General features: G+C 70.4%; 85 protein-coding genes and 6 pseudogenes (1 of these 91 running past the window's edge). 49 read left to right on the top strand and 42 right to left on the bottom strand.

Going from position 1 to position 115,343, the window contains the following annotated elements; genetic code table 11:
* From ACIBK8_RS29370 to ACIBK8_RS29380, 3 genes and pseudogenes are all read left to right on the top strand, one after another.
* A pseudogene (locus ACIBK8_RS29370) lies at positions 1–177 on the top strand (GNAT family N-acetyltransferase); the annotation flags it as partial.
* Between the two features lie 434 nt (positions 178–611).
* Positions 612–1,004: an RNHCP domain-containing protein gene (locus ACIBK8_RS29375; protein ID WP_399044992.1), complete on the top strand. Its 393-nt coding sequence runs from the start codon at positions 612–614 to the stop codon at positions 1,002–1,004.
* A gap of 26 nt (positions 1,005–1,030) precedes the next feature.
* On the top strand, positions 1,031–1,459 hold the full coding sequence (locus ACIBK8_RS29380) for an RNHCP domain-containing protein (protein WP_399044994.1): 429 nt from the start codon (positions 1,031–1,033) through the stop codon (positions 1,457–1,459).
* A gap of 433 nt (positions 1,460–1,892) precedes the next feature.
* On the opposite strand, the gene ACIBK8_RS29385 is transcribed toward ACIBK8_RS29380, so the two are convergent.
* The gene (locus tag ACIBK8_RS29385; RefSeq protein ID WP_399044996.1) at positions 1,893–3,308 is read right to left on the bottom strand and encodes a DEAD/DEAH box helicase; all 1,416 of its coding nucleotides are present in this window, start codon (positions 3,306–3,308) and stop codon (positions 1,893–1,895) included.
* Positions 3,309–3,569: 261 nt separating this feature from the next.
* Positions 3,570–4,835 carry an FAD-dependent oxidoreductase gene (locus ACIBK8_RS29390; protein ID WP_399044997.1) on the bottom strand — a complete coding sequence of 422 codons (1,266 nt, stop codon included), beginning with the start codon at positions 4,833–4,835 and terminating at the stop codon, positions 3,570–3,572.
* 83 nt (positions 4,836–4,918) lie between these two features.
* Between ACIBK8_RS29390 and ACIBK8_RS29395 the strand changes: the two genes are divergently transcribed.
* On the top strand, positions 4,919–5,713 hold the full coding sequence (locus tag ACIBK8_RS29395) for a TetR/AcrR family transcriptional regulator (protein ID WP_399044999.1): 795 nt from the start codon (positions 4,919–4,921) through the stop codon (positions 5,711–5,713).
* A gap of 336 nt (positions 5,714–6,049) precedes the next feature.
* Positions 6,050–9,226: a M64 family metallopeptidase gene (locus tag ACIBK8_RS29400; RefSeq protein WP_399045001.1), complete on the top strand. Its 3,177-nt coding sequence runs from the start codon at positions 6,050–6,052 to the stop codon at positions 9,224–9,226.
* Between the two features lie 66 nt (positions 9,227–9,292).
* Here ACIBK8_RS29400 and ACIBK8_RS29405 read toward each other — a convergent pair.
* Both ACIBK8_RS29405 and ACIBK8_RS29410 read right to left on the bottom strand, forming a co-directional pair.
* Positions 9,293–9,833 (bottom strand): annotated as a pseudogene (locus tag ACIBK8_RS29405) (hypothetical protein).
* A 17-nt stretch (positions 9,834–9,850) separates the two neighbouring features.
* Complete coding sequence (locus ACIBK8_RS29410) at positions 9,851–10,258, bottom strand: YciI family protein (protein WP_399045002.1); 408 nt, start codon at positions 10,256–10,258, stop codon at positions 9,851–9,853.
* Positions 10,259–10,862: 604 nt separating this feature from the next.
* Between ACIBK8_RS29410 and ACIBK8_RS29415 the strand changes: the two genes are divergently transcribed.
* Positions 10,863–11,768, top strand: coding sequence for a hypothetical protein (locus ACIBK8_RS29415; protein WP_399045003.1), 906 nt, complete (start codon positions 10,863–10,865; stop codon positions 11,766–11,768).
* Between the two features lie 233 nt (positions 11,769–12,001).
* Positions 12,002–12,163: a hypothetical protein gene (locus tag ACIBK8_RS29420; protein WP_399045004.1), complete on the top strand. Its 162-nt coding sequence runs from the start codon at positions 12,002–12,004 to the stop codon at positions 12,161–12,163.
* A gap of 5 nt (positions 12,164–12,168) precedes the next feature.
* On the opposite strand, the gene ACIBK8_RS29425 is transcribed toward ACIBK8_RS29420, so the two are convergent.
* Entirely contained in the window at positions 12,169–13,818 is a 1,650-nt protein-coding gene (locus ACIBK8_RS29425) for an ATP-binding protein (protein ID WP_399045006.1), read from the bottom strand.
* Between the two features lie 425 nt (positions 13,819–14,243).
* Entirely contained in the window at positions 14,244–16,484 is a 2,241-nt protein-coding gene (locus ACIBK8_RS29430) for an MMPL family transporter (protein ID WP_399045007.1), read from the bottom strand.
* Positions 16,485–16,726: 242 nt separating this feature from the next.
* On the opposite strand from ACIBK8_RS29430, the gene ACIBK8_RS29435 reads away from it, so the two are divergent.
* The gene (locus ACIBK8_RS29435; protein WP_399045009.1) at positions 16,727–17,947 is read left to right on the top strand and encodes a sensor histidine kinase; all 1,221 of its coding nucleotides are present in this window, start codon (positions 16,727–16,729) and stop codon (positions 17,945–17,947) included.
* Positions 17,944–18,690, top strand: coding sequence for a response regulator (locus ACIBK8_RS29440; RefSeq protein ID WP_399045011.1), 747 nt, complete (start codon positions 17,944–17,946; stop codon positions 18,688–18,690). The genes ACIBK8_RS29435 and ACIBK8_RS29440 overlap by 4 nt, the downstream gene beginning before the upstream one ends.
* A 20-nt stretch (positions 18,691–18,710) precedes the next feature.
* Here ACIBK8_RS29440 and ACIBK8_RS29445 read toward each other — a convergent pair whose 3' ends face one another.
* Together ACIBK8_RS29445 and ACIBK8_RS29450 are read right to left on the bottom strand one after the other, a co-directional pair.
* On the bottom strand, positions 18,711–19,373 hold the full coding sequence (locus tag ACIBK8_RS29445; protein WP_399045012.1) for an SGNH/GDSL hydrolase family protein: 663 nt from the start codon (positions 19,371–19,373) through the stop codon (positions 18,711–18,713).
* Between the two features lie 62 nt (positions 19,374–19,435).
* Entirely contained in the window at positions 19,436–20,956 is a 1,521-nt protein-coding gene (locus ACIBK8_RS29450) for an FAD-dependent oxidoreductase (protein ID WP_399045014.1), read from the bottom strand.
* A gap of 190 nt (positions 20,957–21,146) precedes the next feature.
* On the opposite strand from ACIBK8_RS29450, the gene ACIBK8_RS29455 reads away from it, so the two are divergent.
* Positions 21,147–24,434 (top strand): BTAD domain-containing putative transcriptional regulator, encoded by a 3,288-nt coding sequence (locus ACIBK8_RS29455; RefSeq protein ID WP_399045016.1) that lies wholly within the window; start codon positions 21,147–21,149, stop codon positions 24,432–24,434.
* A 30-nt stretch (positions 24,435–24,464) separates the two neighbouring features.
* On the opposite strand, the gene ACIBK8_RS29460 is transcribed toward ACIBK8_RS29455, so the two are convergent.
* A complete protein-coding gene (locus tag ACIBK8_RS29460) occupies positions 24,465–25,199 on the bottom strand; it encodes an acetoacetate decarboxylase (RefSeq protein WP_399045017.1) in 735 nt (244 codons plus the stop codon).
* Positions 25,200–25,401: 202 nt separating this feature from the next.
* Here ACIBK8_RS29460 and ACIBK8_RS29465 point away from each other — a divergent pair, with 202 nt between their 5' ends.
* The 3 genes from ACIBK8_RS29465 to ACIBK8_RS29475 all read left to right on the top strand — a co-directional run bounded on the left by ACIBK8_RS29465 (position 25,402) and on the right by ACIBK8_RS29475 (position 28,538).
* Positions 25,402–26,274, top strand: coding sequence for a 3-hydroxyacyl-CoA dehydrogenase family protein (locus ACIBK8_RS29465; RefSeq protein WP_399045019.1), 873 nt, complete (start codon positions 25,402–25,404; stop codon positions 26,272–26,274).
* Positions 26,275–26,366: 92 nt separating this feature from the next.
* Positions 26,367–27,005 (top strand): TetR/AcrR family transcriptional regulator, encoded by a 639-nt coding sequence (locus ACIBK8_RS29470; RefSeq protein WP_399045020.1) that lies wholly within the window; start codon positions 26,367–26,369, stop codon positions 27,003–27,005.
* Positions 27,006–27,245: 240 nt separating this feature from the next.
* Positions 27,246–28,538 carry a flavin monoamine oxidase family protein gene (locus ACIBK8_RS29475; RefSeq protein WP_399045022.1) on the top strand — a complete coding sequence of 431 codons (1,293 nt, stop codon included), beginning with the start codon at positions 27,246–27,248 and terminating at the stop codon, positions 28,536–28,538.
* Here ACIBK8_RS29475 and ACIBK8_RS29480 read toward each other — a convergent pair whose 3' ends face one another.
* Positions 28,539–28,664, bottom strand: a complete 126-nt coding sequence (locus tag ACIBK8_RS29480; protein ID WP_399045023.1) for a hypothetical protein — start codon at positions 28,662–28,664, stop codon at positions 28,539–28,541.
* Between the two features lie 82 nt (positions 28,665–28,746).
* Here ACIBK8_RS29480 and ACIBK8_RS29485 point away from each other — a divergent pair, with 82 nt between their 5' ends.
* The 4 genes from ACIBK8_RS29485 (at position 28,747) to ACIBK8_RS29500 (ending at position 31,368) form a co-directional block, all read left to right on the top strand.
* On the top strand, positions 28,747–29,577 hold the full coding sequence (locus tag ACIBK8_RS29485; protein ID WP_399045025.1) for a phytanoyl-CoA dioxygenase family protein: 831 nt from the start codon (positions 28,747–28,749) through the stop codon (positions 29,575–29,577).
* Between the two features lie 22 nt (positions 29,578–29,599).
* Positions 29,600–30,004 (top strand): RidA family protein, encoded by a 405-nt coding sequence (locus ACIBK8_RS29490; protein ID WP_399045027.1) that lies wholly within the window; start codon positions 29,600–29,602, stop codon positions 30,002–30,004.
* 271 nt (positions 30,005–30,275) lie between these two features.
* Positions 30,276–31,088 (top strand): cutinase family protein, encoded by an 813-nt coding sequence (locus ACIBK8_RS29495; RefSeq protein WP_399045029.1) that lies wholly within the window; start codon positions 30,276–30,278, stop codon positions 31,086–31,088.
* A 97-nt stretch (positions 31,089–31,185) separates the two neighbouring features.
* On the top strand, positions 31,186–31,368 hold the full coding sequence (locus ACIBK8_RS29500) for a hypothetical protein (RefSeq protein WP_399045030.1): 183 nt from the start codon (positions 31,186–31,188) through the stop codon (positions 31,366–31,368).
* Positions 31,369–31,569: 201 nt separating this feature from the next.
* Here ACIBK8_RS29500 and ACIBK8_RS29505 read toward each other — a convergent pair whose 3' ends face one another.
* The gene (locus ACIBK8_RS29505) at positions 31,570–34,674 is read right to left on the bottom strand and encodes an AfsR/SARP family transcriptional regulator (protein WP_399045032.1); all 3,105 of its coding nucleotides are present in this window, start codon (positions 34,672–34,674) and stop codon (positions 31,570–31,572) included.
* A 485-nt stretch (positions 34,675–35,159) separates the two neighbouring features.
* Between ACIBK8_RS29505 and ACIBK8_RS29510 the strand changes: the two genes are divergently transcribed.
* Both ACIBK8_RS29510 and ACIBK8_RS29515 read left to right on the top strand, forming a co-directional pair.
* A complete protein-coding gene (locus ACIBK8_RS29510) occupies positions 35,160–35,783 on the top strand; it encodes a lasso peptide biosynthesis B2 protein (protein ID WP_399045034.1) in 624 nt (207 codons plus the stop codon).
* Between the two features lie 61 nt (positions 35,784–35,844).
* Positions 35,845–37,602, top strand: coding sequence for an asparagine synthase-related protein (locus tag ACIBK8_RS29515; protein ID WP_399045035.1), 1,758 nt, complete (start codon positions 35,845–35,847; stop codon positions 37,600–37,602).
* Here ACIBK8_RS29515 and ACIBK8_RS29520 read toward each other — a convergent pair.
* The 3 genes from ACIBK8_RS29520 to ACIBK8_RS29530 all read right to left on the bottom strand — a co-directional run bounded on the left by ACIBK8_RS29520 (position 37,586) and on the right by ACIBK8_RS29530 (position 41,604).
* Positions 37,586–38,806 (bottom strand): hypothetical protein, encoded by a 1,221-nt coding sequence (locus ACIBK8_RS29520; RefSeq protein ID WP_399045168.1) that lies wholly within the window; start codon positions 38,804–38,806, stop codon positions 37,586–37,588. The genes ACIBK8_RS29515 and ACIBK8_RS29520 overlap by 17 nt on opposite strands.
* A gap of 261 nt (positions 38,807–39,067) precedes the next feature.
* Entirely contained in the window at positions 39,068–39,613 is a 546-nt protein-coding gene (locus ACIBK8_RS29525; protein ID WP_399045037.1) for a hypothetical protein, read from the bottom strand.
* Entirely contained in the window at positions 39,610–41,604 is a 1,995-nt protein-coding gene (locus ACIBK8_RS29530; RefSeq protein ID WP_399045039.1) for a Gfo/Idh/MocA family oxidoreductase, read from the bottom strand. The genes ACIBK8_RS29525 and ACIBK8_RS29530 overlap by 4 nt, the downstream gene beginning before the upstream one ends.
* A gap of 375 nt (positions 41,605–41,979) precedes the next feature.
* Between ACIBK8_RS29530 and ACIBK8_RS29535 the strand changes: the two genes are divergently transcribed.
* Positions 41,980–42,477 carry a methyltransferase domain-containing protein gene (locus ACIBK8_RS29535; RefSeq protein ID WP_399045040.1) on the top strand — a complete coding sequence of 166 codons (498 nt, stop codon included), beginning with the start codon at positions 41,980–41,982 and terminating at the stop codon, positions 42,475–42,477.
* Here the strand turns inward: ACIBK8_RS29535 and ACIBK8_RS29540 are convergent.
* The 5 genes from ACIBK8_RS29540 to ACIBK8_RS29560 are packed head-to-tail and all read right to left on the bottom strand — an operon-like array spanning position 42,450 to position 47,640.
* Complete coding sequence (locus tag ACIBK8_RS29540) at positions 42,450–43,289, bottom strand: hypothetical protein (protein WP_399045042.1); 840 nt, start codon at positions 43,287–43,289, stop codon at positions 42,450–42,452. The genes ACIBK8_RS29535 and ACIBK8_RS29540 overlap by 28 nt on opposite strands.
* 35 nt (positions 43,290–43,324) lie before the next feature.
* Positions 43,325–44,299: a TauD/TfdA dioxygenase family protein gene (locus ACIBK8_RS29545; protein ID WP_399045044.1), complete on the bottom strand. Its 975-nt coding sequence runs from the start codon at positions 44,297–44,299 to the stop codon at positions 43,325–43,327.
* A gap of 42 nt (positions 44,300–44,341) precedes the next feature.
* A complete protein-coding gene (locus ACIBK8_RS29550; protein ID WP_399045046.1) occupies positions 44,342–45,208 on the bottom strand; it encodes a hypothetical protein in 867 nt (288 codons plus the stop codon).
* Between the two features lie 27 nt (positions 45,209–45,235).
* The gene (locus ACIBK8_RS29555) at positions 45,236–46,495 is read right to left on the bottom strand and encodes a hypothetical protein (protein ID WP_399045048.1); all 1,260 of its coding nucleotides are present in this window, start codon (positions 46,493–46,495) and stop codon (positions 45,236–45,238) included.
* Positions 46,496–46,506: 11 nt separating this feature from the next.
* Positions 46,507–47,640 carry an amidohydrolase family protein gene (locus ACIBK8_RS29560; protein ID WP_399045050.1) on the bottom strand — a complete coding sequence of 378 codons (1,134 nt, stop codon included), beginning with the start codon at positions 47,638–47,640 and terminating at the stop codon, positions 46,507–46,509.
* Between the two features lie 256 nt (positions 47,641–47,896).
* Between ACIBK8_RS29560 and ACIBK8_RS29565 the strand changes: the two genes are divergently transcribed.
* Positions 47,897–49,915 (top strand): radical SAM protein, encoded by a 2,019-nt coding sequence (locus ACIBK8_RS29565; RefSeq protein WP_399045052.1) that lies wholly within the window; start codon positions 47,897–47,899, stop codon positions 49,913–49,915.
* Positions 49,916–49,925: 10 nt separating this feature from the next.
* Here ACIBK8_RS29565 and ACIBK8_RS29570 read toward each other — a convergent pair whose 3' ends face one another.
* The 3 genes from ACIBK8_RS29570 to ACIBK8_RS29580 are packed head-to-tail and all read right to left on the bottom strand — an operon-like array spanning position 49,926 to position 52,946.
* Complete coding sequence (locus ACIBK8_RS29570; RefSeq protein ID WP_399045053.1) at positions 49,926–51,029, bottom strand: amidinotransferase; 1,104 nt, start codon at positions 51,027–51,029, stop codon at positions 49,926–49,928.
* Positions 51,026–51,853: an SDR family NAD(P)-dependent oxidoreductase gene (locus ACIBK8_RS29575; protein WP_399045055.1), complete on the bottom strand. Its 828-nt coding sequence runs from the start codon at positions 51,851–51,853 to the stop codon at positions 51,026–51,028. Before ACIBK8_RS29575 ends, ACIBK8_RS29570 begins: the two co-directional genes overlap by 4 nt.
* A 58-nt stretch (positions 51,854–51,911) precedes the next feature.
* The gene (locus tag ACIBK8_RS29580) at positions 51,912–52,946 is read right to left on the bottom strand and encodes a cupin-like domain-containing protein (RefSeq protein WP_399045057.1); all 1,035 of its coding nucleotides are present in this window, start codon (positions 52,944–52,946) and stop codon (positions 51,912–51,914) included.
* A 493-nt stretch (positions 52,947–53,439) separates the two neighbouring features.
* Between ACIBK8_RS29580 and ACIBK8_RS29585 the strand changes: the two genes are divergently transcribed.
* Complete coding sequence (locus ACIBK8_RS29585) at positions 53,440–54,582, top strand: glycosyltransferase family 4 protein (RefSeq protein ID WP_399045059.1); 1,143 nt, start codon at positions 53,440–53,442, stop codon at positions 54,580–54,582.
* Positions 54,582–55,613: an NAD-dependent epimerase/dehydratase family protein gene (locus ACIBK8_RS29590; RefSeq protein WP_399045061.1), complete on the top strand. Its 1,032-nt coding sequence runs from the start codon at positions 54,582–54,584 to the stop codon at positions 55,611–55,613. Before ACIBK8_RS29585 ends, ACIBK8_RS29590 begins: the two co-directional genes overlap by 1 nt.
* A 108-nt stretch (positions 55,614–55,721) precedes the next feature.
* Here the strand turns inward: ACIBK8_RS29590 and ACIBK8_RS29595 are convergent, their stop codons facing one another.
* Positions 55,722–56,726, bottom strand: coding sequence for a TauD/TfdA dioxygenase family protein (locus ACIBK8_RS29595; protein WP_399045062.1), 1,005 nt, complete (start codon positions 56,724–56,726; stop codon positions 55,722–55,724).
* A gap of 454 nt (positions 56,727–57,180) precedes the next feature.
* Between ACIBK8_RS29595 and ACIBK8_RS29600 the strand changes: the two genes are divergently transcribed.
* The 4 genes from ACIBK8_RS29600 to ACIBK8_RS29615 all read left to right on the top strand — a co-directional run bounded on the left by ACIBK8_RS29600 (position 57,181) and on the right by ACIBK8_RS29615 (position 63,039).
* Positions 57,181–58,107 (top strand): aldo/keto reductase, encoded by a 927-nt coding sequence (locus tag ACIBK8_RS29600; protein WP_399045064.1) that lies wholly within the window; start codon positions 57,181–57,183, stop codon positions 58,105–58,107.
* Between the two features lie 246 nt (positions 58,108–58,353).
* Positions 58,354–59,064, top strand: a complete 711-nt coding sequence (locus ACIBK8_RS29605; RefSeq protein WP_399045066.1) for a FadR/GntR family transcriptional regulator — start codon at positions 58,354–58,356, stop codon at positions 59,062–59,064.
* Between the two features lie 172 nt (positions 59,065–59,236).
* Entirely contained in the window at positions 59,237–62,767 is a 3,531-nt protein-coding gene (gene car, locus ACIBK8_RS29610; protein WP_399045068.1) for a carboxylic acid reductase, read from the top strand.
* An 86-nt stretch (positions 62,768–62,853) separates the two neighbouring features.
* On the top strand, positions 62,854–63,039 hold the full coding sequence (locus tag ACIBK8_RS29615; RefSeq protein ID WP_399045070.1) for a hypothetical protein: 186 nt from the start codon (positions 62,854–62,856) through the stop codon (positions 63,037–63,039).
* Here the strand turns inward: ACIBK8_RS29615 and ACIBK8_RS29620 are convergent.
* The 4 genes from ACIBK8_RS29620 to ACIBK8_RS29635 form a co-directional block, all read right to left on the bottom strand.
* Complete coding sequence (locus ACIBK8_RS29620) at positions 63,009–63,872, bottom strand: hypothetical protein (RefSeq protein WP_399045072.1); 864 nt, start codon at positions 63,870–63,872, stop codon at positions 63,009–63,011. The two genes, ACIBK8_RS29615 and ACIBK8_RS29620, sit on opposite strands and share 31 nt — an antisense overlap.
* Positions 63,869–65,227: a GMC oxidoreductase gene (locus tag ACIBK8_RS29625; protein WP_399045073.1), complete on the bottom strand. Its 1,359-nt coding sequence runs from the start codon at positions 65,225–65,227 to the stop codon at positions 63,869–63,871. Before ACIBK8_RS29625 ends, ACIBK8_RS29620 begins: the two co-directional genes overlap by 4 nt.
* A gap of 69 nt (positions 65,228–65,296) precedes the next feature.
* A complete protein-coding gene (locus ACIBK8_RS29630; protein WP_399045075.1) occupies positions 65,297–65,701 on the bottom strand; it encodes an NAD(P)-binding protein in 405 nt (134 codons plus the stop codon).
* Entirely contained in the window at positions 65,698–66,093 is a 396-nt protein-coding gene (locus tag ACIBK8_RS29635; RefSeq protein ID WP_399045077.1) for a hypothetical protein, read from the bottom strand. The genes ACIBK8_RS29630 and ACIBK8_RS29635 overlap by 4 nt, the downstream gene beginning before the upstream one ends.
* 337 nt (positions 66,094–66,430) lie before the next feature.
* Here ACIBK8_RS29635 and ACIBK8_RS29640 point away from each other — a divergent pair, with 337 nt between their 5' ends.
* Entirely contained in the window at positions 66,431–70,501 is a 4,071-nt protein-coding gene (locus ACIBK8_RS29640; protein ID WP_399045079.1) for an amino acid adenylation domain-containing protein, read from the top strand.
* 241 nt (positions 70,502–70,742) lie between these two features.
* On the opposite strand, the gene ACIBK8_RS29645 is transcribed toward ACIBK8_RS29640, so the two are convergent.
* The 4 genes from ACIBK8_RS29645 to ACIBK8_RS29660 all read right to left on the bottom strand — a co-directional run bounded on the left by ACIBK8_RS29645 (position 70,743) and on the right by ACIBK8_RS29660 (position 75,745).
* Positions 70,743–71,510, bottom strand: a complete 768-nt coding sequence (locus ACIBK8_RS29645) for a DUF4184 family protein (RefSeq protein WP_399045081.1) — start codon at positions 71,508–71,510, stop codon at positions 70,743–70,745.
* Positions 71,511–71,667: 157 nt separating this feature from the next.
* Entirely contained in the window at positions 71,668–72,330 is a 663-nt protein-coding gene (locus ACIBK8_RS29650; RefSeq protein ID WP_399045083.1) for a response regulator, read from the bottom strand.
* A gap of 17 nt (positions 72,331–72,347) precedes the next feature.
* Positions 72,348–73,952, bottom strand: coding sequence for a sensor histidine kinase (locus ACIBK8_RS29655; protein WP_399045085.1), 1,605 nt, complete (start codon positions 73,950–73,952; stop codon positions 72,348–72,350).
* A 185-nt stretch (positions 73,953–74,137) separates the two neighbouring features.
* Positions 74,138–75,745 (bottom strand): L-lactate permease, encoded by a 1,608-nt coding sequence (locus ACIBK8_RS29660; protein WP_399045087.1) that lies wholly within the window; start codon positions 75,743–75,745, stop codon positions 74,138–74,140.
* 258 nt (positions 75,746–76,003) lie between these two features.
* Between ACIBK8_RS29660 and ACIBK8_RS29665 the strand changes: the two genes are divergently transcribed.
* The 3 genes from ACIBK8_RS29665 to ACIBK8_RS29675 all read left to right on the top strand — a co-directional run bounded on the left by ACIBK8_RS29665 (position 76,004) and on the right by ACIBK8_RS29675 (position 81,176).
* Positions 76,004–77,185, top strand: coding sequence for a pyridoxal-phosphate-dependent aminotransferase family protein (locus ACIBK8_RS29665; protein ID WP_399045089.1), 1,182 nt, complete (start codon positions 76,004–76,006; stop codon positions 77,183–77,185).
* Between the two features lie 30 nt (positions 77,186–77,215).
* Complete coding sequence (locus ACIBK8_RS29670; protein ID WP_399045090.1) at positions 77,216–80,182, top strand: FAD-binding and (Fe-S)-binding domain-containing protein; 2,967 nt, start codon at positions 77,216–77,218, stop codon at positions 80,180–80,182.
* 226 nt (positions 80,183–80,408) lie between these two features.
* Positions 80,409–81,176 (top strand): IclR family transcriptional regulator, encoded by a 768-nt coding sequence (locus ACIBK8_RS29675; protein WP_399045092.1) that lies wholly within the window; start codon positions 80,409–80,411, stop codon positions 81,174–81,176.
* 26 nt (positions 81,177–81,202) lie between these two features.
* Here ACIBK8_RS29675 and ACIBK8_RS29680 read toward each other — a convergent pair whose 3' ends face one another.
* Positions 81,203–82,654, bottom strand: a complete 1,452-nt coding sequence (locus ACIBK8_RS29680; RefSeq protein ID WP_399045094.1) for a short-chain fatty acyl-CoA regulator family protein — start codon at positions 82,652–82,654, stop codon at positions 81,203–81,205.
* 374 nt (positions 82,655–83,028) lie between these two features.
* On the opposite strand from ACIBK8_RS29680, the gene aceA reads away from it, so the two are divergent.
* The 3 genes from aceA to ACIBK8_RS29695 all read left to right on the top strand — a co-directional run bounded on the left by aceA (position 83,029) and on the right by ACIBK8_RS29695 (position 86,941).
* Positions 83,029–84,312 carry an isocitrate lyase gene (gene aceA / locus ACIBK8_RS29685; protein WP_399045096.1) on the top strand — a complete coding sequence of 428 codons (1,284 nt, stop codon included), beginning with the start codon at positions 83,029–83,031 and terminating at the stop codon, positions 84,310–84,312.
* A gap of 152 nt (positions 84,313–84,464) precedes the next feature.
* A complete protein-coding gene (gene aceB / locus ACIBK8_RS29690) occupies positions 84,465–86,063 on the top strand; it encodes a malate synthase A (protein ID WP_399045098.1) in 1,599 nt (532 codons plus the stop codon).
* Positions 86,060–86,941 (top strand): 3-hydroxybutyryl-CoA dehydrogenase, encoded by an 882-nt coding sequence (locus ACIBK8_RS29695; RefSeq protein WP_399045099.1) that lies wholly within the window; start codon positions 86,060–86,062, stop codon positions 86,939–86,941. The genes aceB and ACIBK8_RS29695 overlap by 4 nt, the downstream gene beginning before the upstream one ends.
* Before the next feature lie 98 nt (positions 86,942–87,039).
* Here the strand turns inward: ACIBK8_RS29695 and tpg are convergent, their stop codons facing one another.
* Entirely contained in the window at positions 87,040–87,597 is a 558-nt protein-coding gene (gene tpg / locus ACIBK8_RS29700; RefSeq protein WP_399045101.1) for a telomere-protecting terminal protein Tpg, read from the bottom strand.
* Between the two features lie 9 nt (positions 87,598–87,606).
* Complete coding sequence (gene tap, locus ACIBK8_RS29705; RefSeq protein WP_399045103.1) at positions 87,607–89,862, bottom strand: telomere-associated protein Tap; 2,256 nt, start codon at positions 89,860–89,862, stop codon at positions 87,607–87,609.
* A 39-nt stretch (positions 89,863–89,901) separates the two neighbouring features.
* Between tap and ACIBK8_RS29710 the strand changes: the two genes are divergently transcribed.
* Positions 89,902–90,084, top strand: coding sequence for a hypothetical protein (locus ACIBK8_RS29710; protein WP_399045104.1), 183 nt, complete (start codon positions 89,902–89,904; stop codon positions 90,082–90,084).
* A gap of 132 nt (positions 90,085–90,216) precedes the next feature.
* Positions 90,217–90,594: a nuclear transport factor 2 family protein gene (locus ACIBK8_RS29715; protein ID WP_399045105.1), complete on the top strand. Its 378-nt coding sequence runs from the start codon at positions 90,217–90,219 to the stop codon at positions 90,592–90,594.
* A 271-nt stretch (positions 90,595–90,865) separates the two neighbouring features.
* On the opposite strand, the pseudogene ACIBK8_RS29720 reads toward ACIBK8_RS29715, so the two are convergent.
* A pseudogene (locus tag ACIBK8_RS29720) lies at positions 90,866–91,126 on the bottom strand (transposase); the annotation flags it as partial.
* Positions 91,127–91,220: 94 nt separating this feature from the next.
* On the opposite strand from ACIBK8_RS29720, the gene ACIBK8_RS29725 reads away from it, so the two are divergent.
* From ACIBK8_RS29725 to ACIBK8_RS29755, 7 genes are all read left to right on the top strand, one after another.
* Complete coding sequence (locus ACIBK8_RS29725; RefSeq protein WP_399045107.1) at positions 91,221–92,084, top strand: hypothetical protein; 864 nt, start codon at positions 91,221–91,223, stop codon at positions 92,082–92,084.
* 383 nt (positions 92,085–92,467) lie between these two features.
* Complete coding sequence (locus tag ACIBK8_RS29730) at positions 92,468–94,105, top strand: alpha/beta hydrolase (RefSeq protein ID WP_399045108.1); 1,638 nt, start codon at positions 92,468–92,470, stop codon at positions 94,103–94,105.
* Positions 94,106–94,325: 220 nt separating this feature from the next.
* A complete protein-coding gene (locus ACIBK8_RS29735) occupies positions 94,326–94,868 on the top strand; it encodes a hypothetical protein (RefSeq protein WP_399045109.1) in 543 nt (180 codons plus the stop codon).
* Positions 94,869–95,517: 649 nt separating this feature from the next.
* A complete protein-coding gene (locus tag ACIBK8_RS29740; RefSeq protein WP_399045111.1) occupies positions 95,518–97,389 on the top strand; it encodes an ABC transporter ATP-binding protein in 1,872 nt (623 codons plus the stop codon).
* Positions 97,390–97,578: 189 nt separating this feature from the next.
* The gene (locus ACIBK8_RS29745) at positions 97,579–98,952 is read left to right on the top strand and encodes an NUDIX domain-containing protein (protein WP_399045113.1); all 1,374 of its coding nucleotides are present in this window, start codon (positions 97,579–97,581) and stop codon (positions 98,950–98,952) included.
* 40 nt (positions 98,953–98,992) lie between these two features.
* Positions 98,993–100,108, top strand: a complete 1,116-nt coding sequence (locus ACIBK8_RS29750; protein WP_399045115.1) for an NUDIX domain-containing protein — start codon at positions 98,993–98,995, stop codon at positions 100,106–100,108.
* Positions 100,109–101,691: 1,583 nt separating this feature from the next.
* Positions 101,692–102,603, top strand: a complete 912-nt coding sequence (locus ACIBK8_RS29755) for an isopenicillin N synthase family dioxygenase (protein ID WP_399045117.1) — start codon at positions 101,692–101,694, stop codon at positions 102,601–102,603.
* A 235-nt stretch (positions 102,604–102,838) separates the two neighbouring features.
* Here ACIBK8_RS29755 and ACIBK8_RS29760 read toward each other — a convergent pair whose 3' ends face one another.
* Positions 102,839–103,327, bottom strand: coding sequence for a MarR family winged helix-turn-helix transcriptional regulator (locus ACIBK8_RS29760; RefSeq protein WP_399045119.1), 489 nt, complete (start codon positions 103,325–103,327; stop codon positions 102,839–102,841).
* 129 nt (positions 103,328–103,456) lie between these two features.
* Between ACIBK8_RS29760 and ACIBK8_RS29765 the strand changes: the two genes are divergently transcribed.
* Positions 103,457–105,151, top strand: coding sequence for an alpha-keto acid decarboxylase family protein (locus ACIBK8_RS29765; protein WP_399045170.1), 1,695 nt, complete (start codon positions 103,457–103,459; stop codon positions 105,149–105,151).
* A gap of 218 nt (positions 105,152–105,369) precedes the next feature.
* Here ACIBK8_RS29765 and ACIBK8_RS29770 read toward each other — a convergent pair.
* Positions 105,370–105,606 (bottom strand): annotated as a pseudogene (locus ACIBK8_RS29770) (LysR family transcriptional regulator); the annotation flags it as partial.
* A gap of 338 nt (positions 105,607–105,944) precedes the next feature.
* On the opposite strand from ACIBK8_RS29770, the gene ACIBK8_RS29775 reads away from it, so the two are divergent.
* Positions 105,945–106,880 carry a GNAT family N-acetyltransferase gene (locus ACIBK8_RS29775; protein WP_399045121.1) on the top strand — a complete coding sequence of 312 codons (936 nt, stop codon included), beginning with the start codon at positions 105,945–105,947 and terminating at the stop codon, positions 106,878–106,880.
* Positions 106,881–106,952: 72 nt separating this feature from the next.
* On the opposite strand, the gene ACIBK8_RS29780 is transcribed toward ACIBK8_RS29775, so the two are convergent.
* Positions 106,953–108,113 carry an FAD-dependent oxidoreductase gene (locus ACIBK8_RS29780; RefSeq protein ID WP_399045123.1) on the bottom strand — a complete coding sequence of 387 codons (1,161 nt, stop codon included), beginning with the start codon at positions 108,111–108,113 and terminating at the stop codon, positions 106,953–106,955.
* 99 nt (positions 108,114–108,212) lie between these two features.
* Here ACIBK8_RS29780 and ACIBK8_RS29785 point away from each other — a divergent pair.
* Positions 108,213–108,572 (top strand): annotated as a pseudogene (locus ACIBK8_RS29785) (HD domain-containing protein); the annotation flags it as partial.
* Between the two features lie 244 nt (positions 108,573–108,816).
* Here ACIBK8_RS29785 and ACIBK8_RS29790 read toward each other — a convergent pair.
* Positions 108,817–110,340 carry a cellulase family glycosylhydrolase gene (locus ACIBK8_RS29790; protein ID WP_399045124.1) on the bottom strand — a complete coding sequence of 508 codons (1,524 nt, stop codon included), beginning with the start codon at positions 110,338–110,340 and terminating at the stop codon, positions 108,817–108,819.
* 95 nt (positions 110,341–110,435) lie between these two features.
* The gene (locus tag ACIBK8_RS29795; protein WP_399045125.1) at positions 110,436–111,641 is read right to left on the bottom strand and encodes an iron-containing alcohol dehydrogenase; all 1,206 of its coding nucleotides are present in this window, start codon (positions 111,639–111,641) and stop codon (positions 110,436–110,438) included.
* Between the two features lie 85 nt (positions 111,642–111,726).
* On the opposite strand from ACIBK8_RS29795, the gene ACIBK8_RS29800 reads away from it, so the two are divergent.
* The gene (locus ACIBK8_RS29800; protein WP_399045126.1) at positions 111,727–112,695 is read left to right on the top strand and encodes a LysR family transcriptional regulator; all 969 of its coding nucleotides are present in this window, start codon (positions 111,727–111,729) and stop codon (positions 112,693–112,695) included.
* Positions 112,696–112,854: 159 nt separating this feature from the next.
* On the opposite strand, the pseudogene ACIBK8_RS29805 reads toward ACIBK8_RS29800, so the two are convergent.
* Together ACIBK8_RS29805 and ACIBK8_RS29810 are read right to left on the bottom strand one after the other, a co-directional pair.
* Positions 112,855–113,097 (bottom strand): annotated as a pseudogene (locus tag ACIBK8_RS29805) (flavoprotein); the annotation flags it as partial.
* Positions 113,098–113,247: 150 nt separating this feature from the next.
* Positions 113,248–114,129 (bottom strand): hypothetical protein, encoded by an 882-nt coding sequence (locus tag ACIBK8_RS29810; RefSeq protein ID WP_399045127.1) that lies wholly within the window; start codon positions 114,127–114,129, stop codon positions 113,248–113,250.
* A gap of 431 nt (positions 114,130–114,560) precedes the next feature.
* Between ACIBK8_RS29810 and ACIBK8_RS29815 the strand changes: the two genes are divergently transcribed.
* Together ACIBK8_RS29815 and ACIBK8_RS29820 are read left to right on the top strand one after the other, a co-directional pair.
* Positions 114,561–114,902: a lasso peptide biosynthesis B2 protein gene (locus ACIBK8_RS29815; protein ID WP_399045172.1), complete on the top strand. Its 342-nt coding sequence runs from the start codon at positions 114,561–114,563 to the stop codon at positions 114,900–114,902.
* A protein-coding gene (locus ACIBK8_RS29820) for a GNAT family N-acetyltransferase (RefSeq protein WP_399045129.1) crosses the window boundary here: on the top strand, positions 114,899–115,343 show its 5' portion. 134 nt of this gene lie beyond the right edge of the window; only the first 445 of its 579 coding nucleotides appear in the window; it begins with the start codon at positions 114,899–114,901; its stop codon lies off the right edge, out of view. The genes ACIBK8_RS29815 and ACIBK8_RS29820 overlap by 4 nt, the downstream gene beginning before the upstream one ends.

Below are 115,343 nucleotides of genomic sequence, written 5' to 3' on the forward strand. Positions count from 1 at the left end.
GTCACCGTCCTCGGACACCCCACGTACTACCCGCGCTTCGGCTTCACCCGCGCCTCAACCCACGGCATCGGCCTGACCATCGACGTCCCGGACGAGGCCATGATGGCCCTCACCCTCGACGAGACCCACCCGCTGCCCAGCGGCACCGTCCACTACGCAGCACCCTTCGGGATCTAAGCCCGACCCTGCCGTGCGAGGGGGCCGGTTCCCCTCGCACGGCCAAGGCATCCCTGCCGCAGCGGCCTCCGGCGTCCAGCGCGAAATATTCGTTGGCACGCGCCGCAGGGCCGTGGTTACGCTGGGAGCCGCATTGTTGATCACTTACCGGGCCATGGGGCCCTCAGGAAGGGTGCTTGATGCCCCGGACCGCGCCGAGCGCGCCTCGCCGTACCGCGTAACCGTCCGTCTCTCCTGCCGCCGTTCATCTCGCGCGGCGACCGGACGTGAGTTTCCGGTGCCCTGAACCGCCCGCACCACCCGGCCACACCTGTCCGCTGTCTGTCCATGACAGCTGCGACAGGGGCGCCGTGTAGTGGCGTGCCCGTTTTCGTCGAGGCCGCTCGGCCTGCTCTTGCTGCCAGTTACCCCTTTTCTCAGCAAGGAGCACCCGGGTGTCCAGCAATTCCAGCAACACCGGCGCTCGCCAGAGCGACGTCCACAACACCCTCACCGTCAACACCTTCACCTGCGTGTGGTGCGGACTGACCGTGTCCGCCACAACGGGCGACGGCACCCGCCGCAACCACTGCCCGTCGTGCCTGCACTCCCAGCACGTCACCGACCACGTCGAGGGCGGCCCGAGCCAGTGCCACGGGCGGATGTCCCCCATCGCCATCGCCGTGCTGCGCACCGGCGACTGGATGGTCATCCACCGCTGCGTCCGCTGCGACGAGCTCACCTCGAACCCCGTCTGCGCGGACGACAACCAACTCATCCTGATGCGCATGGCCGTACGGCCGCTCGCCCAACCGCCGTTCCCGCTCGAAGCGTTCGGCACTCTGTGACGTGGGCCGAGAGGAAGGAGACGACCATGCCACGACGCAACAACGCCAACAGACGGACCGCATCGCCTCGTCGTTCGCAGCGGCACAAGGACGTCCTGCACAGCCAGGGCGGCCACCGCGCCCACGACTTCCGGTGCGTCGGCTGCCGACTCGACGTGCCCCTGGACGCTCCGGGCACCGGACACCGCAACCACTGCCCGAACTGCCTGGCCAGCCTGCACGTCGACCACCGCATCCCCGGCGACCGCGCTTCCCCCTGCCGCGGCCGTATGGAGGCACTCACCATGTCGGCCCGCCCGGACGGCGAGTGGATGCTCATCCACGAGTGCCTGACCTGCGGCGAACTCAGCGCCAACCGCGTCGCCGGCGACGACAACGCCCTGATCCTCGTACGCCTGGTACTCAAACCGCTACAGGACACCAGCGTCGCCAGCCGCACGCTGCTCACCCTGTGACGGCGACTCGGTAGTAGCCAGGGCACAGCACCGGGCCTCCCGCCGCGGCAAGGTAGTGCTCGTGGAAATCCTTGGAGCAGTGCCGGCCCGGCGGAACCGCTCGCGGTCGTCCGTCCAGGAGGTGGGCAAACAACGCTGCAGCACAGGGGCCTGTCCGGCCGATCAGGTCCGGGCAGGCCCCTGGATGACGGGGACGGGCTCACCGTTCCCCGAGTGGATCAAATACCGAAAGCGACGCACTCATAGGCGACCCAACCATCCTGACCGTTGATCTTGACGGTCCCCCACCTACTGCTCTTCCCACCGCAGTCGTTGTACTGCTGGCCCGTGATCACCGACAGTGCAGAGCCACGCAGATTTGTCGAGGTCGTCCAGATGGTGACGGCGGGCAGGGCCGGTGGCTCGCGATCGTGTGATCAGGGATCTCCGGCTCTCAGCTGCCGCGGCGTACCCGGGCCGCCTTGCGGGCCTCGGCGAGCTTGCGGGCCTCGTTGGCCTTGCGGGACTTGCCGCCGGTGCCGCGGGAGGTGTCCTTGCTGGTGCCCAGGCCGCGGAAGGGGGTGTTGGTGTTCTTGGCCCGGGGTGCGGCGGGCCCACCGTCGAGCGGGGTGCCGGAGGGGGCCTTGGCCCCGGTGATCCGGCTCAGTTCCGCCTCACCGGAGCGCACCTTGGTGGTCGTCGGCTGGATGCCGGCCTCGGCCATCAGGCGGCTCATCTCGCTGCGCTGGCGTGAGAGGACCAGCGTGACGACGCGGCCGGACTCGCCGGCCCGCGCGGTGCGGCCCGCGCGGTGCACATAGTCCTTGGGGTCGGTGGGCGGGTCGACGTTGACCACGAGATCGAGGTCGTCGATGTGCAGGCCACGGGCGGCGACGTTGGTCGCCACCAGGACGGTGATCTGTCCGTTCTTGAACTGCGCGAGGGTCCGGGTGCGCTGCGGCTGGGATTTCCCGCTGTGCAGGGCCGCGGCATGCACCCCGCTGGCCCGCAGGTGCCGGGTGAGCTGGTCGACCGCGTGCTTGGTGTCCAGGAACAGCAGTACGCGGCCGTCGCGGGCGGCGATCTCCGTGGCGACGGCATACCGGTCGGGTCCATGGACGACCAGCACATGGTGGTCCATGGTCGTGACCGCGCCCGCGGACGGGTCGACCGAGTGGACGACGGGGTCGTGGAGGTAGCCCCGGACCAGCTGGTCGACGCCGCGGTCCAGGGTGGCGGAGAACAGCATCCGCTGGCCGTCGCGGTGCACCTGGTCGAGCGCCTCGGTGACTTGCGGCAAGAAACCCATGTCACACATCTGGTCAGCCTCGTCGAGGACGGTGATCCGTACCCGTCCCAGGCGGCAGGCCCCGCGCTCGATGAGGTCGTGCAGGCGGCCAGGGGTGGCGACGACGACCTCGGCTCCGTCGCGCAGCGCAGCGGCCTGCCGGCCGATCGACATGCCGCCGACGACCGCGGCCATCCGCAGCCGGAGCGCGTCGGCGTACGGCGCGAGTGCTTCGGTGACCTGCTGGGCCAGCTCCCGGGTAGGCACCAGGACCAGGGCGAGGGGCTGCTTCGGCTCCGCTCGCCGCCCGGCCGTCCGTGCCAGCAGCGGCAGGCCGAAGGCGAGCGTCTTGCCCGATCCGGTGCGCCCGCGCCCCAGGACGTCGCGTCCCGCGAGGGCGTTGGGCAGGGTGGCCGCCTGGATCGGGAAGGGCTCACGCACGCCGCGCTCGGTGAGTGTCCGCAGCATCTCGGCCGGCAGTTCCAGGTCGGCGAAGGAGGCGACCGGGGACACCGTCGGGGTGGGGGTCACTGGCCGGGCGAGGTCGCCGTGCGAGGTGCCGAGACAGTCCGGGTGGTTCATGAAGAGCCTTCCGCATGGGGAACGTACCGAGGAAGGCCCGGCAGGAATCGAGCAGACGATGAGCAAGGGGAACCGGACGGGCAGAATTGCCAGCCGTCACGGCCGTCCAAACGTTTGAGGGTAACACAAAGTGACAGCGCGCCCGGCGCTGTGGTGCTGATCGCTCCGCCTGTGACGGTGACGGTGACGGTGACGCGACACAGGCGTCCTTCCTCTGGAGATGTGCGTCTACGAGCGGTCCAAGGGGATCCCATCCCACCGCTATCCCTTCCCGCCTTTGCGTACGGCCTGCGGCAGTTGGGGGTGGCCACGGCGCCGGGCGAAGGCCGGGGCGTGCTCCGGGCGTGGGCCCAACGCGACCAGGCGGGACGGGAGTTGGCGGAATCCGGGGAGGTACCGGGTGGCCAGGACCACCGAGGTGGGTGGGCCGACTCGGCGGCCGGTGAGGACCGGGGCGAAGAGCCCGTCGTGCAGCATCAGTTGCATGCGCTGCAGGATCACCGTGGGGCGCCACCGTCGCCGTTGGACCTTGGCCAGGTCGGCGGTGGTCAGCCGGCCCCGGCGCAGTGGTTCGGCGAGCAGCGTGGCCGCCGCGACCGCGTCCTGGACGGCGAGGTTGATCCCCACTCCGCCGGCCGGGGACATCGCGTGGGCGGCGTCGCCGATGAACAGGAGGCCGTCGGCGTACCAGTGCGGGAGCCGGTTGAGCCGGACGTCGAGCAGGTGGACGTCGTCCATGCTCGGCAGTTGGCCGACCCGGTCCGCGTACCGCGGCATCAGGTCGGCGATCCGCGCCCGGAAGCGTTCGATGCCTTCGGTGCGCAGACGGGTGTCGGAGCCCTTCGTGGTGAAGTAGGCGATCTGGAAGTAGTCGTTCCTGGTGATGCTCAGCGCGAACTCGCCGGCCTGGAATGCGGGGACCAGCTGGGGCTCTTGGGTCTGCTCCGCGACGTGCCTGGGCAGCCGGAACCACCAGGTGTCGAACGGGACCGGGAACTCCCGGGGCACCAGGCCGGCGTCCTGGCGCAGCGCTGAGTGGCGGCCGTCGGCCGCAACGGTAAGGGTGGCGCGGATCTCGCCTTCCTCGCCGTCCCGGGTGCGGTAGCGGACGCCGACGGTCTTGCCGCCCTCCCGGATCAGCCCGGTCGCGGCGGTGTTCATCCGCAGGGTGAACGACGGCTCCTGCCGGGCCTCTTGGGCGAGCAGGTTGAGCAGGTCCCACTGCGGGATCATCGCGATGTAGTTGTACGGCGCGGGCAGGGCTCCGAAGTCGGTCAGCCGTATCCGGCCGCCGTCCGATGTGGGTACCTCCATGTTGCCGAGCCTGCTCTGTGGCAGCGCGGCGAACTTCCGGCCCAGGCCCAGCTCGTCCATCAGGCGCACGGTGGACGCGTGGACGGTGTCGCCGCGGAAGTCGCGCAGGAAGTCGCCGTGCTTCTCCAGCACGGTCACTTCGATTCCGGCCCGCGCCAGCAGCAGGCCCAGCATCATGCCGGCCGGTCCACCTCCGGAGATGACGACGCTCATGGCGCTCTCCCTCGTCCCGGTTGGAACTCTCATATACAGAGTCTTTGGAACGGTCTCAGGTGTCAAGTCGTATCATGTTTCACATGCGGGAACACGAGCAGATGCGCGATCTGGTGGCCGCCGCCCTGGCGGCAGCGAGGGAACGGGGCCGAGACGTCGCGGACGTCCCGCTGACGGCGATCGCCACGGCGGCCGGTGTCTCCCGCAGCACACTGCTGCGCCGGCTGGGCGGTTCCCGGGGCCCGCTGGACGAGGCGGTCCGGCGGGCTGGTGTCGACCCCGGCGGCCGGCGGCCGGTCCGCGAGCGTGCGATCGAGGCGGCGGCGCAGCTCGTCGCCGAGCGGGGCCTCGGCGCGATGACCCTGGACGCCGTCGCAGAGCGGGCCGCGTGCTCACTTCCCAGCCTGCACACGGTCTTCGACGGCCGGGACGGCCTGCTCGGCGCCGTCTACGAACGCTACGGCCCACTGCCCGACCTGGAGGCCCTGGCCGCCGACCCGCCGGAGCGCCTGGAGGACACCGTGCAGGGGCTCTACCGGGCCGTGATCACGGCGTTCAATCGCGAGCCGCGCGTGCTCCCGGCGATCTTCGCGGACCTCTTCAGCCGACCGGACGGGCCCGCCGCGCGAGCGATGCGGGCATACGTCCCGCGCCTGCTCGACAGCCTCGCCCGGCTCCTGCTGCCGCACGTGGAGGCGGGCCGGATGCGACCACTGCCGCTCCCGGTCCTGGTCCAGCTCCTGCTGGGCCCGATGGTCACCCACCTCCTCCTGCGGCCCGTCCTCGAACCCGTGCGGGGCGCTGAGCTCCCACCCGTGAACGAGGTCTGCGAACTCTTCACCGAGGCATACCTGCGCGCGGTCACGCGGCCGGAATAACGGGGCCGCCCTCTGCCACGTCGTGTGGCCGCGCCGCCTCCCCCGGCGCCGGCATCGCTCACCGCGGCGCGGCGTTCACCAGCACCCTCCTCGTTTGCGCGTCGACACGGCCCGTCACATGCTGGAACAAGGGGAAGAAGATGTGCGGCCTGTCGTCAGCGCCGGTCAGTGGTGTTCCCGCCGGGCCTTCGGCCGGCGGCATCCGCTCGTGGCGCCGCCGCACCGGCAGTTGCGCGGTCGTGGCCTTCGCGCCCCACGCTCCGTCCCAGGCATGGCCTCCTCGCCTTTCGCCCGAGGTTTTCCCGTCAACGGCGCCCTGAAGCTGAGGAGGCCACCGTGACGACTCAGCAGCGCGATGACTCCACGCGGTCCGGACAGACGACCGCGGTCCGGTTGATCTTCGCGTACGAGGGGACGGACATCCGTCCGTTCTCCAGTCAGCGGATCGAGAAGACGCCTCCTCCCGGTGGCCCACTGGGAGCGCGCCGGGATGCCGACGGCCAGGGCTTGTGGGTCGAGGTCCGGGACGCGGAGCGGCAACCGCTGTACCGGCGCGGACTGCGTGATCCCGTGCCCCAGGACGTGGAGGCGTTCTCCCATGCCCCTGAACGTCCCTTCATCCGGGTTCCGTTGGAGCGCCCGCGGGGGGCCTTCGCCGTGGTGGTTCCCGACATCGAGGAGGCCGATCATGCCGCGCTGCTGAGCGGCGCGCCGGGCCTCGGGCAGGCCGCCACAGCCACGGTGACGGAGGTGGCGCGTTTCCCGCTCCGTCCGGAGACCGGCCACCTGGCCGCCGCGCTCGGGGCCGCGGACGGGCGGGTCGTCGGCACGACCAAAATCGTCGACAGCGGGCCCTCGTCGTCCCGCTGGAATCTGGTGATCATGGGGGACGGGTACCAGGAGAACCAGCTCAGAGGGTTTGCCGAAGACGCCGAGCGGGTCGTCGCCGCACTGTTCGCCACGCCGCCGTTCGACGAACTGCGGGACACGATCAACGTGTACATGGTCGAGGTCATCTCGACGGACAGCGGCGCCGCCGACGCCTGTAACCCCTCCAGGACGCCACCGCGGACCTACTTCGACGCGACGTTCTGCGTCGACGGGATTCCGCAGACCCTGTTGGTCGACGAGGGCCTCGCCCTCACCGTGGCCGGGCAGCAGGTTCCCGGGTGGGACGCGGTGCTGATCGCTGTCAACCACGGCAGCCTGGACGGCGGTACGGCGACGGAATCCCTCGGGACCTTTTCGCTCTTCGGAAACTTCCCCGACGTCGCACTGCACGAGCTGGGCCACCTCGGGTTCGGACTCGCGGACGAATACGACTGCTCGATCGCGTACAGCGACAGGGACCGCGACAAGCCGCTCCCCCAAACCGAGCCGTCCGAGCCCAACGCGACCCTCGACGCCAACCGCGGCACCAACAAGTGGCGGGACCTGATCGCGCCGGACACGCCCCTGCCGACGGCGGTGAACCAGGACTGCGCCTCGTGCGCACCCCAGCACAATCCGGTCAGTCCGGGCACCGTCGGCGCCTTCATGGGCGGCCACACCCACTACTGCGGGGTGTACCGCCCGCAGTGGACCTGCATGATGCGGACGCTCGGCGACCCGTACTGCGCGGTCTGCCAACGCCGCATCCGGCACACTCTGGAGCCCTACCGCCACATCGACGTCAACCGGGTGGCGACGGTGTCCCGCGCGTCCGGGAATCTGGATGTCTTCTGGGCGAACACCGACGGGCGCGTCTGGACCCACTGGTGGAACCGCGACTCCGGTGGAGGCTGGTACGAGCACCAGAGGTTCCCCACCCGTCAGAACCGGCGGGAATCGGCGGCCCATGACACCGCGATCGCCGCCGTGGCCCGTACCTCGGGTCACCTGGACCTGTTCTGGGCGGGTTCCGACGGCAGGATCTGGAGCCACTGGTGGGACCACGGGTCGGGCAAGGGCTGGTACAACCACGACCCCTTCCCCATCGCCCTGGAGTTCACCACGCCGCCCGATCCCACGGACGCCATCTCGCCCACACCCGGCGGCGGCATCGCCGCGGTGGCGCGTACCTCGGGACATCTGGACGTGTTCTGGGTGGGCACCGACGGCAGGGTCTGGGGCAACTGGTGGGACGAGGAGTCGGGCGGCAGCTGGTACGACCACAGGGCCTTTCCCCTGGTGCGGGGGTACCTGAGTCTGGCCGCGCAGCGGAGTGGTCTTGCCGCGGTGGCCCGTACGTCCGGCCACCTGGACGTGTTCTGGGTGGGGGTGGACGGCGCGATCTGGTCCAACTGGTACGACCAGATCGACGGGATGGGCTGGTACGACCACGATGCCTTCCCGATCGCCCTGGAGTGGCCCGTCAAGGCGGTAGCGGACACGCGAATCGCCGCGGTGGCCCGCACATCCGGCCACCTCGACGTGTTCTGGGTCGGCGCGGACGGCGCGATCTGGTCCACCTGGTACGACCAGAACGACGGCGGCAGCTGGTACGAACACCAGCCCTTCCCGATCGCCCCGGAGTGGCCCGTCAAGGCGGCGGCGGACACGGGAATCGCCGCGGTGGCGCAGAACCCGCGTCATCTGGACGTCTTCTGGGCGGGCGACGACGGGGCGGTCTGGTCCACCTGGTGGGATCAGGAGTCGGGTCAGAACTGGTACGACCACAAGACCTTCTCCCTGTGGGGGATGGACCAGCGGGCGAACACCCTCCGGGTCCAAGCCGCGGAGCTGTCGGCCGCCGGCCGGCACACCGAGGCGGTCGAGGTGCAGCAACAGGCCCGCGCCGCCTACCAGGACCTCACCGAGCAGTCCGAGTCGTTCCGGCGCAGCCTCGCCCAGACGCTGGTGATGCTGGGCGTATACCTGGCGAGAGCCAAGCGGTTCGACGAGGCGGTCGAGGCCGGCCGACAGGGCGTGGCCGAGTACCGCACGGCGCAGGACGCCGAGCAGGTGGCCTGGGCGCTGGGCAATCTCGCAGGGGTTCACGACCAGGCGGGCCGGTTCGCGGAAGCGGTGGAAACACAGCGGGAAGCGGCCGATGCCTATCGGGCACTGGCCGCCGAAAGGCCCGCCTTCCGCAGCCTGCTGGCGAAAACGCTGGTGTTCCTGAGCAACTACCTGCTCCACGCGAGACGGGCCGCCGACGCGGTGCCGGCCGCGAACGAGGCGGTGGCCGGCTTCCGCGAACTGGCCGACCGCCCCAACCTGGCCTGGGCGCTGGGCAACCTCGCCGCCACCCTCCAGGCCGCCGGCCGGCCGGGCGAGGGTGCCGACGCCTGGGGTGAGGCGCGCACCATCTACCAGGAGCTCGCGGGAACGGACCCGGCCTACCGGCCGCTTCTCGCGCAGAGCGCCTACCGCCATGCCGCGCTGCTGGTCGCGGCCGGACACCGCGCCGAGGCCAGGGAGCCGGCCGAGCAGGCGGTGACGCTGTACCGGGAACTGGCCGATGCCCACCCGGGCCGGTACGTCACGGAACTGGAGGCCGCGGTGAAGCTCCGCGATTCCCTGGCGTCCTGAGTGCGCCCGCCGGGGATCACGGGGCAGCCCTGAAGGGATGACCGACGAAGACCCGGGCGCGACCCGTCAGCGGCACCGGCGGGCGTTGAGCCGGGCGGCCTGGCGCGTCAGATGGTCGCGTTCGACGAGGTTGGGTGCCTTGTGGGCCGCCTCGGCGTAGAGCCGTGCCGCCGTCGTCAGGTCGCCGTCGCGTTCGTGGAGGTACGCGGCCACCGCCGCGTGGCGGGGCAGCGCGACGTCCAGTTCGGCGAGCGCCGACAGGCCGGCGCGTGGTCCGTCGGCCTCGCCGACGGCGACCGCGCGGTTGAGCCGGACGACCGGGCTGTCGGTCAGGCGCGTGAGCTCGTCGGCGGCGGGCGGTGTCCGCCCTGGTCGCGTCGAGGAACTTGCGCCAGGCCACGGTGACCAGCCAGCCCTTCGGATCCCGAATGGGGTCTCCCCCGTTCGAGCACGGCCGAGAGCTTGGGGAAGGGTCGGCCGGCCAGACGCGGACCGCCTCGACGAGCGCGCCCTGCACGGCGTCCTCGGCCGCCGCGAAATCGGCTCCGCGGCGGACGAGGACGGCGAGCACACTCGGCGTGAGGCTCCTCAGCAGGGCCTCGTTCATCGGTGTCACCTAAGAGGTCACTCCGTGATGGTGGGCGGTGCGGTCAGGAACGGGCGCAGCTCCAGCCACTCGTGGATCGGCTTGCCGCCCGCACCGGGGGCGGCCGACAGCTCACCGGCCAGCTCAACGGCGCGCTCGTAGCTGTCGACGTCGATCACCATCCAGCCGGCGATGAGGTCCTTCGTCTCGGCGAACGGACCGTCGGTGACCGGCGGGCGCCCCTCACCGTCGTAGCGGACCCACGTCCCCTCGGGGGCGAGCGCCTGACCTTCGACGAACTCGCCGGTCTTCTCCAGCCGGGCCGCGAAGTCGTTCATGTACTGCATGTGGGCCGAGATCTCCTCCGGCGTCCACCGCTCCATCGGCACGTCGTTGACCGCCGTCGGCGCGCCGCGGTAGTGCTTGAGCATCAAGTACTTGGCCATCGTGTTTCTCCTCGGTGCTGGTGCGCCCCATTGTGGTCGCGTTCACTGCGGGGACGGAGCCGGACGCGGGTTCTCGACATCGCCGTCCGAATTCTTTGACTCTCGTCGTGGGCACAAGGGCCACCACCCGCTCCACCGGATCCGCCGCACCCTGCTCGCCCGTCTCCAGCCCGTCGCCGACCGGCAACGCGCGCGCCTGGGCAAGTGGCTCCCGCTCGGCGACCCGGACCAAGTCTCGATGGCGCGGTGGCCTTCCTCGGCTCCGCTGACAGCATCCGCGGTTGATGGCTCCACTACGCCCCATACACCCCACGCCACGACCAACTCGACGAACCCCAGCGCGCCCTCACCCTGATCGCACCCTGCACCTGCGGCACGTACCTCCACGCGGGGATCCCCGACGAGGACACGCTGCGCACGATGCTGGACGAACTCGCCACCACCCCCGGAGCCCCCGTCGCATGCAACCATCAGCTCCGCCGGCTACGCCGACCGGACGCACGACAGCTTCGAGCCGTCGGCACAGCGCCTACACCTGCGCCGACCTACCGCCCGCTCGTTCCGCCGGCAAGTGCGGCCGACTTCCCACCCCGAAAGGACCCCCATGACCGACCACTTCGCCCGCTGGGGCGCCCTGCCCCCCGACCGCTACATGACCCGCACCCAGCTCGCCGACCTCGACCAGCCCCGCGAGCCCGGCGGTCCCGTCAGGGCCACCGTCGAAGGCCGCGACGGCGCCGGACGGCGCGCCACCTTCGACCTCTACCTGATCAGCGAATCCCGCCCCACCCGCGCCGGCGCCGCCCAACTCGCCTCGGACGCCGCCCGCCGCGCCACCGGCACCCGCGTGTGCGAGCAGTGCGGGGCTCGCCCTGATCTGCCGTGCACCCGCGTTGGCGACTGGCTGCTGTGCCGCACCTGCGCCCACATCGACATGCTGCGCGCCCGCCAGAAGCAGGCCGCCGAAGCACGTACGCGTGCCACCGCGTACGCCGCCGAGCTGCTGGCCGACGAGCGCCTCGCGGTGCTGCACGTCGGCTACACGGACCACGGCGCCACCCCGGCCGACACCCTCAGCGGCCCCTCAACCGCCCACCTCACCGCCCTCGACGCCGACAGCCAGGTCCTGCTCGACCTCCAGATGCGGCTGGTGCCACCCCGCTCGACGGACATCCCCGACGGCGCCATCGACCCGGCCACCGCCACCGAGCAGATCCGCCTCGCGTTCACCGGGCGCCTCATGCTCGTCTGGGCCGCCGACAGCCTCGGTGACCTGAGCCGGAGCCCGGCCCTCGACAACGTGACCTGGCCCTTCCCCACCGGCTACGGCCGCCGCCATGAACTCTGCCACCTGGCCACGGACTGGCGCGGCGACCTCGACCCGAAGACCGGCCAGCCCCGCCCCGCCATACCGCCGGGCCGCGCCGACCGGATGCTTCATCTCCTCCAGCGGATCGCCGGCACCGCCGACCACTACCTCGGCCAGGCCCCTCCCGCCAACCGGAAGTGACCACCTCGCCTCCGTATGGGGTGAGAACGAACGCGACGGGGCACCCGTGGTCGCCACTGTGCCCGTGAGCCCGCCCTCATCTGCGGAAATATGTACGACGGGGCCCTGCCCGCGGGAGATACTTCGCGGGCAGGCCGTGACGCGATGCGAGATGCGAACCGACGACCGGCCGCATTTCCTCAGCATCGCCGCAGCCAACACGTACTGCTTCCCGCTACTACCCCGGAGCCCGAATGTCCCTGCCCCGCCCGGACAAGCCCGACTACACCATGGTGTTCGTGGAACCCGTATACGCCGGGCACGAGCCGTACACCGGCGCTGAACACGACGACGAAGAGCCCGGAACCCTGCCTGCCACCCGAGGCCCGGCAGGCGCGGGCGCGCAACTTCACTGACGGGCTCACGCTGTTTGCTCGTGCTGCGGTGCGGAGAGGGTGACGACCAGTCCTGTGGGGCTGTTGTGAGTGAACTCCAGGGATCCGCGGACCGATTGGAGCAGGCTTCGCGCGATGGAGAGGCCGAGCCCCGTCCCCTCGACGTCCGTGTGGCGCGGGCTGCGCCAGAAACGGTCGCTCACCCGGCCCATCTCCTCATCGGTCAGCCCGGTCCCGGTGTCCGCCACATGCACTGCGGCGCCATCGGGCCGGGGCGCGGTCACGACCGTCACCTCATCGCCGGCCAGGGTGAACTTCAGGGCGTTGCCGAGCACGGCGTCCAGTGCACTGGCGAAGGTGACGGGGTCCGTCCAGGCGAACAACTGGGGCGGTCCCTCCCACCGCAGCGCCACCTCGCGCTGTTCGGCGGTGGGCAGCCACGCGGTCACTCTGTCCTGCGCCAGCCTGGTCAGGTCCGTCCGCTCGGCCTGGACCGCTGCGTGCTCAGCCAGCACCAGGTCCAATAGTTCACCGAGCACCGTTGTCAGCCGGTGTCCCTCCGCCCGGACACCGGCGACGTCTTCATTCCCGTCGGGCAGTTCCAGGGCGAGCAGTTCGAGGCGCAGCAGGAGGGCAGTGAGGGGGTTCCGCAGTTGGTGGGTGGCATCGACGACGAACGCGCGATGCTGCTCCAGTAGCAGTGCGGTTTCCTCGGCCTTCCGCTCGTATGCGCGGGCGCGGTGGGAGTGGGAGTGGGAAGAGCCTCGTCTCCGGAGAAGGCCGAAGAGGCGGCTGGAGGCACGCTGCTGGGGGTGGGGGTGGGGTGGGTCGTTGTCCGCGTTGTCCGTGACCGCCTTGCGGACAATCCTCTCAGGTTCCTCTGCCTCCTGTTCCGGGGAGGCCGAGAGGTGCGTCAGTTCTTCGTCCTGCTCGTCCAGGGCGTCCGTGATGCGGGGGCGTACCGCCGCGTACGAGGGGTGGAGGGGGATGCCGGCCAGCTCGCCCACCGCGCGTCGGCAGGTCTCCACCGCCTGTTGTGCAGCGACGTTGATCTGCTCGGCGGACCGATTTGCTCGACGGGCGCGCCGCAAATCGCTGCCGGCATCTGCCAGGCTCTGCTCGGCTTCGTCAAGTGCCTTGTGTACTCCGGCCACGACGTCCCTGCGGGACTCGGCCAGAGCGCGGTTGTATTCCGCTGTGAGGGATTCGTGCTCGGCCTGGAGCACGGAAACCATGTTCAGCAGGACCAGTACCATCTGCTGCGATTTGTGCAGGGCCCGCTCGGTTCGCAGCTGACGTTCCCGGGCCTCGTCGAGGCGCAGGTACAGCTGGTCGCCCCGTGTGAGCCGCGGGGCTTGCGGGTGGGCTCGGGGCACACGCCCCCGCGATGCCTCCTCGGCCTCCCGCCACAGGGACCTGGCGTGCGCCAATTCCTTGTCTCTCATTCGGGGTTCCGGCACCAGCCCGGTGACCAACTGCTCCAGCAGATCGGCGGGGATGAGCTTGGCTCCGGACAAGTACTTGCTCCACGCGTCTCGGCCGGTCCCGAAACGCTCCTCCAAGCGACGCAACGTCATGCCACGGCCACGGGTGAGGCGGCGCAGCCAGGAGGCGAGTCTGTTGGCCTGCTCGGTCTCGCCCTTCAGCTCGCCGTGCTTGCGCCCCTTGTCAGGCATCGCCTTCCGCCTTTGTCCGCTGTCAACAGGGCCTTTGTCCGCACGCGAGCTGGCCCGACGCGCTTTCCTTGGACGGACAACTCCCCCCGGCCTTCAGTCTGGTGCCCTCTCGTGTCCCATGACAAAAGGTCTTCATAGCCATGTTCATGATGCCCCCTCGTGCCGTTGGCGCCCTGCAACGTGCGCTTGTCCTCGCGCTGGTCGTCCCGGCGCTGCTGCTCGTTACCCTCGCCGCTCTCCCCGCGCTCGTCGTCCTGCCGTTCAAACAGGACGGAATGGACCGGAGCATCCGCCTCATCCGTGCTCATAGCGACTATGCGCGCGTGCTCCTCAGGGGCAGTTGTGGGCGCTAGATGAGTGAGACCCCGCCAGGCAGGCCCGACTTCGGACTCACTCATCCAGCTGTGCCACTGAGCCGCGCTCGGTCAGTACGCCGTGACCCGGTCGGGCTCCGGGGCGGGTGTGTTCGTCCGGTGTTGCGGGTGGCCGGCCGTGGTGGGTCTCGGGTGGAACGGCCACCAGATGCTCCGGCCGAGGAGTGCCGCGAGGGCGGGGACCAGCACCAGGGAAAGGACGAGTGCGGAGAGCATGATGCCGAGCGTCATTGCGAAGGCGATTTGATCGTTTCCCGGGGTCGTGGCGAGCGTGGCGAAGGAGCCGGCAAGGACGAGACCGGCCGTTGCGATGGCCGGTGTCGTGTGCCGTACCGCGCGGGAGACGGCGGCGCGGGCCGGGCCCGGTCGGTGCATCTCCTCCCGGATGCGGTCGGCGATCAGGATGTTGTAGTCGGTGCCCAGTGCCACGACGAACAGGAACAGCACCAGGGGGAGGGTGAAGTTGACGCCCGGCTTGCCGAGGCCGTGCTGGAACAGCAGCGTGGCGGCGCCGAGGGTGGCGGCGAAGCCGAGCCCGACGGAGAGCATCAGGACGACCGGTGCGAGCAGGCTGCGCAGGAGCAGCAGGAGGATCAGCGCGATCAGCGCTGCCGCGACCGGGAACACGGTCTTCAGGTCGTGGTCGACGGCGGTGGAGATGTCGGCGAAGATCGCCGCCGTTCCGCCCACGTGTGCCGTCGTCCCGGCGGGTGCGTGCTGGGCGACCGTGTCCCGGATCGGTCCTGAGGCCAGGTCGCGGGCCTGTTGGCTCTGCGGGGACGCGGTGGGGTAGAGGTCGATCCGGGCGGCACGGTGGTCCTTGTCGAGGGTGGTCTGCCCTACCTTGCCCACGCCTTTGACCTGGGTGAGCGCGTGGGAAAGTCCGTCGAGTCGGGCGGTGGTGAGGGTGCCGCCGTCCTTGGCGGTGACGAAGACGCTCGTCGGGTCCGACACTCCGGCCGGCAGCGTGCGGGAGATCTCGGCCGCGGTGGCCGCGGCGGGGGTCAGGTCGCCGGAATCGCTCCGGCCGTAGTCCATGCGGATGCCCGTCAGTCCGGCGGCCAGCGCGGCGAGCAGGGCGACGGAGGCCGTCAGCATCATCAGCGGTCGTCGGGTGACCAGCGCGCCGAAGCGGGCGGCACGGCCCTCGCTCGGCTCGTGGTGAAGGGATGCGGAGGGCCAGAACATCTTGCGTCCGGCGGCTGCGAGCAGCGCCGGCAGCAGGGTGAGGCTGCCGAGCAGCATCACCAGGACCGCGACGGCGATCGCGGGGCCCAGCGAGCGGAACTGCCCGAACGTCGCCAGGCCCAGCGTGGCGAACGCGGCCACGATGGTCAGCGCCGCCGAGGTGATCGCGGTGCCCACCCGTCCGGAGATCTGCTCGGCGGCTTCGCGGGCGGGCTGCTCGGGCCGGTTGCGCAGTTGCTCGCGGAAGCGGAACAGCAGGAACAGCAAGTAGTCGATGCCGATGCCGAGCAGGACCACGCTGATCAGGTTCGGGGTGCTCGCGTCGAGCTTGCGCCCGGTCAGCAGCGCGGCACCCGCGACGGCGCCCACCGCCACGCCGCCGATCATGGCGACCGCGAGCAGCGGTAGCAGGGCCGCCAACGCGCTGCGGAACACCAGCACGTTGAGCAGGACGATGAAGCCCATGACGAGGGCGCCCCCGACCGTCGCGGCGGTCTCGTGGGCATCGGTGGTGTCGACGGTGTCGGCGAGATCCCCGGTGAAGCCGGTGCGCATCCCCGCCTCGGCGAACTGCGTCCGGGTGGCGTCCCGGAAGGTCCGGTAGACGCCTTGGACCCCCTTGTCCGACGGGTTCCCGAGCAGTTGGACGGAGAGCAGCTCGAAACTCCGGTCGGGGGCCGTCATCGCCGGGGCGATCCGGGGCGTCTGGGAGCGGTCCGGGACCAGGAACGCCGGACCGTCGTCCTCCTCCCTGGGCATGATCACCCGGCGCTGGCCCAGCTTCGCCGCCTCGGCCTCGACCCGCTTCTGGTCAGCGGCGCTCAAGGCGCTGCCGTCGGACCTGGCGACCAGCACCGTCACCGTGGTGGCGTCGGGGTTCACCCCGAATCGCTCCTCGGCGATCTGCGACGCGGCGGCCGAGTCGTAGCTGCGGGGCAGGAAGTCCCCGGCCTGGTGCTGGGTGACGCGGGCGATCAATGTCGGGGCCAGGGCACTCAGTACGACACCCAGCACCGCCCAGAGGGCGATCACCTTCCACGGGTGTCTGGTGGAGTATCCGGTCAGGGCGCGGATCACGATGTCCTCCGGCGGACGGACTTGCATGCGGACGTCTGCCGGGGGCTCCCGGCCGGTCTCCAGACCATCACCGCGAGGGGCCGTCAGGCGTCGTGGCAGCGGATGATCCGGACCGGGGCCCTGGATCCCTCCCAGGTCCGCAACCAGGACCCTGGTCCTGGTCCCGACCCAGATCAGCGCCCGGAGCGGTGGCCGCGAACCGCTGCCATCGCGACCGCTGTGCCACGCTGTCCCGGGGGCCGGGAGGCCGGACACAGGGAGAACAAGACATGCTCAGGAGCCGACAGGCCGGGCCCGGCGATGCCGGGGAGCCGCTGCACATCCACGGCGCCGAGCCGCCGTGGACCCGTAACGACGCGCTCGTGACCGGCGGGGCCTGCGCGATGAACCTGCTCAGCTATGTGTTCTTCGACACCTCCGACGGCCAACACGACGTGAGCGTGGCCGGGTTCCTCCTCGTCGCGCTGGCGGCCATGCCGCTGCTCGCGCGGCGCCGCCACCCGGTGGCGACGCTCGCCGCCGCACTGGTACTCGATGCGACGGCCGCCCTGGCCGTACCGCTGCCCAGCCACTTCGGTGCCGTCCTGGTGGTCGCCGTGTACTCGGTCGCCAGGGCCTGTCCAGGTCGGGTGACGGCGGTCGCGTCCTTCGCGACGGTGGCGCTGACGCTGCTGAGCCAGTGCGGCAACCGGATTCCGCCCTGGCAGGAGGCCACTGGACCGCCCCTGTCCGCCCTGATCGTCGTCGGCACCGCCATGGCGGTCAACCGCTGGCAGCGGGAGGTGGCGGCCAACCGCAGCCTCCTCGCCGACCGTGCGGTGGCCGACGAACGCCGCCGCATCGCACGGGAGTTGCACGACATCGTGGCCCACCACATCACCACCATGCAGCTGATGGCCGGCGGAGCCCGCGCCAACCTCGCCCGCCCGGAGGTGGCCCAGGACGCCCTGGTCACCCTGGAGTCCTCCGGGCGGCTCGCGCTGCGCGAGATGCGCCAACTCCTCGACGTACTGCGGGCAGGCGACGAACCGGAGGCCGCGCCGTCGCTGCCCCAGCCCGGCGTCGACGACCTCGACCGCCTGGTGGCCGAGTCCCGCCTCGCCGGACTGCCGACCGAGTTCAGCGTCCGCGGACCGCAGCGCCCGCTGCCGCCGACCGTCGGCCTCACAGTGTTCAGGATCGTCCAGGAAGCCCTCACCAACACGCGCAAGTACGCGGGGCCCGCCCGCGCTTCGGTACAGCTGACTTACCGTCAGGAAGGGGTCACCGTCGAGGTGCGGGACGACGGCGGGGGCACACCACCGCAGGAGGCAGCGGCGGGCTCAGGCGGCTACGGCCTGATCGGCATGCGTGAGCGCGTCGCCCTGCACGGCGGCACCCTCACCGTCGGCCCGCAGGCCGACGGGGGGTTCGCCGTGACGGCCGAGCTACCGCTGACCACGGACGAGTCCGCCGAGGCGACCGTCCAACACGAGGGAGCGCACCGATGACCGGGACCGGGCCGACGCCGAGGATCAGGGTGCTCATCGTGGACGACCAGCCGCTGGTCCGGCGCGGCCTGTCGCTGATCCTCTCCCCCGACCCCTCCTTCGACGTGGTGGGCGAGGCCGAGGACGGCGCGCAGGCCGTCACCCTCGCCGGTCAACTGCGCCCCGACGTCGTGGTGATGGACATCCGGATGCCCGTCCTCGACGGAGTCGGCGCGACCGGGGAACTCGCCGCCACCCTGCCCGACTGCCGGGTCCTGGCCCTCAGCACCTTCGACCTCGACGAGTACGTCGTGGGCGCCCTGCGCGCCGGGGCCTACGGGTTCCTGCCCAAGGACAGCTCCCCGGAGGACCTGAGCGCGGCGATCCGCACCGTCCACGCCGGCGAGGCCGCCGTCGCGCCGCGCCTGCTCACCCGGCTGATCTCCACCTACGTACGGGCACCCCACGGTGCGCCGCCGGCCCCTACCGGCAGGGGTGAACTCACCCCCCGCGAGGTCGAGGTGTGGCGTCTGATGGCCACCGGCCTCGACAACACCGAGATCTCCCGCGCCCTGGAGATCAGCCTCTCCACGGTCAAGAACTACATCACCAGCATCTTCGACAAGCTCGCCGTCCGCGACCGCGCCCAGGCGGTCATCGCCGCCTACGAATCGGGCCTGGTCACCGCCCGCGCGGCAGCCGGCGATCCGCCCGGCTGCGGGCACAGCGCAACGCGGCCCTCTCGCCCCGCACCCGGAGCGTGACGGCACGGGACGAGACGCGGTCACGCGACCAGGCGCAGCCAGGCCGCCGCGAGTGCGGCGTGACCGGCCGGCGTCGGGTGCACGCCGTCCTCGGCCCAGTATTCCGGTCCGGTCGTCGCGGCGAGTTCGGCGAACATGCTGTCGGCGGGCAGCAGTTGGGCACCGTACTTGTCGGCGAGTTCCCGCACGGCCTGGATCTTCGGGTTCAGGTCGGCGCGCCATTCCTTTCGTTCTTCCCTTCCGACGAGCGCGGCACCGGCCTCGACGACACCGTGGATCGGCAGGAGGAACGGTTCGATGAGGATCAGCTCCGTGCCCGCCTCGGCGAGGGGTGCGAGCAGGCGGTCATAGCCCGCTGCGAACTCCTCCGCGGGGATCACGCGCCCCTTCGGGTCCAGCGTGTGCCAGCCCATGTCGTTGACCCCGACGAGGATCGACACCACGTCCGGGCGCGCGTCGAGTACGTCGGCCTGCCACCGGGGTTCGATGTCGCTCACCTTGTGGCCGGCGATCGCGGAGTTCAGCCAGGTCACGGGCCGGTCGGGGTGCCGGAAGCCCCACTCGCCCGCGACGCGCAGCGGGTAGCCGAACCCGAGTCCGTCCGCACTCTCCAGCCGCTGGCAGTCGGTGATCGAATCGCCGGTGAACATCACGGTGGTTCCCGGGCGGATGGTGATCGTCATCTGTGCTCCTTGATAGGTGAGTTGGGGGAAAGGGGGTTCATCGGGGAAGGGAGCGGCGGGGCTCAGGTTCCCGGATTGCCGAACCACTGGTCGGCGGCGTGCTCGAACGCTTTCCGGTCGACGTCGCGCTCGCCCGCCCAGGCGACGATGCCGTCCGGCCGGATGAGCACGGCACCCAGTCCGAGGTCGTTCTTCGCCTTCCCGGCCGCGTAGCGCAGGCGGCTCCGCCGGTCCTTCGCCGCGTCGCGCAGGCGGCGGTCGGTGCTGAAATCGAGCGCGACGCCTCGTCCGTCCTGCAACAACTCGCCGAGGCGAGTGCCGTCTTCGAGACGGAGGTCCGGGGCGTTGCGGCCGACCAGCGGCTGCTCGCTGCCGAGGTCGTAGCGGATCGACGCTCCCGACGTCCGCTCGAACACGTAGGTCGTTCCGTCACGGGTTCCGAGCAGGTCGCGCACCACTCCCTGGATCGCCTGGCCGTGCGGGTCCGGTCGCATGGCCGCCACCTGGGCGCGCGACCAGTCGAGCACCCCGGCGCCGACCGGATGCCGCTCGCGGGTGTAGGTGTCGAGCAGCCCCTCCGGCGCGTGCCCGTGCACGGTCGCGGCGAGCTTCCACCCCAGGTTCATGGCGTCGCCGATGCCGAGGTTGAGTCCCTGTCCGCCGAGGGGTGAGTGGATGTGCGCGGCGTCGCCAGCGAGCAGGACGCGCCCGAGCCAGTAGGTCGTCGTCTGCATCGCCCGGTCGGTGAAGGTCGAGGCGAGTTGGACGTCGCTCAGCGTCACGTCGGTGCCGGACACGCGGCGCAGCACCGCCTGGAGGTGGTCGAGGGTCGGCTGCCGCGAGCGGTCGAACGCGCCGCCGTCGAAGTCCATCACGCCGATGTGCCCCTCGGTGGGCATCCGGAGGTACATGCCCGTCGGCGTCAGGTTGATCCCGGGGCTCAGCTCGTCGGGATCGGCGGCCGTTGCGAGCATGACGTAGCCGGTGAACTGCGGTTCGGTGCCGACGAATGCGAAGCCCGCGAGCCCGCGGACCGTGCTGCGTCCGCCGTCGCAGCCGACGAGCCAGCGCGCCGCGTACGCGTGCTCGCCTGCGTGCGCGACCACACCCTCGTCGTCCTGCGCGACGGCGGAGACCGTGACGCCGCGCCTGATCTCCACGCCGAGCCGGGAAGCCCGCTCGGACAGCACCGACTCGACCGCTTCGAGGTGCGTCAGCACGCCGTCCATCGCCGGTCCTGGAAGCCGGAACGGCAGGGCGGCGAGGTCGACCTTGGCCGGATCGAGCACCATGCCGGCGAAGTGGCCCACGCCGCGAGGAGGTGACGGCTCGTCCGCGTCGGGGTCCTGGCCGGGATCGTCGGGGACGCCCGATGCCGTCAGCAGGGGGCGCAGCATCCCGCGGCGGTAGAACGCCTCGACCGACCCGGCAGACAGGCCCCGCATCCCGAGCGGGTCCGCCCGCCACGGGGAGCCGGGCTCCGGCTCCCGTTCGAGCACCAGGACCGAGCAGCCCGCGAGGCCGAGCTCGCAGGCGAGGAACAGACCGACCGGCCCGGCGCCCACGATCACTACGTCATGCATGAGAACTCCCTTTCTGATTCCGAAACTGGTTCTTCTGTTCTTCTGAAACCGGTTCTTCTGAAGCTGGTTCTCTGCGGCACGCCAAGATTGCTGCGGGCGGCTCACACGGTGCGCACACGGCGTTGACACGAGGGCACAGCGGTACTGCCCTGATGTGAGGGCCGGGCCGTGCACGTGCGACGATCGGGGAATGGACGGGGGTACACGGCTTCGCATCACGCTGCTCGGCGCCTTCCGGCTATCCCTCGGTGACACCGCCCTGCCCGTACCGGGCGCCCGGTTGCAGGCTCTGGTCGTACGGCTGGCCCTCGCCGGCGGACACACCGTCGAGCAGCGCGGCCTCATCGACGCGATCTGGGCCGATGACCCGCCGGCCGATCCGGCCCACGCCCTGCAGGCCCTCGTCTCGCGGCTGCGCCGGAGTCTCGGCTCGGCGAGCGGGGCCGTGCAGTTCGCGGGCGGCTACCGGCTGGCCGTGGAAGCGGCCGACGTGGACGCCCTGCGGTTCGAGCAGCTCGCCGCCGGAGGCCGTGAGCGGCTGCGCGCCGGCGACCCGCGGGCCGCGGCGGCCGTGCTCGGTGCGGCCGTGGCGCTGTGGGGCGACGGTCCCGGCGCCGAGCCCACGGTCGTCGCCACGGTGGCACCCGCCGTCGCGACCCGGCTGGCGCACGCCTCGATCGAGGCCGTCGCCGACCTCGCCGACGCCGAGCTGGCGCTCGGCCGTGCCGACGAGGCCGCCGCCCGTCTGGCCGCACTGCTGGCCGAACACCCCGTCCACGAGCGCGCCGCCGCACTCCTCATGGACGCGCTCACCGCCCAAGGGCGCCAGGCTGATGCCCTCGCCCTGTACCAGCGGGTCCGCGAGCGCCTGGCCGACGGCCTCGGCGCCGACCCGGGCGCCGCCCTGAGCGAACGTCACCTGCGCCTGCTGCGCGCCGAGCGGCCCGCTCCCGGCGCCGCGCAGGTCAGGCGGAGCAACCTGCCCGCACCGATGACCAGTTTCATCGGCCGCGACGACGACCTCGCCCGGATCGGCACGCTGCTCGCCTCCGGGCGCCTGGTGACCGTGCTCGGTCCCGGCGGCGCAGGCAAGACGCGTCTGGCGGTCGAGGCCGCCCGCCGCCATCTGCACGAGTACCGCGACGGCGGGTGGCTGATCGACCTCGCCTCCGTCACCGAGCCCGCCAAGGTCGGCGCGGCGCTGCTGGCCGCGACCGGGCTGCGCGGTTCGGCGCTGTTCGATGCCTCGGCCAAGCTGCGCGGCGACCCGGTCGGCGAACTGGACGTGCTGGCCGACCAGTTGGACGGCCGGGAGAGCCTGCTCGTGGTGGACAACTGCGAGCACCTGATCGACGCGGTGGCGCAGCTGATCGCGGCGCTGCTGGCCCGCTGCGCCACGCTGCGGGTGCTGGCCACGAGCCGGGAACCACTGGCCGTCGACGGCGAGGCGCTGGTCCCGCTCGGCCCGCTGCCCCTGCCCGAGCCGCACGAGGAGGTCGAACAGGTCCGCCGGACGGCGTCGGTGCGCCTGTTCACGGAGCGGGCGGCGGCCGTGCGGCCCGGGTTCGACGTCGACGAGCGCAACCTCGGCGAGGTGCTGCGCGTCGTCCGCAGCCTGGACGGCCTGCCGCTCGCACTCGAACTGGCCGCGGCCCGCCTGCGCACGCTCTCACTGGCGGGCCTGGCCGCCGGGCTGTCCGACCGGTTCCGCCTGCTCACCACCGGCAGCCGGACCGCCTTCCCCCGGCATCGCACGCTGCGCGCGGTCATCGCATGGAGCTGGGACCTGCTCGGCGCGGACGCCCGTACGGTCGCGGAGCGGATCTCGGTCCTGCCCGGCGGCGTCACACCGGCCTCGGCCACCGCGGTCTGCGCCGGCACCGCGGTGCCCGCAGCCGAGGTACCGGAGCTGCTCGCGTCCCTGGTCGACCGGTCGTTGCTGCACCTCGCGCCGGACACCGGCCGGTACCGGATGCTGGAGACCATCCGCGAGTACGGCCGCGAGCGCCTGGCCGAGCAGGGCACCCTGACCGACGTGCGGGATCTGGCCGCCCGTTACTCCGCCGAGCTGGTCGCCCACCACGACCCGCTGCTTCGCGGCCCCGGGCAACTCGACGCACTCCACGTGCTGCACGCCGAGTACGACAACGTGCTCGCCGCCCTGCGCCACCTCTGCGACACCGACGACGCCACCGGCGCGCTCGCGCTCGCGGTGGACCTGATCTGGTACTGGCAGATGCTCGGCCGGCATCCCGACGCGGCCTACTGGCTCGGCGAGGCGGTCGCGCTGCCGGTCGGGCGGCCGAGCATGACACGCGACATCGCCGAGGGGGTGCTGGCGCTCAACACCGTCGACACCCAGGGTGTGCCGGCCAACGGGTGGTTCAAGGAGCGGCGCGAGGAACTGCGGGCGCTCGTCGGCCGGTTGCTGGGCCATCCGGATCTGCCGGGCCTCCATGGCGCGCTGACCGCGGTCGAACTGGCCACCCTGGCGGAGATTGAGGTGTCACCGGCGGTCCTCCAGCAGCTGGTCGACGGGCCCGACGTGTGGCTGGCCGGGATGGCCCGCTTGTTCCGGGCCCAGTTCGCCGAGAACGACGGCCATCTCGGCCAGGTCCGCAGCGACGTGCGCGCCGCGCTGGAGTGCTTCGCCCGAGCCGGCGACCGCTGGGGCGCGGCCAAGGCGCTGCCGCTGCACGCGCTGATGCGCCAGTACGACGACGATCTCGACGGCGCACTGGCCGACCTGAACGAGGCCAAACGGCTGGCCCGCGAGTTCGGATCACTCAGCCTCAGCGACGAGATCTTCGTCGAACTGCGCCTGATCGATCTGCAGGTGCGGCTCGGCGAGACCGCGCGGGCGGCCGAGATGATCGCCGCGGCCCGGGAGCGCGCGCTGCGCTCGGCGTCGCCCGGGATGGCGATCCTGCTCGACGCGCGGGAAGCCGCTCTGTGGGTGCGAACCGGCGATCTGGCCCCGGCGCGCGAGCTGGTCGAATCGGTCGACGCCAGGCTGTCCGCGCATGCCCTGTTCGACGCCGACCAGGGGCAGGCGCTGGTCGGCGCGGTGCGGGGCATGCTCTGCCTCGAACTCGGCGACGGGCCGGGCGCCGAAGAGACGCTGAGCCGGGCGTACACCGCGGCGGTCAGCAGCAGGGACATGCCGATCGTGGCGACGGTGGCGGTGACCGTGGCCGGCCTCGCCGCGCTGTACGGGCGGTACCGCGAAGTCGCCGTCCTGCTCGGCGCGGCGGCCCGGCTGCGCGGCGCCCACGACCGCACCGATCCGCAGGTCCACACGCTGAGCAGCCGCAGCCGGGCCGCGCTCGGCGACGAGCCCTTCGCCGATGCGTACGAGACCGGCTGGCAACTGGACGCGCCAGCGGCCCTGGCCCGGACGGACCCGGCGCGGCTGCGCGGCATGCCACCGTCCGCGTCACCTCCCGAGCCGGGCGGCGCTCAGCCCCGGCGGGTGTGAGCGGTACGAAGACCGCCAACGGCCCGGCGCTCAGGCCAGATAGTCATGGACCGGCCGGGCGGGTGCGAGAGTGAGGTCGGTGGTGATGTGGCTAGCGCTGATCACCTCGCGGACAGGGAGGTCGGCCAGGGGTGCCATGACGTGCTGGGAGAGCTGGAGGCGGGCCGGGCCGCGCCAGGCTTCCTTCACGGTGATGTCGGTGATCTGCGTGCGGACCAGGTCACAGACGCGGGGCCGGGAGTCGTAGCCGGGCACCGTCTTGACGGCGAAGGTGGGCACCGTGATCTGCGCACGGGCCTCATCCGGGTCGAGCGGCTCCCACTTGTACGCCATGGTGGCGGTGGCGACGCGCTCGCTGCCGTAGTCGAGGGTGCCGATCAGGGCGCCGCGCTCGTGGCGCAGCGCGGGTTCGCCTGCCACCTTCGGGTACGCGCTGAGTTCGCGCCCCGCCGCGGTGGCTCCGAAGGAGTCCAGGTACATGACGTGCAGGTACTCGCCGTACTCGTCGCCAAGACGTACCGGGATGACCTGACCGCACTCCGTGTACGGCCCGTAGCCGTCGACCTCGCCCATCTTCATGATCTCGAAGCGCACCAGCGGCTCGACGATCTCCAGCGGCTCGGGGACCACCGCGCGAAGGGCTTCCGGGTCGGTCCGGTAGACGACGTTCAGGTATTCGCGGTCGGTGAAGCGGGTGGCCCGGGGCGGGTAGAGCGGGACGGTCAGTGGGGTGGTCACCGCGGTCGCTACCTGGTCAGCGTGCATGTCGTGCTCCTCGCATTTCTCGTGTTCCTCGCGTTCCTCGTGCTCCTGGGGGCGGCATCGGCACCGCCCCCACATTTGCATACACGGTGTATCGGATACACACTGTATCCAGAAGTTGGGCGGTACATCCACCCGCGTTCCGACCCCGCCGCACCCCTACGGCGGGATCACAGAAGAGCCGCAAAACAGGACAGGAGTAGCCGTGACTTTCACACTCCCCGCCACCACCCAGGACCGGCCGGTCACCGTCATCGGTGCGGGAACGCTCGGCCGCCGCATCGCCTTGATGTTCGCCACCCGGGGCGGCCTGGTCCGCGTCTACGACCCCTCCGCCGAGGCGGGCGAAGCGGCCTGCGCCTACGTGGCCCAGGAGCTGCCCGATGTGGTGAAGACGATCGACGGCGGCCGTCCCGGCACCGTCGAGTCCGTGACCGATCTGCCCCGCGCTCTCGCGGACGCCTGGCTGGTCGTCGAGGCCGTACCCGAGCGTCTGGACCTCAAGAAGCGCATCTTCCGGGACCTGGACGAACTCGCCGAGCCGGACGCCATCCTGGCCAGCAATTCGTCGTCCTACGCGACGAGCAACCTCGTCGACAGCGTGCGCAGCCCCGAGCGCCTGCTGAACCTGCACTTCTACATGCCGCCCCGGCAGAACGCCGCCGATGTGATGTCCTGCGGCCGAACCGACCACGGCGCCATCGAGCTGCTGTTGAAGGTGCTGCCCGAGTACGGCATCCACCCGTTCGAGGCCCGCCGGGAGAGCACCGGCTTCATCTTCAACCGCGTCTGGGCCGCCATCAAGCGCGAGAGCCTCGCCGTGGTCGCCGATGGCGTCTCCACCCCGGCGGACGTCGACCGCATGTGGCAGCTGAACATGGGCGTCCCGGTCGGCCCGTTCCGCATGATGGACTCCGTCGGCCTCGACGTCGTCCTCGACATCGAGAACCACTACGCGGCCGAACGCCCGGGGCTCCCCGAAGGGCCGCGCGAGCTGCTGCGTACGTACGTCGACGCGGGCCGTCTCGGCGTCAAGACCGGCTCCGGCTTCTACGACGACTACCGGCAGCAGGTCTGAAAGCGACGGCCGCCGGCAGCGGGACCGACGCCGGTCACCGGCGGGCGGGCACGTACCCTTCGGGAGGAAGAATCACCTGCAGGGAGCGGTACGTGCCCAAGTCACCCACCAAGCGCCGGCCGGCCACGGTCGCCGCGCTCACCGAGAGCGCGCTCGCCCTCTTCGCCGAACGAGGCTTCCACGCCACGTCGATCAGCGACATCGTCCAGCAGGCCGGGCTGACCCGAGGCGCCTTCTACTCCAACTTCCAGGACAAGGAAGAGCTGTTCCTCGCCCTGTACGACGCGCACACCGACCGGCTCCTGGCCGAGCTGCGGGAACAGGTCGCGGCGTTCACGGACGACCCCGACCCGCTGGCCCGCATGTTCGACCAGCTGGCCACCCACGACGCCAGGGAACGGTCCTGGTTCCTGGTCTCCATGGAGTTCACCCTCCACGCCGCGCGGCACCCGGAGACCGCCCGCGCCCTGGCCGAACACGAAGAACGCCTCAACGCCGGCCTGGCCGAACTCCTCGCCCGCGGCCTCGAATCCGCAGGCCACACCCCCGAGGTCTCCCCCACCACCCTCGCCCGCCTGGTGGTCGCACTCTTCGAGGGCCTTACCGCCATGCGCGTCACCCACACCGCCAAGGACACCGCCACGGACCCCGCCCCCTTGGCCCGCCGCGCCCTCCCCCACCTCGTCCGGGCCCTCAGCACACCCCACGGCTCACCCGGTACGCCCCAGTAGAGCGCGGTGGGGACCGTGGCCGGCGGTGGCAGCGCGATCATCCGCGTCACCGGTATCGACGCGTACCGGTATCGCCTCGACGAAGCGGATGCGGGCGTGAACGCGGGACCGCCGTCGCCGAACCGCCTGAGGATCACCCGGCGCCCCCCACCCAATTTCCATGACACCTGTTGTGTAAAAGCCGCGAGATCGGTACCGTCCTTCAGCAACTGGCACTCTCATGACGGGAGTTGGACCAATATGCATGACGTTGCCGTGGTCGGCGCAGGCTTCACCGGCGTGGTGGCCGCTCGGGACCTCAGCGTCGCGGGCCACTCGGTGGTACAGCTCGAAGCACGTGACAGGATCGGCGGCCGAACCTTCCTGGGCGAGGCGTTCGGCCGCTCGGTGGAGTTCGGCGGCGCGTACGCGCACTGGACCCAGCCCCATGTCTGGCACGAACTCAAGCGTTACGGCATCGGTCTGGCCGCGCCGTTGGAGGTCGAGAAGGCTTACTGGCTCGCCGACGGCGTCGTGCACTCCGGATCCCCTGCCGAGTACGCCGACGTCGGCGGTCCGCTGATCGCTCGATGCCTGGCCGACGCACGGGAGCGGTTTCCACGGCCGTTCGACCCCGCCGCCGTCGACACCGACGCGATCGAGCAGGAGACGCTCGGCGACCGGCTCGACTCGCTGAACCTCTCCCCGCACGACCGGGACGTGCTCGGTGGCGTGATGTCGTCACTGGTCCACTCCGAGAGCGAGCAGGGCATCGCGCAGTTCCTCCTCTGGGCCGCGATCGCCTTCGGCGACTGGGACGCCTTCCTCGAAACCGCAGGTCACTGGCCGATCGAGGGCGGAACCAAGCGGCTGCTCGACGCGATCGCCGATGAGTCGCAGGCCGAGTTGCGCCTGTCCACACCGGTGACGGCGATCGAGGACGACGGGGCCGGAGTCACCCTGACCACCCGCGAGGGCGAGCGCATACGGGCACGGCATGCCGTCGTCGCGCTGCCGCTCAACACCCTGGCCGATGTGACCATGACGCCGCCGGTCGCCCAGCCGGTGCGCGCCATGATCGAGCGGAAGCACCCGATGCGCACGGCCAAGATCTGGGCGCGGGTCAGGGGCGAGATCGAGCCCTTCGCCGCCGGCGCCCCGGCCGGCAAGCACCCCATCAACACCGCCAGAACGGAATACCGCCACGACGGCGACACGCTCGTGGTGTGCTTCTGTTCCGACGCCTCGGCGATCGACGGCACCGATCGCGAGGCGGTGCAGCGTGCCCTGCGGTTCTTCGTCCCGGGCGTCGAAGTGATCGACACCGCCTGCAATGACTGGGTGAACGATCCGTTCTCGCAGGGCACTTGGGTGCACCACCGGCCGGGGAATCTGACCCGGGCGGCGCCCCGGATGCGTGAGCCCCACGGGCGCATCCGCTTCGCCGGTGGCGACATCGCGGCGGTCGGTGTCGGCGGCATCGACGGCGCCATCGAGACCGGCGCCGAGGCGGCCAGGGACATCGTTCGCGCGCTGTCCGACGGCAGCGACTGATCACGCCCGCCAGTCGAACCGGCTCTCGGCCAAGGCGGCGGCCAGATCTTCCTTGTACGCGGAGTAGTACGTCACCGCCCCGGTCGTGAATTCCGCATGCCGGGCCACCTTGCGCAGCACTGCCACACATTTCTCATAACAGGTGTTGTGCAAATGCCTGTGTCCCCTTAGCGTTCTGCCAACTCCCGATACGAAGGAGAAGCCAGCGATGAACGAGTCTGTACGGGAAGCATTCCGGAACGACGGCGCCACCCTCCTCAAGGACTGCCTCGATGAAGGGCAGTTGGCGCAGTGCCGTGAGGCGTTCGACTGGGCTGTCGCGAACCCCGGGCCGCACGCGTCGTCGATGTTCGACGGGTCCGAGCAGCGGTCTGTCGTCGACAACGCCAACCCGCTCGCGAAGGACCGGCTGGACGCGCTGGTGTCGCGGCTGCCGTTCGGCCGGATCTTCGCCGACCTGTGGGGTTCGGAGCACGTCTGGTACTTCGCCGAGGAGATTTTCCTCAAGGCCGGCGGACGAGGTGCCCGCAGCTCCTGGCACCAGGACACCGCGTACCTGCCCTGGGCCGGCGAACACTGGGCCAACGCCTGGATCAGCTTCCAGCCACTCCCCCAGCGGAATTCGCTGGAGATCGTCCGCGGCTCCCACCACGGCATCCAGTACGACGGCACCACCTTCGCCAACCCCGACGACCCGACCGAACCCCTCCACGGCCACGGCATCCTGCCCCGCCTGCCGAACATCGACGCCGAGCGCGCGGCCGATCCCGACGCCTACGACGTGCTCTCCTGGGCGACCGAGCCCGGCGACGTCGTCACCCTGCACCCCCGCTCACTGCACGGCGGCGCCGGCGTCGACGCCGCGTGCCCGGAGCGCCACACACTCGTCCTCCGCTTCTTCGGCGACGACGCGACGTTCCGCCCCCTCCCGGACGTCAACGAGCACTACGCCCGCAACGGCGTCCTCTTCACCGAGGAGATGGCCAAGCTGAACCCGGGAGACCCCTTCCGCTCACCCCTCTTCCGACAGCTCGTCTGACCGCACCCGAGGAGATCCCCGCATGAAGCGCCAACTGATCAACCCGCCCTCTACCCAGGCGATGTACGACCGGCTGCACTTCTCGCAGGCGACCCGGGCCGGCGACCTGATCTGGGTGTCGGGCCAGGTGGGAGTCGACCCGACCACCCTGAAGCCCGCCGACGGCATGGAAACCCAGGCCCGGCTCGCATTCGAAGGCGTCAAGGCCGTACTCGAAGCCGCCGGAGCCGGCCTGGCCGACATCGTCGAGCTGACGACGTTCCACACCGACCTCCGCGGCGACATGCCGGAATTCAGCCGGGTCAAGGACGAGTACCTTCCCGACCGGTACCCGTCATGGACCGCCGTCGGAGTGACCCAACTCGCCCTCCCCGAACTACTGGTGGAGATCCGCGTCGTCGCCGCGGCCGGCAGCGGCGACGACTGAACCGACCGACGGAGACCCGCATCGGCGCGACACTCGTCACCTGGACGGCGGCCCTGCGGGCCTCCCGCACACCCGTCCGCGAAGCGCTCAGCGCACCGTGACAACCACTCGCCTCACTGAGAACCGCTCGCCCCCCACGAACCTGCTGCGCTGCGCAACAACCGTGCCACCAGCGCAGTCATCGGGATGTCATCGCGATGTGAACAACTCTGCCTAGCGTCTGGTGCGTTCGTTGCAGGGCACGTCCATGAACCCAGGGGGAGATCAGGCAATGTCGAAAACGAGCAGGGTGGTACGGGCTCTTGGCACCGCGGCCATGACGGCGGCGCTGACGGCCGGTACCGCCGTCGCGCTGCCCGCCGCCGCGCACGCGGCCGACGCGGAGCACTACTACATCGAGATCGGCGGCACCGGCGCCACGGACAACCAGGACGGCTGCCCCACCACCACGCGCTCCTACACCCCCGCGAACGACGCCATCGGCCTCGGCGAGTCCGCGATCAAGGTGTGCTACCCGGCCACCGCCGGTCCGCTCATCGGCCCCACCGGCGGGCTCATCGAGCCCCCGTCGAAGGTCAACCCCGAGGCCCTCACCGCACCGACCTACGACGCCAGCGTGGAACTCGGCTACCAGCGAGGGCTGCAGGCGGCACAGGACACCCACAAGGCGCATCCCGACGCCCGGATCACGATCACCGGCTACTCCCAGGGCGCCCAGGCCGCGGACCGGGTGCTCCAGACGATCGCGGGCGGCACCACCGGCATTCCGCTGTCCCAGGTCAACGGCATGCTCTACGCCGACCCGATGCAGCCCGACACCGGCTTCGGGGCGCATCTCCCCAAGGGGCTCGGCATCCCCGGGGTGGCCACCGCTCCCGGCGCAGGACCGGCGGAGTTCAACGGCATTCCGGTCAGGCGGTACTGCATCGTCGGCGACCCGGTGTGCGACTTGAGGTCCCTCACGAACGCGCCCGGCTACTTCAGCAAGCACCCGCTGTACCCGGAGTCCGTCATCCCCAAGACCCTCACCCAGGACGGTCAGGACGGCGTCCAGTGGGTGAATGACAACGGAGACCCCGTGTAAGCGCTTTGCGGAAAGTCGCCTTGCACTGGGGGCCAGGCGTCACCCCACCCAACCAGTTCATTGTGCTGGCCTTTGGCCACCCTTTTACACTGGGGTCATGTACAGGGGATTTTCGAAATTTGACGCCACGTTCCGCTATCTGGCCGTCGGCCTTGCGCTTCTGCTGGTGAGCTTTGCGCTGCCCTACGGGTTCCTACGCGGCGTCGCCTGCGGTGCCGGCGTCGTGCTGGCGCTGGCTGCGGCGGTACGTATGGGGCGGCGCGGCACGAAATCCGAATGATCCTGCTGATTCCTGCTCAGGAACACAGCAGGGATCAGCAGGAATCAGCAGGGGACCTCGCCAGGCCCGCTTGGAGGGCTTCTGGTGGTCTGACGGAACGAAGGACAGCGGGGCAGAGGACAGCGGAACAGCGGCCCGGCCGGGGATACTTCGGCCGGGCCGACTCCGTCCGAGGGAGCATCCGAGGGGTCGTCCGAGGGGTTACGCGTCGCCGGTGCTCGGCGGGCGTCGTCGGCCGATGTCGTCCAGGACCCGGGAGATTCTCGCGCGGTTGGCGTCAGCAGCGGGGAGTGCGGTGGCCCGGTCGAAGAAGTCGCGTGCTCCGGCCAGGTCTTCCGCGGCGGCGCCGTGCCAGATCAGCCGATGGCGTATCTCGATCTCCGACGCGGTGCCGGTCTGCTCGTCCAGTACCGCGCGTGACCTGCGGCGGAGTTCGGCAGCTGCCTCCGGGTTGCCCAGGTCACCTTCGGCGGTGGACAGCCTGCCGAGGACGGCGGAGCGCAAGGGGACATCCCCGAGACGCCTGGCCAGGTCCTCGGCCTTCCCCAGTGTGCCGACGGCGTCGGCGGGCCGGCCGAGATCGAGTTGGAGACTCCCGAGGCGGAGCAGCGTCTTGCCGTGGAGCCTGGGGCTGCCCGTCTTCTCGGCGAGGGCGATCGCCTCCGTGTAGCGGTCGTACGCCTTGTCGTACTCTCCGAGCTGGTGATGTATGTCGCCGACGCGGGTCATGACCGAGCCCGTGAGCCATTCGTCGTGTTCCAACTGCCCGGCGAGGACGGCGACTTCGGCGAAATAGGTCATGGACTCGGCTATCCGCCCCTCCAGATTGGCGAATGTCCCGAGACCGGCCGCGGCTCTGGCCTGCTCATGCGGGTCACCAGCCCGGCGGCTGATGTCCAGCGCCTCCGTGAACCAGGTGCGGGCCTGCCGGTAATGGCCCTGTAGGCCGTACATGATGCCCAGGCCCGTGCGCAGTGCGGAGGCCATCCGCCGGTCGGTGCCCTGCCCGGCGGCCGGCAGCACCAATCCCAGCGCGGTACGGCACTCGTGGAACCGGCCCTGTCGGGTGAGGTAGTCGACCAGGCCCTCGGCGATCCAGCAGGCGTCGGCCAGGCGCCCCGCGGCGACCGCCTGGCCGATCACGTCGACCAGCTCGCTGCCCGCCGCGTCCAGCCAGGCCGTGGCCTCCTCCCAGTCCGCGAAGGGCCCGTTGCCCTGCGGGCCGGTCAGGAAGGAGGAGGCGCCCCAGTCACCGGCGCAGCGGGCGGCGGCCACATACAGCCGGAACACACCGCTCCTGGCTGCCGCGACCTCGTCGGGAAACGCGGCGGCGACGCGACGGGCGTAGACCGCCACCAGGTCGTGCAACCGGTAGCGGTCGGCGGTCACCTGCTGCACCAGACTCGCGTCGGCCAGGCTTTCCAGGGCGTGCTCGGCGTCGGATGCCGTCCAGCCGAGCAGGGCGGCCAGCGCCAGCCGGTCGAGGTGCACGGTGGGCGACAGGCCCAGGGCGCGGAAGGCACGCTGCTCGGCGGCCGGAAGCTGACCGTAGGAGATCTGGAAGGCGGCTTCGACGCTGCGGTCCTCCACGGCCAGTTCGTCGAGCCGGCGCTCGTCGTCGGCCAGCCGCGCCGCCAGGGCTTCCACCGCCCACAGCGGCCGGTTCTGTATGCGCGCCCCGACGATGCGCAACGCGAGCGGGAGCCGGTCGCACAGTGCGGCCAGCTCGCGTACGGCCGCGTGCTCACGGTCGGATCCCTCGCCGCCCACGATGCGGGCCAGCAGTCCCGCCGCCTCGTCGATGCCGAGAGGCGGCAGCGAGATCCTGCGGTCCGCGTCCAGCCCCGTCAGACGCTGACGGCTCGTCACCAGCACCATGCTGCCGGAACCGGCGGGCAGCAGCGGTCGCACCTGCTCGGCGCAGGAGGCGTCGTCGAGTACGAGGAGCAGCCGGAGCTGAGCGCTCGCCGCCCGCCACGATGCGGCCAACTCGTCCAGATCCTCGCAGTCCTCCCCCTCACCGGCGCCCACCGCGCGCAGCAACCGGCGCAGTACGCGTTGCCGCCCCGCCGTCTCCCGGCCCTCGCGGTGCCCGTGCAGCTCCACGAACAGGCAGCCGTCGGGGTACCGGTCCCGCAGTGCTCGCGCCGCGCGCAGCACCAACGCGCTCTTCCCGACCCCTGCCATGCCGTCCACCGCGCGGACGGTGACCACCCGCGGATCGGCAGCCGCGACGAGGTGCTCGACCTCCTGCTCCCGGCCGGTGAAGTTGCCGATGTCGACGGGCAGTTCATGGCGTACGCGGCGCTTCGGGCGAGCCGGGACCGGAAGCTGCGGAGCAGGCGGCTGTTTCGCCAGCTGCTCCGCCGTCCGGTCCTGCCGTACGGCGGGGCCGGGGACGAACGCGTCGTCGCCGCGGAGGACCGCCTCGTGCACCCGTCGCAGTTCGGCGCCGGGCTCCACCCCTTGCTCGCTCACCAGCCGGCGGCGCACCGCGGCATAGACGTCCAGCGCTTCGGCCTGCCGGTTGCCGGCGCGGAGGGCACGCATGAGCAGGGCGGCCAGCGCCTCGTTGTAGGGGTGGGCCGCCGTCAGGGAGAACAGTTCGCCCACGGCGTCGGCGTGCCGTCCCAGCCGGAGCTGGCAGTCCACCTTGTGCTGCACCAGCACGAGCCGTTGCTCCGTCAGCCGCAAGCGCTCTCCCTCCGCGAAGGGCCCGGGGATCCCGGCCAGGGGATCGCCGCGGAACAGCCCCAGCGCCGTGGACCACGCCGCCACCGCTGCGTCCAGGTCTCCGGAATCCCTCGCCGAACGCCCTTCAGCGGCGCGGTCCTCCCATCGGGCCACGTCCGCGCATGCGTTCCGTGGGACGAAGCGGTAGCCGCCGCTGCCCGTGACGATCACGGAGTCCGCCGAGCCCGTTCCGGGGGCATCCAGGCGCCTGCGCAGCCGGTGTACATAGACCGGGATCACCCGGGCCCCCGTCCCGGGAGGCTCCGCGCCCCACACCCCGTCGAGCAGCTGCTGCCGGCTGACCGCCCTGTCCGGTCTGAGCAACAGAGCAGCCAGCAGAGCCTGTTCACGAACCGGCCCGAGCGCCAATTGCGCGTCGCCGCGCCAGGCTTGGAGCGGACCGAGCACAGTGAATCGGAGTTGTTGGCTTGCATCCGTGGATAACCCGCGCGTCAACGGCACACCGGAGAGTTTATCGGGACTGCTGGTGCCGCATGAGGAAACCCTTGCTCTGCTCCAAGGCAGGGCGGGTGTCGTTCTCGGGCCCCGCGCAAGGGAGTTGGGGGCTTTCATGGCGGTGCAGACACTATTTCCGACTTTGCGAAAGAGCCCGCTTTCGGTACATCAGGGCAATGTCCGGCACATCCTGCCCTAGGTGCTGTCGCCAGAGTGGTGAGCCAATGTCCCTGGCACGCCGGCGGTGGTCGAGGGGCGTGCGCGGAACAGGTCGATGGTTTCCGCGGTACACAGGTTCACGGGGCGGCACCACCTCGTCGCGCGCGGACGGCGGCATTCCGAGTGCCTGCCGTATCCGCAGATCCTGCCGCCCCCACGCCGGCAGTCCGGTTGCGGGGCATTCGGGTGGGAGTAGCCTGGAGTTGACGTCCTGCCGCTTCTGGAGGTGGGCAATGTTTATGCGATTGCTGCGGCGCCGTAAGCCGCATCGGCTCGTCCTTCTCGGTAACGGCCGTCTGATCCGCGGTTTCAGCGGCGGAATGTACGACGGTCACGGATACCAGTCCTGACACCGTTCACGGTGGGATCCTGGAGGATATGCGGTGGCAGAGGACGCCGATGCCCTGGCAGCCATGGAAAAGCTCCTGTCACCGCACTGCCGGGTCACGCGGATGTCCGACGGAGCGCTGATCGCGGACTGGAAGCGGACGCGATTTCTCGGATTGGCGACGACGGAACTCCAGAAATTCACCTCCGGAATCCCTGAGGAACGCGCTGAACTCGTCACCGGTCTCATGCGTGCCGGATGCGTGACGGGCCGCCGGAAGAAATACCCGGACGCCGGCGTCGGGCGTCGGCTTGGTGGTGTGCACCTGCTGATCCGGACCCTTGGATTCGGCCGCGTCCTCCGGCTGCTGCCCTTGGCCGCCCCGGGTTACGCCCGCGCCGACCCCCCTTCTGCGGAGGAGGTCGGACGGCTGAAACGAGCGGTGCTGTCACACAGCAGCAGAAGCTGGCTCGTCAACGGCGACTGCAAGTCCGAGGCGGTGACGGCCTTCGTCCTGCTGCGGCGGCGCGGCCTGAGAGCCGTACTCCACGTCGGTGTGCGGGAGCACCCGTTCGCCCTCCACGCGTGGACCGCATCGGGCGGTCTGTGCATCCCCGACTCCGATCCGCGAGGGCACGCCTTCACGCCGGTGCTCTCGATCGACTGCGGCGGACAGTGACGTGGAGGCGCTCCGTCTGGAATGGACCGGGGGCGCACCGAGGCTCCGGACCTGCGAGGCCATGGCGCGTCAGGGACTCGTGACGACGGTCTCCTCACGGGCCGGCACCGCGGCCGTCGTCGGCTGGGTCGGCTCGGCCCGCGACCGGGCGGCGGGGGCGCACGACCTCCTCGACGGATCCGACCGGCAGGGGGCCGCACCGTCCGTACCGGCCGGCGACTACGCGGCTGTTCTGGTGTACCGCGACCGCATCCTTCTGACGCGCGACGAGCAGGCACGCATCCCGCTGTTCTTCAGGGAGTCCGGTGGCCGCGTCAGCGCCATCAGCACCTCGGTCCGCTGCCTGGGGAGCGGCGCAGAGCTGGAACCCCGCTACTTCTGCCGGTACCTCACCGGGAACCTGGCACAACCGCACTCGGACCTCACCCCTTTCGCCGGGGTGCACCGCGTCCTCGGCGGCGAGGTGGTCGAGCTGTCCCGCACCGGGCAACTGCGCAGTCGTACGCTGCGACCTGCCCGCCGGGCCACCGACCCGCCCGAGCCGTCGGCGGAAGGTCCCTGCTTCGATGAGGCCGCGCAGGAGTTGCGCCTCGTGTTGGAGAACGCCGTCGGCCGCCGCATGGGCAGGACGACGGCCTGCCATGTCTCGGGCGGCACCGACTCCACCAGCGTCGCGCTGCTCGCCGCACGCCTGCTGGCCGCGGAACGGGGCGGCGCCGGGGACCTGGTCCTGCTCGCCGGGCGTTTCTCCCGCGGGGAGCTGGCCGCGGAGCGGCCGTACCTCGACGCCGCGATGGCGGAGATCCTCCGTCACGCACCCGCGGCCCGCCCGGTGTTCGTCGACGCCGACGACGTGGCCGACTTCGACGACTTCCAGCGCCACGCGGGAGACGCCGACGAACCTCATGCGCACGCCTTCCGCGCCCCGTTCTGGGCCAGGCTGCACGCCGCAGCCGCGGAACTGGGCTGTGACACGCTCCTGACCGGCTGCGGTGCCGATCCGATCGCGGACGCCAACCCGTTCCACCTGCACCGGCTGGCCCGCACGGGACAGTTCCGGCAGATGACCGAGCAGGCACGTGCCTGGGCCACGGGAAGCGAGCGTGGCTTACGGGACATCGTCCGTGCCTACGTGGTGCAGCCGGCTGTTCCCCTGGCAGCCGAACGGATCACCGCGCTCCGCCGCGGTGGAACGGTACTCGGCGGCCTCGGCACCTTCAACCGCCCCGGATGGCTGCGATCCGGATTCGCGCGCGCTCACGGCTATCGGGATGCGGGCATCGCGGAGAGCCGCTTCGTGTTCGGGCGCAAGCCGGAACAGTCGCTCTACGACGCCGCCAATTACGTCGCCGCTCCCGACCTGCTGTCCTGGCAACGCGCGCCACGGGACGGGTTCTTCCTCTCGCACCCCTTCCTCGACCCGGAGGTCGTCGCCACGATGAGCCGCCTGCCCGCCGCGGCCACGTTCCGGCCTGGCCGCCCGAAGGCCGTTCTCCGTGCGGCCATGGCGGATCTGCTCCCGGCCCTGATCCGCGGCAGGGCCGCCAAGGTGCCCTTCGACGACCTCTACGCCCGGGGTCTGCGGACACACGGCGACGAACTCATCGCCCTGTGCCGCTCCGCCCGGCATCCGCTGATCACGGAGATGTTCGACGTCGAGATTCTGTGCCGGGCCGTGCGGGAGGCCCAACTCGGCCTGGGGGACTCGTACTCCTGGGATCGCGTGAACAGCTCGCTCGCCCTGGTGGCCTGGCTGGAGCGACTGGACCGGCGTTCCGGCGCGCCCGGCGCGGCGGTGCCCGTCAGCGCTGGCTCTTGATGTCCCACAGGGTCCGCTCGACCGGTCCGGCGATGAGGTCGACGAGGCCGTACCGGCTCACCAGGTCGCGTGCTTCCTCCGGAGGGGCGATGCGGTTCTCCTCGCCCTTGCGCCCGATGGATGTCTGCACGCTCGCGCCGTGCGTGCTGAACCTCCAGTACACGGTGACGAAACGCGGATCCCTCGTGCGTTCGTCGATCGCGTTGTTCTCGTGCACCCTGGCGCGGTAGACGAGCGAGTCAAGACCGGTCTTCTGCTGCTCCTTCACCCATCGGGGGACTTTTCCCTTGCCCCAGGAGTACGCCACGAAGTCGAGCGGTGGCTGGAGCACGAGCCGGTCCTTGCGCGCGAGACTCGCGGTGGCATAGAGCGCCACCTGGTCGTACGGGGTGTCCGTGGGCAGTTGCACCACCACGCGCGTGGCGAAGGTGTCGTTCGACTCGACCCATTGCCCGTAGGGCATCCACGGTTGCGCCTCGACCATCTCGCCGGGCTGGTTCATCTCCCGGCGGGAGAGCGGATTCACTCCCGAGGGACTGCGCCACTGCTCGGCATCGGTTCGCCACTGCTCGCGGAGCCGGTCCTTCGAGCTCAGCGGCACCTTTTTCCCCATGGCGTGAAATTCGGTGCCGAGCACGTAGAAACCCACGTCGCTGCGGTTCCGGAGGGTGATGTCGACCGGTACGGCGAATGCCGTGCGGTCCTTGCTCAGCACCGCCTTCCCCATGGACAACGTGATGAGCGGCCTGGTTTGCCGCTGGAACGGCTGATAGAGGTTCTGGTAGCCGAAGTTGGCGATCGCGATGACCGAGGAGACGATCAGCGCGGCGGCCACCCGCTTCGGAGCGGGGATCGCGACCGAGGTCCGCCACACCGCGAAGACCGCGCATGCCGAGCCCGCCGTGAGCACGCCGAACAGCACCGGGTAGGTCGCGGAATCACCGTTCTTGACTGTCTGCACCAGGAGCATGGCGTTGGTCACCAAGGCCGCGAACGCGCCGGTCAGCGCGACCAGTCCGGAGTAGGGAAAGCTCTGCCGGGTGCAGTGGTCCAGGATCGCGGCGGCGCCCACGAGCGTGGTGAACGCGACCGCGAGAAGCACGGCGCCGGTGATGCGACCGGGGAAGGTCAGATCATGGACGAAGCCCTCCAGGCCGAACCGGGCCAGCAGCAGCGTGGTCAGGAGAAAGACCACCACGATCACTGCCAGCAAGGGCCGTCGCATTTTCGGGCGCGCGCGGGAGGAGGGCTCAGGAGGAGTTCGCACGCGATCACCTCCTGAGGCCGCCGGTCGTGCCCTGCACGTGCGCAGCGCGGACTCAGGAGAGCTGCCGCCGCGCCGTGGGTTCGAGCACCATCGTCCGTGGCGATCCACCGGGCCGCCATCCGGACGCCCCCGGGCGTGCGAGCCGGTGGTGCGCCGGAGGGCTTCGCGACGCACCGTGGGACCGATGGCCGCAGCCCCTCAACGGCCGCTCATCCCAGGGATATGGCGCAAGGCGCACGTCACCAGATGCTCGGGGGCGGTGCCGGTACCGCCGCCACACCAAGGAACGGACAGTACGCGGATACCCGGCCGGTGGATGGCGTGATACGTCCGCAGGGGCATGGTGGTGCTCAGCGGACGGGCGGCGAGAAGGACGCGTCCGCGGGGGCGGACCGCGGCCAGCGCGCCGCTGACGCCGACGGCGGTGCCGGTGGTCTCGACCACCACACCCGGCTGCGCGTCGGCGCCCGGGGTCGCGTCCGGCAGAGCCAGGCGGACGAGGCGGGCGAGTGCCCCCTCCCCCACCACCAGAACGCCGGTGGCCTCGCCGACGGTTTCCGCGACGGCCTGGGCGGTGGCGGCCCAGTCGCGTGCGGCGCGCTCGTCGGCGCCCGGCATCGGGTAGCCGTATGCCCAGGTCTCGGCAGCCGTCGGGGCGTCGGCGAACCACGCCAGGTCGGTTGGCGGGTTCGTTTCCGTCGGGTGGCCGTCGGAAGTGCGCGGGATGCGCCGCCAGTTGCTCACGGTGCACCGCCTTCGAGGAGCCGGGCCGGGCAGACGGCGCGGCCGAGTCGCGCGGAGGCGTAGGCGGCCTCCACGACCACCTGGGTGCGCAGTCCGTCGGCCAGGCTCACGTCCACCGGTGAGTCGTCGTGGACCGCCCGCGCGAAGCCGGTGAACGCCCAGGTGCGCAGGTCGATCGCGGTCGGTGCCGCGCCGGCCGCAGGGCTGTCCGCCGGGCCGGGCGTCCCACGGTGGGTGAGCGAGTAGTCCGGCGTCAGCTGCACTTCGCCCTTCTCGCCCCAGATCCTGGTCTGCATGCCCCGTCCGCCGGCCACGGTGGCGCTGCCGATGAGCGTGGCGACGACGGTGCCGAAGCGCAGGACGACGCTGACCACATCCTCGATTCCGGGCGCCGCGGCCGTCGTCAAGGGCGCGGTTTCCGCGTAGACGCGGTCGGGTTCCCTGCCCAGGAGCGCCCGGACCGCGTCGATCTGGTGGATGAGGTTCATGATGAGGAAGCCACCGCCCGCGCGGTCCTTCGACAGGCGCCAGGTGGAGGAGACGCGCCCGCTGATGCCGCCGAGGAAGTAGGCCACGGGCTTGTCCGTGAAGTACGTGGTGGCGACGCCGAGCGGTGCGCCGATCTCGCCGGCTTCGATGGCCGCGCGGGCCTGGCAGAACCTCGGGTCGGTGCGGGTGGGAAAGAGGATGCCGGTGCGCAGCTTGCCGGCCTCCGCCAGCTCGACCATCCGCCGCGCCGAGGCCAGGTCCTGGGCGACGGGCTTCTCCAGGAGGACGTGTTTGCCCGCGGCGAGCGCCTCCGTGAGCAGCGGCTCGTGGGTGTCGTGCGGGGTGGCGATGACCACCGCGTCGACGTCGGAGCGGGCCAGCAGGGCCGTAACGGACGCTTCCCGCCGTCCGCCGAACCGGGCGGCCGTCTCCTCGGCCACCTCAGCGACGGGGTCGTGGCAGGCGGTCAGTTCGGCTTCGTCCGCGGCGGCGAGCGCCTTGGCGTCCTCGATGCCGATGTCGCCGCAGCCGATCAGGCCGAAGCGCATCGGGCGGGCGACGAGTGCAGGCCGGCCCGGGGTGTGGCGCGGGGCGTTCCAGTGCAGCGCGGCGCTGATGAAGGCGCGGTCTCCGGCGAGGCGCCGGTAGACCTCCGGGGCCTTGTGTGCCGGGTAGTCGGCCAGGACGTCCCTGATGGTGAAGCGGCGCTGTTCCAGCAGGGCGAAGAACCGGTCGCTGAGCCGTTCTTCATCCGCTTCCGTCAGCTGGGAGATGTGGGCGCCGCGCAGGTCGAGCCGGCGGTCGTGGAGCTGTTGCAGCGGAACTTCGGCCTGCTCGGCCCGCGGTGAGCCGAGCAGCACCACCCGGCCGCCATCCGCGGCCTCGGCGATGGCGGCGGCCAGGCCGGGGCCGCTGTCGGTGGCGTCCACGACGAGCGGGGTGCCGCCGTCGGGCCGTCCGGGTTCGCTGAAAACGGTGGAGGGTTCCGTCCTGGTGCTCCACGTTTTGGCGGCGGACGCGGCGACCACTCTCACGTGCGGCGCGCCGCAGGCCACGGCCAGGCGGCGGGTGATGACGCCGAGCAGGCCCTGGCCGACCACTGTCACCGGCTCCCCCGGGCGCTGCCCGCCGACTTCGAGGCCGAGCAGAGCGGTGAGAGCGAGCTGCCAGACCGCGGCGTCGGCCGGCGGGACGCGTTCCGGCAGGGCGCGCACGTAGCGTGCGGGCACGACGGCGACGTCGGCGTGGCGCGCCCGGCGCACTGCCACTCGGGTGCCTGCGGGAAGTCCCGCACCGCTGCGCACCGTACCGGCGGCCATGTAGCCGGGGAATTCCGGGAACCGGGAGTCGGCGGTCGGACGGTCCAGCAGGATCGCGCGCTCGGTGCCGGGTGACACCACGCTCACACTGACATCGACCACGACGTGGCCGGGACCGCCCGGCGGCTCGTCCTGATCGATGATCTCGCACCGGCCGGGACCAGGTAGGACCACCTGTCGCATGCACGCCTCCATGGGGAATGCGGGGACATCGATATTCATGGGATTCCGCAGCACTGGTCAGAGTTCGAGCGATGAAGGGGACCGATCACAGAGATGAAGAGGACCGATCACGGAAAGGATGCCCGGATATCCACCGTGAAGACATGGTTGACCGGACGTAATTCTTCAGGCACGGTACAGCACATGATTTCTTGGGCATTGCGCAAGATGGCTTTCGACCCCCGGACCATCTCATTCGTCGAGCATGATTTCAGCCGCCTCATCGCACGACTCAGGAATCGCCGCCCGGCACCGATACCCGCGGGCGCTCCGGAATCCCGCAGAATCCATTTAGGCTGCGGTGACCGGCGCGTTCCCGGCTGGCTCAACTGCGATGTGACCGGCTCGGAATTCGACATCGATCTGGCGGCCCGTCGGCTGCCGTTCCCTGACCGTTCGGTCACGGTCGTGGTGATGCAACACGTCGTCGAGCACCTGGAACTGCGCGAGCAGCTGATCCCGTTTTTCCGGGAACTGCACCGGGTCTGCACGGACGATGCCGTGCTCTGGCTCTCCTGCCCCGATCTGGCCAAGGTCTGCACCGCCTACACGGTGGACCGGGGACAGGCGCTGAAGGAGGACCGCTGCCGCCGCTGGCCGGAATACTCCCTCGACGGCGTCCCCGTCCAACAGTTCATCAACGACCTCTTCCAGGCGCGCGGCAGACACCGCAACCTCTTCGACTTCGAACTCCTGGCCTGGGCACTCGGCCAGGCCGGCTTCCACTCCGTCGCGCGGATCGAGGAGTGCGATCTGCTCGCCGCACACCCGGAGTTCCCGCCGCGGCACGACGATGAGCAGTCGCTCTATGTGCGGGTGTGCAAGTCCCGGTAGTGGCACCACAGGTCGTAGAGCGGGATCGACGCCGGGTCCGCCTGGGTCGGTTTGACCGGCTCGGTCCAGTGGACCATCAGGGCCGGGGGCGCGGCGGGATGCACGATCCCGCCGTCCTTCGCCTGGACGCCGGGTGTCCAGGCGAAGACCTCGCCCGGAATGGTGTGGTCGCCGGTGGTGGTGCGCAGGTGGTGCAGGCTGGTGTAGGGCAGGCCCGACGTGACGATGAGGTAGTTCAGGAACGGTTGTTCATAGCCGAGTTTCATGTGCGGCGTCAGCTCGCGGGCCGCGGGAAGTGCGGCGGTGATTCCGGCCAGCGTGAGCGCGCCTTTCCTGGAGGCGACGAAACCGGTGTTCGCGGCATATTCGTACTGCTCAGCCTTCAGCTTCCCCGACTGCCCGATGGTGTCCTTCCAGGCGCGGCCAGGAAGGTGGGATGTGGCGGTGACGAAACCATGGTCGGCGAGGTAATCGAAGACGAAGTCGATGTTGTGCAGGACGGCGGTGTCGCTGTCGATGTAGAGGAATTCGTCGAACTCTCCCTCCCACGCCGCGAGTTTCCTGAAGTGCCCTTTCCGGTGCTCGTGGAAGGAAAGGCTGATCTCGTCGCACCGTGCCAGGAGCTGTTCGTCCTCCCATACGGTGAACCCGTACCGGTCGCCCAGTGCGGCGATCCGCCCGTACTCGCCGTCGAAGGGGATCAACCGGAGCGGGATGTCCGGGTTGGTGCGGCGGAAGCTGTTCAGGAACGCGGTGACCAGTTCCCGCACACGGTCGTTGGCCACGAAGTACACGCCGCGTTTTCCGGGCATGGCGTCTCGCCCCCTTCTCGTCCAGGAGTGTTGGGTCAGGAGCCGGTGCAGGCGGTCAGCGGATCGCCGCGGACGGCCTCGGATGTGAAGCCGTCCGGGCCCACCGGGTGATCGCCCAGGACGGTTACCCGGTAGAGGGTGCGGTGGTAGTCGGTGTGGTCCAGATCGGCCGGCTGGAGGTGGGCGACCGCGCGGTTGTCCCAGACGGCGACGTCGCCGGCCGCCCAGCGCCAGCGGACGGTGTACTCGGGGCGCCCGATGTGCTCGTAGAGCAGCTCCAGCAGGTGGCGGCTCTCCCAGGGCAGCAGCCCGAGCAGGCGGGTCACCGAGGCGGGCGGCGCGAAGAGCGCCTTCTCGCCGGTCTCGGGGTGGACCCGCACCACAGGGTGCACGGAGAGCAGGGTGTCCTCGGTGAGCCGCCTGATGACCTCCACGTCCTCCTCGTCGGAGAGCAGCAGCTCACAGGCGGCGTAGAGGGTGTGTTCCGCGCGCAGTCCGCCGGCCAGCGCCTGTAGTGGGCCGGAGAGCCCCTCGTACGCCGCGACCAGGTTGGTCCACTGGGTGTCGCCGCCGAATGCGGTGACCACCTCCGAACGGAGAACGGAAATGGCCGGCGGGTTGACGACGGCGGCCAGGTCCACGTGCCAGCCGGAGTCGTGCCGCAGGGCCTTGGGCCGCAGCCGTTCCTCGAACCGGCGGCCGTAGCGGGTGTCCTCCGCGTCCGGGTCGACGGTGAGGATCTCCGGGTACCCCTCGGGATGTACGCCGTGCTTGCGGCCCGGACGCCGGGTCAGCGCCCCGAAGCGCCGCCCGAACGCGATGTGGTCGGCGTGGCTCAGCCGCTGGTCGCGGAAGAAGATCACCTTGTGCCTGAGCAGTGCCGCGCGGATCGCCGCCATGACGGTGTCGGACAGCGGCGCGGAGAGGTCCACCCCCGCGATCTCGGCGCCGATGCGGCCCGCGACTTGTCGTACGTCGATCCCGGCGAAGTTCTCCATGGCTGTCGCCATCCGCCTTCTCTCCCTTCGGTCGCGTGCGCGGCCCCCGATCGGTCAGGACCAGTACAGGATCGTCTCTGCGTCCAGCTCGCCCATCAGCAGATTGACGGTGGTGCGGAAGACGCCGTCACTGCTGCACGGCGCCACGGCGTGCACGTTCGCGGTGTCGAAGATGTACACGTCCCCGGTGTGGACGGGGACGGTGAGCTGCTCGATTCCGGACAGCGACTCGATCGGGTACCCATAGCTGTCGGTGGACATACCGAGCGCGTGGCGGCTCTCGCGGTCGGGCGAGATGTTCCAGTACAGCAACTCGCCCCCGGAGCCGTTCTCCACACACATCAGCGCATTGCACAGGCGGCTCACCCGCTGCACCTCGCACCCGTCGATATGGCGTGCGTGGCGGATGGCCTCGGCATCATCGTGCGGAGCGAGCACCAGCGCGTCGCCGTCCGCGCGGGAGCGCAGCCGGAACGGGGCGGCTCTCCGGCCTCGGTGTTCCGCGAGGCGGAGCCGGACGCCCTGGTCCGCCAGATGGTCGCCGTACTCGGCCAGCAGCGAGCGCGGCGTAGGCCCCGGGCCCGCGCACAGCGCCTCCAGAGCCGGACGCGCGCGGTCCGCCTCGTCGAGATACCAATCGAGACTGGAGGCGTTGAAGAGGTGATTGCCGCACCAGGCGTCCACGTCCCGAACGCCGTGTTCCCGGCTCCTGCGCATCGGGCTGCTCCAGAAGTTCCGCCGGATGCGTGCGCAGACGTCCGGTGGCAGTACCCCGCGGAAGACCGCGCCGGCGACCTTTCCGCGGAGGACGTCCGTCCATGCCCGCCAGTCCAGTTCGTCCCTTTCGACGAAACGGAAGTAGTCACCGGGGTGAACCTGTCCGGTGAGTCGAATCTGATCGGAACCGCCGATGCTCACCACCCACCCACCTCCTTCACGGGGTGATTGTCAGTAGACGGCGCTCACCACGGTCTGCGGTGAACCGTGCACCTTGCGCGCGCGTTCCTGCATGGCCATCACGCCGGCCAGGCCCTCCGGGGTGTAGAAGGCGCTCAGCTTGGTGTAGCCGTCGAACTTGACGTCCTCCCCGCTCCGGGACACGCCGGTGGCGGGCTCCGCGAGCAGGCGCGCGTCCTGGGCGACCCAGAGGTGGCCTGTCGCGGTGTCGGCGCAGACGCGGTCGAAGAGTGCGCGCAGCGCAGGACCGGAGAAGCTGCCCGCGTGGTAGACGGCGCGGCTGCCCCAGTTCAGCGTCGGATGGTGGCTGCCGAACTTCATGTAGTAGCGGCGCCTGCCCTGGCCCAGCCGGCAGTAGTCGTCCAGGGTGATCCAGGTGCCGTCGGGCAGGTGGAAGCCTTCGGGCGTGATGATCTCGGTGTGCGGGAAGAGCCCGCGGATCTCGTCGGGGTAGTACTCCCTGGCCTTGTCCCAGAACGGCCAGGCCATGGTCACCTTGGCGTCGTAGAGCGGTGTGGGCGGGTGGTCGAAGATGAGCTCGCCCTGTTCGCACGCCTCCATCCACTGGTCGAAGAAGCCGTTGTACCTGAGGTCGTAGAACTCGTGGGCGCGGACGAATCCGCAGTCCTTCCAGTGCACGGCGTCCCAGGCGAAGTGCCGGATGCCGGCCTCGCGCAGCCGCTGCACGGTGTAGTGGACTCCGTGCGGCCGGGAGGCGTTGCCGGTCAGGTGGTGGATGACGAGGCCGTCGCCGAACCGGGCGCGCAGGGATGCCGCGAGGTTGTCGATGAGCGGGTCGAAGTGCCGTCCCGCGGCGTCGAAGTCGTCGGGGAAGGCCCGGTAGAGGGCGTGCGCCTGGTCGGCGATCTCCCAACCGGATGCGGGGCACTGCACCTCGGCGATCGCTCCGGGGGCGGGCTCGTCGGTGCGGAAGTAGAGTGGGAGCGCGAGATGACGCTCCGTCAGCTTCAGGTGGAACTCACGGCCGCGTTCCGGCGGTTGCCCGGACACGATGGTCTCCGCGATGGCGGGGTCGGCCTCACCGTGCAGGCTGGCCAGGAAGACGTCGCGGGTGATCCGTTGGAATTCGCGGATCAGGGCGTTGCGGTCGATGAATCCTTGCAGGGTTTCGGGATCCAGCGCGTAGGGGCGGTGGGATATCAGATTGGTGTAGCCGACGCCCGCCCGGGTTCTGTGCTCGATGTCGTCGTCGATGAAGCGGTACCAGCGGTGCGTGGTCGGCTCCGCCATGCGGGTCTCCTTCACTCGGCCGTCAGTGTCGCGAGGTCGAATCCGTACATGCGCGCGCAGTTGCCCGAGGTCACCTGCTCCCGGGCCGCTTCGTCGGAGTCCGCCAGGCAGCGTGCCAGCACGTCCCTGGAGTGCGGCCAACTGCCTTCGTAGTGCGGGTAGTCGCTGCCCCAGAGGAAGTTCCCCGCCCCGAGTTGGCGCATGGTCAGCACGCCCACCTCGTCATCGGTGAAGGTGGCGTGGACCTGGCGGCGGAAGTAGTCGCTCGGCGGCATGGTGAGGTCGGTGCGCAGCGCCGGGCCGAGCTTGTCGTAGATCCGGTCGGCGTGCAGCAGGTGGTAGGCGATCCAGCCGATGTCGTTCTCGGCCAGGACGATGTCGAGGCCGGGGAAGCGCTGGAGTACGCCGGAGAAGATCAGGTCGGTCAGCGTGTGCTGGATCTCCTCCGTGTACGCCATGTTGCGCTGGATCCGGCTCATCGGGGTGGCGTAGTCGAAGAGTTGGGGGCTGTCCCGGTAGCCGGTGAGGCAGTGCATGGAGACGGGCATGCCCAGCTCCTGGGCCGCCTGCCAGAAGGGGTCGTTGGCGGGTCCGGCCAAGTCGCGCTCGGCGGGTGCGGAGGCCCAGATGGCGGCGCCCTTGAGGCCGAGGTCGTGGCAGCGGTGCAGTTCCCTGACCGCTTCCCCGGTGTCCCAGAGCGAGATCAGTCCGAGGCCGGCCAGCCGCTCCGGCGCGTGCCCGGCGTAGTCGGCGAGCCAGTCGTTGTAGGCCCGGAAGCAGGCGCGCTGGAAGTCGCCGTCCGCGAGCCAGAAGAGGTGCAGGGCGAGGCTGGGGTACAGCACCTCTCCTGCGACCCCGTCCAGGGCCATGTCCTTCAGCCGCGCGGCCGGATCGCTGCCCCCGGCGCGGGCCGCCTCGACGACGACTTCTGCCCCGTCGGCGAAGTTCTCGGGCGTGGTGTCGGTGGCGTAGAGGGTGTTGACCAGGGCGGGCCTCAGGTCGTCGCAGGTGAAGTACCAGCCACGTCGCTCGGAGTCCCAGGAGACCCGGGGCGCACGGTCCCGGTATCGGCTCTCCAGTCCTTCGGTCCACAGTCGCACCGGTTCGACGACGTGGGAGTCCGCCGACAGCACAGGGGCGGTCACAGGCCCACTCCTCCCATGGGTAAGGGCCATCGCGTCACACATCGGCAACCGTGACCTGCGGCGATGACGGAAAGCAGTAGGACGCGTACGAGGAAGGCCGCCCGAGGAGTTCGGGACGGACGGCGGCAACACGTTCATCCATTCTTCGGCTCGCACATGACCGGTCAAGGGTGCGCACCACCGAGCGCGCCGATTCGGACACCTGGCGTAGCGGGCTGCTGGCGGGGTCAACCGACGGTGTGTCACCATTCGCCGCATGCCGGTCGACGACACGACCGCCCGAGCGCAACAGGGCGCGGACATCCTCCTCCTCAGCGCTTCCAACTACCCGGCGCTGCCCATCTATCCCTACGCCTTCGTGCAGGTCTCGGCGATGGCCGCCCGCCACGGTCTGACGACCGCCCGCTTCGACCTTCTGCACACACCCAGAGCCTCGTGGCGCTCGACGCTGCGGGACGTCCTGGAGCGCACCGCCCCCCGGCTCATCGGCATTCACCTGCGCCAACTGGACTCCACCTTCATCTGGAACTACGCCGACTACGACCTCCCCGGTGCCCCTCCGGTGCGCAGGAACAGCTACTGGCCGTTTCATGACACCCAGCAACTCATCGGGATCCTGCGCGAGTTGACAGAGTGTCCGATTATGTTGGGCGGCTTCGGCTTCACCACCCGCACTCCGGACCTGCTGGAGCGGCTCCGGCCCGACTTCGGCGTGACCGGCGAGCCGGACGAGGTGTTCGAGCACCTGGACGACGTGCTGGCCCACCGCGATGTGGAGCGGATAGCCAATCTCGCCCGCCGCTCCGGCAGCGGCTACGTCCTCAACCCCCGGGTCTTCCTGCCGCCCGCCGACCACACCGAGTACACCGAGGCCGTGCTGCGCGATCTCCTGGACTTCTACGGTCCGCAGCGCGTCACAGGACCCGACTCCGACGTCCATGTCGCGGTGGAGGTGCAGCGCGGCTGTCCGTACCGCTGCTACTTCTGCACCGAGCCGATGGTCAAGGGCCGGCGCCACCGCATCCGTGACCTCGACGTGGTGATGGCCGACATCACCTTCCTCGCCGACCGGGGGGTTTCCCGCGTGTGGCTGGTCTGCTCGGAGATCAACGTCGGCAGCAACGCGCTGCTGTTCGAGATGGCCGCGCGGATGCGGAAGCTGAACCACGGCCGTACGAAGCCGGTGAGCTGGACCTGCTATCTGCTGCCCAACCCCCCGCTGGAGCGGAGCGAGATCCGGGCGCTGCTGGAGTCGCACTTCGAGCCCAGCTGGAACCAGTTCGCCTCGTATCACGACGGGAACATCAAACAGACACGCGTTCCCTACCGGGCCAGGCACGCGGTGCGGGCCCAGGTCGACTGGCTGGAGGAGGACCAGGCGTTCCGACGTGCACACGGCCTGCCCGAGCCGACCCGGCGTCTCGACATGTTCCTGGGGAACACCTACGCCACTCCGGAGACCGTCTCGGCCACCCTGCGCACCGTCAGCGAACTGCGCCTGGGCGAACGGTTCGACGACTCGCTCATCACCCGCGCCACCCGGGTATTCGACCTGGACGACGGCCTGCTCGGCGACACCTCGGCCGCGGCCTACTCCGTCGGCCCGGACGGACTCCTGGACGAGGTCGACCTGGTACACCCCACCTTCAGCTACCCGGTCGCGCTGGTCGAGGCCCTCGGCAGCCGCCGGGCGGTGGACGAGTTCTTCGCCTACGTGGAGAAGACCTTCCTGTCCCGCGCCCACCGGGCCCGCCTGGACTGGGCGGCCTTCCTCGCCCGCCACACCGACGCGGAGCGCCTGGCCCAGTGGTGCGAACGCCTCCGTGCCTCGCCCGGCGAGCCCGGCGAGCCCGGCGATCCCGACGAGCCCGGCCAGGACGAGGCGGCGCGCACCGTCCGCGCCGCCATCGCGGCGGACGGCGGTACCGCACTGCTCCAGCGGCTACGGGACAGCACCTCGGCGGATGAAGGTACCGGCCGGCTCGCCCGCGCCCTCGTCGAGCTGCTCGTCGGCACCGAACCGGAGCGCACCCACGCCGTCTTCGCGGCGATCGGGCTGCCCGGCTACTGGAACGACCGCACGGCCAGGACCGCCTACGACGTCTGCGCCGTGCTCGCCGCCCGCTTCACCAGCGTCGATGACCTGCTCGACGCGGCACGCGAGGCGGCGGGCACGGGCGACCCGGCCCTTCCCCTGCTGGCCGTGGAGTACTGCCTGTACGACAACAACGTCCTGCTGCGCCCGGACTACGCGCGGCTCCTGTTCCCCGCCTGACGGCCCGGTGTCACCGGCCGCCGGGCCGGGACAGGTAGCGCGCGGGCCCGCCCTCCCGCACGGTGTCAAGCGTGACGCAGTGGAAGGACCCGCCGAAGGTGTAGACGTGCCGGAAGTCCACCGGCACGCAGCGGAATCCCCAGCCCGTCAACGCGTCGATGAGCGGCTGTTCCTGGCGTTCGACCACCACGGTCTCCGGGTCCAGGGAGAGCACGTTCATGCTCACCCATGGACTGCAGAAGTACATCGGCCAGTCCTTCGGCAGCGTCGGCGCCGGGGCGGGCAGGATCTCCCAGCCGTCGAAGAGCTCGTGCGGGACGTAGCGCTCCGGGTGGACCAGGAGCTTGCCGGGTGCCAGCGGCGCGAGGGTGGCGTCGATGTGCATCGCGTGCGGGTCGTCGGTGTCGATGACCGTCACGTCGAAATCCGGGCCGAGTGCCCGCCGCACCCAGTCGACGCCGAACTCATTGGTGACATGGCTGCGTTGGACGATGAGATCGCGGCCGAAGCGGAGGAAGTCGGCGGCGTCGAAGACCGGCTCGAACTCGGTCACCGCCCAGTCGCCCGCCTCGCCGCCGGTGCGGTACAGCTCGTCGGTCAGCTGGGGGCGCGGAGCCGGGAGCCAGCGGGCGCCGCGCCGGAAGTACGACTTGATCAGCGAACGGAAGGCGTCCACCTCGTGGTGGCGGCAGCGCCAGGACATCGGTGCCTCGATGAGGGCGTCGCCGACAGCCATCAGCAGATCCCTGGGCATCCCGGCGTAGAGACCGCCGTCGGAGGCCCAATTCGGTGTCCGGAACGGCGTCTGGTGCTCGACGGCGTCCGGCCTGACCACCGCGATTCCGTGTGCCTCCAGCACCTCGGCCAGACCCTCCAGCTCCTCCTCGGCCGCCTTGAGGAGGCCGGCGGGCAACGGGGATCCGCCCTGCTCCTGGAAGACGGTCCGGGCGGCGTCGGGCACGACGTGCGCCATCGATTCCTGCCAGGAGGGGAAGACCCCGCCCAGCAGGCTCCCCACCACCACTTCCCTCAACGGATCCCATTCGGTGTACGAGTTGACCGCCGGCAGCAGCCGCTGCTTCGGCTCGTCCGGGTGCCCTGCGTCGTTCGTCATGCTCCCCCACTTCGGCGCGGCGTTGCCTTCGGTTCCAGGTGCCCGTCAGGTTCTTCGTGCCGCCGGGCGGCACTGGCCAGTCCGCCGGCGGTCTCACCCCCGTCGATCACGAAGGTCTGCCCCGTCACGAACGCGGCGTCCGGGGACGCCAGGTAGGCCACCAGGGCAGCGATCTCTTCCGGGGATCCGAGCCGTTTCAGCGGCAACGTCCCAGCCTGCTGGGCGAGTTGCGCTTCGGTGTACTCGGCTCGTTGCATGGGTGTGAGCACATAGCCGGGACAGATCGCGTTGACCCGGATCTTCGGTGCCAGCTCCAGGGCCAAGGTCCTGGTGAGTTCGATGACCCCGGCCTTGCTCACGTTGTACGCGGCGTAGTCGGGCATGCCCACCATGCCGCTGACCGACGCGGTGTTGATGAGGGCGCCGCCGCCCGACGCCATGCGGCGCCCCGCCTCGCGGGCCACCAGGAACACCCCGGTGAGGTTGACCCGCATCGTCTGTTCCCAGTCCGCGAGCGAGGTCTCCAGGAACGGCCGTCTGATGCTGACCCCGGCGTTGTTGCACACCACGTCCAGTCCGCCCCAGGCGGCGTCCACCTCGGCGAACGCGGCCTGGACCGACGCTTCTTCCGCCACGTCCGCGTGGAGCGACAACCCTGGTTCGGGGCCGCCGTTCGTGAACCGCTTGAGGGCGTCCCGGTCGCGGTCCAGAACGGCCACCCGTGCCCCGTTGTGTGCGAAGCGCTGCGCGATGGCCGCGCCGATTCCCGAGGCGCCGCCGGTGACCAGCACCCGTCGCGTGTGATGCCCAGCCTGCTCTACCAAGCCTGGTCTCCTGAGTGATGAGGCCCCGCGTGGTGCGGGGTTCCGAAGCGGTCCAGGACTAGGACGCGCTGGGGTCGTTTCCGCGGGAGAAGTCCCCGGAGCGCAGTGCGTCGTAGAGCCGCTTGCCGGTGGAAGGCGGGCTGAAGAAGAAGCGGGTCGACTCCGCGCGGCTCAGCAGCCCGTGCACGACGAAGTCGCGGGCGGTGGCCTTCCAGTACGCCGGTCCGAGGCCCCCGAGCAGGGCCAGGTACTGCGTGAGGCCGAGCGGCCGGCCGAACCAGTGGTTGACCGAGACGGACGGGGAGTGCGCCCGGATGTCGTGCCACCAGCCGCGTGGGATGTAGAGCAGGTCGCCCGGCCCCATGCGCACGTGGTGCAGCACCGCACCCTTCAGTCTGGGGAAGCGGCGCAGGTCCGGCTCGGCGAGGTCCACCTGGCTGTTCACCAGGTTGTCCGGAAAGGGGTAAGCGGCCCTGCTGTCGCGCCACGCCAGCAACGTCACGCTCTTCTCTCCCGAGAGCTGGCAGAAGAAGTTGTCCTTGAGGTCCGAATGCAGCATCGAGCGCGTGCCGGCGGAGCCGATCCATACCCGGGTGTCCGTGGGGTACCCGTCGGGCGGGAGCAGAGCGGCGAAGTCGCAGTCGGCCGGATCGAAGATCTCGTGCGCCCGTTGGTACGCCATGTAGCAGGGTGCGGAGGGTTCGGCGGTCTCCACCCGCTCGACGAACTCGGCGAAGCTCAGCTCCCGCTCGTAGCGTCGTTGGTCCTGCGGGAAGAGGACGCCGGTGTCGGGGAGGTCCAGCAAGGCCGTGACCCGCCGTGCGCCGTGGCGCTCCGCCAGGGCGGCCGGATTCCACGCGGCGCGGGCCGGCCAGGAGTCGAGGAGGCCGGTACAGAGCAGCGGTCCGGAGCGCCGGGCGACAGTACGGCGCAGTGCACCGATGTCGGATGCGGCGGCGCGCGTCACTTGACGGACCGTCAGGCCCTTGTCCAGCAGCTGCAACGCCATCATGGCCGTCGGATTCGGCACCTCCTCCGTCAACTCCAGTTGCTTTCCGAACCGTCGTGCTCCGGATCGTTCGATTCGGCTCATGACAACTCACTGTCCGGGCTCGCCTGCTCCTTGCCTAGCCCCCCTGGCCAGGCACCCCACCTGAGCGCCCACTTCCGGCCAGCGGCGGGCGGGCCTCCCTGCGCGTCGTGAGGCGCACGGAACACGTCGCCCGGCCACGCCACCACGATTGAGACGGTTTCGATCGTGGCGGCGTGGCCGGGCGGTACGCATTCCGGCAGTCGCGGGCGTCACAGGGGCAGCATCCGTCACTCGGCCCTCGACGGGCCCGGGGCGCAACGGCCCCATTCCCGGCGTATGCACGGGCGTTGCCACCGCACAACAGCGGCAACGCACCGATCCACGCTGTCCGGATGCCACCGGATACCGCCGGGCGGACGGTGTGGGAAGGGCTGCGTGGGCAGCAATGGGGGCGGACCGCCGACGCGAGCGGAAAGGTCCGTCATGCAGCACGAGGAGATCGAGCAGCCACCCGAGGAACTTTCCGAGTACGAACTGCCGAAGTGAGGCCCTCATGCGGATCGCCTATCTGCACGCGTGCGAAATCCCCTCGGTCTTCGCCAACGGAGTTCATGTGATGCGCATGTGCGACGCCTTCGCGGACGCGGGGCATGACGTCACCCTCTACGCGGCGACAGGATCCACGCCTGCCGAGGACGTCCACGCGTACTACGGCACCCGCAACCGCTTCCCGGTGCGCATCTTCGGCGCGCCGCGGATCCCGGTGCTCGGCCTCTGGATCCGGGCCTGGCGGGTCCGCCGGGCCGTGCGCCGCTCCGGTGGCGTCGACCTCGTCTACGGCAGGGATCTGTACGCGCTGCTCGCCTCGGCGGGCCTGGCGCCGCTCGTCTACGAAACTCACCTCCTCAGGCCCGGCAGGGACCAACGCGCCATGGAAAGAGTGCTGTTCCGGCTGCGGGGCCTGCGCCGCGTGGTCACCGTCACCCAGGCGCTCGCCGATGACTACCGCCGCACCGTCCCCCGGCTGCGAAGGCCCGGCGGGCCCGAGATGGTGACCGCATCCGACTGCGCCGATCTCCCCCCGGCCACCGGGCCGACGGCGACCCTGCCGGGCCGGCCCGACGCCCTGAAGGTGGGGTACGTCGGACACCTCTACCCGGGCCGTGGCATCGAGGTCATCCTCGCGCTGGCCGCCTCCCTGCCCGACGCCGACTTCCACCTCGTCGGCGGCACGGACGAGGACCTCGCCCACTGGCGGAGCCGGACCCACCCGCCCAACATGCACTTCCACGGCCACCGGCCACCGGCCCAACTGCACCCCTACTACCGGGCGTTCGACCTCGTCCTCGCTCCCTACCAGCAGCGCGTCGCCATCGCCGGGGGCGCCGGGGACATCAGCCGCTGGGTCTCGCCGATGAAGCTGTTCGAGTACATGTCGCACGGCAAGACGATCATCGCGTCCGACCTGCCGGTGCTCAGGGAGGTCCTGACGGACGGCGTCAACTGCGTGCTCTGCCCGCCCGACGATGTCGCGGCCTGGACGGCGGCCGTCAAGCGCCTGGCCGAAGCCCCTGAAGAGCGCGCGGCCTTGGGCCAGGAGGCCGAACGGCAACTGCGCAACGACTACACCTGGCGGGCCCGCGTGGACCGCGTCCTGCCCCGCACGGACAGCGCACCCGTGCGCGGGGGCAACTGATGCGGGCGGCCGTGACCGGCGCGGCCGGTTTCATCGGCTCGCACCTCTGCGACCATCTGCTCGCCTCCGGCGACACCGTCATCGGCATCGACGCGCTCACCGACTGCTACGACCCGATGCGCAAGCGGCGCAACCTGGCCGAGGCGCGCCGCTCCCCGGCCTTCTCCTTCCACCGCGTCGATGTGCTGGACCCGCAGCTCGACGCCCTGCTCGACGACGTGGACGTCGTCTACCACCTGGCCGGGCAGCCCGGCGTACGGCCGTCCTGGGGGCGCGAGTTCGAGCTGTACACCCGCCGCAATGTGCTGGCAACCCAGCGCCTGCTGGAGGCCGTGCGCGACCGCCCGCTGCGCAAATTCCTGCACGCTTCCAGTTCGTCGGTCTACGGCGACGCCGACTGCTTCCCGACACCGGAGACCGCCTGCCCGCATCCGGTGTCACCGTACGGCGTGACCAAACTCGCCGCCGAGCACCTGTGCGAGATGTACCGCACGACGTACCGCGTACCCACGGTGTCCCTGCGGCTGTTCACCGTCTACGGCCCGCGCCAGCGCCCCGACATGGCCTTCTCCCGCCTCATCGCCGCCGCATCCGGCGGCCCCTCCTTCCCCCTCTACGGCGACGGCGGGCAGACCCGCGACTTCACCTACGTACGGGATGTCGTCGCGGCCATGCGGGACGCCGCCTGCTCCCCCTTCACCGGGATCGCCAACCTCGGCGGCGGCCGGCCCGTGTCCATCCGGCAGGCGATCGCCGCCGTCGAGCAGGTCGCAGGACCGGTCGCCCTCGACCGGCGGCCGGCCCTGCCCGGCGACGCCCGGCACACCGGCGCCGACATCACCGTCGCCGCCCGCGGCTTCGGCTTCCGGCCCCGTACCCGGCTGGAGGACGGACTGGCGGCGATGGCCGAGCATGCGGCACCGGGCGACGAGGATGGGCCGGATGGTGCGCTGAACTCCGGCATCGGAACGCCGAACACCGGCGTCCGGAGAGGACGACGGGAGCGGACACCGGGAGTGAGCACGGACTGAGCACGGACTGAGCGACGAACAGGTCCTGGCCGGTATCGCCGGCCGCGCAAGGGGACTCCCCCGCCGCTACACCCTCTCCATCTCTCTCCATCTCTCCACGATCCGGCGCTATTCCGGCATCGGTCCGGTGTTGTCGCTCTCTCCGGTTCCGGTGAAGGGCTTGAGCGGTTCGCCTCGCACGGATTCGGATACAAAACCGTCCGGCCCGACCGGGCGGTCCCCGTGGACCAACACCCGGTACATCCTGCGCCGGTAGTCGGTGTAGAGGAGATCTGCGGGCTGGAGATGGGCTACCGCACGGTTGTCCCAGACGGCGACATCGCCGGGCTCCCAGTGATGCCGCACGGTGTATTCGGGACGGCTGATGTGGGCGAAGAGCAGTCCGAGAATGCCGTCACTTTCCCAGGGGAGCACTTCGGCGACATGAGATACGGAGGCCGGCGGCAGGAAGAGCGCCTTCTGCTTCGTCTCCGGGTGCACACGCACCACCGGGTGCAGGGACAGCAGCGTATCCCTGACTCTCTTCCGGATGATCTCCAGGTCTTCGTCATCGGAGAACAGCAGCCGTACCCCGGCGTGCAGAGCGTGCTCGGCCCGCAGGTTGTCGGCCAGTTGCTGTAAGGGGCGGGACAACCCTTCATAGGCGGCTACGAGATTGGTCCACTGGGTGTCGCCACCGCACTCCGTGGCCACTTCACATCTGAGTATCGAAATCGCCGGCGGATTCACGGCGGAGGCGATGTCCACATGCCAGCCGGAATCGTGGCGCTCCGACTTGCGGTACAGCCGCTCCTCGAACCTGAGGCCGGTCCGGGTGCCTTTCGCATCCGGATCGACGACAAGAATCTCCGGGAACCCTTCCGGGTGCGTGCCGTGCTGCCGGCCCGGAAGGCGGGTCAACTCGCCGAAGTGACGGGCGAAAGCCACATGGGTGGCGTGGCTCAGGTCCTGCTCACGGAAGAAAAGCACTTTGTGGTGCAGCAGGGCGGCACGGATCTCCCTCATGGTGTCGGAGTCACATTGATCCGCAGCCGCCAGATCCACCCCTCGAATATCCGCCCCGATTCTTCCCGCGACGCCGCGTACGTCGATCCTGGAAAACTCCTTGGCCACGGTACGCCCTCCTCGGTCATGCCCAGCGCAGAATTTCCTACCTAAGCGGACTCGCGTGCGCTTTACCACCACCGAAGGTATCTGCACGGAACGAGAGGAATTCAACGGTCAACCGGTTCGATTATCGGCAGCCATGAGAGACCGTCAAGGAGTAGCGACTTCCTGGCCTGCCGATCCGGCCAGGTTCCGGCGGGAAAATCACCGGTCTCCTCGCCTCTCGCGTCACCGCTGCCCCTTGTGTCCGGCGTAGCGGACACTTCATACACGTTTCGGTCATGATCTCGACGGCGCCGGCGAGTCCTGATCGAAGAGGGCGCTCTTGCGTCCCGTCCGGACACTCTTACCCTGCGTGGGATCTCGGATGAGGCCGCCCGTCGGCGAGCGGCCGGGATAGGGCACATTCAACTGAGGGCACCTCTTGAACGGGCCTCAAGTTTCCGTACACTGAGGCCCCATGCGCTATCTCTCCATGGGTACTTCGGGATTACAGGTCTCCGCAGTCGGCTTGGGATGCAACGAATTGGGAAGGTCCGTCGGGCTGGACCAGGCGCGTACGGTGGTAACTGCCGCGCTGGATGCCGGGATCACCCTGTTCGACACCGCCGATGTCTACGGAGACTCCGAATCCGTACTCGGTGAATGCCTTAAGGGACAGCGAGAGAATGTTGTCCTGGCGACCAAGTTCGGGCATCAGAAACTGGGGATGGGGTATGGCCCAGCAGCCGGCGCCAAGGGCGGACGTGCTTACATTCGCCGCGCCGTCGAGGCGTCACTCCGGCGTCTCCGTACGGACCACATCGACCTCTATCAAATCCATACACCCGACCCGCACACTCCGGTAGAGGAGACGCTCGCCGCGCTGACCGAGCTGGTCCGTGAAGGCAAGGTCCGGTACATCGGCAACTCCAATTTCGCGGGCTGGCAGATCGCCGAAGCCGCGTGCGCCGCCCGTTCCGGAGGGTTCGAGCCGTTCGTCTCCGCGCAGAACCACTGGTCGCTGCTCAACCGTGATATCGAGAACGAAGTCGTCCCGGCCGCACGCCGTTTCGGACTCGGGGTACTGCCGTATTTCCCACTGGCGAACGGCTTGCTGACGGGCAAGGTACGGCGTGGCAGGGCCATCCCGGAAGGCACCCGCATCGCGGAGAGCGCGTACCAGGTGACGGAGGCACGGCTCGACACCGTGGAGTCATTGGTTTCCTGGGGTGCGGAGAACGGTCGCAGCCTCCTGGAGATCACGATCGGTTGTCTCGCCGCGTTCCCCGGCTGCAGTTCAGTGATCGCAGGGGCCACCAAGCCGGAACAGGTGACCGCCAACGCAGCGGCAGGGCAGTGGGTTCCCACCGCCCGCGAGCTGAAGGAGGTCTTGGAGCTGCTGTAGCAGCGGAGGTTTTCGACCGGGACCTCAGCTTCTTTCCCATGAGGGTGCGGGGCACCGCCTCCATGGGGACAACGACGTCCGGCGCATGCCGGGCGACAGGCCCTGTACGCGTCCGACGTCGGGCCGGGACGCCGGTCGTACCCCTTGCTGGGAACTCCGCACGAAATGCACTCAAAGCTCACTGCACCCCACCGCCCAGATCTTCATGATGTTCAAATGTCTGACCTCTGTGCGTATGCTGTCGCCATGAAACCCATCAGCACACCGCGGAGGTCGGCAAGCCTGTCCTCGCAGCTCGTGGACAGCCTCCGCTCGCACATCGAAGCAGGGGGATGGCCCGTGGGCACCCGCATCCCGCCGGAGCAGGCCCTCATCGAGGAACTCGGGGTCGGACGCAGCACGCTGCGGGAGGCGCTCGGCGCGCTGGTGCACCTGGGTCTGCTGGAAGCCCGGGTCGGGGACGGCACCTACGTCCGCGCGTCGAGCGAGCTCCAGTCGGTCATGGTGCGGCGCGCGAGTTCCGCGCAGCGGGACAACGTACTCGAACTGCGTACTGTCCTTGAGGAGTACGCCTCGGGGGCCGCCGCCCTGCGCCGCAGCGAGGACCAACTGCACCAGCTGAGGGAGCTGTTGGCCGACGCCGACGCGGCCTGCGCCGGTGAGGACGTGTCCGCGGCCACGAACGTCGACGCGTTGTTCCACCGGGCCGTCGTCCGGGCGAGCGGAAACGACCTCCTGATCGAGGTGTACGACTACCTCGGTACGGCTCTCACCTCCTCCCTGGGGGGCCTGCCCTGGGATGCCACCGGCGCCGAGGAGCATGCCGCCCTGCACAGGCGACTCGTCGACGCGATCGAGGCCCGGGACGAGAGCGGCGCCCGCGACGCGGCAGCCGCGATCGTCCAACTCACCCGCGACCACCAGGCCGAGACGCCACGTACGGCGGAGGGGCAGTGAGCCCGCGGCAGCCTGCGTAACCGGTCTCACCGGTGTCGGCGCGCCGCTGCCCGCCCCCGATCAGGCGGGGCGTGCCCTCCCACCGCATTCAGGACATCAGCACTCCGCACGTCGCTGTCAAGTGAAGATCCCCCAGCTGAACGGGCCTTCAAGGCCCCGAAGGAGACCCCACATGACTGGCTCGCAGCCCCCAACTGACGAGATCAGCGCACGTACCGCTCAGCGCAGCGCCCACCTGTACGCGACGGATCCGCAGTTCCGCGACGCCGCGCCCCTGGACGCCGTCACCGAGGCGATCGAGCGCCCTGGACTGCCGCTCGCCGACCTCGTGGCCACGGTGATGGAGGGGTACGCGGACCGCCCCGCCCTGGGCGAGCGTGCGACGGAGACCGTCACCGACCCGGATACGGGCCGCACCACGCTGCGCCTCCTGGAGCGGTTCGACACGCTCACCTACGGCGAACTGTGGGAACGCGTCGGCGCGTTGGCCTCCGAGTGGCGGCACCACCCCGACCACGCCGTGGGCCCGGGTGACTTCGTCGCGGTGCTCGGCCCCACGAGCGCCGCGTACACCGTGGTGGATCTGGCGTGCGTCCGCTCCGGTGCGGTGAGCGTTCCGCTCCAGGCCGGGGCCTCGGCGGAGCACCTCGCCCCCATCGTCGCGCAGACCGCACCGCGCGTGCTCGCGGTGGACGTGACGCACCTGGAGGTCGCGCTTCAGGTCGTGGCGGACGCCCCGTCGCTGGGCAGGATCGTCGTCTTCGGTCACCGTCCCGAGGTCACCGCTCACCGGGAGCAGCTGGACTCCGCGCGCGGCCAACTCGCGGCGCAGGGCCGGGGCGTCGCCCTGGACACGCTGGCGTCACTCATCGAACGAGGAAGAACCCTGCCACCGGCTCCCCCGAGCCCCGAGGGGTCGACGGCCGACGCGCTCAGCTCGCTGATCTACACCTCGGGGAGTACCGGCACCCCCAAGGGCGCCATGTACACCGAGCGGCATGTCAAACAGTTCTGGGTCGACTTCGTGCCCGGCCAGGAGATACGTCCCGCCATCGTGCTCAACTACATGCCCCTGAGCCACATGGTGGGACGGGGCGTGCTGTTCGGCACGCTCGCCAAGGGCGGCATCGCCTACTTCGTGGCATCGAGCGACCTGTCGACCCTGTTCGATGACCTCTCCCTGGTCCGCCCCACCGAATTCCTCATGGTGCCCCGCATCTGCGACATGCTCTTCCAGCGCTACCAGAGCGAGTTGACCCGCCGGAACGGCGCGGAAGGCGATACGGCCGAGCAGGCGGACCGCGTGAAGGAGGCGCTGCGGGAGAAGACCCTGGGCGGCCGGCTCCTGTGGGCCGTCAACGCCTCGGCGCCGCTCAGCGCGGAGATGACGGCGTTCGTCGAGAGCTGCCTGCACGTCAGGATGCTCGACGGTTACGGGTCGACGGAAGCCGGCATCGTCTCGCTCGACGGCCGGGTGCTGCGCCCGCCGGTGACCGACCACAAACTGGCGGACGTGCCCGAGCTGGGATACTTCCACACCGACTCGCCGCACCCCAGGGGCGAACTGCTGGTCAAGTCCGACCGGCTCGTCCCCGGCTACTTCCGGCGCCCGGACGCCACCGCCCAGGTCTTCGATGAGGACGGCTTCTACCACACGGGCGACATCATGGCCCGCGTCGGTCCCGACGAGCTGGTGTACGTCGACCGCCGCTCCCACGTACTCAAGCTGTCCCAGGGCGAGTTCGTGGCCGTTTCCCGTCTGGAAGCCCTCTTCACCGGCAGTCCTGTCGTCCGGCAGGTCTTCGTGTACGGCAACAGTGCGCGCGCCTACCTGCTCGCGGTCGTCGTGCCCACACAGGACGCGCTCGACCGCGCCGGCGATGACACCCGGCGCCTCAGGTCGATCCTGCGCGATTCCCTGCACCGCCTCGCCGCCGATGCGGGCCTCAACTCGTACGAGATCCCACGGGACTTCCTCATCGAGACCGAGCCGTTCAGCCAGCAGAACGGGTTGCTCTCCGGAGTGCGCAAGCTGCTGCGCCCTGCACTGACGAAGCGCTACGGCGAGCCACTCGAAGCGCTGTACACCGAGCTGACCGAGCGCGAGACCGGCGAACTTCAGGCACTGCGCCAGGCCGGACCTGACCTGCCGGTACGGGAAACCGTGTGCCGGGCGGCCCGAGCGCTCCTGGGGCACCAACAGGACGACGTGACGCCCGGCACGCACTTCCTCGAACTCGGCGGTGACAGCCTCTCCGCGCTGTCGTTCTCCCAGCTCCTGAAGGAGATCTTCCACGTCGACGTCCCCGTCAACACCGTCATCAATCCGGTCAACACGCTCCAGCAGGTGGCCGAGCACATCGTGAAGGCGCTCGCGTCGGGACACCGGCGCCCGACCGCCGACAGCGTCCACGGTCCGGGCGCGACGCGGCTGGTGGCGGGCGACTTGACGCCGGACGCGTTCCTCGACGCGGGGACCATGGCGCAGGGCGGCAGGCCGGCCGGTCCGCTGCCCGAGGCCAGGACCGTCCTGCTGACCGGCGCCAACGGCTACCTGGGGCGCTTCCTGTGCCTCGCCTGGCTGGAGCGCGTCGCCGAGCGCGGCGGCACGCTGGTGTGCGTGGTCCGCGGGAGCACCGACGAGCTGGCCCGGACGCGGCTCGACGCGGCCTTCGACAGCGGCGACCCGGAACTCCTCCGGCACTACCGCGACTTGGCCGCCGAGCATCTGGAGGTCGTCGCCGGCGACATCGGAGAGGCGGACCTCGGGCTCGACAAGGAGACCTGGCAGCGGCTGGCCGACACCGTTGACCTGATCGTTCACCCGGCGGCACTCGTCAACCATGTCCTGCCGTACGACCAGCTGTTCGGCCCCAACGTGCTGGGTACGGCCGAACTGATCAGGCTCGCGGTCACCTCCCGGATCAAGCAGTTCAGCTACCTGTCGACGGTCACCGTCGTCTCCGGGTCCGAGGCCGCGGCCGACGAGGCGGCGGACATCCGCACGGCCTGCGGGACGCGCGACCTCGACAGCGGTTACGCGAACGGCTACGCGGCCAGCAAGTGGGCGGGCGAGGTGCTGCTGCGCGAGGCGCACGACACGTTCGGCCTGCCGGTCGCCGTGTTCCGCTCGAACCTGATCCTCGCGCACCCGCGCTACCGGGGCCAACTGAACATCCCTGACGTGTTCACACGCCTCCTGCTGAGCCTGCTGGCGACCGGAATAGCCCCCGGCAGTTTCTACGCCCGGGGCACCGGTGCCGGCAGCGGGCACTTCGACGGACTCCCCGTGGACTTCACGGCGCAGGCCATCGCCTCGCTGGGCGACCACACACGGGACGGGTACCGGACCTTCAACGTCGTGAACCCGCACGAGGACGGGATCTCACTCGACACGTTCGTCGACTGGCTGATGGCAGCCGGACACCCGCTGACGCGCATCCACGATTACGACGAGTGGCTCGACCGCTTCGAGACCGCCTTGCGTGGCCTGCCCGACCGCCGGCGGCAGCATTCGCTGCTCCCCCTGCTGCACGCCTTCGCACAGCCGGAGGAGCCCCTGCCCGGCTCCGCCCTGCCGGCCCACCGATTCCGCGCGGCGGTACGGGCCGCCGCCCTCAACGAGGAGAACGACATCCCCCACCTGTCGCAGGACCTGATCACCAAGTACGTGGCGGACCTCCGGTCGCAGCACCTGCTGTAGCCGAGCCCGCGTGCGAGGCACTGCGGGCCACCCGCGACGACGCGGAGATCATCGAGTTCTGTCTGCTGGTGGGCTACTACCGGATGATGGCTGGCATCTTGAACTCGGCCGGTATCCAGCCCGAACCCGTACGCCTGGAAATCTCCTGCAACGGCACCGTCGACGGCGACTCGATCGCCGGCGACATCACCGTCCAGGGCACCGGCCCCTTCCCGTTCGACGGCGCCCGCGCCGACGGTCTTCAGCCGGCGGGAGGCCGGGCCGGCAGGTAGTAGGGGCGGTTGTGAGCGGCGACCGGGGGTGACTGGTAGGTCCAGGCGCCGGCGGCCGGGGTGTCGGCGACGAGTGAGCCGATGTCCCGGCCCAGGTCGCTGTCCGGGGCGTGGACGGTCAGGCGCACGCGGTCGGCGTGCTCCGGGGCGCTGAGGTCGTACCAGCGGTAGGGCTGGTAGACGTTCATGGGACCGGCGAGTACGCGGCCGTCCTGGCAGGTGCCGTAGCCCGTGATGGGGGTGTTGTTGGCGGGGGCCGCGCCGATGTCGTCCAGCGCGGCCGTGAGGGAGAACAACGGGGTTTCGCTCTTCTCCAGGGTTTCGTCCTGGCCGACGTCGGCCGCCTTGCCGTGCACGGTCCACGTCTCGCCCGCGGGGCCGTTCAGAGAGGGCAGGCCGACCTCGAACCAGCCGGGGTACTTCGGTTCCGCGTACAGTGCGCGCCCGGCGCTGATGGCGTACGGGTTGTCGCACAGGACGTGGATGCGGGCGATGCCGAGCAGTTTCGTCTGGTCCCAGCCCTGCGCGTACTGCGCGTAGGTCAGCTGCGGGATCCGGTCGCTCTCGGCGGTCGGGAAGGCGATGACGTTGTACTCGATCTCCTGGGTGACGCCGCCGCCGAACGCGTACTGCGCGAAGTACAGCTGGTAGTTGAACGACACCAGCGCCCGTCCGTCGAACTCGGCCGCGGACAGGTCGGGGTGGTGCTCGGCGAGCAGTTCGCCGACCGGCCCGGGAGCCACCAGCCAGTCGATGCCGAGGTGATGCAGGGCCCCGTAGTGGAACGGCAGTTGGAAGGGCTCAGGTACCGGCGGCAAGGACAGCGGACTCATGCGGGCGCTCCTGGGGTGCTCGGGGTGAGAGGGGTGGGGCGGTCGCGTGCGACGAGGTCGGCCTCGATGCGTTCGGCGCTGCGCAGGGCGAGGGCCGCCATGGTCAGGGTCGGGTTGGCGGTGGCGACCGACGGCATGCTGCCGCAGCCGACGGCGTACAGGCCGGGGTGGTCCCAGCAGCGCTGCCAGGAGTCGACCACCGAGGTGGCCGGGGAGTCGCCCATGATGTGGGTGCCGGCGGCGTGCCCCGCGCCGCGGTAGCCGTAGGTACGGCCGTCGTGGGTGAAGCGGCCCGGCCAGGCCGCCGTGGGCGCGTAGTCGGTGTGGTCATCGGCGCCGAGCAGCGCGAAGATCTGGTCGGAGACCGCGCGGGCGGCGGCCATGCCGTCCTTGACGTGGCCTGCGAGGTCGTAGGTGACCAGGGGCCGGGGCAAACCGAGCGGGTCGCGCGCGTGCGGGTGGAGCGTGACGCGGTTGGTGGGGTCGGCGCCCTGCTCCATCTCGAACTGCAGGGTGAACTGGCGGCCGACCCGATCGCCGACAGCCCGCCGCAGCTCCGCCCCGAACAGCCCTTCCTCAGCAATGAGTTGGGCTACTTCCCCTTCGACGGATCCCTTGGCCCAGACCCATCCCCAGTTACCGATCTCGATACGGAACGGCGCCCGCAGCCGGCGCCCGGGTCCGGTGCGGAAGCCCTCGAAGCCGGAGGTGGAGCCGGGCCCGCGGTAGGGGCCGACGGCCTGCGGCAGCCTGCCCCAGGTCAGCAGGACCGGGTGGTCCATCAGGTTGCGGCCGACCTGGCCGCTGCGGTCGGCGAGCCGGGACAGGAGGAGCAGCCTGGCGTTCTCGATGGCGTGCGCGGCGAGCACGACGACATCGGCGCGGGCAGTGGCCACCGTGCCGTCGTACGACCGGTACTCCACGCCCGTGGCCCGGCCGCTCCCGTCGACGAGGACGCTGCTGACGACGGCCCGGTCCCGGAGCGAGACCGAAGTGCTCCAGCGCCCCTGTGTCTTGAACGGGGTGTACTTCGCGTGGGAGGGGCAGTGCGGGATGCACGAAGCGTTGCCCTGGCACCGGTTGGCCGGATCCGGCCGCCCGTGCGCCCCGCGCGGGACGTAGCCGCGTCCGTGGTCGTAGGCGGGATCGGGGATGCCGTTGCGGGCGTGCGGGGTGCCGACCACACGCAGTGCCGCCTCGCTCAGGGCGACCGGGTCCTTGACGCGCCGCCCGTCGAGGCGTGCCGCGAGGACCCGGTCCAGGTAGCTGGCGGGCAGGGGCCGCATGGGGAAGACGTAGCCGTCGGGGAGCGGCAGCCCCGCGTGCGCCCGCTGCTCGGCGGCGTCGGCCGCCACACCCAACTCCTCTTCGGCCGCACGGTAGTAGGGCTCCAGATCGTCGTACGTGAGCGGCCAGCGCCGGCCTTATCCGAAGGCTTCGGTGTCGAAGTCCTCCGGCAGCATGCGCGGCGCCAGGCCGGTCCATACGTTGCCGGTACCGCCGTTGACACGGACATAGCTGCTGGCGTACGGCAGCGGGCCGTTCTGGAGCAGATGGCCGGCCGCTCGGAAGCCGGGGGCTTCGTCCGTGCCGACGACGTCGGTCACCTCGGGCCAGGGCGCGGCGGGCTGGGGCCGGTAGGCGGAGCCCGGCACCTTCGCGGACGCCGTCACGTACGTGGTGAGCGGATCCGGTTCACCCTGCCCGGGATCGGCGGCATTCGCTCCGGCCTCCAGAACCAGGACTCGGCGGCCGTGCCCCCCGAGTCGCTCCGCAACCAGCGAACCCGCCGCACCCGCCCCCACGACGATCACGTCGTACCGGGTCACAGGCCCCCCACCTCGGCCGGCCGCTCGGCCCAACTCCCATACCCCGCAGGTGTGGTGGCGGGTGCCACGAGCCCGGCCGCCGTCCAGGCGAGCCCATGGGCGTAGGCGCGCGGCGACACCACGAACGGCGGCGGACCTGGCCAGCTGCCCGTGTACCAGAGGAGTGTTACGGCACGGGCGGCGTCCAGCAGGTCACCTTCCAGATCCCCCGCGGGACGGCCACGCTCGCACAGCAGCCGCCCGAAGAGGTCCGTCCCGAGCTGCTCCGCGGCCACGGCCCGGTACGCCTCGACGAGCCCCGTCGCGCGAAGGTGCGCGCCGTCGAACCCGGTCAGCCGCGCCGACAGCACAGTGAAGCCGTCCGCCTCGTCCTCGTCTGTCGTTGTCCGCACGAGGCCAACCGTGCCCCGAAGGGCGGTGGGCATGCTGCGCCACCGCGCGGTTGGCTTGTTCTCTCCGCAGAAGCGGAGGCATCAGGGGCCGGCGGACTGGAGCCGCCCGCACCAGGGGTGCCGATTTCCGTCCCCCGACGCGGAGTTGCCCACTCCCCCGCGTACTCCAGCTGCTCTCTCACCTCACATCCGCGCAGACATTTTTCCCGATGAACCGATACATCAGCCCTGCTGGCTCGTTGGTCCTGTGCAGCGGGTGAGTTGCGACCGAGAGTGCAGACGAGCCACCGACCCGGTTGCCGTTGAGCAGAGGGACCTTCGTCAGGGGACGGCAAGCATGAAAAGGAAGTCCGGCAACTGCGATCGCTGGTTGCCGCTGACCGTCGCGCAGACGGGCGTGTGGTTCTCCCAGCAGGTGGATGCGGAGAACCCCATCTACCGTGCCGCCGAGTACGTGGACATCCACGGCCCGGTGGACTTGAGCGTACTTCGCGCCGCGCTGCGCCGCGCCGTGACCGATACCGAGGCGTTGCAGGTCCGCTTCGAGACGGACGACGAGGGCGGCATCCGGCAGCTGGTCGACCGGTCGCTGGACTGGTCACTGCCGGTTGTGGACCTGCGCGGCACCACCGATCCGACCGGCCCGTCGACCCCCGGCCCCTGGGCCAGGGCCCAGGAATGGATGCGGGCCGACCTGCGCCAGCCGGTCGACCTGCGCCACGGTCCGCTCTTCAGCTTCGCGGTTCTCCAACTGCCCGACGACCACTGCGTGCTGTACCTGAGCATCCATCACATCCTGCTGGACGGCTACGGCTTCTCCCTGTTCATCCAGCGCGTCGCCGAGCTGTACACCGCCCTTGAGGCCGGCCAGGAGTGCCCGCCCAGCCGCCTGGGCTCCCTGGCCGAGCTGCTGGCCGACGAGGCCGCCTACCAAACGTCCGAGCGGTTCACCCGTGACCGCGATTACTGGGCCGCCCACCTGACCGACCGCCCCGCCACCGCGGCCCTGTCGGACCGACGGCCTTCGGTCCCGCACGGCTTCGTACGCGAAACCGGGTACGTCCCGGCGCCCGCCGCCGACGCACTGCGGGCGCTGGCACGGCAGTGCAGGTCAGGACTGCCCGCGGTGGCCATGGCGGCACTGGCCCTGTACGTGCACCGCATGAGCGGCGCCACCGACGTGATGCTGGACCTGACGGTGACGGGCCGCTCCGGCACGGTGGCCCGCGGCGTGCCGGCCATGCTGGCCAACATCCTGCCGCTGCGCGTGGAGCTCGGCCCTGACACGAGCGTGCGCGAGCTCGTACGCCGTACCTCCGAGCGGGCCCGCGGCCTGCTGCGCCATCAGCGCTATCCGTCGCAGCACCTCGCCCAGGAGCTGGGATTCGTGCCTACCGGCGGCTATCTGGGCGACTGGGGCATCAACATCATGGGATACGACCCGCCGTTGAGCTTCGGGCCGCATCCGGCCATGCTGCACAACCTCTCCAACGGACCGGTCACCGGCCTCGGCGTCAACGTCTACGAACGGACCGCCGACGGCTCACTGCGCATCGATTTCAACGCCGACCCCGCCCTTTACGACGCCGAGGCCACCGCCGCCCACCACCGCCGCTTCCTGGCCCTGCTGGAAACCCTCGCCGCCACCGAGCCAGGACAGCCCGTCGGCGGCATCGACCTCCTGTCGGCCGCCGAACGCCATCAGGTGACGACCGGCTGGAACGACACCGCCCGCGCGGTACCTGCCACGACACTGCCGGAAATCTTCCGGGCACAGGCCCGCAGCACACCCGCCGCCACCGCGCTGGTCTGCGGCGACATCATGCATTCCTACGCCGAACTCAACGCACGCGCCAACCGGCTGGCACACGCGCTGATCGAGCGCGGCGCAGGACCCGAGACGTTCGTGGCGCTCGCCCTGCCGCGCTCGGCCGACTACATCGTCGGCCTGCTGGCCGTGCTCAAGACGGGTGCGGCGTCCGTACCGATCGCCCCGGACCTGCCGGCCGAGCGCATCCGCTTCCTGCTCGCCGACACCCGCCCGCGGTGTGTGCTCACCACCACCGCCACCACCCGACGCCTGCCCGCCGGCACCGACGCACTGCCGCTCGACGATCCGGCCGCACTCCGTGCGCTCGAACACCGGCCGGATACCGACCCCACCGACGCCGACCGCCCGGCCCCCCTGTCACCCGACCACCCCGTGTATGTGAGCTACACCTCCGGTTCCACCGGCCGCCCCAAGGGCGTGGTCGTCGAACACCGCCAGATGACCAACCTCTTCTTCGACCACCAGGCCGAACTGATCGGTCCTGAGGCCGCCGCGGCAGGCCGCCGGCTGCGCGCCGCACTGACCGCCGCCTTCTCCTTCGACACCGCCTGGGTGGGCATGCTGTTCCTGGCCGCCGGCCACGAGCTGCACCTCGTCGAGGACGCCGTACGCATCGACCCGCCGGCCCTCGTCGACTACATCGCCAAGCAGCGCATCGACTTCCTCGACCTCACCCCCAGCTACCTCCATCAGCTCATCGCCGACGGGCTGTTCACCGGCGACCGGCACCGGCCCGGGGTCCTCATGGTGGGCGGCGAGGCCATCGACCCCGCGCTGTGGGAGACCCTGCGCGCCCAGCCCGGCACGCACACGTACAACTACTACGGGCCCACCGAATGCACCGTCGACGCGGTCTATTGCCGCCTCGCCGACCACGGCGACCACCCGGTCATCGGGCGTCCCGGCCACAACGTCCAGGCGTACGTGCTGGACGGCCTGCTCAACCCGATGCCGCCCGGCGTGCCGGGCGAGCTGTATCTGGCGGGTGACCAGATCGCCCGTGGCTACCTCAACCAACCCGCCCTGACCGCCGAACGGTTCATCGCCAACCCCTTCGCCCCTCCCCGCACCGATCCGCACGGCCGGCCCGGCGCTCCCGGCCCCCGCATGTACCGGACCGGCGACCGGGCGCGCTGGACGGCGGGCGGCGTCCTGGAATACCTCGGCCGCATCGACGAGCAGGTCAAGATCCGCGGTTTCCGGATCGAGCCGGGCGAGATCGAGACCACGCTGGCCCGCCATCCCGGCGTCGCCCAAGCGGTGGTGGCCGTACGAGAGGATTCCCCGGGCGATCAGCGCCTGACCGCGTACGTGGTGCCCGCCCCCCGCACCGCACACCCCACCCCCTCCGCCCCCGCCTCCCCGGTGGACATCGCCGCACTCCGCTCCTGGGCCACCGCACGGCTGCCCGCATACATGGTCCCCAGCTCCTTCGTCCTCCTCCACGAGCTGCCGCTGACCATGAACGGCAAGCTCAACCGCGCCGCCCTGCCCGCCCCCGAAACCCCTGCGGCCCCCGGCGGCCGACAGCCGAACAGCCCGCAGGAGAAGGTGCTCTGCGCACTGTTCGCCGAGGTCCTGGGCGCGCAACAGGTCGGCATCGACGACGACTTCTTCGCGCTCGGCGGACATTCCCTGCTGGCGGCCAAGCTCATCAGCCGCATCCGCGCCGCCCTGGGCACCGAACTGTCCATCGGCGCGCTCTTCGAAGCCCCCACCGTCGCCGGACTCGTCCGGGCGCCGGCGGGCGGCTGCCAGTCGGACGGATTCGGCATGCTCCTGCCGCTGCGCGCCCGCGGCTCCCGGCCACCCCTGTTCTGCGTCCACCCCTCCGGCGGCCTGAGCTGGTGCTACGCCGGGCTGCTCCGCCACCTGGGACCTGACCGCCCGGTATACGGACTCCAGGCCCGCGGCCTGACACCCACCGGCACCGGCACGCTGCCCACCACCTTCGATGAGCTGATCGCCGACTACGTCGAGCAGATCCGCACCGTCCAACCCACCGGCCCCTACCACCTGTTGGGCTGGTCATCCGGCGGCGCGCTCGCCCACACCATCGCCGCCCGGCTGCAAGGGGCGGGCGAGCGCGTGGCCCTCCTGTCCATGCTCGACTCGCGCCCCATCGACCCACACGAAATGACGGGTGCGGCGCTGGAGGAACACGACATCCTCGCCGCGCTTCTCGAAGCCGTCGGCCACGACCCGGGAGGTACCGGCCGCCCGCCGACCGCTTCCGGCGCCGCGGACGACAGCAGCAACGACGTGCTGGCCTCCCTGAACGAGCACCCCTCCCTAGGCGAACACCAACGCGCCACCGCCACCAAGGTGTTCGCCAACACCGTCAAGCTCCTCCCGACCTTCACCGAGAGCGTCTTCGACGGGGACCTCCTGTACTTCCACGCGACGCAGGGCAAACCGGCCCACGCGCCGTCCGGCGAGGCGTGGCGCCCGCTGGTGACAGGCCGCATCACAAGCCACGACGTCGCGTGTACGCACAACGCCATGACCCAGGCAGCCCCACTGGCCCACATCGGCCGGGAATTGGCCACGTACCTGGACACCGTCCCCGCGCGCTGAACCGACCGGCCCCTGCGGCAACGCAGGGGCCCGAGCCCGACCACCTCGGCTCGTCAGGGCTTCAAGATCGCGCGCCATGGTCAACTCATGGGAATTCTGGGCGTGTTACTGCGGCACGGCCGGGTGACGTCCGCGCGTCGGGAACCGGGTTCCGTCATTGGTGGAGTGCGGCCGGTGGGTATCCGGCCGAGTGCGTGGCCGGTCGGTCACAGGTCCGGGATCCGCCCCAGATCCCGCTCTTTCAGGAGCCGCTGGCCCGGCGGGTGGTGCGCCGAGGCGTCAGCAGGTGCCAGGCCGCGGCGTAGAGCAGGATCAGTCCCGCCAGTACGGGCAGGGCGAAGGTCGCGCCGTGGTGAAGGCGCAGGTACAGGTCGGGCCGGTAGGCGCCGTCGAAGGTGACCGTGCCCCATGCGAGGGCTGCCAGGGGTACCGCGGTGATCGCCGTCCACAGGAGGCCGTGCCGCAGTGGGCTCGGCGGGAGCGGGGCCTTCGGCGCGGCGGGCAGACGCGTCAGCCACACCGCGATCATGACGGCCGAAGCAACGGCCAGAGTGAGGGTGATGCCCGTTTGCAGCACCCGGTACAGGCCCAGCCGCGGGTCGATGTGGGTGACGTCGTCCAGCAGCACATGGCTGGCCGCGCCGAGGACCAGGGCCGCCGCCGTCCAGAAGGCGTCGCGTGCGCCGCGGATGCGGAACGCGGCTGCGGGGGCGGCCAGCCGACGGGCGAGGGGGGCCGGGGCGAGGCTGACCAAGGGCCGTTTGAGCGCCAGGTGGAACACGGCCAGTGCCACCGCGCCGAGTGCCGCGCCCACGCTCACCGCCCCGGGGTAAGTGTGGGTGAACTGGGCCGCGTCCGCGATGCCGACGGTGCGCAGGGTGCCTTCGAGCGGGGGCAGGAGCTTGGGGAAGTCGGGGGTGAGGGAGCCGATCGCCAGGGCGGATGCGGGCAGCGGTCCGCGGACGGCGGCCGGGATCACCACGGCGGGATGGACGAGCGTCAAGGGCACGGTACGGTCCAGACGGAACGGGGAGCAGGGGCTCTTCCATGCTCGGTGCCGTGGCGAGGGTGTTCCGTACGCCCTGGGCAGGAACTGCGGGTATGCCACCTGGCAGATCCGCGCCGGGACCGCGCCGACCCGGCGGTCGGCCGCGCGGGGGAACTCTTCAGCCGTCGAGGAGTCCGGCTCGGCCTGCCAGGACGGCGGCCTGGACGCGGCTGGTGGTGCCGGTCTTCTCCAGAATCCGTGCCACGTGGGTCTTGACCGTGCCGGACCCGATGTCCAGCCGTCGGCCGATCTCGGTGTTGGACAGCCCCACCCCGAGCAGGGCGAGTACCTGCCGCTCCCGCTCGGTCAGATCCCGCAGCCGTTCCTCGTGCTGCCGGCTGCTGCCGGGACTGTCGAGCATGCGGTGCACGACGTGGGCCGTCACCGCGGGGGAAAGGACCGCGTCACCGGCGGCAGCCGCCCGTACCGCGCTGATCAGCTCGTGCGGCCCGGTCTCTTTCAGCAGGAAGCCGAGGGCACCGGCTCGCAGCGCGCCGATGACGTTGTCCTGGTCGCCGAAGGTGGTCAGCATCACGACTTTGGGCGGGTGTTCCAGGGCGACGAGTCGCCGGCAGGTCTCCAGCCCGTCGACGCCCGGCATGCGGATATCGACGAGCGCCACGTCCACCGGGTGGCTGCGGGCCAGCTCGACGGCCTGGGCGCCGTCGGCAGCCTCGGCCACCACGTCGATGTCCGCCATCCGCCGCAGGATCAGCCGGATTCCCGTGCGGACCAGTTCCTCGTCGTCGACGAGCAGCAGACGGACAGGGGGCGTGGTCACGGGGAGAGGCTCCGGTTCTACGAGCGGTCCAGGGGTGCCCTGAACCGGCTCACGTCGGCCAGGCGTCCCTCGCGGAAACAGTAACGGGTCACCTCCAGCTCGCGGCCCACCGTACGTCGGCCGCCGTACGGGAAGAGGCACGAAGTCCCCGGTGGGGCGGGTACCGCGCGGCCCGCGGCCAGGGCGCGCAGGGCTTCGTCGTCCGCCCCCACCGCCCGTTCCACCTCCGCCACGGACATGCCCAGGTGTACGTCGTCGGCGTTCACCGCTTGCGGCAGGGGCTGCGCCCTGTGCACCAGGCCAAGTCCGAACGGCAGCGTCGTCACCACGGCCAGCACGCCCAGCAGCCCCGCCGCGCCACGCTGTACCCGGTGCAGCACGCCCCGTCCGGGTGCCGCGGCCCGGACCGGCGTGGCGGCCGTCGTCGCCGGTGCCGGTTCGTCCGCTGCGGGGGTGTCGGGGCGGGCGGGGAAGACGGCGGTGACGGTGAAGCCGCCGTCCGGTTCCGCGGCGGCGGTGAGGGTGCCGCCCAGCAGCCGTGCCCGTTCGCGCAGTTGCGCCAGTCCCCTGCCGGTCCCCGCCGATGCCGGGAGCGCGCGAGCCGGCTCGTTGTGCACCCGCAGCCGCACCACCCCTGCGTCGTGCTCGACGGTCATCTGGATCGCGGCGCCCGGGGCGTGCCGGTGTGCGTTGGTCAGCGCCTCCCGCACCACCCGGTGCACCGCCCACCGCACCCGCGTATCGGCCTCCCGCAGATCCGGCCCCTGCCAGACCAGGGCAACGGTCTCCCCCGCCGTACGCGACTGCTCCACCAGTTCCCCGAGTCCGGCGCGTGTCCCGGTGGCCGGAGTCGGCGCCTGCTCACCCGCGCTTGCGGGCTCCAGCATGCCGAGCGTGTCCCGCAGGTCACCGAGTGCCTGCCGGGTCAACGAGCGGATCTGCACCGCTTCCTCGCGCAGCTGCGGGGCGTCGGCCGCAAGCTCCATCTCCAGACCGCCCGTGTGCAGATTGATCAGCGACAGCCGGTGGCCGAGCAGATCGTGCATCTCCGCCGCCATCCGCGACCGCTCCGCGAGCCGCGCCGCCTGTGCGTCCGCCTGCCGGGCCCGCTCCGCCATCCGCACCCGCTGCCTCGCGGCATCGAGCAACCGCCGCTGCTGACCGGTGATCGTCCCCACCAGTGCGGGCCCCATCACCGCCACCAGCGACAGCACGAGTCCGAACCCGGCCGAGAACCCCCAGCCGAAAGGCCACACCACATACCCGGGCCGTTGCATCCAGGCCACCGTGACCACCACAGGTACGAGCGCGGCCCCGCCCAGCACCCACCAGCACCTGCCACCCGTGAGGCGCCCGGCGGCCTCGTACACCAGCAGCGCCGTCAGGGGCGCAAGCGCCGGCAGCACCCCCATCGCGGCGGCCAGACCCACGGCACACCATCCCGGCGGCATCCGACGGCGCAGCACCACCGCCAGCACACCCGATGCGCCGATCACGACCGCGGCCCACCGGGGAAGGCCCTGGTCCGCGTACGGGTACGCGTACCGTGCCGTCACCACCTGCACGGCTGCCGCACCCAACGCTTCCACGCCCCGCCGGGCCCACGCGCTCTTACCCCACATGACGGCCAGTATCAGCGGGACCGGCGGTGCGGGCTGACAGGACCTTCCGGCTGTTCTGGCCGGGGTCCAGCGCGACGGGGTATGCGGTGGACGCGACCTGGCCGTACGAATCGACGCACTCGCCATCGCCGGCCGGGCCGGCCCGCACCCCGAGCCGGCACCCGTCCCGCAGTGAGGCCGGCTGCTCACGGAACCATCCACGACAGCGCCGTCGACTGCAGCCAGGCCAGGACGCAGAAGACGGCGAGGAGGGCGAGGCTCCAGCCGATGACCTTGCGGAGGATGTCGCCTTCCTTGCCGGGGAGGCCGACGGCGGTGGCCGCGATGGTGAGGTTCTGCATGGCGACGGCCTTGCCCTGGACTCCGCCGGTGCTGTTGCTGGCCGCCATCAGCAGGGGGGAGGCGCCGATGTGGTGGGCGGCGGCGACCTGCATGGCGCCGAAGAGTGAGTTGGATGAGGTGTCGGAGCCGGTGAGCGCGACGCCGAACCAGCCGAGGAAGCCGGACAGCAGGGCGAAGGCGCTGCCGAGTCCGGCGAGCCAGGTCCCGAGGGAGGCGGCCATACCCGCGAGGTTCATCACGTAGGACAGTGCGAGTACGCAGCAGATGGTGACGGCGGCCCAGCGGATCTGGTGGAGCGCCTGCCCGTAGCAGCGCAGGGCGCTCCTGAGCCGGACCCGGAGGATGAGCGCCGTGAGGGCGCCGGTGAGCAGCAGGATCGTGCCTGCCGCACCCAGCCAGCCCAGGTCGTAGGTGGTCACGTTGAGGGTGTCGCCCGTGGTGCCCATGACGCGTAGTCCCGGCCAGCTGAAGGAGACGTCCTGGCCGGCCACGAAGCGTTGGACCGGGCTGTGAAAGGACGTCAGCGCGAAGAGCGCGGTCAGCAGGATGTAGGGCGAGAATGCCTTGAGGGCTTCGATCCGGGGGGTGCGGTCCTCGCCTCCCGCAGCCGCCGTGGCGGGGTGGCTCGCGCGCACGCCACGTCCTGGTGACCAGAACCGCAGCAGGACGATCACCGCTGCGATGGCGACAACTCCCGCGGCGAGGTCGGTGAGTTGGTAGGTGAAGTAGTTCGAGCACAGGAACTGGCCGGCGCTGAAGCCCACCGCCGCGGTCAGCGCGGCGGGCCATACCTCGCGCAGGCCGCGTCGGCCGTCCAGCATCAGCAGCAGGACGAACGGGACCAGCGCCGCGATGACCGCCGACTGCCGGCCGACCGCCGATCCCAGGTCGTGTGCCGAGTACGAGGTGACCTTGGCCAGCGCCTGGATCGGGTTGCCGACGGAACCGAAGGCGGCCGGGGCGGTGTTGGCGAAGGTGGCGACCACGGCCGCCTTGAGCGGGGTGAAGCCGATGCCGATCAGCATGATCGATGTGATGGCGATGGGCGTACCGAACCCGGACAGCGATTCGAGCATCGCGCCGAAGCAGTACGCGATGAGGATCGCCTGGACGCGGGGGTCGCCGGAGAGCGTGGAGAAGGTCCGCCCGATGATGTCGAAGTGGCCGCTCGATCGCTGGATCTTGTTGATCCAGACGGCGTTGAGGATGATCCAGACGATCGGGAACAGGCCGAACGCCGCTCCCTCGACCGCCCCGTCGGCGGCCTGGCCGACGGGCATGCGGTAGACGGCCACGGCGACCACCAGGGCGGTGGCGAGTCCGGTCAGCCCGGCCCAGTGCGACTTCATGCGGACGACGCCGAGCAGGACCAGGAGTACGACGAGCGGCAGGGCCGCGAGTGCTGCCGAGAGGGCGGGTGACCCGAGAGGGTCGATGAGTTGGCGATACACGGAGGAGCCTCGTTTCTCTCAGCCGCCGGTGGCCGGAGTCCAGCTGGGCACGGACGGACAAACGAGCGAAATATTCCGTAATGCGGAATTCATCTTCCGATCAAGAAGGATGAAGTGGCTTTCCTGGCGCCGTCAAGGGGGTTCGCCGATCCGATGCGCATCGATTGACGCTCCGACAGATCGGCACCTAAGCTCCGCGTGCCATGTTACGACACAACGTGCCGTATAACGGCACAGCGTCAGCAAGGAGTTCGTCGCGTGACCCTTCACACCGGCCGTCACTTCCTCCAGATACCTGGCCCAACGAACGTCCCCGACCAAGTACTTCGTGCGATGGCGGCACCGACGATCGACCACCGGGGCCCCGAGTTCGCGGCGCTCGCACTGCGCCTGCTCGACGCGGTCAAGCCGGTCTTCGGCACCACAGGACCGGTCGTCATCTATCCGTCATCCGGCACCGGAGCCTGGGAAGCCGCCCTGGTCAACACCCTGAGCCCGGGTGACCGCGTGCTCTGTTCCGAGACCGGGCACTTCGCCTCGCTGTGGCGGGACATGGCCCAACACCTCGGCCTGCACGTCGACTTCATACCCGGCGACTGGCGCCACGGCACCGACCCGCAGGCCGTCCAGGACACCCTGGCCGCCGACACCTCACGGTCGCTCAAGGCGGTCTGCGTCGTACACAACGAGACCTCGACCGGAGTCACCAGCCGGGTCGCGGACATCCGCCGCGCGATCGACGCGGCCGGGCACCCGGCGCTGCTGCTCGTCGACACGATCTCCTCACTGGGATCGATCGACTACCGCCACGACGAGTGGGGTGTGGACGTGACGGTGGCCGGTTCCCAGAAGGGGCTGATGCTGCCGCCCGGCCTGAGCTTCAACGCCGTCAGCGCCAAGGCACTTGAGGCTTCGCGTACCGCGCGACTGCCGAAGTCCTTCTGGGACTGGAAGCCGGTCATCGACGCCAACAAGGGCGGCTTCTTCCCCTACACACCGGCCACCAACCTGCTCTACGGCCTCGACGAAGCGCTGCGGATGCTCTACGCCGAGGGACTGCCCGCCGTCTTCGCCCGCCACAGCCGGCACGCCGAGGCGACCAGAGCCGCGGTCCGCGCGTGGGGACTCGATGTGCTGTGCGCGGACGAGCGCGAGTACTCCGGATCCCTGACCGCGGTGCTGATGCCGGATGGCCACGACGCCGACAAGGTGCGCGAAGTCGCCCTGGAACGGTTCGACCTGTCCCTCGGCACGGGCCTCGGCAAGCTCGCCGGCCAGGTGTTCCGCATCGGCCACCTCGGCCACTTCAACGACCTGACGCTGGCGGGCACGCTCGCCGGTGTGCAGATGGGCCTCCAACTCGCCGGTGCGCCCATCGACCCTCTCGGTGTCGACGCAGCCCTCGACGTACTGCGTCGCACCCAGCCCCCGGCCGCGTAGCAGCCCCCTCGCGTGAGGAGCACCCGCACCATGACCGCGTTGAACGCCGACAGCCCCGCCGGAGGGGCCATCCCCGCCCGGGGAGCCGAACGGACCGCCCACGCCCAGGAACTCGCACGCCGGCTCCGCGGCGAACTCGACGGCGAGACCGGTTTCGACGACTACACCCGGCACCTGTTCTCCCGGGACGCCAGCATGTACACGATCACCCCCGTCGGCGTGGTGTTCCCACGGCACGCCGACGACGTGGCGGCGGCGGTGACCGCAGCCGCCGAGTACGGCGTGCCGGTCATCCCCCGCGGGGCCGCGACCAGCCTCGCGGGACAGACCGTGGGTCCTGGCCTCGTCCTGGACATGTCCCGGCACATGAACCGGATCGTGGAGCTGGACCCCGGCAGCCGAACCGCCTTGGTGGAGGCCGGAGTCGTGCAGGACCAGCTGAACCGCGCCGCCGCCCCGCACGGCCTGATGTTCGGCCCCGACACCTCGACGAGCAACCGCGCGACGATCGGCGGGATGATCGGCAACAACTCGGCGGGCAGCGGATCGATCCGGTACGGCATGACCATCGATCACGTCCGGGAGCTCGACGTGACACTGGCCGACGGCAGCCGCGCCCACCTGGACGCCACCGACGCGGCCGGATGGGCACGGCGCGCCGCGCTGCCCACGCTTGAGGGGACCATCTACCGGCGGCTGCCGGAGATCGTACGGGCCAACTCCCCGGCGATCGCGGAAGGTTTCCCCGACTTCTGGCGCCGGGCCTGCGGATACCGGCTCGACCGGCTCGCGCGGGACGAGGGCCGGTACGACCTGGCGAAGTTCGTCGTCGGTTCGGAAGGCACCCTCGCGATCGTCTCCCGGGCACTGGTGGACCTGGTGCCCAAGCCGCGCAGGACAGTGATCGCCGTCGGCCACTTCACGTCGACGCAGGCCGCCATCGAGGCCACCGAGGACGCGCTGGCGTGCGGGCCCGCGGCCGTGGAGCTGATGGACCGCACCATCCTGGACCTGTCGCGCAAGAAGATCGAGTACGCCTCGCTCGGCACCATCATCGAAGGCGACCCGGCGGCGCTGCTCTTCGTATCCTTCACCGGAAACGAGGACGATGAGAGTCAACTCCTCGGCTGCTTGGAGCAGTTGACCGCGTTGTGGAAGCGTCACGGCCACGGCTACCACACCCTGCGGGCGGTCACCCCCGCCCAGCAGGAGGCCCTGCTGAAAGTCCGCAAGGCGGGCCTGGGACTGCTGATGGCCGCGAGCGAAGGCACCCGCAGGCCGCTGGCGTTCGTCGAGGACACCGCAGTCGACCCGGTCCATCTGGCCGACTACACACGGCGCTTCAAGCAGGTGCTCGACCGGCACGGGATGACGGCCGGCTTCTACGGGCACTGCTCGGTCGGCTGCCTGCACATCCGGCCCTTCGTCGACCTCACCGACCCCGACGAGGTGGGGAAGATGCGTGCCGTGGCCGAGGAGATCAAGGACCTCGTCCGCGAGTACGGCGGCGTCAACTCCAGCGAGCACGGCGACGGTCTGGCCAGGAGCGAGTTCAACCGGGAGATCTTCGGCGACCGGCTCTACGAGGCGATGCGCCAGGTCAAGCGCGCCTTCGACCCCGACAACCAGCTCAACCCGGGCAAGATCGTGGATGCCCCCTCGATGACCGACAACCTGCGCGACCCGGCGCTGCGGCCGGCCGAGCCGGTCAGGACGCAGTTGTCCTTCGAGGTCGTCGGCGGGATGCGCGGCGCGGCGGACCGCTGCATGAACATCGGCCTGTGCCGCAAGAGCGGGACCGGCGTGATGTGCCCCTCCTACATGGCCACCCGGCGGGAGGAGGACTCCACCCGGGGACGCGCCAACGCCCTGGTCAAGGCACTCTCGGAACCCGACCCCCAGAAGGCGCTGGGTGACGAACGGCTGCACGAGGTCCTGGACCTGTGCCTGATGTGCAAGGCGTGCAAGAGCGAATGCCCCCTGGGCGTCGACATGGCCACCCTCAAGAGCGAGGCCCTCTCCCACCACCACGACCTGCACGGGATTCCGCTCCGGTCCCGGGTCTTCGCCGCCATCCGCACGCTGAACCGGCTGGGCTCGGCGACCGCTCCCCTGTCCAACCTCCCAGGACGCATCCGGCCGCTGCGGCTGCTGATGGACCGTTTGCTGGGCATCACATCGGCCAGGCGGCTGCCGTCCTTCGCCCGGCAGAATCTGGTGCGCTGGTTCCGGCGGCGTCCGGCGCGGACGGAGCCCGCCCGGCAGGGGCAGGTCACCTTCCTCGCCGACTCCTTCACCACGTTCACGGAGCCGGAAGTCGGGCAGGCCGCGATCGAGTTGCTGGAACGGTCCGGCCTGGAGGTCCGGTTGGCGGCCGGCGGCTGCTGCGGGCGCGCCAGCCTGTCCAAGGGCCTGCTCGACAAGGCCAAGGACGACGCGCGGAGCCTCGCGCACACGCTCCACGACACCACGGCCCCGGGGTCGCCGATCGTCGGCTGTGAACCCTCGTGCCTGATGACGCTGCGCGACGAGCACGTGGCCCTGCTCCCCGACGACCCGGCCGTCAAGGACGTCTCCGGCCGGGTGCGGCAGGTCGAGGAGTTGCTCGTCGAAGCGATCGACGCGGGTCGGCTGCGCCTGCGTGAGGACTCGTGGCTGGCCGGGCGCACCCTGCTCTACCACGGGCACTGCCACCAGAAGGCGGAGGTGGGCACCGCCGCGACCGTCGCGCTGCTGAACCGTATCCCCGGCGTCCGGGTCGAAGAACTGGACGCCGGATGCTGCGGCATGGCGGGGTCGTTCGGCTTTGAATCCGAGCACTACGACGTGTCGATGAAGGTGGGGGGCGACCGCCTCTTCCCGGCGATCGAGGAGGCGGACGACACCACGATCGTGGTGGCCACCGGCGTCTCCTGCCGGCAGCAGATCGCGCACGGCACCGAGCGGGATTCCTGGCACCCCGTGCAACTGGTGCGCGAGGCACTGGCCCTCTCCTGACGCGAGCGACCGGCGGTCCCGGGTGTCACCCCCGCCCACCGACCGCCGGTCCGTCCGACCTCGCGACCACCGAACCACCACCCCTCCCCGAGGCCAACACCCGCCCAGAAAAGGCCAGTTACTGTATCCAGAGCCTCGGGAAGAGCCGCACGCCCATGCCGTAAGGCAGCGCTCCATGCCGTACGGCGGCATGGTGCTACGGTCGTCGTATCAAAGGAGTGGATAGATGCGCAGCGTGCTGAACGCCCTTCGCGTGCTGGAAGAGGTCGCGTCGCGGCAGCCGATCGGCGTCGGCGAGCTGGCCCGGGTCCTGGACATGCCGAAGAGTTCCGTGCAGCGGGCGCTGCACACCCTCAACACCGCGGGGTGGATCCGTCCGGCGCGGGGCGAGGTCACCCGGTGGGTGGTGACCACGAAGGCACTCGACGTGGGGCGGCACGCCAGCGGGGACCTGGACCTGCGCGACGCCGCGGTGCCTGCCATGGAGGAACTCCGCCGGTGCACAGAGGAGACGATCCACCTGACGGTCCGCGAAGGGGACAAGATGGTGTTGATCGAGCGGCTGGAGACGTCCAAGCCGGTGCGCATCAGCATGTCCCTGGGCCACGCTCTCCCCCTCCACGCCTCGGCCAACGGCAAGGCAGTGCTGGCCAACAGCCCGTCCGACGCCATCGCGCAGTTGCTCGCCCAGGAACTCCCCCGCTACACCGACACAACGATCACCGACCCCGACGAGCTGACCGCCGAACTGCAGCGGGTGCGCGAGCAGGGGTACGCGACCAACAACGGCGAATGGCGCTCCGACGTCGGCTCCGTCGCGGCGGCCATCATGGGCGGCCCCGGCGAACCGATCGGCAGCCTCAGCATCAACATCCCGCTCCACCGCCTGACAGACGCATCCCGCTCCTTCTACGGCAAGGCGGTCAGCGAGGCGGCCCGAACCCTCAGCGCCCGCCTGGGCCATGAGCCCGCTGTGTCCGCGACGGAGGCGTAGTCGGCCGGGCGCATGGCGTCGGCATCTCACCTGGCCCGGCCGGGAGGTGCCCACGGCAGCGCCCGCTCAGCCGTCCCGTCCCGTTCAGCAACGGGATAGGGCACGAACGTGCTGCTGTTCTCGTCCACCGCGAGCCGGCGGTCCAGGGGCGGTACCGCCCGCTGTGGACAGTCGGTGCGTTCGCAGATGCGGCAGCCCATGCCGATCGGGGTGGCCGCCGCGGCGTTGTCGAGGTCCAGGCCGTCGGAGTAGACGAGTCGTGAGGCGTGCCTGATCTCGCAGCCGAGGCCGATGGCGAAGGTCTTGCCTGGTTCGCCCCAGCCGCCGCGGTGCCGGGTGATCGCGCGGGCGGTCCACAGGTAGCGCTGTCCGTCGGGCATCGCGGCGATCTGGACGTGGCTGCGGCCGGGGGTGGCGAACGCCTCGTAGACGTTCCACAGCGGGCAGGTTCCGCCCGCGCGGGAGAAGTGGAAGCCGGTCGCGGACTGCCGTTTGGACATGTTGCCCGCGCGGTCGACACGTACGAACGAGAACGGTACGCCCCGCAGGCGCGGGCGCTGCAGGGTGCTCAGGCGGTGGCAGACCGTCTCGTATCCGAGACCGAACCGGTCGGTGAGCCGCTCGATGTCGTAGCGCACCTCTTCCGCCGTCGTGTGGAAACGGCGGTAGGGAAGGATCAGCGCAGCCGCGAAGTAGTTGGCGATGCCGATGCGGGCGAGTGACCACGCGTCCGATTCCGGCGTGAAGTCCTCCGAGGCGAGGCGGGACAGTTCGTCGTCGTGTTCGAGGAAGGCCAGCTGTGTGGCCATCCGGAACGCCTGCTGGCCGGGGCGCAGCCGGCTCGACAGGTGCAGGACGCGGCTCGCCTCGTCGTAGTGGTGCAGCACGCGCGAGTCCGCCGAGACCCGTACGCCGTGGCGCTCGGCCAGGGTCGCGACCAGGACGCGCACCACCTCGCCGGGGCGGATGCCGATCTCGTCCGACAGGTGTTCAGCGGCGAGATCGGTGTCGTGGAGGTAGTTCCGGCGGCGGTAGAAGAACTCGCGGATCTCCTCGTGCGGGGAGCGCGGCAGTGCGGCGACGGTCTGCCCCCTGCCGTCCGCGGCTTCGACGAGCCGCTCGGCGAGTTGGTGGTTGCGGCGGCCGAGACCGACCAGCACTTCGGCGACGGCGGGCATGCGGGAGGCGAGTTCCGCGAGGTCGGCCGGGGACACCCGGTCGGCGGTGATCTCGTTGGCGAGGGCGTCCCGCAGGTCGGCGACCAGCCGGCTGGTGTCGCGTTCGGAGAAGAACCCCGCGTCGACGCCGAACACCTCGGTGAGGCGGAGCAGGACCGGGACGGTGAGCGGGCGTGAGTCGTGCTCCATCTGGTTCAGGTAGCTGGGCGAGATCTCCAGCATCCGCGCCAGGGCCGCCTGGCTCAGGCGCCGGTCCTCGCGAAGCCGCCGCAGGCGTGCTCCGGCATAGGTCTTGCTCACGGTGATCGCTGCCCCTCTCCGCAGGTGCGTGTCCTGGCCTGGATCCTAAGCAGATCGCCGCCGCTCCGACCCTTTGCAAGGTTGGCAAAAGCGGGCCGGAAGATCCGCAGAACTTGGCACACATCCACGGTTGATGACACTCAGTGCCGGTGCCAAAGTCTGACGTACGGCCCGCCGGAACCGGCGACCACGGCGGAACACCGGGCGTGATGCACGCGCCTGATATCGGAGAACCCGACCGTTCCGCAGGGAAGTCCGCGCAACATTGCCCCTTCTTGATCGCGCAGGGACCTCCGGCGGGCCGCACCCGCAGACGGCACCCAGTGCCTCATTCGCAACTTTGACGAGAAATCAGGCAGACCCGGGAGACGGTCATGGCACAGGCAAGCACGACGACGGCCGCAGAGCTGGCGCAGCGGTGGGCGAAGGACCCGCGCTGGAAGGGGATCGAGCGCACCTACACGGCCGAGGACGTGACGCGGCTGTCGGGCAGTGTCCGTGAGGAGCACACGCTGGCCCGGCGCGGTGCCGAGCGGCTGTGGCGGCAACTGCACGAGCGGGACCACATCCACGCGCTCGGCGCGCTGACCGGCGGTCAGGCGGTCCAGCAGGTCAAGGCCGGTCTCCAGGCCATCTACCTGTCCGGCTGGCAGGTCGCCGCCGACGCCAATCAGGCCGGGCACACCTACCCCGACCAGAGCCTCTACCCCGCCAACTCGGTTCCCCAGGTGGTGCGCCGGATCAACAACGCGCTGCTGCGCGCCGACCAGATCGCCACCGCGGAGGGCAACGGGGACACCACGGACTGGCTCGCGCCGATCGTCGCCGACGCCGAGGCCGGCTTCGGCGGTCCGCTCAACGCCTTCGAGCTGACCAAGGCGATGATCGAGGCCGGCGCCGCCGGTATCCACTACGAGGACCAGCTGGCGTCGGAGAAGAAGTGCGGCCACCTCGGCGGCAAGGTCCTGGTGCCCACCGCGCAGCACGTCCGCACCCTCAACGCCGCCCGTCTCGCCGCCGATGTCGCCGATGTGCCGACGGTGATCGTGGCCCGTACCGACGCGCTGGCCGCCAACCTCCTCACCAGCGACATCGACGAGCGCGACGCCCGGTTCGTCACCGGCGAGCGGACCGCCGAAGGCTTCTACCGCGTCCGGAACGGGATGGGCCCGGCCATCGCCCGCGGCCTGGCGTACGCCCCGTACGCCGACCTCATCTGGATGGAGACCGGCACCCCCGACCTCGCACAGGCCCGCGAGTTCGCCGAGGCCATCCACGCCGAGCACCCGGACCAGATGCTCGCCTACAACTGCTCGCCGTCGTTCAACTGGAAGGCCGCGCTGGACGACGACCGGATCGCCAAGTTCCAGCGTGAGCTGGCGGCGATGGGCTACCGCTTCCAGTTCATCACCCTGGCGGGCTTCCACTCCCTCAACCACGGCATGTTCGACCTGGCCCGCGGCTACGCCGAGTCCGGCATGACGGCGTATGTCGACCTCCAGGAGCGGGAGTTCGCCGCCCAGCAGCACGGCTTCACCGCCGTCCGGCACCAGCGCGAGGTCGGCACGGGCTACTTCGACCAGGTCTCCACCGCCCTCAACCCGGCCTCCGCCACCACCGCGCTCGCCGGCTCCACCGAAGAGGAGCAGTTCCACTAGGTCCTGTCGTCAATCTCCCGTCGTGCCCGGCCGTCGGCCCCAGTGGCCCGACGCGTACCCGCCCCAACACCCCGTGTCCAAGTGAGGGCCGGACGACCGTCTCCGTCCGGCCCTCACCGCTCCGCTCCCCCGCGCCCGTTGAGGAGATGCGCATGTCCATCACCGAACTGACCCGCCGCGTCCAGGTCCAGGTGCTCGGCGCACCAGGCCACCGCTTCGACGAGATCCTCACACCCGCCGCCCTCGACTTCATCGGCCGGCTGGCAGTGACCTTCGCCGGCCGGTACCGCGATGTCCTCACCGAGCGGCGCCGCCGCGCCCTTCGTCTCTCGTCGGGTTCCCCGCTCGACTTCTCGCGGGCCACCGCCGCCATCCGTGCCGATCCCCACTGGCGGGTCGCGCCGCCGGCGCCGGGTCTCACGGACCGCCGGGTGGAGATCACCGGACCGCCGGAGCGCCGGATGACCATCGACGCGCTCAAATCAGGGGCGCAGGTGTGGCTGGCCGACTTCGAAGACGCCACCTCCCCCACCTGGGACAACATCATCGGCGGCCAGCTGAACCTGCTGGACGCCATCGAGCGCCGGATCGGCTCCACGACGCCTGAGGGGCAGGCGCCCCGGCTCGGCGACCGGCTCACGACGATCGCCGTCCGCCCCCGCGGCTGGCACCTCACCGAAGAGCATCTGCTCGTCGACGGCCGTCCCGTCCCGGCCTCGCTCGTCGACTTCGGCCTGTACTTCTTCCACTGCGCGCAGCGGCAGATCGACGCGGGCTCCGGCCCGTACTTCTCCCTTCCCAAGCTGGAGAACGCCTGCGACGCCCGCCTGTGGAACGACGTGTTCGTCCTCGCCCAGGAGCTGCTCGGCATCCCGCGGGGCACCATCCGGGCCACCGTCCTGATCGAAACGGTCACCGCGGCCTTCGAGATGGAGGAGATCCTCTACGAGCTGCGCGAGCACAGCGCCGGGCTCAACGCGGGCCGCTGGGACTACCTCTTCAGCCTCATCAAGACTTTCGCGCATCGCCCGGACTTCTCGCTCCCCGACCGGACGAAGGTCACCATGACCGCGCCCTTCCTGCGCGCCTACACCGAACTGCTGGTGCGCACCTGCCACAAGCGCGGTGCGCACGCCATCGGCGGCATGTCCGCCCACATCCCCGGACACGACGCGCAGGCCGACGGGACGGCTCTCGCCAGGGTGCGTCTGGACAAGGAGCGCGAGGCGGAGGACGGCTTCGACGGGACGTGGGTCGCCCACCCGGGGCTCGTCTCCTTCTGCCGCGACATCTTCGACGGCGTGCTGGACGGGCAGCCGCATCAGATCGACCGCACCCGGGACGACGTCGCTGTCTCGGCCGATCAGCTCCTGGCCGTCCGGCGCACCGCGGGACCACCCACCGACGAAGGCGTGCGCGCCAACATCTCTGTCGCGCTGCGCTACTTCGACGCCTGGCTGCGCGGCACCGGTGCGGTGGCCATCGACGGGTTGGTGGAGGACGCGGCAGCCGCGGAGATCGCCCGAGCGCAGATCTGGCAGTGGCTGCGGCACGGCGCCGTCGGCAGGGACACGGTGCGCGGCCTGCTCGACGACGAGATCGCCGCCCTGGGCACGGAGTACCCCTGGGCCCGGATCGACGAGGTCCGGGCGCTGTTCGAACGGACCGCGCTGGCCCGGGGGTTGCCGGCCTTCTTCACCCCGGACGCCTACGCCAGGCACCTCGTCCAGCGCGCGGAGGTCGCCGCATGAGCGCCGCACCGCACACCGCGATCCGGCGGGTAGGTGTCGTCGGCGGCGGTCAGATGGGCGCGGGCATCGCGGAGGTGTGCGCCCGCGCCGGACTCGACACGGTGGTCTGCGAGGCCGATGCGACCGCGGCACGCGCTGCCCGCGAGCGGGTGGCGATCTCCCTCGAACGCGCCGTCCAGCGCGGCAAACTGGACCGCATCTCGGCCGAGGACGCACTGGCCCGTACGGTCTTCAGCGGCAGCCTCGACGACCTCGCGGACCGCCGGCTCGTCATCGAGGCGATCGTGGAGAACACTGAGGCCAAGACCGAGGTCTTCGCCGCCCTCGACAAGATCGTCGAGGATCCGGAGGCGATCCTGGCGACCAACACGTCGGCCATCCCCGTCATGCGGCTCGGCATGGCCACCCGCCGCGCGGACCGTGTCCTGGGGCTGCACTTCTTCAACCCGGTCCCGGTGTTGCCGCTCGTCGAAGTCGTCACCTCCCTGCACACCGCGCCGGCAACGGTCGCCGCCGCCGAGGAGTTCCTCACCGGCACCCTGGCCAAGACCGTCGTACGCTCCCAGGACCGGGCCGGCTTCGTCGTCAACGCCCTGCTCGTCCCGTACCTCCTCTCGGCCATCCGGATGGCCGAATCCGGCTTCGCCACCGCCGAAGACGTCGACGCCGGCATGGAACTGGGCTGCGCCCACCCCATGGGCCCGCTCAAACTCGCCGACCTGATCGGCCTGGACACCGTCGCCTCCATCGCCGACTCCCTCTACGACGAGTTCAAGGAACCCCTTTACGCCCCGCCACCGCTGCTCCAACGCATGGTGGAAGCAGGACTGCTCGGCCGCAAAACCGGCCGCGGGTTCCACACCTACGACCAGGGCTGAGGGATCCTGGACCGCCGCCGGGCAGGCACGACTTCGGCCTCACTCATCCATCGGACTCACTCATCCATCGGACTCACTCGTCTATCGGACTCACTCAACTAGAGGTCGAACTCGACGTGCTGGATGTCCGTGAAGCGGACCTCTTCCAGGCTTCCGGCGCGGCGGCCGTTGTCCTGGAAGTACACCTCCTTGAGCGCTTCGGCGGCGATCTCCCGCAGGTGGTCGTCGCCGGCGCCCTGCTCCTGGGCCTCGAAGAGACGGGCGGCGTGGCGGGGCGGCAGGGCGACGGTCAGGTGGCGGATCCGGTCCTGATCGGTCGAGCCGATCGGCGCGGTGTAGCCGAGACGGGCCCGGGTGTCGAGGACGATGCCGCCGGTCGTCGCCGCCTTCTCGCGGGCCTTCGCCCGGATCTGCGGCTGCCACCGGGCCTTCACCTCACGCTCCAGACGCGCGGCGAGATCCGGGCGGGGCTTCTTGATCTGATCCTTCACGTACCGCTCCACGGTGCGCTGGGAGATGCGCAGCATCCGGGCGACGGCCCGCGTTCCCTTCAACTGCCGTACCAGGTACCGCATCTGCGCGCCCGCGCTCTTCGGAACCGGGCGGGTGAACGCCTTCTGCACCGCCTGGTCCAGGCCGTCCCCGAACGTGCTCATCGCCCTCTCCTACTCTCCGCTGTCCTGGCCGGTGACGGTGCCGTCCTTGATGTACCGCGCGAGGTTCAGCTCAGGCGCATCGAACTGCTCACGCAGCCCCTCACCCCACAACACGCTCTGCGTGCCCTCGTGCTTCACCAGCCCGGGGTTCACGCCGAGCTTGAAACCGCCCGGCAGCGGCTTGCCCTCCCGGTAGGGCAGGAAGTCCAGCGGGCTCTCGCCGTCGACCGCGTACACGGCGCAGTCGGAGAGGATCGCGACCGGGTACTGCCCGGTGAACGCCGCATGCTTGACGATCTTGCGGTGCATGTTGATCCGCGTGCGGGAGATGACCGCGGCACGGATGTCCGGACGCCACGTCGGCCGGGACAGGGCCCGCCACGGCTGACCGGGCGTCCAGCCCTCCCCACGGGGCCGCTCGCGCAGCTTGCCCAGCCCCCCCTTGACGGTCGCCTTGACCGCGGACACCACGATCGCCAGCTCGGGGTCGCGCTGCCGATAGCCGTCCATCGCCGCCAGGAACTCCTCCGGAGGAACGTCAGCAGGCACCCCGAGATCGGCCATCGTCGCGATGTACGCATCGCGCAACCGTCCGTACCAGCCGTCCAGATAGCGGCCGTTCTCGCGCCGCACCCACGCCTCCACCGGGCGCACTTCGTAGCCCAGCTCCTGGGCGTAGGCGACGGTCGGCGTCGCATACCAGGCCGCCCCCTCGGGCCGCTCCCCCGTCGGCGTGAACGGACTGGGCAGCAGGCTGCCGTCCAGCTCCACCCACTCCTTGCCCGACTTCACCCTCGACAGGTCGACGTGACTCAGGTCGACTAGCCACGAGCCGGGCAACTTCTGGTCGAACACCGGGCTCTTGACGTACGTGGGCGGTTCGGCGAGGCCGACGATCAGCCCGTTGGCGCCGGCGGCGAAGGCCATGTTGACGTCGATGCCCACCAGGTTCCGATGCAGGCATTCGTCATCGGTCATCGGCCGCGCCCAGTCGTACGCCTCCTCGCACAGCTTCTCCGCCGGGCCGCGGACGTGGAAGCGAGGCAGGTCGGCGAGGACCGGGTGACCGTCGGGAGCCTCGCACGGCGCCGGATCGACCGGGTCCTTCCCCAGCGAGCCGGGGTTGTGCTCGGAGTGCCGCTTACCGTCGGCGTCCGGCGCGGTGGCGCGGGTCGGCGGGTGTAGCGCGGTCATCAACTCCAGACCGGTGACGGCGGTGGAGCCGCGCGGCGTCATCACCCGGGACGCGTACGCGCCCAGGACCCGGGCGAGTTCCGCCGGCGCAAGCTGCGCGGCCTCGCCCCAGTGCCGGACGTCGAGCGCATGCCAGGACGGAATGCACAGCTGCACGCAGGCCCGCTCCGCGCCCACGGCCGGACGGTAGATCCGCGCCCACGGCCCGAAGCCACGCTTCGTCAGCTTCCACTCCGCGCGGACCAACTGCTTGATGACCTTATGGCTCTCCGGGATCCGCCCGGCGAGCCGCTCCTCCTCCGTGAGAGCGACCGGCAGGCCGTAGCGCTCCAACGCGGCCTCGGTGAGCACCAGCAACGGATCGGCATCCTTACCCGGCCCGGACAGCCTCGCCTGCCCGAGCTTCGCCTCCTTGAGAGCCCAACCCACCAGAGCCGGAACGGACTTGGCGGGCACATCCAGCACCAGGCCACCGGGACAGTACGCCAGCACCTGGCCATCGGCGACATCGACAACCGCCAGCGGCCCGTTCTCAAAGCGCGGGTCATTGCCGCCCGCCGAAGCGTTCACCGGCGCAGCCTTCTTCGCCACCGGGCGCCGCGACGTCGACGACCTGGCAGTGCTGCGGGGCGGACGCGACGCGGCGGCCGGGACAACGGCGGGGCGGGGCAGGGCGTTCTCTCCTGCAGCCATGGCCGCGGTCTCGGGCGCCGGAACCGTGGACGGAGGCGGCGCTTCCTGCTCTGCGTTCGACTCACCGGTGGACGCCTCCGACACCTGCGCGACGGCGGGTTCCGCATCGGCGGGTTCCACATCGGCGGGCTCGGGGTACTTCTCCGCCCACCCGTCCAACAGACGCTGGTACGCCTGACGACGCGGCGGACGCGGCTCCGCACGGCCGGCCTCCCAGTTCTTGACCGTCTGCGTCGTCGTGCGCAGCACCTGCGCGAGCCGGGCCTGTGAGACACGCGCCGCCTCGCGCAGCCGCGCCCGCTCGGCCGGGGGCGGCATCTCCGGCTCGCCCTCCAGCAACGCGTCCACCGCCGCGAACAACTCATCTTCGGTCGCCATACTCCACCTCCACCCCAAAAAACTATCACGAACTTACCCATGAATTTATTGCCAGATTTGCAATATTCTTATCCTTGGATTTTCTATCACCCTGAGGTGGACCGCGTGGCCGCAGGCGACGACGCCTTGGCCGTGCTCTCCGAACAGGCGGATGCCCAGGCGGAGTTGACCGGCCTGAACAAAGGTGCGGCAGCTGCCATCTCCTTCCAACTCGCGCTGTAGGCGGCGGCGATACGCGTGACCTCGTCCGGGCCGGCCTCGTCGAGCTTGTGCTGTGGCCGGGATGGTTCACCGTGGTCGGGAGACGGCTCACGGGACGTGCACGGTCCGCGAGGCGGCTGGTATTACTGGTGCATGCAGGAAGAGACCGCGCGGTCCGCGATCGACACGTTCATCTCCGCGTTCAACGCCTCGGACGACAGCTATGTGACTGCGCTGCTCTCCCAGGCCCTCACCTCGGACGTGGTCTTCTGGGGACCGTTGGGCCGCAGTGAGGGGATCGAGGCGGTCGAGCGGTTCGTGCTGGACATCCGGCGCCATCCCGCGGGGGCCGGCACGATGGTGCGCTGTTCGGCGGTGGACATGCCGGGCGAGTGGGCGCGGTACCAGTGGGTCTTCACGACGCCGGATGGAGGCCCCCGCCTGGCGGGAACGGACGTCGTCCATCTGCGGCGGAGCCTCATCGACCAGGTCATCGTCTTCGCGGGGGAGATCGAGCCGTCCGCCTCCTGAGTCACTCTCCTCTGGCGCCGCCCTTCTCCTGAACCGGCCCCGTCCGGGGCTCCGGGTCTGCCCGGCCGAGATCATCTTCACCACGCTTCGGTCGTCCGCACTTGGCCACGAGCGGACCGATGATGCGCTGTGGCCGTGCAAGCTCGCGGTTGGTCAGGCCGCGGTGTTGAGGGGGCGTCCGCCCCAACGGATGCCCTTCCCGCTTCGGATGCGGGCGCGTTCCTTGCGTTCGGCGGCCAGGACGTCGCGGTGGCGGGCGTTGGTGTTGCGCCCCGTGGACTGTGCACAGGTGGGCGACGAGTTTGCGTAGTGACCAGCGAGTGAAAGGCCGGCCGAGCTTGGTGGGGCGGGTGGTGGCCGTCTGGGCGACGAAGTCCTCGTCGGCATCGCTGAGCAGGCGGGGACGGCCTCCCTCCCACCGAGGGTCCAGGCAGGCCAGGCCGATCTCGTTGAACCGGTGGATCACATCGCGCACGGTGTCCTCGCCGACCGCCACCAGCCGGGCGATCACCGGCACCCGCCCTAGCACCATCTGTTCGCGTCGGGGCTCCGGCACAAGGCCCGACCGCACGTGACGTGGATATCCGGACCGATGATCGAGGGCGTGCGACGGTAGCGTGCCCCGTATGACCCCACTCCCCGAACGTGCCGGGCGCCGGTGCCACAACGCTCTCGGCCCTCTGGACTCAGCCGTGTACTTCGCCCCCGAATTCGTGGCGGCGTTCGCGAAGTTCGGCGTCGATGACTGGCACGCCGCCTACTTCACCGCCAGGTCCGCCGCGATGGGCCCGGTCAACGCCACAACGGTCGATGCCGTCTTCTATCCGTACAGGCTCGATCTGATCGCACAACACATCCCGAAGACCTGGCAGATGCTTTCGCCGCAGCAGGCGCTGGAGGCCCGGACGCACGTCGCGGACGCCATGCTGCGCCGCCTGCTCGGCGAAGACGCACTCGCCTCGAAGGACCTGGCCAAGGCCGCGGAACTGGCCACACGCGCCATCGAAGCATGCGAACCCGGCGGACGTCCGCTCTCCGCCGGCCTCGCCGCGCTGCCCGTACCCGAGGCCCCGCACCTGGCCCTCTGGCACGCCGCGGGCGTCCTACGCGAATACCGCGGCGACGGCCACATCATCGCGCTGGCCCACGCCGGACTCGACGGCCTTGAAGCCCAGGTCACCCACACCGCCACCGGCAAGGGCATCGCCCCCGCCTGGGTGGCCCGCACCCGTGGCTGGACCCCCGACGACTGGTCCGCCGCTCAGGACCGGCTCCGCGACCGCGGACTCCTCACCGTCCAAGGCGAGTTGACCGACCAGGGCCGTGCACTGCGCCGGGACCTGGAGGACACCACCGACCGCCTGGACCGGGCCCCTTACGAACACCTCGGCGCCACCCACGTGGGACTCCTCACCGAGCTCGCGACCACCCTCACGACAACCATCGTCAATGCGGGCGCCTTCCCCGCGGACCTCTTCGGCAAGGGGTAACGCCTCTCAGCCCCCGGTCCCGCCACCTCGTTGACCGGTACGGCACCGGCCGAGGACATGCGCCGACGAAGTACCTTCCGGTGCCAGGTCTGTGTGCGGTCCCGGATGTCGCCGCGTGGGTGACCGAGGTGTTCGTCGACGCGGTGCTCGCCTCTGGTTGGGACCGAGCCCGTGCTGGTGGTGACCGTCTCCCGTTCGTCCCGTCGCTGAGGCGGGTACCCCCGTCGCCGGGGCGGTCCGTCTCCTGCAACTCGGGTATCACACAAGGCTGTTGTGTCATCCCCAGGGGGGAGGGGGAAATACAGACCGGCGAGGGATCCGCTGCGTGGTCGGTTCCTGAATGATCGTTCCTGTCCGAGCATGTGACCGGAAGGATCGATATCGTGCGCAGACGACGTCTCGCGCCCCTGTTGGCCGTGAGTGTCACGGCAACGCTGGCTCCCGCGCTTGCCTCCTCGACGGCCATCGCCGCGCCGGCCGCCACCCCGTCGACCGCCTCCTCCACCGCAGCCAAGGGCGCGCTGGACCGCTATGTGCAGCAGAAGCCGCAGTGGAAGCGGTGCGAAGCCGACACTCCGGCAGAGTTCGAGTGCGCCACGATCAAGGCCCCGCTGGACTACCGGGCTCCCGGGGGCAAGCGGATCGACTTGGCCATATCCCGGATCAAGAGCACCGCGCCCGACAAGCGGCACGGCGTCCTGCTCTCCAACCCCGGCGGCCCGGGGGGAGAAGGGCTCTACATGCCGCTGGTCATGCGGGAGGAGCTCCCCAAGTCCGCACAGCAGAAGTACGACCTCATCGGCTTCGACCCGCGCGGTGTGGGAAAGAGCAGCCCGGTTTCCTGCGGCCTGAAGCCGGAGGAAGAGGACTGGCTGCGGCCGTACAAGGAGAAGACGTTCGACAAGGACGTCGCCTGGGCACACGACGTCGCGAACAAGTGCAGGGAGAAGGCGGGCGACAGGCTCCCGCACATCACCACGCGCAACACCGCGCGCGACATGGATCTGCTCCGGGCGGTCCTCGGTGAGAAGAAGCTCTCGTACGTGGGTATTTCGTACGGCACCTACCTGGGCGCCGTCTACACCCAGCTCTTCCCGGACCGGGCCGACCGGTTCGTGCTGGACAGCGCGGTCGATCCGGCGCGTGCCTGGCGAGGGATGATCCAGTGGTGGGCCAAGGGCGCCGAGCCCGCGTTCGACCGGTGGACCGAGTGGGCCGCCGAACGTTCGGAGAAGTACGACCTCGGTGACACCCCAAAGGAAGTCGACCGGACCTTGTGGGACCTCGTCGCGCAGGCCAACGAGAAGCCCATCGAGGTGGAGGGGAAGCCGACCACCGGTGATGACATCCGGAGCGGTATGCGTGCGGCGGTCTTCACTCCGAAGGAGGCCACCGAGGCGGTCGTGGAGCTGAAGAAGGCCGCGGCCGGCGAGTCCGCCGCGAAGAAGCTCGCGGCGTTCACCGGAGCCAAGGGGACCAGGGCGGGCGCCGCCGCCGCTGCCGAGGTGCCGTCCGACAACATGACGTCGAGCTTCTGGGCCGTGGTGTGCGGCGACAACTCGGCCGCGTGGTCCCGCGATCCCGAGAGCTACCGGCAGGACGCCATCGAGGACAAGGGCCGTTACCCGCTCTACGGTGACTTCGCGTCCAGCATCAAGCCTTGCGCGTTCTGGGACGAGTCCGTGGAACCGGCAACCAAGGTGAACAACAAGGCCGGCTCTCTCGTCGTCCAGAACGAGTGGGATCCGCAGACCCCGCTGCCCAGCGGTCAGGCCCTGCACGCCGACCTGAAGGGCTCGAAGATGGTCACCGTCCTCGGCGGCGAAGGCCACGGCGTCTACCCGAACGGCAACGCGTGCACGGACGGCACGGTCAACGACTACCTGCTCACCGGCGAACTCCCGGCGAAGGACGTGACCTGCAAGGCGACGGCCGACTCGAACGCGAAGGCACGCAAGAACCAGAAGCGGGACGTGCTCCCCGGGTTTCCGCTCCCGGAACGCGCCCCGGACCGTTTCTGATCCCGGCCGCATGGCACACGCCGTGACGACCGTCCGCACCGCTGTGCGCCGTGACATGGAAGCGACACGCCCACGGCCCACGGACCAGCACATGTAGCGGTCAGCGGCGCGCAGCGCCCTTCAGCGCCCTCGATGTCCGCATGGGGATGGCCCCCGTGCGGACATCGAGGGTGGTCCAGCACCTGGCACTTGCGCAGGCGCCTGCGATAGACACTCCATCGTGGACCAGGGAATAGCAGCACTGCTCGGAGCAACTCTCGGCGTTTTAGGGACGGTTCTGGCCTCGACCGTCAACAACTGGTCGAACCGCCAACAAGTTCAAGCACAGCTCCAGGCCGAGAAGGCGCAATGGCACCGGCAAACCCGACGCGACGCCTACAGCGCCTTTCTGGCCCCAGCTGGCGAGGCGCAAACCGCGCTTCAAGCAGCCGGCCGAGCATTCGTCGGCACGCGCGACACACCGGAAATAGAACGACGGCTCAGAGCAGCGGAAGACCAACTGCAGAACGCTCGCGCGACGTGTGCACACGTGGCGATCGAAGGTCCTGAGACGGTGGAACGTGCCGCCCGCCGCGTCTACACGTCACTACGATCCATGCAGACGAACCTCATGGCCCTGGCCGACTCGCCAGAGAGCACCACCCACCGCAACGTCGGCTTCCTGGAACACCACGCCGTCGAAGTGGCTGAACTTTCCGACCGTATACGAGAGTTCACCGCCGTAGCCCGCGATGCCTTGAGCGAGACAGGGACGCACCAATAGCGCACCGCCGGCACCGAGGACGCCTCGGCCTCATGGCCTGCGGGCCCGGCAGGGTGTCAGCTACAGGTGCATGCCGGGCGGTCACCAGCCCCGTCATCAGCCCTGTCAGCAGCCCTGTCAGCAGCCCTGTCACCGGGTCCGCCACAGGCGCGGCCGGTGCGCCTGCCAGAGGACAGAACGGCACGCCCTCGCTTCCGGCCTGCAGGCGGCTCCCCGTGCATCGGCGTTTCGGCCACCGGCGTCCCGAAGGGCAGCCCCGTCGAGCAAGGGTCGGTGTACCGGACACGAACGCCCTTTCGCTCTACTCCAGGGGCCAAGCCGCGTCCGAAACACATGTGTTCGAAGCGCTGACCCGCTCGTTGGACGCCGTGACAACCCACCACGCCCTTCCGGAGGTCGCCATGTACCCCGCCCCTGTTCCCACGCTCCAGCCCCCTGTGAGCGAACGCCGCCTCACCTCGAGCGCGTATCGCGTTGACGTCACCAGCGGTTCAGCTCGACCGGATACGGGGTGGGCGGCATGAGCGAGCCTGCCGATGTCTCAGCCGATAGCGTTCCGGGGCCGCGCCCCGCCCCGCCCGAGCCGCTGACGAAGTCTGTCGAGCCGGATGAGGATGTGGTTGCGGAAGAGGCCGGTTCCGGGGCTCAGATGCAGTACGTGGACGTGACCGGGAGCCGTGAAGCGGCCGGTCGTTCGATCCGGATGCGTGACATGGCCAGGCGGCTCCCGCGGCTGGTGCGCCGGTCGCTGGCGCTGGCCTGGAGGGTCGACCGGGCGGCGACCGTCGGCCTGCTGCTGTGCCAGACGGTCTCCGGTGTGATGCAGGCCCTGGGTCTTGTCGCGATCAGCGGCACCCTGACCGCGCTGCTGACCAGCGGGGACGTCTACAACCGGCTGCTTGAGGCGTGGCCGTCCGTGGCCCTGCTGGCCGGTGCATCGGGCGTGCGCGCGCTCCTGGGCATCACGGTCAACTGGCTCTCTTCCCGGCTGCGTCCGCTGATGTCGCGGGAGGCCGAGCAGATGCTGCTGGCGGGTTGCGCCGAGGTGGAGCTGTGCGCGTACGACGAGCCCACCTTCAATCGCGACCGGGAGGCCGCCGATCGCGGAGCGCAGGTCACCGGGGACCTGATCGACGAAGGGCAGGATCTGATCGCCTCGTCGGCTTCCTTCCTCGCCGGGGCTGTGGTGCTGGCCGGGGTGCACTGGGTGCTCCTCCCGCTGCTGGTGGCGGCCAGCCTTCCGCAGGCTCTGGCGCAGGTGAGCGCGGCCCGGGTGCGCTATCTGGCAAACATGCGCAGCAATGGCGCCAACCGGATGCTGTCCGTGCTGCGTTGGCACATTTTCACGAGGGAGGCCGCCGATCAGATCCGTGCCGGCACCATGGCCGCCTTCCTGTCCCGCCGGTACCGGGAGACGGTTGCCCGGATCAACCGCGAGGACCGGATCGCGGCCGACAAGGGGGCTCGTATGTCCCTGGTCGGGGCGGTGTGCGGAGGCGTGGGGTCGGCCGTCGTGTGGGCGTCGGTGGTGGTCTTGCTGGCCACCGGACGCATCAGCGTCGGGCATGCCGGGACCGCCGTCTTCGCACTGCAGACGGTCGGGCAGTCGGTCCGCAGTCTGGTGAGCGTCGGCGCGCGGGCCGTGCGCACCGGGCTGTACATGGACGACTGGAGCGGGTTCCTCGACAAGGCCGGAGGGTTCCGGATGCGCCGGGGCACGCGTCGGCCCGGGGCGCCGCGGACGATCGAGATCACATCGGTCACCCACCACTACGCCGGGAAGGACCGGCCCGCTCTGTCCGACGTCTCCCTCACCTTGCGCCGCGGTGAAGTCGTCGCGCTGGTGGGGTTCAACGGTTCGGGGAAGTCGACGCTGTCGAAGCTGGTCAGCGGCTTGTATGTGCCGACCGACGGGCAGGTGTTGTGGGACGGCGTACCCACCGGCGATGCCGACCCGCAGGCACTGTGGCGGCAGGTGGCCCTGGTGCCGCAGGAGTACGCGCGATGGCCACTGAGCGCGCGCGAGAACATCACTCTGGGCCAGCCCTCGTCGCGCGGTGACGCGGCGGTGCGTGAGGCGTGCGAGGCCGCAGGCGCCGATGAGGTCGTCGACACGCTCGGTTCAGGTCTGGACACCCTCCTCGCCCGCGAGTGGCTCAACGGGGAGGAACTGAGCGGCGGACAGTGGCAGCGCGTCGCTCTCGCGCGGGCGTTCTTCCGCAAAGCGGGGCTGCTGGTCCTCGACGAACCGACCGCGAACCTGGATCCGCTGGCTGAATACCGGATCTTCCAGCGGCTGCGGGCCCTGGCACGGGACCAGGTGGTGCTGTTGGTGACCCACCGGATCACCAACTTGGCCGTGGCCGACCGGATCGTGGTCCTCGACGGAGGCCGGGTCGCGCAGGAGGGCACGTACCGGCAACTCGCCGAGCAGGAAGGGCAGTTCCAACGGCTCTTGTCCTGCCAGATCACCGCCGATGCCGCCCAGAGGGACGACGAGCCGCACGGGGCACGTATCTGAGCCGCCCCGGCGCATCCGCAGCAGTTCCCGCTGCGGCCTGCGCGTTCCCCCGTCCGCGGGGGCGTGGCTAACGTTCGCCTTCGCCGGCGGTTCTCGACCGCGAACCGCCGGCGAAGGCACAGGCCGCTGCCGATACCCAGCCGTCTGCCGAGGCCCGGCAGACGGCTCCCCTACCCCCGAGGTACCGATATGACGCCCACCCGATCCGCCATCCGTGCCCTGGTCGACTCCTACTTGGACCGCCACCCGAACGAACGACCCGCGTTGGTACCGCTGTTGACCGCGCTGGACGCTCCCGCAGATCCGACGAGCCGGGCGACGCTCCCGGCGCACCTCACATGCAGCGCCGTCGTCATCGACCGGGACCGGCGCGTGCTGCACATCCGCCACCGGGCCAGCGGCGGACTGATGCTCACCCCGGGCGGCCACGTCGAGCCCGGTGACGCGACGCTGCTCGCCGCGGCGGTCCGGGAGACCGGGATCCGCCCCGGCGACCTGTGCCTGACCCCGCAGCTGCGCGACGCACCGCTCGACATCGACGTCCACGACATCGACGCCAACCCGGCGAAGCACGAGCCCGCCCACCGCCACTACGACGTCAAATTCGCCTTCCACCTGGCCCGCGAAACGGTCCCCGAGATCGTGGTCCAGGACGACGAGGTCGCCGGCGCCGAGTGGCGGCGGTTCGAGGACATCGGGTCACCGATCCTCCGGACCAAGCTGCTGAACAGCGACCTCGACGGCCGGCCGCAGCCCATGAACGCGTCCGCGCTCATCCACGACGGCGCGGGACGGTACCTCCTGCACCTGAGGGACAACTACCCCGGCATCTGGGAGCCGGGCGCGTGGGCGCTGCTCGGTGGCGGCCGTGAACCGCAGGACCACTCGCTGCTCGACACGATCCGGCGCGAACTGGCCGAGGAGGCCCCGGGAATCGGGCCCCTGGACCTGGAACCCTTCGCCGTGGACGAGGCCACCGGCACCGAAGGGCTGTGCGTACCGGTCCAGATCTACGCATGTCAGTGGTGCGGCGACGCCGACCGGGTGGGCCTGACCGAAGGCGTGATGGTGCGTTGGTTCGCCCCGGAGATGCTGCACCGGCTGGTACTCAGCGAGAGCACCCGCGAGTTGGTGCTCCGGCACGCGGCCGACCACGGCGCCGGCACGTCCGGCACCGGTCACCGCCCGGACGCCCCCCTCGGCGTCCCCGTGGCGGAGAGCGCCGCCGGTGCCGCGGCGACCATCCGGCGCCTCGCCCAGCGGTTCACCGCCCATGACGAGGCGAGGGGGTTGAGCGCGCCGGAGCAGTGGACGTTGCAGGTCCTGAAGTTGGCCGAGGAGACCGGCGAGGCCGCGCAGGCGATCATCGGCGCGCGTGGCACCAACCCCCGCAAGCCCACCGCCTCCTGGGACGACGTGCACGCCGAGGTCGCGGACGTCGCCGTCACCGCCCTGGTCTCGCTGGCCCGGATGCGCCCCGGCGACGCCGAGCAGTACCTGCACCAGCAACTCGCCCTCAAAGCGGCCCCGTTCCTGCCGGACGGCATCGTCCGGCAACCGTGAGCATGACTGCATCCGACCGATATCCGACGAACGGAGCACGATGGGCACCACCGACGCCGAGCACGTCTCCGGCCGACCGACGATGACGCAAGAGGAGTACGCACGCTCCCGGGACAGCGTGTGGGTGGGCGCCGCCGTCCTGTTCACCGATGCCCTGGGCCGCGTACTGCTGGTCCAACCCACCTACAAACCGCACTGGCTGCTGCCCGGCGGCGGCGCCGAACGCGGCGAGAGCCCCCACGCAGCCGCCGGACGCGAAGCCGCCGAGGAACTGGGCCTGAACCGCGCGCCGGGACGCCTGCTGGCCTCCCAGTACGTCCCCCCTGACCACCCGAGCATCGCACCGGACCTCCCCTTCCCCGGCGAGATCCGCCACGTGTACGACGGCGGCACCTTGACCGAACAGGACCTCGCCGACCTGCGCCTGCCCCCGCACGAACTCGCCGACTACGCACTGCTGGACGCCGCCGAAGCAGCCCAACGCATGACCCCTGTCTACGCCGCACTCATGCTCGCTGCACTCCGAGCCCGTCTGTCCGCCACCACCGCCCACCTCTGCGGCAGCAACCACACCGGACAGGTCCCCCCGCTCGACCACCACCAGGTCCTGCCCCGGCTCCGCTCGGGACACAGCTGGCCCTGGCGCACCACCCCGGTCCCCGACGGGATGCGGATCATGCAGGCGTGGGGCTGGCTCTTCGCGCCCGACGGGAGGGTGGTGATCGTCGTCGATCCCCAGAAACGGTGGCCAATGCTCCCCGGCGGCACCGTTGAGCCGACCGACGTCTCCCCGGAGGACACACTCAGGCGAGAGGCCACCGAGGAAGCCCAAGTGACCGTCGGCGGGGACATCACCCGGCTGGGATGGATCCACGACGCGACCGGCGAGGTCTACGGCGGCATCGGAGAATGCGCCCGGCTCCGGCTGGCCGCACCGCTCACCACCGTCGGCCCGGCCGCGGTCGACCCGGCCACCGGCCGACAGTTCGCCCGCCTGCTCACCACACCCCAGCAGGCCGCGGGCCTTCTCGGCTGGGGCCAACAAGGCCATACCCAGGCCGAGTTGGCAGCGGAGATCGCACACGAGCGATGGGGGATCCCGTACGCCGCGCCATCCCCGATCACCGAACTCCGGGAATCCCGCGGGCGTCGGTAGCGCCCCCACCTGTCCGGGACCGCGGGGCACCAGGCGCCCTCGGCGGGGCATACCGCAACACGTATAAACTCAAGCCGGAAGCCCGGGGAACCGCGGCGTGGAACGCCAGGGGCACCGCCGTCCGGGAGATGGAGGAAGCCCGGCCGCTGCTACCTCGCGCTGCTGGCCGCCGCCGAAGAAGCGGCACCCTAGGAGGTACACCAAGATTCCGCAAAGGCCCTAACCGAGCCCCACGCCACGCCCCCTACTGAAGTCGGCCCCCATCTGCGGGGGCAGCGGTCGCACCGCTGCTCCTCACCCTCACCAGCGATCACACCTCACCCCTTATAGCCCCTATGCCGGAGTCAGCGAAACTGCCCAGGAATGGCACATCGCCGGCGTAGAATCGCAGGTCAGTGAGTCTGCTCCCCGCACGCGCGGGGATGGTCCCTCCTCCTCCTTGCCGGTGACGCCCTGCACGGTCTGCTCCCCGCACGCGCGGGGATGGTCCCACCGCGGCGGCCGAGGCAATGGAGGAATGGCGCTGCTCCCCGCACGCGCGGGGATGGTCCCGGCTCGCGCAGGTATTCCTCGACGATTTGCTGCTGCTCCCCGCACCCGCCGGGATGGCCCTGCCTTCTACTGTTCCAGCACCGTTGATCTTCTTGACGTGCAAGGTCAGCAGACGTCCCAGACATCTCTGGCCAACTGCAGCCGACCGCCCGTCCGTGCCCTGCTGCCGCGGGACCGGCCGGGCACGGAGCATCTTCTGTCGGCTCTCCAGGGATTAGGACATCGCGTTCCGTACTCTCCGCAGTGTTCAAACACCAGACGGGCTTCGTCATCACCGCGGCGTTAGCGGTCCTTCTCGTTGCTGCCCTGTGCTTCTGGCTCGCGCACCAGGTGGACAGAAGGCCGTGGTCCCACGCCGCGCTCGGCGCCGCCGTCACAGCGGAAGTCGCACTCACCCTGTTCTTGCCGAGCGGGCCCCAGCAGCCGAGGCCGCCCGCGTCTGCGTCATCAACCGCAACTACGCCGAGCCGTTCGCCACTCAGCAAGGGCTGCTCAACCTCCTGCTCTACGCGCCCATCGGATTCTTCGGGCTGTTGGCCCTGCGCTCACTCCTGCCGGTTGTCGCGGGCAGCGGCTGCGGGCCGTCCATACCCCGGTCAGCGGCGAATCCTTCGCCGACTTCTCGATCCCTTGCTCTGGGAGGACTGGCGGCGGCGCGGGCCGGAGAACCCAGCGCGTGTCGGCGGCGGCACCTGGGGCATGGAGCTGACCGCGTGGATGCTGCGCTATGACATCGCGGTGGCCAGGCACTTCCCGTGGTGTGTCGGGCAGCCCGCGAGGGCCGCTGTCGCAAGTCTCCGGAGTCCCGGGCAGGCCGGGCGCTGTGAGTTCGAGCAGTGGGCGGCGGTGGTGACGGGTTCGCGGTGGTGACGGGTTCACAAGGTGGTGGGAAGATCGGCCGGGATCCGCGGATGCGGGACGACTGTGCGGCGGCGGTGGTCGGACCATCGCTGGACATGCCTTGCGGCCTTCGGACAGCCGGGGATCCGGCTCGGCACCTTCCCGATCGGCGACGGCACAGGAGGACACGGGTGATACCGCACGTACAGCTGCCGGGAGATGCGACCAGCTGGAACTCGAAGGACCGGGCGGCAGTCGCTGCCGGTATCGGCGGCCACTGCAGGAGCACGGGGTTCTTCTTCGTCCACAACCACGGTGTCCCCACCGACCTGATCAGAAATGTCCATGCGGAGATGCGGCGGTTCTACCAACTGCCCCTGGCGGAGAAGACGCGGTACGACGCGACCGAGCAGTCCCAGTTCCTCGGGTACCGCGAACTCGGCAGAGAGCGGAGCCGCACCCATCGCGGCACTGAGGCATGCGAGCAGTACCGGGTCGGCAACACCACCCGCGAACTCCCCCTGCCCGCGTCCGTGGACTTCTACCATGCGCACTTCCCGAAGTCCCTGGAGCTCTTCCGTCACTTGACTCACCTGGGCGACGGAATCCTCGCTGCCTGCGCCCTGGACCTGGGGCTGGAGGAGGACGTGTTCACCGCCTGCCTGAGCAACCCGCTGCACCGGCTGGGTCTCAACTACTACGGTGCGAGCCACTCGTCCGGCGCCGGCTCCACTGTCGGCTACGCCATGTCGCCGCACATCGACCTGTCCCTGCTGACCATCCTGGACCAGGACGAACCTGGCCTGGAGGTCCGTGCCCCCGACGGAGGATGGATGGAGGTCCCCACCGTTCCCGGCGCGTTGTTCCTCTTCCTCGGCGACTATGTGCAGCGGTGGTCGAACGGGCAGCACCGAGCGGCACCACACCGGGTCGTCACGGTGCGCCGCGACCGGATGTCGATCCAGTACAAGCACCGGCCGGACTACGGAGTCGTGGTCCGGCCCCTGGACGCTCTCACCAGTCCGGCCGATCCGCCGGCATACGCCCCGCTCAACACCGGTTCCGACTACGTGGCCGTGCTGAGGTCGATTCTCGGCAGGTGACTCCGGCGGTGCCACGGATGCGGGCGTGTGAGCCCGCCGCGTGTCCCGGCGGGTGAAGGCCGGGCGCCCGGAGAGTAGCGTCGGCGTCGGCCTGCGAACGGTCCGTAGCGGTGTCCGGACGCGGCGACGACGGCGGGACAGTGAGCGACGTTACGCCGGGCCGGGTTCGAGGGAGCCGAGCCCGCAGGGGGCTGCGCCTTGCCCGGCCGTCGGCTCCCCTCGTCGGCGGCCGTCCTCAGCGACCACCCGCTTCCGTTTCGCGGTTCGTGGCGGAGGCCGTGAACGACGTCCACGGCGATCCGGCCAGCGGAGCGAGGACGGCGCGCCATCCGTCGGCGGCCGACGGCCCGGCTGCTTCCAGGGCGGCTTGGAAGAGTGCTCGCTGCCGGGCGTGCAGGGTGCGTTCGAGTGTGGCGCCGCGGTCGGTCAGATGCAGTTCCTTGCGTCGGCGATCCCGGACGCCGGCGGCGACGCGTACCAGTTCGTCGCTGATCAGCCGGCGCAGTGGTGCGTTGATGGCCTGCTTGGTGAGGTCCAGGGTGTCGCAGAGTTCCCCGACGCTCATGCCTGGTGAGTAGGCGAGGAACGTGAGGATGCGGTGGTGGGCGCGGCCCATGCCGTGTTCGGCCAGTGCTTCGTCGGCGGCGCCGGTGAAGGCGCGGTAGGCGAAGTAGAAGAGCGTGAAGTCGTGGTCGAAGGCGTCCGGGCGAGAAGGGTCAAGCATGTTGACATATTACCCCGGGGTTCCTATGCTCACCACCTAGGTCAATGACATTGACATATTTCTCGCGTCGCCGGACGCCCGACCGGCGCTCCGACGCACCACTGAACGTCAGAAAGGCCGGTGACCGTGATGCCGGACATCACCGTCGGCGCATATCTCCTCCGTCGCCTGCGCGAACTGGACATCGAGCACGTCTTCGGCGTGCCAGGTGACTACAACCTCGGCTTCCTCGACCAGGTCCTCGACTTCCCCGGCCTGGACTGGGTGGGCACCTGCAACGAACTGGACGCCGGATACGCCGCCGACGGCTACGGCCGGCTCCGTGGCGCCGCCGCCGTGGTGACCACCTTCGGCGTCGGCGAGCTGTCCGCCGTCAACGCCGTCGCCGGCTCCTACGCCGAGTCCGTACCCGTGATCGCCATCACCGGGATGCCCGCGACGACGGTGGCGGCGGCCGGAACGCCCGTGCACCACACGCTGATGGACGGCGAATACGACCACTTCGGCCGGATGTTCGCGGAGGTGACCGTGGCCCGCGCCACCCTCACCGCGGACAACGCGCCGCACGAGATCGACCGCGTCCTGCGCGCCCTGCGACAGCACCGCAAGCCGGTGCACCTCAACCTCCCCACCGACGTCGTCCTCGCCCGCGTCCCCGCGCCCTCCGCGCCACTGCCCGCCGCTGACACCCCGACCGACCCGGACCTGCTGCGTGCCTTCCGCGACGCCGCCGCCCACCTGCTGGCGGACGCCCGGACCGTGAGTGTGCTCGCGGGGCACGAGGCGGACCGGCACGGACTGCGCGGCCCGCTGGCCGAGCTGCTCGGAGCCGCCCCGGTGCGTGCGGCCGTGTACTCCACGGGCAAGGGCGTGGTGGACGAGTGCGCACCGGCCTTCGCCGGCGTCTACACCGGGGAGTTCAGCGCGAAGTCCGCCCGCGTCGCCGTCGAGGACGCCGACTGCCTGATCCTGGCGGGTGCGCCCGTCACCGACACCGTGACCGGCGGCTTCACCCACCACTTCCCCGCCGGCCGCACCATCGAGCTGCGACCCGGCCGGGCCACGGTGGGCCGGGCGGAGTTCACCGGTGTGGTGATGGCCGACGCGCTGCGCGCACTGACCGGCCTGATCCACGAGATGCACCTGCCCGAGCCCGCCGGTTACGGCCGGCCGACCGGCGCCGCCGCCCGGACCGGCGCAGCACAACCGCCCCACGGCACACAGGACGAAGCGCTCACCCAGGACCAACTCTGGGCGGCCGTGGGCGACTTCCTGCCCGATTCGGGCGTACTCGTCGCGGAACAGGGCACCGCGTTCTTCGGAGCGCAGGAACTCCCCCTCCCCCAAGGCGCCCGGTTCGTCGGACAACCGATGTGGGGCTCGATCGGCTACACCCTCCCGGCCACCCTCGGCACCCAACTCGCCGCCCCCGGGCGCCGGTCCGTGCTCGTCATAGGCGACGGCTCACTGCAACTGACCGTGCAGGAACTGGGCACCATGACCCGGCACGGCCTGTCCCCGGTGATCGTCGTCATCAACAACGACGGCTACACGGTCGAACGCGCCATCCACGGCGCCACCGCCTCGTACAACGACATCGCCTCTTGGGACTACACCGCCCTGCCGGCGGCCTTCGGCGGAGGCGACCGCTGTGTCACGCGGCGCGTGACCACACCCGCGGAGCTGGCGGACGCGTTCTCCCTCGCCGCCGCCACTCCGGAAAAGCTGGTACTCATCGAGGCGGTGCTGCCGCGCGACGACGCACCCGAGCTGCTCACCGCCCTCGCCGGCCGCTTCGCCGAGCAGAACGACTACGGCGCCTGACCGTGGGCTGAGTGCTTGGGCCATTCCCCGGCGGGATGGCCCAAGCACAGCCCCGGCCGGGAATCCGGGCGCCGGACGACGACCCGTACGGGTTGCGTGGACGGACGAGCAGCCGGCGCACCCCGTCTCTACCGCCCGGTTGCGTCCCCGTGCTCCTTCGCTGCCTCGGCGAGTGCGCGTACCAAGGGGGTCGTGCGGTCCGTGCGCCAGATTTCCGCCACGGCTTCCTGGACGTCCTCGTATGCCGGTTTCAGCCGCTGGAGCAGCGCCTCTCCGACGGGGGTCATCCGCACGTGGCGGCTGGTGCGCTCGAAGAGCTGGGCGCCGATGGCGCGTCCCTGATTCTTGATCGCCTGGCTGACACGGGCCGGGGAGACATGCAGGCGCTTGGCACTGCGGCCGAAGTGGAGCTCCTCCGCGAGCGTCAGGAAGATCTCTATGTCCCGCAGTTCCATCCTGTCCCCCGGTTCCCCCTGGCCCCCCGTGATCGTGAACCTCTGGGTTAACGGCCATAACAAGATCGGCCATTGTTCCCGGACCGCCCGGTACGCATACTGGCTACCGGGCCGGGAGGCCGCTTCCCGCAGGTGACCTGAGCCGGCATGAGGCGGCAGGACCGGCCCGGCCGACGAGCCGAAAGACGCGGACCACGCGGACCGCACGGAAGGCGCGTACCTCATCGGTCATAGGCCTCGCCGCCCTCCACCCGACCACCCGACGCGCCTGACCGGCACGACATACCGCGTCCGGAACGCTGTCCCCCTTCACAGGAGTTGACTTGACTCTGCCATCGGTGAGCTACCGACCCCTGACCGGCCCCGAGGAGATCGACCTCTTCTGCCGGCTCTCCTACGTCCTCGACCACGAACTGACCGACGACTTCGCCGCCGGCTGCCGTCGCCCCGAGTGGTCCTGGGTGGCCCTGGACGGCGACCGTCTCCTCGCCCGGCTCGCCTGGTGGACGACGCCGGGCGGTGACGTGCCGCTGCAGTTCGACTTCTTCGACGTCGACGACACGCTGCCCCGGGCCGACCGCGACGAGATCGGCCTGCGGCTGTTCCAGACGGCGACGGCGACCGTCTTTCCGGCGGGCGCGAAGCTGCCGGAGTACAGCCGCTTCGTCCCGCCCGACTGGCACGAGGACCCCGCAGCGCGCGAGGTGGTCGAATCCCGCACCCGTGTGCTGGCGAGCACCGGCGCACGGCTGCTGGTCGAGCGGCTGCGGCTGCAGTGGACCCCGTCGTCCCCGCTCCCGGAGCCCAAGGGGCGTCTCGTCTTCCGCCCGGTGGCCGACCGTGAGGACCTCATCGCCCTGATGACCCCGGTCATGGAGGGCACCCTCGACGCCCACGGCCAGGCGGACCTGGCGTCCGGACTGAGCCCGCGCGAGGCGGCGGAACGGCACTACGACGGAGAGTTGGCCGGGTACAAGAGCCCGCACGAGTGGTGGCGCATCGCCGAACTCCCCGACGACGGCGGCCCGGTGGGCTTCGTGGTCCCCGCCCGCAACAACTACCACCCGATCATCGCGTACCTCGGTGTCCTGCCCGCACACCGCGGCAACGGCTACATCGACGAGATCCTCGCCGAGGGCACCCGCATCCTGGCCGCCGAGGGCGTCGACCGGATCAGGGCATCGACGGACCTCGGCAACGTCCCCATGGCGAAGTCCTTCGCCCGCGCCGGATACGTCAACTTCGAACGCGCCCTCAACCTGGTCTGGGACTGACCCGGCTTACCGCGAAGGCACGGCCGGCAGCCGCTACCGGCGTTCTTGGGACCGTGCTTTCGCGCTTGGCGGTCAGGCAGGCTGGACTTCGTCGAAGAGGGCGAGGGCTTCGGAGGGGTCCGGGCTCACGAGGCGTTCCAGACCGGCCTTCGTGATGGCCGCCCACCTGCCGGCCCGTGCCCACATCTGTTCCTCGAAGGCGCGGACGGCCTCGTCCAGATCTCCAGGGCCGGGGGCGGCGGCGATGGACTCGGCGAGTTCGGCGCCTTCCAGCATCGCGAGGTTCGCGCCCGCCCCCAACGGCGGCATCAGGTGGGCGGCGTCGCCCAGAAGCGTCACCCCGCAGACGTGGGTCCAGGTGTGGGACACGGGCAGGACGTAGAGGGGGCGGTGGGCGAAAGCTGTGCCGTGGCGGATGAGGTCGAGGACGGGAGCGGCCCAGCCGTCGAACAGGGCCAGCAGGCTTGATCGCACGGCCTCGACGTCGGCCGGGCCCAGGCCCGCGAGCTGGTTCAGGCCCATGTGCCGATCCGGGTTCGTGTCCCGGTCCAGCGGCGCGCGGAACTGGGCGTACACCTTGACGTGGCCGCCGCTGTTGCGCTGGGCGACGAGCGCGCGGTTCACGCCGTACACCGCCATGGAACCGTCGCCGACCAGCCGGGCGAGGTCGGGGTGGCGGGTGTCGATGTCATCCAGGGAGGTCTCGACCAAGGTGACACCGGTGTACTGCGGCGTCGCGGACGAGACCGCCGGGCGGACCCGGGACCAGGCACCGTCCGCGCCGATCACGAGGTCGAACGTCTCCTGTCGCCCGTCCGCGAAATGGACCAGCACGCCATCCCGGCTCCGCGGCACCACCTCCGTCACGGCCCGCCCCCACTGGACGTCCAGAGGCCCGAGCAGCAGGTCACGGAGTTGCCCGCGGTCGATCTCCGGATGGGCCCGGTCGCCCGGACGAGGTTGCCAGTCGCGCAGGACGGTCCCGTCCGCGTCCAGGATGCGCATGGCCTGCCCCTCGGGACGGGACAGCGCCTGGAACTCCGCCAGCACTCCCGCCTTCTCCAGCGCCAGCTGGCCCAGCCCCTCGCGCAGGTCCAGCGCGCCGCCCGCGGGACGGGCGTCGCGGGCGGGATCGCGTTCGAGGACGGTGACCGGGTGACCATGACGGTGCAGGACGCGGGCGAAGGCAAGGCCGGCGGGGCCGCTGCCGACCACTGCGATACGGGGTCTCATGTCGATACAACGTACGGCCCCTCAGCAAGCCAGTCCGCCCCGTCACCGGAAAAGACGGTGGGCGGCGCCCACCACGCACCACGTCGTTAAAGTGACCCGATGGTCGGCCAAAGGGAATCAGGCTCGCGGCAAGGAAACGGGGGCGCCGCGGCATGGTCCGTCGCGACCAATGTCGTGGGTTTGACCGGGGAGTTCACCGATCCACTGTGGCGGGTGCCCATCCGCCTGAACCCCGTGGAAGTCAGCCTGCTGCGTACCGAGCCGTTACGGCGCCTGCACTTCGTCGCGCACGGTGGGGCCTCGACGGTCAGCACGTTGCAGTCGTACTCCAGGCTTGAGCACACCCTCGGCGTACTCGCCCTGGTCGCGCACTTCCGCCCGGAGGACGAACTCCTGCGGGTCGCGGCGCTGTTGCACGACATCGGCCACCTGCCCTTGAGCCACACCTTCGAAGGCGTTCGGGGCCTCGACCATCACGTCATCGGCACGCAGCTCCTACGGACCGACCCGGTCCGCTCTGTGTTGGAGCAGCACGGGATCAGCGTCGATGCCGTAGCCGCCGCGCTCGGCAAGCAGCCGCACTCGCCGCTCACCAACCGCTCGGGGCTGCTGAATCTCGACCATCTCGATTCCTATGTGCGCAGCGGGCGTGCCGCTGGTGGAGCTGACCGTCGGCCTGCTGGCCGTCGGCCTCGACAGGCCCTCAGGGTGCCGGCCGGCGAGGGTGGGCGGGGGTTGCCGTCACTCGCACCGTGGCTCCCGGTGGTGCTGTCGGGAGCAGTAGTCGGGCTGTGCCGGGGCCGTTGTCCACCACTGTCACGGGGCCTGCCCCGGTGACGGAGAGGCGGGCTCCGTCGGGGAAGGCGGAGGTGGGGAGGGAGAGCAGTGTCCAGGTGTGCCGTGTGGTGCGGTTGGCGGTCAGGGTGAGGGTGTAGGTGCGGGTGGCCGGGGTGTAGGTCTCGGTGCGTGGGGTGCCCGCTACTGCTGGTGCGTACGGGGTGAAGGCGGGCTGTTTTCCGGGGGCAGGGTTGCCGTGGGGGTCGTAGGCGCAGTACCCGCCGCCGTTGGGGGCGCGGCAGTCGTACCACAGGGCCCAGCCTGCGGCGAAGCGGTCCATGGAGGCTACTTGACGTTGCATCAGTTCTGCGTTTCCGGGGGTGGTGGCCTGCGGTGGGCCCCATTCGCCGACGAGTACCGGCAGCCGGTGGGCGGTGGGGTAGGCGTCGATGGCGGCTTCGTAGTTGTCGATGAAGTGGCTCGCGGGGTTCCAGTCGGCTCCTGATTCGACGGCGGTGTCGTAGTAGTGCGGGGCGTAGCCGATGCGGTCCACGCCGGGCCGGGGGTCATCGAAACCGGGCAGGCTGGTGGGGACGCCCTGGCCGACCAGGACGGTGGGTTCGAGGAAGAGCCACGCGTCGGGGTCGGTGGAGCGTACGGCGTCGATCAGCCGCCGGTACATGGCCGCCAACCGGCCGCGTTCCAGGGCGGCGGATGCGTTGATCTGGTCGTCGGGGTCGGCAGGGTCGCCGGGAACCGGCCCGAAGGGCTCGTTGAACAGGTCGTAGCCCAGCAGGGAGCGATGTCCGCGCAGGGTGGCCGCGACCTTGGCGTAGACGGTGGTCTGCGCGGTGCGGAGATCGGCGTCGTCGTACAGATGCGTGAAGGCGGCCTGTACGGCGGGCTGGAAGTAGTCCGTGAACCAGTCGTCGGGGTTCGGCTCGAAGGGGAGTCCGTCGGTGCGGGTGGCCCAGGCGGGGATGCCGTTGTGGCCGAATGCCGGGCCGAAGACATCCTGATGCCAGTCGATCAGGACCAGCACCCGGTGGCGGTCGGCCCAGCCCAGGATCCGGTCGAGGTAGGACAGGTAGCCGGTGTCGTAGCGGCCACGGTGCGGTTCGACCTTCTGCCACTGGATGTTGAGCCTCAGGAGGCCGAAGCCGTCGCCCGCCAGCTGGGCGATGTGTGCCTCGGTCACGGTGTCGGTCTTGCCGCGGTTGAGCCCGCGCAGCCGCAGGACACGGCCGTGCCGGTCGGTGAGGTGCGTGAGGCCGTCGGGTGAGGTGACGGTGCCGGAGGGGACGGCCTGGTCGGCGGCCCGGCCGTGCGGGGCAGCCGCCGGTTCAGGCCGGGCGACCGCCCGCGCGGTCGCTTCAGGCTCCACCGCGGGGGCGGCTCCGAGCAGGGCCAGGCCGAGGACCAGGATCACGGCGGCGTTGCGCAGGCGCATAACAGCCTCCCGATAGCAGGAAGTTGACTGAGAGTCAGTCAGCGGCTGCTATGTACCCGCTGGGCGTCCTCACTACCATCGGCGGTGGTGCGGCGTCAGGGGGCGTAGATCTGGGCGTAGAGGCCCTGGATCTCGTCGGCGGTGGGCACGGCGGGGTTGTTGGCGGGGGAACCGGACGCGAGGGCCTGCTCGGCCATGAGGGGCGTCAGGCGGGTCCAGGTGTCCTGGTCGATGCCGTAGTCGCGGGGCGTGGGCACGTCCAGATCGCGGCAGAGCGTGTGCAGGGCATCGACGAGTTTCCCGGCGGCCCTGACGTCGCCGTCCGCGTCGGTCGCGGCGCCCAGGGCGCGGGCGCAGTCGGCGTACCGGCTGGGCGCCGCGTGTACGGAGAAGGCGGTCACCGCGGGGAACAGCATGGCGTTCGACAGGCCGTGGGCGACGTGGAAGTGCGCGCCGATCGGGCGGCTCATGCCGTGGACGAGTGCCACGCTGGAGTTCGAGAAGGCGATGCCGGCCTGGGTGGCGGCGAGCATCATGGCCTCGCGGGCCGGCACGTCCGCTCCGTTCACGTAGGCGCGGCGCAGATGGCGGCCGATGGTCGCGATCGCGGTGAGGGCGAGGCTGTCGGAGAAGGGGTTGGCCTTGCGGCTCACATACGCCTCGACCGCGTGGGTGAGGGCGTCGATGCCGGTGTCGGCGGTCAGCCGGGGCGGCATCGACATGGTCAGTTCGACGTCGATGACGGCGGCGAGCGGCAGGAACGCCGGGCCCAGGCAGAGCATCTTCTCGTCGGTGGCGCTGTCGGTGATGATGGTGAACTGGGTCGCTTCCGAGCCGCTGCCCGCGGTGGTGGGCACCGCGATCACGGGGAGCGCGGGGCCGGAATTGACGCGCGGGGCCTTGTGGTCGCGCATGGCGCCGCCCTGCACGCCGAGCAGAGCGAGGGCCTTGGCGGTGTCCACCGGACTGCCACCGCCGAACCCGATCACCGCGTCCGCCTCATGGTCGTGCAACGCCTTCAGGCCCGCGGCCAGGGAGTCGGTCGTCGGGTCGGGCACCGTGTCGGAGAACAGGCCCGGGTGCAGCCCGGCGTCCTTCAGCGTCACCGTCAGGCGCTCGGCCGCGCCCGTCCCGACCAGGAACGCGTCCGTCACGATGAGCGGGCGGCGCAGCCCAAGGCCGGTGATGACCTCGCCCAACTCGTCGGCGGCTCCGCGGCCGATGCGCATGATCCGTGGCAGGGACAGGCTGGCAGTCATGGAGAACCTCTCGGTGGGGAGGGAGAGTGCGGTGCTCTGCACTGTTCGACTGTGACGCCCCGGACCGTGTGCGTTCAATCGCCAATGCCGCAGACCTGATGTGCACAAATGCAGATACGGTGATCTTGTGCACTCCTGTCCCCGACCCGCCGACGAGAATCCGGCCCCGCGCCCGGAGGCCGACCGCGGCACGGTCGACCCCCGCCGGCTCCGTGCGGACGACCTGCGCTCTCTGCTCGCGGTCGCCCGCACGGGCCGTCTGGTGGCCGCGGCCGACGCGCTCGGCGTGGACCACACCACCGTCTCCCGCCGTATCGCCGCGTTGGAGAAGGCCCTCGGACTGCGGCTGATGGAGCGGGGCACCGAGGGGTGGGCGCTGACCGACGCAGGGAAGACCGTCTCGGAGAACGCACACGCGATCGAGGACGCGCTGGCCCGCGTCGTCGACGCGGTGTCAGGCCAGGGCACGCCGTCGCTCCGGGGCACCGTGCGGGTGAGCGCACCCGACGGCTTCGGCACGGTCATCGCCACACCAGCACTGGCCCGGGTGCGTCGGCTCCACCCCGGGCTGCACACCGAACTCATCACCGCCACACGGCAGTTGACCCTGTACCAGTCCGGCGTCGATCTCGCCCTGGCCATCGGGACACCCACCGGAAGCCGCCTGGTGACCGAGCACCTCACCGACTACACACTGGGGCTGTACGCCAGCGACGCCTACCTCGCCCGGCACGGGGCTCCCCGGTCCACCGCCGACCTGCCGGAACACGCACTGATCTTCTACGTCGAGTCCATGCTCCAGGTCGGCGACCTCGACATCGAACACCATCTTCCGGGAGCCAGCCCCGCGTTCTCCTCCACGAACGTCTTCGCTCAACTCGAAGCCACCAGCCTGGGAGCCGGCATCGGTGTCCTGCCGGCCTTCCTCGCCCACCGGGCACAGCTACGACGACTCCTGCCCGAAGAGGTCGACATCCGGCTGCCGATCACCCTGGCCGTACGACGGGAAGCGGTCACCCACGCCGCCGTACGCGCCGTACGCGACGCCCTACGCCACGAGGTCGCCCACCGCACCGCCGACTTGCTCCCGCAGTGAACGAAGGCGCCCTGCGGGGTGTCCGTTCAGCGGCGGCGGAACCGAAGAAAGGAATCGCTAGGGCCTGTTGTGGTCGCTGGTCACGGTCTTTTCGGCGAAGGTGAGGAGTTGGCCGGGGGCGAGGGGGGCGTCGGTCGCCGAGGGGCCCTGGACCTGCACGATGGCATCGGCAGGCGGCAGCGGACGAGGTTCGCCGGGCGAGCGCCAGGCCGAGCGGATGGTGCAGCCGGTCTGCGCCTCGACGGCAGTCGCGTCTATGAAGCCGAGGCCCTGCGGGGTGGCGATGACGCCGACGTCCCAATTCGCCTCTTGGGTGGCCGTGATCAGCTTGCCGACATCGCCGGCGATGCCGGACGCGCACACAACGACGTACAGGGAAGGCTTCTTGGCCTGCTGCTCCAGTCGATCGCTCACGCGGGACTCCCAGTCGACAGTCGACGGCTGAAGTGATGCAGTCCCGGCAGGCTACGACGGCGGGCGCGTGCGCCCATGTCGGCGACGGCTCCCGGACAGCCGGACGACGGATGCCCTGGGCGGGGCGCCACTCCGAGGTCAGCGGCCGTAGTCCAGCGCTCTGCTCGATACGCCGCCCCTGTGGATGGCGTATTCGGTTTGGTCCCCCGGGCGCAGCCCCGGCTTGGGTTTGTTCCGCCAGGCCATGGTGACCATGGGGGTGTCGCCCTTGCCGATGGTGACTTCGGCGCCCGGATAGTTCGCGATGTCCCTGCGCATTTCCTTCGCCATCGTGTTGGCCGTCCGGCGTGAGTGGGCCAGGGCGCATATTTTCGAGATGGGGGTTCCGCTGGAAGTGATGCGACCGCCGACGGCGGTCAGAAGCGCGTTGGATTTCTCCGGGTACTTGGGGCCGAAACTCGCCTCGTAGACGTCTCCGAGGCAGTTGGCGACCGCCACATGCGCGGGGTCGTCCGCAAGGGTCTTGCCCGTCGGCTGACCCAGTGAACGGTAGAGGGCGTTGTCGCCGACCAGATCGTGCCAGTCCCCGGCCGCGGACGACTCGGCGATGGCCTTCTTGTCGAAGCGGCCCGTGAGGTAATTGCCGCCGACGCCGACGGAGACGGCGGTGTCGACATCCTTCTCGTCGTATCCGTAGGTGCCCTTCAGCGTGGGCCTCAGATCGTACCCGCCGTCGTCCTCCGGGATCACGTGGGCGTAGAAGTCGTGGACGTAGTAGAACCAAAGGTTCTTGTACATCCCGGACTTGTCCTTCGCGACGAGCCCGCGGGCCGTCCGAAGGTCCAGGTAGTCGATCCGCTCCTGCGCCGCAGAGTCCGAAACTTTCTTGAAAACATCCACGAGCATGCTGTGTTCGGCGTCAGGCCAGACGACTGTGCTCTTGTCCGGGTTCTCTGCAGCACTGCATCCGGCAAGCAACGCCGCCGCCACAACTCTGCCTATAAGTCTGGATATTCGCATGTAGTGCATTCTAAGAGGGCTTATGAGAGGGCGTTATAGGGCTCAATATCCGTTACGGGATTGGGATGGAGTAGCGCTTTGACTCGTCGAGCACGTCGAGCATGTCTTCGCCCGCCTGAACAACTGACGGGGCCTCGACAAGGTACGCACCGACCTGATGTGGCCGACCGCGCGGGTCAGGGGCCTGCTGGTCCTCACGGACCGCGAAGTCGCCCGCCGACCGACGATCTCGACGGAGGCCACAGGCCCGCGACTGGCCCGAGCGTCCCGAAGCCCGCGCACATCAGACCCGTGACCGGCAACTTCACGATGCAGCACATCAGCTTGCCGACGCATTCGGGGTCGAGCTGCACAACCCCTACAGTCGGCCCGTCGTGAGGGAGGTTGGAGGTGTCGGCGATCCTCGCCGCGCCCGAAACGGCACCCGCGCGATGGAGGCTCGCTGCGATTCCGGTAGCCTTCACGACCGCAATCGTTCAGGTGACGGCTCCGAGCGCGGACGGCTTTCCTGCCTGGTTCGGCTTGGATGCTGCGGTCGGCATCTCTCGCCTGCTACGCACGTACAGGCCGTGTACGCGGTCCGTGCCGTCCGTTGGGCAGCGCGTATGGTTCCGGCGCGTTGGGCGTACCTGAAGCAGTCGGCCGCCGCCGCGCTGCTGCTCGCGAGCGCCGGGCGGCGTGCGGAGTGGCGGCACGGAGTCGCCACCGACCCAGTACGGCTTCACGCATGGATAACTGACCAGCAAGATCGGCCAGTTGATGCGGCCTCGTGAGTGACCCCCACATCGTTCTCCCCGGCGACCGGCTCGCCCTCGGCCTGCCACGCCAGGACATGCTGCCGACGTACCACCAGTGGGAGAACGACCGTCGGACGATCCTCGGCTACGGCACCCAGATGCCCCAGAGCTGGGAGGCCCGCGCTGCGGGTTGGGACGGACAGGCCCGCAACGGCCAGCGTCCTGCATTCGAGGTCATCCGCCTCGAAGACGAACAGCCCATCGGCATGACCGTGCTCTACGTCGACCAGGCCGTCCGCACCGCGGAATACATCATGCTGATCGCCCCCGAGGCCCGCGGAAACGGCTACGCAGCCGAGGCCACCCGACTGACCCTCGACTGGGCATTCCACCTCGGCTCGCTGCGCATGGTGTGGCTCAAGGTCCTGGAACCGAACCGGGCCGGCATCACGGCCTATGAGAAGGCCGGGTTCCGCC

Origin of the sequence: Streptomyces sp. NPDC050161, assembly GCF_044460025.1 — a bacterium.
Classification (GTDB): domain Bacteria; phylum Actinomycetota; class Actinomycetes; order Streptomycetales; family Streptomycetaceae; genus Streptomyces.

Excerpts from the sequence above, each read along its gene's own strand:
- ACIBK8_RS29380 (WP_399044994.1), top strand. The coding sequence starts at position 1,031 with ATGCCACGACGCAACAACGCCAACAGACGGACCGCATCGCCTCGTCGT.
- ACIBK8_RS29385 (WP_399044996.1), bottom strand. The coding sequence starts at position 3,308 with ATGAACCACCCGGACTGTCTCGGCACCTCGCACGGCGACCTCGCCCGG.
- ACIBK8_RS29390 (WP_399044997.1), bottom strand. The coding sequence starts at position 4,835 with ATGAGCGTCGTCATCTCCGGAGGTGGACCGGCCGGCATGATGCTGGGC.
- ACIBK8_RS29395 (WP_399044999.1), top strand. The coding sequence starts at position 4,919 with ATGCGGGAACACGAGCAGATGCGCGATCTGGTGGCCGCCGCCCTGGCG.
- ACIBK8_RS29410 (WP_399045002.1), bottom strand. The coding sequence starts at position 10,258 with ATGGCCAAGTACTTGATGCTCAAGCACTACCGCGGCGCGCCGACGGCG.
- ACIBK8_RS29415 (WP_399045003.1), top strand. The coding sequence starts at position 10,863 with ATGACCGACCACTTCGCCCGCTGGGGCGCCCTGCCCCCCGACCGCTAC.
- ACIBK8_RS29420 (WP_399045004.1), top strand. The coding sequence starts at position 12,002 with ATGTCCCTGCCCCGCCCGGACAAGCCCGACTACACCATGGTGTTCGTG.
- ACIBK8_RS29425 (WP_399045006.1), bottom strand. The coding sequence starts at position 13,818 with ATGCCTGACAAGGGGCGCAAGCACGGCGAGCTGAAGGGCGAGACCGAG.
- ACIBK8_RS29430 (WP_399045007.1), bottom strand. The coding sequence starts at position 16,484 with ATGCAAGTCCGTCCGCCGGAGGACATCGTGATCCGCGCCCTGACCGGA.
- ACIBK8_RS29435 (WP_399045009.1), top strand. The coding sequence starts at position 16,727 with ATGCTCAGGAGCCGACAGGCCGGGCCCGGCGATGCCGGGGAGCCGCTG.
- ACIBK8_RS29440 (WP_399045011.1), top strand. The coding sequence starts at position 17,944 with ATGACCGGGACCGGGCCGACGCCGAGGATCAGGGTGCTCATCGTGGAC.
- ACIBK8_RS29445 (WP_399045012.1), bottom strand. The coding sequence starts at position 19,373 with ATGACGATCACCATCCGCCCGGGAACCACCGTGATGTTCACCGGCGAT.
- ACIBK8_RS29450 (WP_399045014.1), bottom strand. The coding sequence starts at position 20,956 with ATGCATGACGTAGTGATCGTGGGCGCCGGGCCGGTCGGTCTGTTCCTC.
- ACIBK8_RS29455 (WP_399045016.1), top strand. The coding sequence starts at position 21,147 with ATGGACGGGGGTACACGGCTTCGCATCACGCTGCTCGGCGCCTTCCGG.
- ACIBK8_RS29460 (WP_399045017.1), bottom strand. The coding sequence starts at position 25,199 with ATGCACGCTGACCAGGTAGCGACCGCGGTGACCACCCCACTGACCGTC.
- ACIBK8_RS29475 (WP_399045022.1), top strand. The coding sequence starts at position 27,246 with ATGCATGACGTTGCCGTGGTCGGCGCAGGCTTCACCGGCGTGGTGGCC.
- ACIBK8_RS29485 (WP_399045025.1), top strand. The coding sequence starts at position 28,747 with ATGAACGAGTCTGTACGGGAAGCATTCCGGAACGACGGCGCCACCCTC.
- ACIBK8_RS29490 (WP_399045027.1), top strand. The coding sequence starts at position 29,600 with ATGAAGCGCCAACTGATCAACCCGCCCTCTACCCAGGCGATGTACGAC.
- ACIBK8_RS29495 (WP_399045029.1), top strand. The coding sequence starts at position 30,276 with ATGTCGAAAACGAGCAGGGTGGTACGGGCTCTTGGCACCGCGGCCATG.
- ACIBK8_RS29500 (WP_399045030.1), top strand. The coding sequence starts at position 31,186 with ATGTACAGGGGATTTTCGAAATTTGACGCCACGTTCCGCTATCTGGCC.
- ACIBK8_RS29505 (WP_399045032.1), bottom strand. The coding sequence starts at position 34,674 with ATGAAAGCCCCCAACTCCCTTGCGCGGGGCCCGAGAACGACACCCGCC.
- ACIBK8_RS29515 (WP_399045035.1), top strand. The coding sequence starts at position 35,845 with ATGGCGCGTCAGGGACTCGTGACGACGGTCTCCTCACGGGCCGGCACC.
- ACIBK8_RS29530 (WP_399045039.1), bottom strand. The coding sequence starts at position 41,604 with ATGCGACAGGTGGTCCTACCTGGTCCCGGCCGGTGCGAGATCATCGAT.
- ACIBK8_RS29540 (WP_399045042.1), bottom strand. The coding sequence starts at position 43,289 with ATGCCCGGAAAACGCGGCGTGTACTTCGTGGCCAACGACCGTGTGCGG.
- ACIBK8_RS29545 (WP_399045044.1), bottom strand. The coding sequence starts at position 44,299 with ATGGCGACAGCCATGGAGAACTTCGCCGGGATCGACGTACGACAAGTC.
- ACIBK8_RS29555 (WP_399045048.1), bottom strand. The coding sequence starts at position 46,495 with ATGGCGGAGCCGACCACGCACCGCTGGTACCGCTTCATCGACGACGAC.
- ACIBK8_RS29565 (WP_399045052.1), top strand. The coding sequence starts at position 47,897 with ATGCCGGTCGACGACACGACCGCCCGAGCGCAACAGGGCGCGGACATC.
- ACIBK8_RS29570 (WP_399045053.1), bottom strand. The coding sequence starts at position 51,029 with ATGACGAACGACGCAGGGCACCCGGACGAGCCGAAGCAGCGGCTGCTG.
- ACIBK8_RS29580 (WP_399045057.1), bottom strand. The coding sequence starts at position 52,946 with ATGAGCCGAATCGAACGATCCGGAGCACGACGGTTCGGAAAGCAACTG.
- ACIBK8_RS29585 (WP_399045059.1), top strand. The coding sequence starts at position 53,440 with ATGCGGATCGCCTATCTGCACGCGTGCGAAATCCCCTCGGTCTTCGCC.
- ACIBK8_RS29590 (WP_399045061.1), top strand. The coding sequence starts at position 54,582 with ATGCGGGCGGCCGTGACCGGCGCGGCCGGTTTCATCGGCTCGCACCTC.
- ACIBK8_RS29600 (WP_399045064.1), top strand. The coding sequence starts at position 57,181 with ATGCGCTATCTCTCCATGGGTACTTCGGGATTACAGGTCTCCGCAGTC.
- ACIBK8_RS29605 (WP_399045066.1), top strand. The coding sequence starts at position 58,354 with ATGAAACCCATCAGCACACCGCGGAGGTCGGCAAGCCTGTCCTCGCAG.
- car (WP_399045068.1), top strand. The coding sequence starts at position 59,237 with ATGACTGGCTCGCAGCCCCCAACTGACGAGATCAGCGCACGTACCGCT.
- ACIBK8_RS29615 (WP_399045070.1), top strand. The coding sequence starts at position 62,854 with ATGGCTGGCATCTTGAACTCGGCCGGTATCCAGCCCGAACCCGTACGC.
- ACIBK8_RS29620 (WP_399045072.1), bottom strand. The coding sequence starts at position 63,872 with ATGAGTCCGCTGTCCTTGCCGCCGGTACCTGAGCCCTTCCAACTGCCG.
- ACIBK8_RS29640 (WP_399045079.1), top strand. The coding sequence starts at position 66,431 with ATGAAAAGGAAGTCCGGCAACTGCGATCGCTGGTTGCCGCTGACCGTC.
- ACIBK8_RS29655 (WP_399045085.1), bottom strand. The coding sequence starts at position 73,952 with ATGTGGGGTAAGAGCGCGTGGGCCCGGCGGGGCGTGGAAGCGTTGGGT.
- ACIBK8_RS29670 (WP_399045090.1), top strand. The coding sequence starts at position 77,216 with ATGACCGCGTTGAACGCCGACAGCCCCGCCGGAGGGGCCATCCCCGCC.
- ACIBK8_RS29675 (WP_399045092.1), top strand. The coding sequence starts at position 80,409 with ATGCGCAGCGTGCTGAACGCCCTTCGCGTGCTGGAAGAGGTCGCGTCG.
- aceA (WP_399045096.1), top strand. The coding sequence starts at position 83,029 with ATGGCACAGGCAAGCACGACGACGGCCGCAGAGCTGGCGCAGCGGTGG.
- aceB (WP_399045098.1), top strand. The coding sequence starts at position 84,465 with ATGTCCATCACCGAACTGACCCGCCGCGTCCAGGTCCAGGTGCTCGGC.
- ACIBK8_RS29695 (WP_399045099.1), top strand. The coding sequence starts at position 86,060 with ATGAGCGCCGCACCGCACACCGCGATCCGGCGGGTAGGTGTCGTCGGC.
- tpg (WP_399045101.1), bottom strand. The coding sequence starts at position 87,597 with ATGAGCACGTTCGGGGACGGCCTGGACCAGGCGGTGCAGAAGGCGTTC.
- tap (WP_399045103.1), bottom strand. The coding sequence starts at position 89,862 with ATGGCGACCGAAGATGAGTTGTTCGCGGCGGTGGACGCGTTGCTGGAG.
- ACIBK8_RS29710 (WP_399045104.1), top strand. The coding sequence starts at position 89,902 with ATGAATTTATTGCCAGATTTGCAATATTCTTATCCTTGGATTTTCTAT.
- ACIBK8_RS29715 (WP_399045105.1), top strand. The coding sequence starts at position 90,217 with ATGCAGGAAGAGACCGCGCGGTCCGCGATCGACACGTTCATCTCCGCG.
- ACIBK8_RS29725 (WP_399045107.1), top strand. The coding sequence starts at position 91,221 with ATGACCCCACTCCCCGAACGTGCCGGGCGCCGGTGCCACAACGCTCTC.
- ACIBK8_RS29740 (WP_399045111.1), top strand. The coding sequence starts at position 95,518 with ATGCAGTACGTGGACGTGACCGGGAGCCGTGAAGCGGCCGGTCGTTCG.
- ACIBK8_RS29745 (WP_399045113.1), top strand. The coding sequence starts at position 97,579 with ATGACGCCCACCCGATCCGCCATCCGTGCCCTGGTCGACTCCTACTTG.
- ACIBK8_RS29750 (WP_399045115.1), top strand. The coding sequence starts at position 98,993 with ATGGGCACCACCGACGCCGAGCACGTCTCCGGCCGACCGACGATGACG.
- ACIBK8_RS29760 (WP_399045119.1), bottom strand. The coding sequence starts at position 103,327 with ATGCTTGACCCTTCTCGCCCGGACGCCTTCGACCACGACTTCACGCTC.
- ACIBK8_RS29765 (WP_399045170.1), top strand. The coding sequence starts at position 103,457 with ATGCCGGACATCACCGTCGGCGCATATCTCCTCCGTCGCCTGCGCGAA.
- ACIBK8_RS29780 (WP_399045123.1), bottom strand. The coding sequence starts at position 108,113 with ATGAGACCCCGTATCGCAGTGGTCGGCAGCGGCCCCGCCGGCCTTGCC.
- ACIBK8_RS29790 (WP_399045124.1), bottom strand. The coding sequence starts at position 110,340 with ATGCGCCTGCGCAACGCCGCCGTGATCCTGGTCCTCGGCCTGGCCCTG.
- ACIBK8_RS29810 (WP_399045127.1), bottom strand. The coding sequence starts at position 114,129 with ATGCGAATATCCAGACTTATAGGCAGAGTTGTGGCGGCGGCGTTGCTT.
- ACIBK8_RS29815 (WP_399045172.1), top strand. The coding sequence starts at position 114,561 with ATGGAGGCTCGCTGCGATTCCGGTAGCCTTCACGACCGCAATCGTTCA.